Origin of the sequence: Staphylococcus sp. GDY8P72P (assembly GCF_016890655.1) — a bacterium.
Taxonomy (GTDB): domain Bacteria; phylum Bacillota; class Bacilli; order Staphylococcales; family Staphylococcaceae; genus Staphylococcus; species Staphylococcus arlettae.
On the sequence record NZ_JAFEQJ010000020.1, the window covers coordinates 57,672 to 153,264 of the forward strand.

Annotated in this window: 103 protein-coding genes and 1 riboswitch (1 of these 104 running past the window's edge); of the genes, 32 read left to right on the forward strand and 71 right to left on the reverse strand. The window is 32.5% G+C overall.

All coding sequences use genetic code 11. The features are described 5' to 3' along the window. Positions 1–2,154: the 5' portion of an ATP-dependent chaperone ClpB gene (clpB, locus tag JVU85_RS09315; protein WP_021458880.1), read on the reverse strand. Its footprint begins 456 nt before the window's first position; 2,154 of the gene's 2,610 nt are visible here — the first part of the coding sequence; the start codon lies at positions 2,152–2,154; the stop codon falls past the left edge of the window. Between the two features lie 193 nt (positions 2,155–2,347). Continuing rightward, positions 2,348–2,767, reverse strand: a complete 420-nt coding sequence (locus JVU85_RS09320) for a carboxymuconolactone decarboxylase family protein (RefSeq protein WP_021458881.1) — start codon at positions 2,765–2,767, stop codon at positions 2,348–2,350. Between the two features lie 104 nt (positions 2,768–2,871). On the opposite strand from JVU85_RS09320, the gene JVU85_RS09325 reads away from it, so the two are divergent. Beyond that, entirely contained in the window at positions 2,872–3,282 is a 411-nt protein-coding gene (locus JVU85_RS09325) for an Lrp/AsnC family transcriptional regulator (RefSeq protein ID WP_002509328.1), read from the forward strand. Between the two features lie 147 nt (positions 3,283–3,429). On the opposite strand, the gene JVU85_RS09330 is transcribed toward JVU85_RS09325, so the two are convergent. Next, positions 3,430–3,738 (reverse strand): metal-sulfur cluster assembly factor, encoded by a 309-nt coding sequence (locus tag JVU85_RS09330; RefSeq protein ID WP_002509329.1) that lies wholly within the window; start codon positions 3,736–3,738, stop codon positions 3,430–3,432. Between the two features lie 119 nt (positions 3,739–3,857). On the opposite strand from JVU85_RS09330, the gene JVU85_RS09335 reads away from it, so the two are divergent. Continuing rightward, a complete protein-coding gene (locus JVU85_RS09335; RefSeq protein ID WP_002509330.1) occupies positions 3,858–4,700 on the forward strand; it encodes a Cof-type HAD-IIB family hydrolase in 843 nt (280 codons plus the stop codon). A 47-nt stretch (positions 4,701–4,747) separates the two neighbouring features. Beyond that, complete coding sequence (locus tag JVU85_RS09340) at positions 4,748–6,070, forward strand: CoA-disulfide reductase (protein WP_002509331.1); 1,323 nt, start codon at positions 4,748–4,750, stop codon at positions 6,068–6,070. Positions 6,071–6,570: 500 nt separating this feature from the next. Here the strand turns inward: JVU85_RS09340 and JVU85_RS09345 are convergent, their stop codons facing one another. The 9 genes from JVU85_RS09345 to JVU85_RS09385 all read right to left on the reverse strand — a co-directional run bounded on the left by JVU85_RS09345 (position 6,571) and on the right by JVU85_RS09385 (position 20,010). Next, positions 6,571–6,963 carry a YisL family protein gene (locus JVU85_RS09345; RefSeq protein ID WP_002509332.1) on the reverse strand — a complete coding sequence of 131 codons (393 nt, stop codon included), beginning with the start codon at positions 6,961–6,963 and terminating at the stop codon, positions 6,571–6,573. Positions 6,964–7,113: 150 nt separating this feature from the next. Next, positions 7,114–8,016: a fumarylacetoacetate hydrolase family protein gene (locus JVU85_RS09350; protein ID WP_002509333.1), complete on the reverse strand. Its 903-nt coding sequence runs from the start codon at positions 8,014–8,016 to the stop codon at positions 7,114–7,116. A 192-nt stretch (positions 8,017–8,208) separates the two neighbouring features. Continuing rightward, positions 8,209–9,348 carry a DUF418 domain-containing protein gene (locus tag JVU85_RS09355; RefSeq protein ID WP_002509334.1) on the reverse strand — a complete coding sequence of 380 codons (1,140 nt, stop codon included), beginning with the start codon at positions 9,346–9,348 and terminating at the stop codon, positions 8,209–8,211. Between the two features lie 11 nt (positions 9,349–9,359). After that, positions 9,360–13,013 carry a helicase-exonuclease AddAB subunit AddA gene (gene addA / locus JVU85_RS09360; protein ID WP_002509335.1) on the reverse strand — a complete coding sequence of 1,218 codons (3,654 nt, stop codon included), beginning with the start codon at positions 13,011–13,013 and terminating at the stop codon, positions 9,360–9,362. Next, entirely contained in the window at positions 12,994–16,479 is a 3,486-nt protein-coding gene (gene addB / locus JVU85_RS09365; RefSeq protein ID WP_021458882.1) for a helicase-exonuclease AddAB subunit AddB, read from the reverse strand. The genes addA and addB overlap by 20 nt, the downstream gene beginning before the upstream one ends. A gap of 163 nt (positions 16,480–16,642) precedes the next feature. Next, complete coding sequence (gene lepB / locus JVU85_RS09370; protein WP_002509336.1) at positions 16,643–17,215, reverse strand: signal peptidase I; 573 nt, start codon at positions 17,213–17,215, stop codon at positions 16,643–16,645. An 18-nt stretch (positions 17,216–17,233) separates the two neighbouring features. Beyond that, the gene (lepB, locus tag JVU85_RS09375) at positions 17,234–17,752 is read right to left on the reverse strand and encodes a signal peptidase I (protein WP_002509337.1); all 519 of its coding nucleotides are present in this window, start codon (positions 17,750–17,752) and stop codon (positions 17,234–17,236) included. Between the two features lie 4 nt (positions 17,753–17,756). Next, on the reverse strand, positions 17,757–18,332 hold the full coding sequence (locus tag JVU85_RS09380) for a TVP38/TMEM64 family protein (protein WP_002509338.1): 576 nt from the start codon (positions 18,330–18,332) through the stop codon (positions 17,757–17,759). 346 nt (positions 18,333–18,678) lie between these two features. Next, positions 18,679–20,010 carry a glucose-6-phosphate isomerase gene (locus JVU85_RS09385; protein WP_002509339.1) on the reverse strand — a complete coding sequence of 444 codons (1,332 nt, stop codon included), beginning with the start codon at positions 20,008–20,010 and terminating at the stop codon, positions 18,679–18,681. Between the two features lie 336 nt (positions 20,011–20,346). Here JVU85_RS09385 and JVU85_RS09390 point away from each other — a divergent pair, with 336 nt between their 5' ends. From JVU85_RS09390 to JVU85_RS09400, 3 genes are all read left to right on the forward strand, one after another. Next, on the forward strand, positions 20,347–21,549 hold the full coding sequence (locus JVU85_RS09390) for an argininosuccinate synthase (protein ID WP_002509340.1): 1,203 nt from the start codon (positions 20,347–20,349) through the stop codon (positions 21,547–21,549). Continuing rightward, positions 21,542–22,918: an argininosuccinate lyase gene (gene argH, locus JVU85_RS09395; protein ID WP_002509341.1), complete on the forward strand. Its 1,377-nt coding sequence runs from the start codon at positions 21,542–21,544 to the stop codon at positions 22,916–22,918. The genes JVU85_RS09390 and argH overlap by 8 nt, the downstream gene beginning before the upstream one ends. A 513-nt stretch (positions 22,919–23,431) precedes the next feature. After that, a complete protein-coding gene (locus tag JVU85_RS09400) occupies positions 23,432–24,397 on the forward strand; it encodes a glycerophosphodiester phosphodiesterase (protein WP_002509342.1) in 966 nt (321 codons plus the stop codon). Between the two features lie 168 nt (positions 24,398–24,565). Here JVU85_RS09400 and JVU85_RS09405 read toward each other — a convergent pair whose 3' ends face one another. The 5 genes from JVU85_RS09405 to JVU85_RS09425 form a co-directional block, all read right to left on the reverse strand. Continuing rightward, entirely contained in the window at positions 24,566–25,810 is a 1,245-nt protein-coding gene (locus tag JVU85_RS09405; protein ID WP_002509343.1) for a Glu/Leu/Phe/Val family dehydrogenase, read from the reverse strand. A gap of 111 nt (positions 25,811–25,921) precedes the next feature. Further along, positions 25,922–27,112 carry an ornithine--oxo-acid transaminase gene (locus JVU85_RS09410; RefSeq protein WP_204172363.1) on the reverse strand — a complete coding sequence of 397 codons (1,191 nt, stop codon included), beginning with the start codon at positions 27,110–27,112 and terminating at the stop codon, positions 25,922–25,924. A gap of 404 nt (positions 27,113–27,516) precedes the next feature. Beyond that, a complete protein-coding gene (locus JVU85_RS09415) occupies positions 27,517–28,650 on the reverse strand; it encodes an NADH-dependent flavin oxidoreductase (RefSeq protein ID WP_002509345.1) in 1,134 nt (377 codons plus the stop codon). 190 nt (positions 28,651–28,840) lie between these two features. Next, positions 28,841–29,221, reverse strand: coding sequence for a S1 domain-containing post-transcriptional regulator Ygs (gene ygs, locus JVU85_RS09420; RefSeq protein ID WP_002509346.1), 381 nt, complete (start codon positions 29,219–29,221; stop codon positions 28,841–28,843). 279 nt (positions 29,222–29,500) lie between these two features. After that, positions 29,501–30,097: a peptidylprolyl isomerase gene (locus JVU85_RS09425; protein ID WP_002509347.1), complete on the reverse strand. Its 597-nt coding sequence runs from the start codon at positions 30,095–30,097 to the stop codon at positions 29,501–29,503. Between the two features lie 63 nt (positions 30,098–30,160). Here JVU85_RS09425 and kapB point away from each other — a divergent pair, with 63 nt between their 5' ends. From kapB to JVU85_RS09470, 9 genes are all read left to right on the forward strand, one after another. Next, positions 30,161–30,544 carry a sporulation phosphorelay system protein KapB gene (kapB, locus tag JVU85_RS09430; RefSeq protein ID WP_343283684.1) on the forward strand — a complete coding sequence of 128 codons (384 nt, stop codon included), beginning with the start codon at positions 30,161–30,163 and terminating at the stop codon, positions 30,542–30,544. Between the two features lie 129 nt (positions 30,545–30,673). After that, on the forward strand, positions 30,674–33,079 hold the full coding sequence (locus tag JVU85_RS09435; RefSeq protein ID WP_204172365.1) for a Na+/H+ antiporter subunit A: 2,406 nt from the start codon (positions 30,674–30,676) through the stop codon (positions 33,077–33,079). Further along, positions 33,072–33,500 carry a Na(+)/H(+) antiporter subunit B gene (locus tag JVU85_RS09440; RefSeq protein ID WP_103388112.1) on the forward strand — a complete coding sequence of 143 codons (429 nt, stop codon included), beginning with the start codon at positions 33,072–33,074 and terminating at the stop codon, positions 33,498–33,500. Before JVU85_RS09435 ends, JVU85_RS09440 begins: the two co-directional genes overlap by 8 nt. Next, positions 33,500–33,847, forward strand: a complete 348-nt coding sequence (gene mnhC1 / locus JVU85_RS09445; protein WP_103388111.1) for a Na+/H+ antiporter Mnh1 subunit C — start codon at positions 33,500–33,502, stop codon at positions 33,845–33,847. The genes JVU85_RS09440 and mnhC1 overlap by 1 nt, the downstream gene beginning before the upstream one ends. Then, positions 33,834–35,330 carry a Na+/H+ antiporter subunit D gene (locus JVU85_RS09450; RefSeq protein ID WP_107373869.1) on the forward strand — a complete coding sequence of 499 codons (1,497 nt, stop codon included), beginning with the start codon at positions 33,834–33,836 and terminating at the stop codon, positions 35,328–35,330. Before mnhC1 ends, JVU85_RS09450 begins: the two co-directional genes overlap by 14 nt. A 1-nt stretch (position 35,331) precedes the next feature. Continuing rightward, complete coding sequence (locus tag JVU85_RS09455) at positions 35,332–35,814, forward strand: Na+/H+ antiporter subunit E (RefSeq protein WP_002509353.1); 483 nt, start codon at positions 35,332–35,334, stop codon at positions 35,812–35,814. Beyond that, positions 35,811–36,104, forward strand: a complete 294-nt coding sequence (locus tag JVU85_RS09460; RefSeq protein WP_002509354.1) for a Na(+)/H(+) antiporter subunit F1 — start codon at positions 35,811–35,813, stop codon at positions 36,102–36,104. The genes JVU85_RS09455 and JVU85_RS09460 overlap by 4 nt, the downstream gene beginning before the upstream one ends. Further along, entirely contained in the window at positions 36,082–36,438 is a 357-nt protein-coding gene (locus JVU85_RS09465; RefSeq protein ID WP_002509355.1) for a Na+/H+ antiporter subunit G1, read from the forward strand. The genes JVU85_RS09460 and JVU85_RS09465 overlap by 23 nt, the downstream gene beginning before the upstream one ends. A 158-nt stretch (positions 36,439–36,596) precedes the next feature. After that, positions 36,597–37,754 (forward strand): FAD-dependent oxidoreductase, encoded by a 1,158-nt coding sequence (locus JVU85_RS09470; protein WP_107373870.1) that lies wholly within the window; start codon positions 36,597–36,599, stop codon positions 37,752–37,754. A 136-nt stretch (positions 37,755–37,890) separates the two neighbouring features. On the opposite strand, the gene JVU85_RS09475 is transcribed toward JVU85_RS09470, so the two are convergent. The 6 genes from JVU85_RS09475 to JVU85_RS09500 all read right to left on the reverse strand — a co-directional run bounded on the left by JVU85_RS09475 (position 37,891) and on the right by JVU85_RS09500 (position 43,525). Then, positions 37,891–38,271, reverse strand: a complete 381-nt coding sequence (locus JVU85_RS09475) for a PaaI family thioesterase (RefSeq protein ID WP_002509357.1) — start codon at positions 38,269–38,271, stop codon at positions 37,891–37,893. Positions 38,272–38,299: 28 nt separating this feature from the next. Further along, the gene (locus tag JVU85_RS09480) at positions 38,300–39,616 is read right to left on the reverse strand and encodes a Na+/H+ antiporter family protein (protein ID WP_002509358.1); all 1,317 of its coding nucleotides are present in this window, start codon (positions 39,614–39,616) and stop codon (positions 38,300–38,302) included. A 288-nt stretch (positions 39,617–39,904) separates the two neighbouring features. Next, positions 39,905–41,380 carry a leucyl aminopeptidase family protein gene (locus JVU85_RS09485; protein ID WP_002509359.1) on the reverse strand — a complete coding sequence of 492 codons (1,476 nt, stop codon included), beginning with the start codon at positions 41,378–41,380 and terminating at the stop codon, positions 39,905–39,907. Positions 41,381–41,484: 104 nt separating this feature from the next. After that, the gene (locus JVU85_RS09490; RefSeq protein WP_002509360.1) at positions 41,485–42,693 is read right to left on the reverse strand and encodes an NAD(P)/FAD-dependent oxidoreductase; all 1,209 of its coding nucleotides are present in this window, start codon (positions 42,691–42,693) and stop codon (positions 41,485–41,487) included. Positions 42,694–42,916: 223 nt separating this feature from the next. Next, positions 42,917–43,276, reverse strand: coding sequence for a HesB/IscA family protein (locus tag JVU85_RS09495; RefSeq protein ID WP_002509361.1), 360 nt, complete (start codon positions 43,274–43,276; stop codon positions 42,917–42,919). 12 nt (positions 43,277–43,288) lie between these two features. Beyond that, positions 43,289–43,525: a YuzB family protein gene (locus JVU85_RS09500; protein ID WP_002509362.1), complete on the reverse strand. Its 237-nt coding sequence runs from the start codon at positions 43,523–43,525 to the stop codon at positions 43,289–43,291. A gap of 432 nt (positions 43,526–43,957) precedes the next feature. Here JVU85_RS09500 and JVU85_RS09505 point away from each other — a divergent pair, with 432 nt between their 5' ends. After that, complete coding sequence (locus JVU85_RS09505) at positions 43,958–45,022, forward strand: NAD(P)/FAD-dependent oxidoreductase (RefSeq protein ID WP_002509363.1); 1,065 nt, start codon at positions 43,958–43,960, stop codon at positions 45,020–45,022. A 75-nt stretch (positions 45,023–45,097) separates the two neighbouring features. Here the strand turns inward: JVU85_RS09505 and JVU85_RS09510 are convergent, their stop codons facing one another. After that, positions 45,098–45,415, reverse strand: a complete 318-nt coding sequence (locus tag JVU85_RS09510; RefSeq protein WP_002509364.1) for a YuzD family protein — start codon at positions 45,413–45,415, stop codon at positions 45,098–45,100. A gap of 105 nt (positions 45,416–45,520) precedes the next feature. On the opposite strand from JVU85_RS09510, the gene JVU85_RS09515 reads away from it, so the two are divergent. Next, positions 45,521–45,763 (forward strand): NifU family protein, encoded by a 243-nt coding sequence (locus tag JVU85_RS09515; protein ID WP_002464399.1) that lies wholly within the window; start codon positions 45,521–45,523, stop codon positions 45,761–45,763. Between the two features lie 450 nt (positions 45,764–46,213). Here JVU85_RS09515 and dltD read toward each other — a convergent pair whose 3' ends face one another. From dltD to JVU85_RS09555, 8 genes are all read right to left on the reverse strand, one after another. Continuing rightward, positions 46,214–47,344, reverse strand: coding sequence for a D-alanyl-lipoteichoic acid biosynthesis protein DltD (gene dltD / locus JVU85_RS09520; protein WP_002509365.1), 1,131 nt, complete (start codon positions 47,342–47,344; stop codon positions 46,214–46,216). A 1-nt stretch (position 47,345) separates the two neighbouring features. After that, entirely contained in the window at positions 47,346–47,582 is a 237-nt protein-coding gene (gene dltC / locus JVU85_RS09525) for a D-alanine--poly(phosphoribitol) ligase subunit 2 (RefSeq protein WP_002509366.1), read from the reverse strand. A gap of 12 nt (positions 47,583–47,594) precedes the next feature. Next, a complete protein-coding gene (gene dltB / locus JVU85_RS09530) occupies positions 47,595–48,809 on the reverse strand; it encodes a D-alanyl-lipoteichoic acid biosynthesis protein DltB (protein WP_002509367.1) in 1,215 nt (404 codons plus the stop codon). Next, a complete protein-coding gene (gene dltA, locus JVU85_RS09535; RefSeq protein WP_002509368.1) occupies positions 48,806–50,269 on the reverse strand; it encodes a D-alanine--poly(phosphoribitol) ligase subunit DltA in 1,464 nt (487 codons plus the stop codon). The genes dltB and dltA overlap by 4 nt, the downstream gene beginning before the upstream one ends. Before the next feature lie 13 nt (positions 50,270–50,282). Then, entirely contained in the window at positions 50,283–50,420 is a 138-nt protein-coding gene (locus JVU85_RS09540) for a teichoic acid D-Ala incorporation-associated protein DltX (protein WP_002509369.1), read from the reverse strand. 314 nt (positions 50,421–50,734) lie between these two features. Continuing rightward, positions 50,735–51,697 (reverse strand): 2-hydroxyacid dehydrogenase, encoded by a 963-nt coding sequence (locus JVU85_RS09545; RefSeq protein ID WP_204172366.1) that lies wholly within the window; start codon positions 51,695–51,697, stop codon positions 50,735–50,737. Next, the gene (locus JVU85_RS09550; RefSeq protein WP_103388102.1) at positions 51,698–52,486 is read right to left on the reverse strand and encodes a TIGR01457 family HAD-type hydrolase; all 789 of its coding nucleotides are present in this window, start codon (positions 52,484–52,486) and stop codon (positions 51,698–51,700) included. A 6-nt stretch (positions 52,487–52,492) separates the two neighbouring features. Beyond that, positions 52,493–52,924, reverse strand: coding sequence for a DUF86 domain-containing protein (locus JVU85_RS09555; RefSeq protein WP_002509371.1), 432 nt, complete (start codon positions 52,922–52,924; stop codon positions 52,493–52,495). Between the two features lie 157 nt (positions 52,925–53,081). Between JVU85_RS09555 and JVU85_RS09560 the strand changes: the two genes are divergently transcribed. Continuing rightward, positions 53,082–53,348 carry a DUF3055 domain-containing protein gene (locus tag JVU85_RS09560; protein ID WP_103388101.1) on the forward strand — a complete coding sequence of 89 codons (267 nt, stop codon included), beginning with the start codon at positions 53,082–53,084 and terminating at the stop codon, positions 53,346–53,348. A gap of 159 nt (positions 53,349–53,507) precedes the next feature. Here the strand turns inward: JVU85_RS09560 and JVU85_RS09565 are convergent, their stop codons facing one another. The 11 genes from JVU85_RS09565 to sufC all read right to left on the reverse strand — a co-directional run bounded on the left by JVU85_RS09565 (position 53,508) and on the right by sufC (position 65,328). Beyond that, the gene (locus JVU85_RS09565; protein ID WP_002509373.1) at positions 53,508–53,882 is read right to left on the reverse strand and encodes a YutD family protein; all 375 of its coding nucleotides are present in this window, start codon (positions 53,880–53,882) and stop codon (positions 53,508–53,510) included. Between the two features lie 141 nt (positions 53,883–54,023). Beyond that, entirely contained in the window at positions 54,024–54,947 is a 924-nt protein-coding gene (lipA, locus tag JVU85_RS09570; RefSeq protein WP_002509374.1) for a lipoyl synthase, read from the reverse strand. A gap of 82 nt (positions 54,948–55,029) precedes the next feature. Then, positions 55,030–56,349 carry a bifunctional metallophosphatase/5'-nucleotidase gene (locus tag JVU85_RS09575; RefSeq protein ID WP_204172367.1) on the reverse strand — a complete coding sequence of 440 codons (1,320 nt, stop codon included), beginning with the start codon at positions 56,347–56,349 and terminating at the stop codon, positions 55,030–55,032. A gap of 42 nt (positions 56,350–56,391) precedes the next feature. Further along, the gene (locus JVU85_RS09580) at positions 56,392–57,240 is read right to left on the reverse strand and encodes a DUF72 domain-containing protein (protein WP_002509376.1); all 849 of its coding nucleotides are present in this window, start codon (positions 57,238–57,240) and stop codon (positions 56,392–56,394) included. 168 nt (positions 57,241–57,408) lie between these two features. Further along, entirely contained in the window at positions 57,409–58,479 is a 1,071-nt protein-coding gene (locus JVU85_RS09585) for an NAD(P)H-dependent flavin oxidoreductase (RefSeq protein WP_002509377.1), read from the reverse strand. 12 nt (positions 58,480–58,491) lie between these two features. Beyond that, positions 58,492–59,520, reverse strand: coding sequence for a hemolysin family protein (locus tag JVU85_RS09590; protein ID WP_031266507.1), 1,029 nt, complete (start codon positions 59,518–59,520; stop codon positions 58,492–58,494). 222 nt (positions 59,521–59,742) lie between these two features. Further along, the gene (gene sufB, locus JVU85_RS09595) at positions 59,743–61,140 is read right to left on the reverse strand and encodes a Fe-S cluster assembly protein SufB (RefSeq protein WP_002509379.1); all 1,398 of its coding nucleotides are present in this window, start codon (positions 61,138–61,140) and stop codon (positions 59,743–59,745) included. Between the two features lie 195 nt (positions 61,141–61,335). Further along, positions 61,336–61,785 (reverse strand): Fe-S cluster assembly sulfur transfer protein SufU, encoded by a 450-nt coding sequence (sufU, locus tag JVU85_RS09600; protein ID WP_002509380.1) that lies wholly within the window; start codon positions 61,783–61,785, stop codon positions 61,336–61,338. Beyond that, positions 61,775–63,022 (reverse strand): cysteine desulfurase, encoded by a 1,248-nt coding sequence (locus JVU85_RS09605; RefSeq protein WP_083848124.1) that lies wholly within the window; start codon positions 63,020–63,022, stop codon positions 61,775–61,777. Before JVU85_RS09605 ends, sufU begins: the two co-directional genes overlap by 11 nt. A 139-nt stretch (positions 63,023–63,161) precedes the next feature. Continuing rightward, complete coding sequence (gene sufD / locus JVU85_RS09610) at positions 63,162–64,469, reverse strand: Fe-S cluster assembly protein SufD (RefSeq protein WP_204172368.1); 1,308 nt, start codon at positions 64,467–64,469, stop codon at positions 63,162–63,164. A 97-nt stretch (positions 64,470–64,566) separates the two neighbouring features. Further along, positions 64,567–65,328: a Fe-S cluster assembly ATPase SufC gene (gene sufC / locus JVU85_RS09615; RefSeq protein ID WP_002509383.1), complete on the reverse strand. Its 762-nt coding sequence runs from the start codon at positions 65,326–65,328 to the stop codon at positions 64,567–64,569. 340 nt (positions 65,329–65,668) lie between these two features. Between sufC and popT the strand changes: the two genes are divergently transcribed. Together popT and JVU85_RS09625 are read left to right on the forward strand one after the other, a co-directional pair. Further along, positions 65,669–66,505 carry a polyprenyl-phosphate transporter PopT gene (gene popT, locus JVU85_RS09620; RefSeq protein ID WP_031266508.1) on the forward strand — a complete coding sequence of 279 codons (837 nt, stop codon included), beginning with the start codon at positions 65,669–65,671 and terminating at the stop codon, positions 66,503–66,505. Positions 66,506–66,686: 181 nt separating this feature from the next. Beyond that, positions 66,687–67,712 (forward strand): hemolysin family protein, encoded by a 1,026-nt coding sequence (locus JVU85_RS09625; protein WP_002509385.1) that lies wholly within the window; start codon positions 66,687–66,689, stop codon positions 67,710–67,712. 307 nt (positions 67,713–68,019) lie between these two features. Here the strand turns inward: JVU85_RS09625 and JVU85_RS09630 are convergent, their stop codons facing one another. From JVU85_RS09630 to JVU85_RS09660, 7 genes are all read right to left on the reverse strand, one after another. Beyond that, positions 68,020–68,832, reverse strand: a complete 813-nt coding sequence (locus JVU85_RS09630; protein WP_002509386.1) for a MetQ/NlpA family ABC transporter substrate-binding protein — start codon at positions 68,830–68,832, stop codon at positions 68,020–68,022. A gap of 20 nt (positions 68,833–68,852) precedes the next feature. Then, positions 68,853–69,548: a methionine ABC transporter permease gene (locus JVU85_RS09635; RefSeq protein WP_002509387.1), complete on the reverse strand. Its 696-nt coding sequence runs from the start codon at positions 69,546–69,548 to the stop codon at positions 68,853–68,855. After that, on the reverse strand, positions 69,541–70,566 hold the full coding sequence (locus JVU85_RS09640) for a methionine ABC transporter ATP-binding protein (protein WP_002509388.1): 1,026 nt from the start codon (positions 70,564–70,566) through the stop codon (positions 69,541–69,543). The genes JVU85_RS09635 and JVU85_RS09640 overlap by 8 nt, the downstream gene beginning before the upstream one ends. 78 nt (positions 70,567–70,644) lie before the next feature. Then, positions 70,645–70,752, reverse strand: a riboswitch (SAM riboswitch). Between the two features lie 55 nt (positions 70,753–70,807). Then, entirely contained in the window at positions 70,808–71,110 is a 303-nt protein-coding gene (locus JVU85_RS09645) for a thioredoxin family protein (protein ID WP_002509389.1), read from the reverse strand. After that, positions 71,107–71,499, reverse strand: coding sequence for a toprim domain-containing protein (locus tag JVU85_RS09650; protein WP_002509390.1), 393 nt, complete (start codon positions 71,497–71,499; stop codon positions 71,107–71,109). Before JVU85_RS09650 ends, JVU85_RS09645 begins: the two co-directional genes overlap by 4 nt. A gap of 249 nt (positions 71,500–71,748) precedes the next feature. Then, the gene (gene gcvH / locus JVU85_RS09655; protein WP_002509391.1) at positions 71,749–72,129 is read right to left on the reverse strand and encodes a glycine cleavage system protein GcvH; all 381 of its coding nucleotides are present in this window, start codon (positions 72,127–72,129) and stop codon (positions 71,749–71,751) included. 181 nt (positions 72,130–72,310) lie between these two features. Next, complete coding sequence (locus tag JVU85_RS09660; RefSeq protein WP_002509392.1) at positions 72,311–72,664, reverse strand: arsenate reductase family protein; 354 nt, start codon at positions 72,662–72,664, stop codon at positions 72,311–72,313. A gap of 138 nt (positions 72,665–72,802) precedes the next feature. On the opposite strand from JVU85_RS09660, the gene JVU85_RS09665 reads away from it, so the two are divergent. Next, a complete protein-coding gene (locus tag JVU85_RS09665) occupies positions 72,803–73,123 on the forward strand; it encodes a thioredoxin family protein (protein ID WP_002509393.1) in 321 nt (106 codons plus the stop codon). Between the two features lie 553 nt (positions 73,124–73,676). Here the strand turns inward: JVU85_RS09665 and JVU85_RS09670 are convergent. Then, positions 73,677–74,216: a nitroreductase family protein gene (locus tag JVU85_RS09670; RefSeq protein ID WP_002510426.1), complete on the reverse strand. Its 540-nt coding sequence runs from the start codon at positions 74,214–74,216 to the stop codon at positions 73,677–73,679. Positions 74,217–74,281: 65 nt separating this feature from the next. Then, complete coding sequence (aroD, locus tag JVU85_RS09675) at positions 74,282–75,001, reverse strand: type I 3-dehydroquinate dehydratase (protein ID WP_002510425.1); 720 nt, start codon at positions 74,999–75,001, stop codon at positions 74,282–74,284. 168 nt (positions 75,002–75,169) lie between these two features. On the opposite strand from aroD, the gene JVU85_RS09680 reads away from it, so the two are divergent. The 5 genes from JVU85_RS09680 (at position 75,170) to JVU85_RS09700 (ending at position 78,797) form a co-directional block, all read left to right on the forward strand. Next, positions 75,170–75,595 carry an organic hydroperoxide resistance protein gene (locus tag JVU85_RS09680; RefSeq protein ID WP_002510424.1) on the forward strand — a complete coding sequence of 142 codons (426 nt, stop codon included), beginning with the start codon at positions 75,170–75,172 and terminating at the stop codon, positions 75,593–75,595. 338 nt (positions 75,596–75,933) lie between these two features. Next, positions 75,934–76,458 carry a GNAT family N-acetyltransferase gene (locus tag JVU85_RS09685; protein ID WP_204172370.1) on the forward strand — a complete coding sequence of 175 codons (525 nt, stop codon included), beginning with the start codon at positions 75,934–75,936 and terminating at the stop codon, positions 76,456–76,458. 169 nt (positions 76,459–76,627) lie between these two features. Next, entirely contained in the window at positions 76,628–76,891 is a 264-nt protein-coding gene (locus tag JVU85_RS09690; protein ID WP_002510422.1) for a hypothetical protein, read from the forward strand. A 166-nt stretch (positions 76,892–77,057) separates the two neighbouring features. After that, a complete protein-coding gene (locus JVU85_RS09695; protein ID WP_002510421.1) occupies positions 77,058–78,353 on the forward strand; it encodes a CitMHS family transporter in 1,296 nt (431 codons plus the stop codon). 207 nt (positions 78,354–78,560) lie between these two features. Continuing rightward, a complete protein-coding gene (locus tag JVU85_RS09700) occupies positions 78,561–78,797 on the forward strand; it encodes a hypothetical protein (RefSeq protein WP_021459109.1) in 237 nt (78 codons plus the stop codon). A gap of 5 nt (positions 78,798–78,802) precedes the next feature. On the opposite strand, the gene JVU85_RS09705 is transcribed toward JVU85_RS09700, so the two are convergent. The 3 genes from JVU85_RS09705 to JVU85_RS09715 all read right to left on the reverse strand — a co-directional run bounded on the left by JVU85_RS09705 (position 78,803) and on the right by JVU85_RS09715 (position 80,005). Next, positions 78,803–79,012, reverse strand: coding sequence for a YozE family protein (locus tag JVU85_RS09705; RefSeq protein WP_002510419.1), 210 nt, complete (start codon positions 79,010–79,012; stop codon positions 78,803–78,805). 263 nt (positions 79,013–79,275) lie between these two features. Beyond that, on the reverse strand, positions 79,276–79,482 hold the full coding sequence (locus tag JVU85_RS09710) for a TM2 domain-containing protein (RefSeq protein ID WP_002510418.1): 207 nt from the start codon (positions 79,480–79,482) through the stop codon (positions 79,276–79,278). Between the two features lie 25 nt (positions 79,483–79,507). Continuing rightward, a complete protein-coding gene (locus JVU85_RS09715) occupies positions 79,508–80,005 on the reverse strand; it encodes a hypothetical protein (RefSeq protein WP_103388094.1) in 498 nt (165 codons plus the stop codon). Positions 80,006–80,188: 183 nt separating this feature from the next. Between JVU85_RS09715 and tsaT the strand changes: the two genes are divergently transcribed. Next, positions 80,189–80,380 (forward strand): type II toxin-antitoxin system toxin TsaT, encoded by a 192-nt coding sequence (gene tsaT / locus JVU85_RS09720; protein WP_369946162.1) that lies wholly within the window; start codon positions 80,189–80,191, stop codon positions 80,378–80,380. 119 nt (positions 80,381–80,499) lie between these two features. Here tsaT and JVU85_RS09725 read toward each other — a convergent pair whose 3' ends face one another. Further along, the gene (locus tag JVU85_RS09725) at positions 80,500–80,709 is read right to left on the reverse strand and encodes a hypothetical protein (RefSeq protein ID WP_002510415.1); all 210 of its coding nucleotides are present in this window, start codon (positions 80,707–80,709) and stop codon (positions 80,500–80,502) included. Between the two features lie 180 nt (positions 80,710–80,889). On the opposite strand from JVU85_RS09725, the gene JVU85_RS09730 reads away from it, so the two are divergent. After that, entirely contained in the window at positions 80,890–81,138 is a 249-nt protein-coding gene (locus JVU85_RS09730) for a hypothetical protein (protein ID WP_002510414.1), read from the forward strand. 635 nt (positions 81,139–81,773) lie between these two features. After that, positions 81,774–82,736, forward strand: coding sequence for an arsenic resistance protein (locus JVU85_RS09735; RefSeq protein WP_002510413.1), 963 nt, complete (start codon positions 81,774–81,776; stop codon positions 82,734–82,736). A gap of 174 nt (positions 82,737–82,910) precedes the next feature. Here the strand turns inward: JVU85_RS09735 and JVU85_RS09740 are convergent, their stop codons facing one another. The 4 genes from JVU85_RS09740 to JVU85_RS09755 form a co-directional block, all read right to left on the reverse strand. Beyond that, a complete protein-coding gene (locus JVU85_RS09740) occupies positions 82,911–83,345 on the reverse strand; it encodes a GNAT family N-acetyltransferase (protein WP_103388093.1) in 435 nt (144 codons plus the stop codon). 424 nt (positions 83,346–83,769) lie between these two features. Beyond that, positions 83,770–84,201, reverse strand: a complete 432-nt coding sequence (locus tag JVU85_RS09745; protein WP_002510411.1) for a VOC family protein — start codon at positions 84,199–84,201, stop codon at positions 83,770–83,772. A 173-nt stretch (positions 84,202–84,374) separates the two neighbouring features. Next, entirely contained in the window at positions 84,375–84,575 is a 201-nt protein-coding gene (locus JVU85_RS09750; protein WP_002510410.1) for a cold-shock protein, read from the reverse strand. 171 nt (positions 84,576–84,746) lie between these two features. Beyond that, complete coding sequence (locus JVU85_RS09755) at positions 84,747–85,559, reverse strand: oxidoreductase (RefSeq protein WP_002510409.1); 813 nt, start codon at positions 85,557–85,559, stop codon at positions 84,747–84,749. A 590-nt stretch (positions 85,560–86,149) separates the two neighbouring features. On the opposite strand from JVU85_RS09755, the gene JVU85_RS09760 reads away from it, so the two are divergent. Further along, positions 86,150–86,299 (forward strand): hypothetical protein, encoded by a 150-nt coding sequence (locus tag JVU85_RS09760; protein ID WP_021459112.1) that lies wholly within the window; start codon positions 86,150–86,152, stop codon positions 86,297–86,299. Positions 86,300–86,590: 291 nt separating this feature from the next. Here the strand turns inward: JVU85_RS09760 and JVU85_RS09765 are convergent, their stop codons facing one another. The 8 genes from JVU85_RS09765 to JVU85_RS09800 form a co-directional block, all read right to left on the reverse strand. After that, a complete protein-coding gene (locus JVU85_RS09765; protein WP_002510408.1) occupies positions 86,591–87,061 on the reverse strand; it encodes a GNAT family N-acetyltransferase in 471 nt (156 codons plus the stop codon). 120 nt (positions 87,062–87,181) lie between these two features. Continuing rightward, positions 87,182–88,456: a cation:dicarboxylate symporter family transporter gene (locus tag JVU85_RS09770; protein WP_002510407.1), complete on the reverse strand. Its 1,275-nt coding sequence runs from the start codon at positions 88,454–88,456 to the stop codon at positions 87,182–87,184. 843 nt (positions 88,457–89,299) lie between these two features. Beyond that, complete coding sequence (locus JVU85_RS09775; protein WP_002510406.1) at positions 89,300–89,665, reverse strand: DoxX family protein; 366 nt, start codon at positions 89,663–89,665, stop codon at positions 89,300–89,302. 119 nt (positions 89,666–89,784) lie between these two features. Then, a complete protein-coding gene (locus JVU85_RS09780; protein WP_002510405.1) occupies positions 89,785–90,234 on the reverse strand; it encodes a GNAT family N-acetyltransferase in 450 nt (149 codons plus the stop codon). A gap of 112 nt (positions 90,235–90,346) precedes the next feature. Beyond that, the gene (locus tag JVU85_RS09785) at positions 90,347–90,688 is read right to left on the reverse strand and encodes a hypothetical protein (protein ID WP_103388086.1); all 342 of its coding nucleotides are present in this window, start codon (positions 90,686–90,688) and stop codon (positions 90,347–90,349) included. Positions 90,689–90,942: 254 nt separating this feature from the next. Next, positions 90,943–91,428, reverse strand: a complete 486-nt coding sequence (isaB, locus tag JVU85_RS09790; RefSeq protein ID WP_103388085.1) for an immunodominant staphylococcal antigen IsaB family protein — start codon at positions 91,426–91,428, stop codon at positions 90,943–90,945. Between the two features lie 208 nt (positions 91,429–91,636). After that, entirely contained in the window at positions 91,637–91,924 is a 288-nt protein-coding gene (locus JVU85_RS09795) for a DUF3885 domain-containing protein (RefSeq protein ID WP_002510402.1), read from the reverse strand. Between the two features lie 36 nt (positions 91,925–91,960). Then, positions 91,961–92,260, reverse strand: coding sequence for a hypothetical protein (locus JVU85_RS09800; protein WP_002510401.1), 300 nt, complete (start codon positions 92,258–92,260; stop codon positions 91,961–91,963). Positions 92,261–92,597: 337 nt separating this feature from the next. On the opposite strand from JVU85_RS09800, the gene JVU85_RS09805 reads away from it, so the two are divergent. Beyond that, the gene (locus JVU85_RS09805) at positions 92,598–93,023 is read left to right on the forward strand and encodes a hypothetical protein (RefSeq protein WP_002510400.1); all 426 of its coding nucleotides are present in this window, start codon (positions 92,598–92,600) and stop codon (positions 93,021–93,023) included. Between the two features lie 409 nt (positions 93,024–93,432). On the opposite strand, the gene JVU85_RS09810 is transcribed toward JVU85_RS09805, so the two are convergent. The 3 genes from JVU85_RS09810 to JVU85_RS09820 form a co-directional block, all read right to left on the reverse strand. After that, the gene (locus tag JVU85_RS09810) at positions 93,433–93,606 is read right to left on the reverse strand and encodes a VraH family peptide resistance protein (protein ID WP_002510399.1); all 174 of its coding nucleotides are present in this window, start codon (positions 93,604–93,606) and stop codon (positions 93,433–93,435) included. Between the two features lie 106 nt (positions 93,607–93,712). Then, positions 93,713–94,135, reverse strand: a complete 423-nt coding sequence (gene fosB, locus JVU85_RS09815) for a FosB/FosD family fosfomycin resistance bacillithiol transferase (RefSeq protein WP_204172372.1) — start codon at positions 94,133–94,135, stop codon at positions 93,713–93,715. Positions 94,136–94,161: 26 nt separating this feature from the next. Then, complete coding sequence (locus JVU85_RS09820) at positions 94,162–94,632, reverse strand: GNAT family N-acetyltransferase (RefSeq protein WP_204172374.1); 471 nt, start codon at positions 94,630–94,632, stop codon at positions 94,162–94,164. A 96-nt stretch (positions 94,633–94,728) separates the two neighbouring features. On the opposite strand from JVU85_RS09820, the gene JVU85_RS09825 reads away from it, so the two are divergent. Then, positions 94,729–95,409, forward strand: coding sequence for an HAD family hydrolase (locus JVU85_RS09825; RefSeq protein WP_204172376.1), 681 nt, complete (start codon positions 94,729–94,731; stop codon positions 95,407–95,409). The last annotated feature ends 184 nt before the right edge of the window (positions 95,410–95,593 follow it).

Sequence of the window (95,593 nt, forward strand, 5' to 3'; positions counted from 1 at the left end):
GATAATCGTATTTTTGAAATCAACACTTCGCCCTTTGGAATCAGTTAAGCGTCCTTCATCTAATATTTGCAATAATACGTTAAAGACGTCTGAATGTGCCTTTTCAATTTCATCAAGCAAAATTACTGAGTATGGATTGCGGCGAACCGCTTCTGTCAATTGTCCACCTTCGTCATGACCCACATAACCTGGAGGCGCTCCAATAAGACGAGACACAGAGTGTTTCTCCATATATTCACTCATATCTATACGTATCATATGTTTTTCTGAATCAAATAATGTCGATGCTAAAGACTTAGCTAATTCTGTTTTCCCTACACCTGTAGGACCTAAGAATAAAAAGCTCCCTATCGGTCTTTGAGGATCTTTAATACCTGCTCTAGCTCTTACTACAGCATCAGATACTAAATCTACTGCTTTGTCTTGACCTACTACGCGTTGATGCAATATTTCTGATAAATTCAATAATTTTTCGCGTTCTGTTTCTACTAATTTGGATACTGGAATACCAGTCCATGAACTTACAATATCGCCTATTTCTTCATCTGATACGATTTCACGAATGATACGCTCATTGTCTTCATTTTGTTCATCTTGAAAAGCTTCCTCTAAATCTCTTAATTCTTTTTCTAATTCAGGAATTTTACCATGTTTCAATTCAGCAGCACGTTCAAGATTATAATTATTTTCTGCGTCTTCTAACGCCTTTCTATTTTCATCTAATTCAGTACGTTTTTCTTGTAGTTTCGCAATTTTTTCTTTTTCTTGTTCAACACGTGACTGAATGGCACTTTGCTTTTCTTTTTCATTCGCTAATTCTTCTTGCAATTCATGTAATCTTTGTTTACTTGCATTATCAGATTCATTTTTCAATGCACTTTCTTCAATTTCTAATTGCATTACACGACGATTAACTTGATCTAATTCTGTAGGGTTCGAACCCATCTCAGTACGAATCGTTGCACAGGCTTGGTCAACAAGATCAATTGCTTTATCCGGTAAAAAACGATCAGTAATATAACGATCAGACAGTTCTGCTGCTGCGACGAGTGCACGGTCTTGAATACGTACACCATGATATACTTCATAACGTTCTTTAAGTCCACGTAAAATTGAAATAGTATCTTCTACATCTGGTTCTGATACATTTACTTTTTGGAAACGACGCTCTAAAGCAGAATCTTTTTCAATATATTCACGATATTCATTTAAAGTTGTTGCCCCAATACAATGAAGTTCGCCACGAGCTAACATAGGTTTTAACATGTTACCGGCATCCATCGCGCCTTCTGTTTTACCTGCACCAACTAACATATGAATTTCATCAATAAATAATATGATTCGGCCATCTGAGTCTTTAACTTCTTTTAACACTGCTTTTAAGCGCTCTTCGAATTCACCACGGTATTTTGCGCCTGCAACTAATGCACTTAAATCCAATTCAAAAATAGTCTTATCCAACAAAGAATCAGGTACATCTTTACGTACAATTCTTTGGGCTAAGCCTTCAACAATTGCAGTTTTACCAACACCTGGTTCACCAATTAATACTGGATTATTTTTAGTTTTTCTACTTAAAATACGTATAGCATTTCGTATTTCTTCATCTCTACCAATGACTGGATCCATATTCCCTTGTCTTACTTCTTCAACAAGATCACGGCCATATTTTTCTAAAGCTTCATAATTTACTTCTGGATTTTGTGTTGTCACATGGTTTCCTCCTCTAACTTTTTTAATAATTTCTGTAATAACTTCTTGTTTGTTACCTATTGCTTCACGTGTAATACTGTCTACTTCCATTGCTGCTAACAACAAATGTTCCATTGAAATATATTCATCTTCATATGTGTTCATATATTGTTCTGCTGTATTCAATAATTTATTAGCGTTTTGACTTATATATTGTCCATATTGCACATGTTCACCTTGTACAGTTGGATAATTACTTAATTTACTATCATACTGTAGTGCTAAACTTTCAGTATCAATATTTGCTCTATCTAAAATATTTTTAAATAAACTATCCGATTCTGTTAAGGCTGCTTTTAATATAGCTTCAATTTCAATATTTTGGTTTTCATAGTTTTTAGCGATTTCAATAGCTTGTTGTAAAACACTTTGTACTTTATAGGTCATTTGATTAATATCCAAATAAACTCACCCCTGTATCATTAAGTGTAGGTCAAGGTTAACTATCTTTGACTTTGACTTTCTTTGACCTTAATTAAATTATATACCTTTCTGTTGCTAATATCAACTAAAAAACATCATTCGTATGCCGCTAATTTTCTCTTTTTTGTTATACACAAATTAGTACAAATTTAATCGAAATCGTGCCATCAAATTAATCAGTAGCCTCCAATTGTAACAATGCTCCAAATTTTTGCTGACACTCCGTGAACTGAATATACGCTATCAACATGATGATTTCTTCGTCAGTCATTACTTTATAAAGCTCCTGAAATAGATAATCAGGTATGTTCGTCCCCATTGTCATATATACTTCTGTAAAACCAATTGCTGTCAGTTCTTTTGGATTAAATTGTGCTTTACTACCTTCTGGTTTTCCTTTGCTCTTACAATATGAACAACCACTTTGGTGTGCCAACATTCTTCTAATTTCCTCCACCACTTTAGGTTGTAAATGTAAGTTTTGTTCAATCGTTTGGGCTAATGTTGTCCAACTCTGTAATAATTGTTCGTTATGACCTAGTAATTGTTGATACGGTGTTTCACCTAATTCACTTAATTTTATTAAAGTCATATGTCCACCTCCTATTATGAAGTTTATATAACTAAACGTCTTTCATCCTTATGTTTTATTAGGTATAATTAATAAAAACTTTATTATTTGAGGTATTATTATTCATGGACGTAATCGACAATAAAATCATTTCTGTGCTACAAACGAATAGTAAAATATCGTTGTCTGAATTGAGTGACCTTGTACATTTATCATCACCTTCAGTACGTGAACGAATCAATAAACTCTTAGAGACCGGTATTATTAAAAAATATACAATTGACATTGATTACACTTTGTTAGGTTATACTATTGAAGTTATTATGCACATTACTATTAAAAATAATTTATATAAAGACTTCAAACTTTTTATTAATAACCAATCTGATGTTGATTTTTGTTATAGAGTTTCTGGTTCATCTTGCTTTTTAGTTAAAATGCATTTTCAATCAATGTCAGCAGTTGAACAATGTATCGATGATATGCAACGTTATGGTCACACGCACACACAATTTATTTTGTCACAAGTTAAATAAAACCAATCTCGAATGGCTATTCACCTTTCGGATTGGTTTTATCATAACTCAATTGATATTTAATTTTCTCCAACAAAAAAAGACTTAACATGTCCAATGATGTCTAAACATCTATGAACATAATTAAGTCTTTACTAAAAATTGAGCTTAGCCAATGCCTAATGCAATTTTAGCATAACGAGACATTTTATCTTTATCCCAAGGCGGGCTCCATACAACATTAACTTCAGTATCTGCAATTTCAGGTATTTCAGCTAATACCATTTTAATTTGATTTATAATTTGAGGTCCCATTGGACATCCCATAGAAGTCAATGTCATTTCAACGGTACATAATCCTTCATCATCTACATCTACATTATATACTAAGCCTAAATTAACTATATCAATACCAAGCTCTGGGTCGATAACCATCTCTAAGGCATTTAAAATACTATCTTTAAGTCCTTCATCCATTTGTAATCACCTCTTCGTAATTAATCTTAATTAACAATATATCAAATATCTTACAAAACGCCAATAAAATGCTATGATATTGTTACATTAAATTTTAATATCAACTTAAGGAGACATATATGAAACCTTATTTAATTTGTTTAGATTTAGATGGTACTTTATTAAACGATGATAAACAGATTTCACCTTATACAAAAACAATACTTAATACATTACAAGCACAAGGACACAAACTAATGATTGCTACTGGACGTCCTTATCGTGCTAGTCAAACTTATTACCATGAATTGAATATGAACACACCTGTAGTCAATTTTAACGGGGCATATGTACATCATCCAAAAGATGACAATTTTACACCAGTTCATGAAGAATTAGATTTAGAGCTTGCTACAAGCATTATTCAATCATTGAAAGACTATGGTGTCAGTAATATTATTGCTGAAATCAAAGATCATGTTTTTATCGATAACTTTGACCAAAAATTATTTGATGGTTTTTCTATGGGCAGCCCTACTGTTGAAACTGGAGATTTATTACAAACACTAACTGCTTCACCAACGTCGATTTTAGTTGAAGCAGAAGAAGTTATGATTCCACGAATTAAACAAATGCTATCACGTTTTTATGCTGAAAGCATTGAACATCGTCGTTGGGGATCACCATTTCCTGTTATTGAAATAGTGGGTAAAAATATTAGTAAAGCTAAAGGTATAGATGCGGTTAAATCTTACCTTGATATTGAACGCTCCAATATTATTGCGTTTGGCGATGAGGATAACGACTTAGAAATGATTAAATATGCACAACATGGTGTTGCAATGGAAAATGGTTTAGACGAACTAAAACATGTTTCAAATCATGTTACTTATTCTAACAATGATGATGGTATCGGCCGTTATCTTAATGAATTTTTCAATTTAAACATCGCTTATGAACAAGTTATAAATTCACGTATCTAACTATCGAGGTTATACAAATATTACTCAATAAGGAGGCTGAAAATATTATGAATCACATTGTTGTAGTTGGTGCGGTTGCAGGTGGTGCAACTGTCGCGAGTCAAATTAGACGTTTGGATCATAATAGTGAAATCACAGTCTTTGAAAAAGATCGTGATATGAGTTTTGCTAATTGTGGCTTGCCTTATTATTTAGGAAACATTGTCGAATCACGTGATGCAATACTCGAAGCAACTCCCGAAGATTTTTATAATGCTAAACAAATAACAGTTAAGCCCTATCATGAAGTTATAGCTATTAATGATGATAACCAAACTGTTACTGTGCATGACTATCAAAAAGATGAAGTCTTTCATGTTAACTATGATACATTAATTTTAAGCCCTGGATGCAGTGCACGCTCGCTTCCTCTTGATAGTGACATAGTCTTTACTCTACGCAATATGGAAGATACTGATGCCATTGAGTCCTTTATACAAGACAATCATGTCCAACGTGTGTTAATAGTTGGTGCCGGTTATATCAGTTTAGAAGTGTTAGATAATTTGTATGAACGTGGAATTACACCTACATTAATACATCGTTCTGAGCATATTAATAAATTAATGGATAATGATATGAACGAACCTATCATCGAATCATTGAAAGAGCGTAATATAACTTATCATTTCAATGAAGAAATAGATACCATTAAAGGCAAAACTGTGTATTTTAAATCAGGCCACCACGAAGACTTTGACCTCGTCATTACTGGTGTGGGTGTTGAGCCAAACTCAAACTTTATTAAAGCGTCAAATGTTACTTTAGATAGCCACGGCTATATTCCTGTTAATGATAAATTTGAAACGAATATCGAAAATATCTATGCACTCGGTGATATTATTACTTCACGTTATCGTCATGTCGATTTACAAGCACACGTACCACTTGCGTGGGGTGCTCATCGTGCAGCGAGTATTATCGCAGAACAAATTGCCGGTAATCCACAAATTCAATTCAAAGGATTTTTAGGCAGTAATATTGTTAAGTTTTTTGATTATACATTTGCGAGCGTAGGTGTGACACCTAATGAATTAAAATATTTTGACTATAGTATGGTTGAGCTTAAACAAGGTAAACATGCTGGTTATTACCCAGGAAACACAAAAATTCACTTACGTGTTTATTTTGATAAAAATACACGCCAACTATTACGAGCAGCAGCAGTAGGTAAAGCTGGTGTAGATAAACGTATTGATACTTTATCCGTAGCAATGGCTAATCAGATGACAGTAGATGATTTAACAGATATTGAAGTAGCTTATGCGCCACCATATAGCCATCCTAAAGACTTAATCAATATGATTGGTTATAAAGCACGCAATAAATAATAAATACATCGCAAACATTATTGATACTTGAGGTATTTCAGAACGTAGATAGACCCTTCGCATTAATTTGCGAAGGGTTTATTTATGTTCTAGTTAGATATTATTTTTATGGAATATTAGCAGTAGTTTATGCCGACTCCTGCGGGAAGAGCACTCGTCGCAGACTACAGGCTTAGTCAGTGCCACGGAAAGCGTGCATAAAAAAACTGCCAACAAAGCCAGAAATTTTGTCTTTAGACTCTTGCTTTATTGTAAGTAAACAGACCTTAAATATTAGTTTTCCCAAGAGTTTTTTCTATAGATAGGCAGTAGTTTATGCCGACTCCTGCGGGAAGAGCACTAGCCGAAGACTACGGGCTGAGGCAGTGCCCGCGGAAAGCGTGCATAAAAAAACTGCCAACAAAGCCAGAGACTCTGTAGACAGTCTGAAACTAATTTTATTTAATTGAGTTGTGTTTAAAAATATAAAACTCAGCTTCTTTGGTCATTGCTATCCATTACTACATACCAAATAGTTGAGAAATTGGTCCCCAAGGTAAGATGATGCCTAATAACATAGTAATGATAATTACAATAATTGTAGCCCATAAAATGCCATGACTGGCTTGCCCTTTTTTACGCTTAATTAATGCAGTTTCCATTAATGCTACTGAAGCAATACCACCTACCATTTTTAACGTTAGTAACATGTGTCCGCCACCTTGTGAACCCGAAGAAAACTCTTGAATAAGTAACCATAAACCACTAAATAAAACTAAGACCATAAAAACTCTTAATAACATATGAATAGGTTTAAAATATGGTGTTGCACCTTGCTTTTCTGAAAAGTTGAAGTACGCTGCAAAAAATAAAATAATTGCAACTACCCAACTTAATATATGCATGTGTATCATGCTATCCCTCCACACAATTTTATAATTTCATATTTATTTTATCATACATTAATTAATACACAATCGTTGAACTATCATCATATCAAATAAAAAAAGACAAAGTTTTTAGGTGAAATTTATTACCTAAAAACTTTGTCTCTTTTTTAATTCTTATTTTTCAATAAAGTTAGTTAATGTACCTATGTTATCGATTGTCACTTTGACTTCGTCACCAGGCTGTAAAAATTGAGGAGGGTTCATGCCCGCGCCAACACCTGCTGGCGTACCAGTAGCAATAATATCTCCTGGGTGCAATGCTACATATTTAGAAATTTCTTCAATTAATTCATCAATTTTTAAAATCATTTCAGATGTATTACCATCTTGACGAATTTCATTGTTTACTTTAGTCACGATATTAACATCTTCTGGTGTCGGTAATTCATCTTTGGTAACAATATAAGGACCAATTGGACAACCACCAGTCAAACTTTTAGATAGAAAGGCTTGTGCATGCTTATTTTGAGCCGTACGATCAGTAATATCATTAATGATGGTATAACCATATACATAATCTAAAGCAAGACCTTTAGGGATTTTTTCTCCAGCTTTTCCAATGACAATACCTAATTCACCTTCGTAATCTAATTCTGAAGTAATATCTTGATGGTTAGGTATCGTACTATTATCACCAGCTAAAGATGATGCGGCTTTAGTAAATACATATAAACGTTGTACTTCATTATTCAACTCATCTGCATGTTTTTTATAATTACGTCCAAAAGCAATCACATTATTTGTCGGTGTTACAGGCGGTAAAAATTCAAGTTCAGAAAATGGCACTTTATATTGCTCAGCTTGTCCACTGTCTTCAGCAGCAACAACTGCTTTTCTCACTTGTTCTTGAAAATCTACTGTTTGGTTTTGTTGTAAACCTTGTAATAATGTTTTGGGATTAAACTCACCTTCCGCGAAGTCTGCAAAGACGTGTTTCAAATTCCATGCGGCTTCTTCACGTTTTACCTTAACACCGAAAGATGTATGTCCTTCATGTCTGAATGATAGAAATTTCATTCAATATCAGCTCCTCATCTGTATCTTACTTCATATTATAACTAAATTTACGCTTAAATAACAAATAAATGAATAAGGAATAATCTAAATATTCATTTTCTTTAAAAAATTTGATGGCATGCCAACTTGTCTTTCTTTAAAATCATTAAGCTCTTAAAAAATGTTCCTAAGAGCGCTATACCAATCATCACCTTATTTCAAGTAGGTAAATTTACGCCAAATCCATTCAAACGATCCTTGTTTATAACGTTTTAAATATAAATAACTTACTACCAGTTGAACCATATACACTAAAATTGCGAGTGTATAAGATTGAGCTAAGGTTAATTTATTGTATAAACCGAAACCAGCACCTGTATAAATATATAAAAAGATAATACTTTGTGTTAAATATACACTCATACTCAGTTTTCCTGGAAAAGCGAACACAGACAGCCAGTTTTTTCCTTTGACTGTTTGACATAAATAACAAAATACTAAAATGTAACCAGTAGCCACAATTGGACCTGCTAATAATGATGATACTAATTTATACGTCTCATCAGCATAATAAATTACACTTGGTAGTTTATAAATATAGCCAACTACAATTGCCAAAATTCCCCATTTTAAATATTTTTGTGGTACTGCTCTAATATGTGAAATTAAGTCAAATTTTTGTGCTGCTATTCCAATTAAAATGTACGGTAAAAATTCAAATATAGCAGATATTGTTAAAGTATCTAAAATGGAATAATTATTTTCTTCCATATTAATAGGTAAGAAATCTAAATAACTACTACTTTGACGACTGTTAATAAGGTCTTGTACGCTATGGCTTAACATATTGAAAGAGTTATCAGGACCATACATAGCATGTAAAATAACGACTGGCATTAGTATCACTATGATTTTCACCATAAATAAAATTAATGCAATACTTGTTAGAGTATTTTTTGATAACTTTATTAATAGCACTGCAACCATTCCTGTTACTGCATACGTAAATAAGATATCTCCACTGAATATAAAATAGCCATGCAGTAATCCAACTACTAATAAAAAAAATAAGCGTCGGTAAATAATTGGATAAAAGCGTAGTTGTTTACGCTGTGTATTTTGATACATAATTGCCAGTCCATAACCGAATAAAAATGTAAAAATTGGATAAAATGAACTGATGATAATTAATTTGACACTTCTAATAATGGTTACATCAAAACCAGATAAATGTTTTGTTAAATCAATATTGTCGTACGGAAAACTGAAAATCAAAATATTCATAAGCACAATACCTAGCAAACTCATACCACGTAGTGCGTCTAACTCAAATAATCGCTGTGGACGATTCATGACAATCCTCCTTAATCCTCTATCGAAAGTTGACCATATTTAAAGAAATACAAATAGCCTTTTACTTGTTTGTCTAATATGGTTTCTAGTGTTTTTTGGTAATAGGTCATTTGTATTTTATAACGTTGCCGTAATTGCTCACCTATTTCTTGGTCAGTCATGCCTCGTCTCCTATTAAATGCATCTGTCTTATAATCTACAAAATAATATTGATTATCTTTGACAAAAATAAGATCAATCATACCTTGAATAATTGAAATATCTTCATCTTCATCAAAGTTTTGATCTACTTTACTTTGATTGACAATAAATGGTAGTTCCCTAAAAATATAATCACTATGTGTTATTGTGTTATATAATTCACTGTGTGTAAATTGGATAATTTCACCAATATTGACATCATTTTTATCTGCTTCAGCTATAATATTTTTAGCAACTAATTGATCTAAATATTGGTCTAACTCGCTTTCAGTTAAACCACCTTCTTGAAATGGTAAATGTTGCATCACTGTATGCATTAGTGTTCCGATTTCGTTTGCTCGTCGTTTTACATTTTGTGCTAAAAATGCTGGACGCTCATACGCAGCAGAACCAATGCTATACTGTCTAACACGATCATAATTTGTGCCTGCTTCTTCTGTTTCTAATTGTCTCTTTAATTCAGATACTGATTGTTTAGACGCTTTAACAATATCTTTTGGATAAGGATATTCATAAGCTAACTGATGATATATTTGTTGCTGTTGTTCTTGGTTAGCTTCACTGTTTACAATATCAGTAACCGAACGTGCGCTATTAGTACTATGCTCCGTTTCATTAGCAATATCTTCGTAATGGTCAACATTCAATGTCACACGTGGTTGCAATTCTACAGGTAAGTCAGTTATCTGATTTTCAAATCTCAATTCCCTAGGTAACTCAGAAGATTGATATTTCGCTAATATAGGATAAATTAATTCAATTGGCCTTTGGGCAGTTAACCTATAACTAACAGGTAAATGATTGTCAGAAACTACAGTTTGGACGAGTTTATCTAAATCAGCTTCATCTTTAACTCTACCTATTAAAAATAATTGCTCTTTGGCACGTGTCAATGCTACATAAATCAATCGCATTTCTTCAGAGATCAATTCTTTTTCCGCTATAGCTTTTATAGTCACAGACGCGAGTGATGGAAATGTAATATTAGTAGCTACATCAAAATATTGCATTCCAATACCATATTGTTGATTTAAAATAATTTGTTTAGTTAAATCATTTTTTCGAAATTGTTTCGATAGTCCTGAATAGATAACAAATGGAAATTCTAATCCTTTACTACTATGGACAGTCATCATTCGAACGACATCATCATTCGGACCAATAACATTTTCCTCACCGAAATCTTTTCCACGTTCAATTAATTCATCAATGAAACGGATAAATTGGTATAATCCACGAAAACTTGTATTTTCAAATTCGACTGCTTTATTAAATAAACCATATAAATTAGCGCGTCGCCCTTTACCACCAATTAACCCACTAAAATACTGAATAACAAAATGATCATTATAAAATTTATCAATCAATTGATACACAGGATGATGTTGACTATATATTTGATATGCCGCAATATCATCCATAAAACGTTGCAATTTTTTAACGAGCGTTTTGTTAGCCAATTCGTGCTTCATATACTGTTCGATTGATTGGTAAAAGTAATCATCATTCGGGCTAAAGACACGAATATTAGAGAGCTCCACCTCTGTAAATTGGTAAATGACAGAACGCATTAGTCCTACTAGATAAATATCTTGTAATGGATTATCAACTGTTCGTAAAAATGACAATATAAGGCGCACTTCTGTTTGCTCAAAATAACCTTCCTTACTATTCACATGAAAAGGTATATCATGATCTTTAAATGCTTGTTGTAATCGTCTTGCTTGACCATATGTTCGCTCTAAAATGACAATATCTTTATATGAAGGTTTACGATAACTTTGTGTTTTCATATCATACACTTCGCGTTCATTCATAATAGTTTGAACTTGTTGCACGATATATTCAGCTTCTTGTTCCGTTCCTGTTAATCCTGATTGTGCATCCTCTACTAATGTATTTAACTGAAGCGGCATCGGCTGATCATCATACGGTGCACCATTATATAAACGAGCAGCTTGATCATAGACAATTTCACCCACCGCTTCATCCATCATATGATCAAACAGATAGTTTGTAGTGTGCAAAACGCCTGGACGAGATCTAAAATTTTGCGATAAATCTATACGTAAACCACTGCTACTACCGTCTAACGAAAAATCATTATATTTTTCAATAAAAAGACTAGGATCTGCTTGTCTGAATTTATAGATAGACTGTTTAACGTCTCCTACCATAAAGAGGTTTCCATTATGCGCATCACCTTTTTTGATACACGATAGAATTTTTTCTTGCACTCTATTAGTATCTTGATATTCATCCACAAGAATTTCGTCTATTTGATCACTTAAGTTCTGTGCAATTTCAGATATAGTTCCATCTTCATTCATTAGAATTTGCAATGCAAAATGTTCATAATCTGAAAAGTCTACCAAGTTTCTACTTCGCTTTTTATGATTGAATTGCTCTATTACATCAGTCGTAATTGTTGCCAAATATTCTACACGTGGTGCTAATTTTTTCATTTCAGCCGTTAAATCACTTGCGGAACGCGCAAAATAATCTTCTTTAACCTTAGTAACAAATGCTTTGTATTGATCATAATACTTTTTGGCGTCATCATAAACGTCAATCATCATCTCGTTTGCTTCTTTAATTGCCTTATTTTTGGCAGGAAAGCGTGCTTCAAATTGATGATTAACTAATTGTTCTGTATTCAGTTGCCCACCTTCTATAACTTCCGCCATAAAACGTCTTTCTTGATCTATAACTGCGACTTGTTTATCTACAGCTTCGAGCATCATAAATAGATCATAACTTTTATTTAATGCTTCTTGCGCTGAAGTGATAAAAATCATTGCTAAGTCATTAAGTAACGTTAAATATTGTTGTTGTGCGTCATCATTTTCATAAGGATATGATAATGATTGCAACCATGTACGTGGGCTAGGATTAGCAATACTAAAGTAGTACATTTGTTTAATCATGTTTCTAAATGCTTCATCATTACGATCTGACGACAGTTGTTCTGTTAAATCTACAAAATGTGGATCCAATTGATCATAATGTGTTTCTAACACTTCATCTATAGTTTGTTCTAGCAGTAGTATGTTTTCCGCTTCGCTACTCGTTCTAAAATTAGGATCTATATCTAACACATCATAATGTTGCTGAATTAACTTCAAACAAAAACTATGTAGCGTCGATATTTGTGCTTGATGAATTTTAATACGTTGATTTTTTAAATGTGTATTATTTGGATCATCATATGACGCCTCTTTGATACGCTGTTCCACACGTGCTTTCATTTCACGAGCACTGGCATTAGTAAAGGTTACTACTAATAATCTGTCTACATCGATACCATCCGTAATAATACGTTGAATAATACGCTCTACTAATACAGCAGTTTTACCAGAGCCAGCTGCTGCTGCCACTAGTATATCTTGCCCTTTAGCATAGATACTTTTCCACTGATTATCGGTCCATTGTGCATCAGTAGGTTTATTCGGAATCTGATTCATTAGTGATATCTCCTTCATCTTCTATATCATCAGCATGTATTGCATCAAGTGGATTTATCGATTCATCAACGTGACGATAACGTTTTTGATCAATCATGCCATCTACATGACACACTGATTTATAGTTACAATATTGACATGGTAAGGTTTGATCATATTTTAAAGGTGCAATTTCTGTATGACCGTCCATAATATTCGAAGCCGTTTCGATAAAATTACGTTTATTCCGTGCAATAAATTTATAAATAGTGTCTTCATCAGCAACTTTACTATTACTTCTAATACCACCATCTTTCTTTAAAGCCACTGGTACGATGTCAGAGACAAAACTTGGTTCTAGTCGTGTATCAAAGGCATGTAAAGCAGTACTGTCACTATTTAATAACCCATTTAATTTAAATGAGTTTATAAATTCACTATTTCTTTTATCCTCAGTTAACTCTTTCCAAGCTAACTTAATACGTGGTTCATGCACATGGAAGTAAAGCAATCCACCAGGTTTTGTTGCATTAGTTAAACCTAAACGATTTTTATTTTGTAAAACAATATCCATATATGTCATCATTTGCATTTGCATACCATAATATACTTTTGTTAAATCTAATGTTCCACTATACTTCGAAGACTTATAATCAATAATATTAACAAAACTTTCCGCACCTTCTGTGTAAGTATCGATACGGTCAATTTGTCCTCTAATATTAATTGGAATACCTTGCTTAGTAATTAATGGTTCTGCATACAATTCATCATTACTACGTGGATTTTTACGGAATCCCGCTTCAAATCGTTGTGGAAGAAACTTTGTATGGCTCCCTTGATATTGTAAAGCCGTTAATGTTGTTTCAACGATTGCTCCAATACGTTGTGATAAATAACGGTAATATGCTGTTGAATTTAATACATTGAATTGTACCTCTGGCAGTATCACTTGTAACGCTTGCGTAGTTAATCGTTGAATTTGTTGCTGCGTTAACTGTTTAAACTCGCCTTGTACTTTGTCAGAAATATATTTTAGCACTTGGTGGAAAATATCCCCCAAGTCAAAATTTTGCAATTTATATTTTGTACGCTCATTTAACCTCAAACCATGTGAAGCAAAATGTTTAAATGGACAAGCTAGATAGCCTTCAAATCTAGATACACTAGCATTTATAGATTTGCCATACAATGACTGTGCCAATTCATTATCTAATTGAGCTGTTTCATTATCGTAAGTAAGTGCAGTTAATAAATAATCCAAACCTTCATTTAAACGTTCATCTCGATACATAACTTGATACGTATCAAGCCATGTTTCTGCTACTATTTCTTCATTGAGCCATGATTTTAATGTTTCGAATAAGGCAATTTTAGTTTGGTGTGGATGTTGCATTAACGTCAATGGTTGCGCTTGATGTAAATGTGAAATATTTTCAATTTCTAAGTTTGAAAATAGTGACTGTATTTGTTGAATAAAAGGACTTGCTTCTTTTTCGTCCCCTTTAACACCCATTAAACTATATGAAAAAGTAACTGCTTCGGTACTACGAGTCATTGCTATATAACATACAAATGCTTCATCCATTTGTAATATGTCAGCTGTGGGACTCAATTCTATATCGGCGTTTGCTTGGAAGTATTTTTTCTCTTCATCCGTTATTAAACTAGATGCCGATACTGCCTGTGGCAACACACCATCGTTCACACCAACTAAGTAAACATGTTGTTTGTTATCTACTTTGGCCAAATCCATTGTACCGATACTGACTTGATCTAATGTTTGTGGAATCATATTAAACTCTAACTGATCCAGTCCAATGTCTAACAATTCTAAAAATCGCTGTTGTGACATTTCTTGATTATCGAACACTGTGACTAAATCATCTAAAGTTTGAATGAACCCTTGCCATACTTGATCTAATGTTTCAGCATCTTCATGTTGCTCTGCTAAATCTAGGGCGTCTCTTTCAGCCATTAACTGACTTGGCAACTGAAAATCTTCCATTGCTTCATAAAAAGCAGTCGCAAATGCTCTCGCAGTTGTAGCATTATTCATATGTTGTTCAAATTGTAATATTTTATTTATTACGCTATCTTTTAATTTAATCACACGCTCATAGACTTCACGTGTTTCGTCAGTTAACGGTTGGCGTTTTAAGCCCATTTTATTAAATTGTTCAATTTGAAAATAGTGTGGATCGATCCAACGTTTACCGTAAATGCCTCGTTCTAATACAAAATTTTCTAAAATATGAATTAAATAATTACTATCTTTGAATTGTTGTGTTAGTACCCCTGACTTAAATACTCGCATCAAAGGCTCAAAATTCCATTGAGTTTGTAATACTTCAATTAATGAGCGAATCATTTCCATAACTGGGTGATGTGTCATGGGCGCTTTCGTATCTATATTAAATGGAATATCAAATTGTGGTAAAATAGATTCCATTAAATATGCATATGTTTCATCACGATAAAGAATTGCAATATCTTGATAACGACGACCTTTATCGCGGTTTTCTTTAATAATTTGTCTTGCTACTTCATTAATTTCTTCTCGCATACTGGATGCTTCAAGTATCTGAACTCCTGCTTGATGCGTAGTTGGTTCATATTGTAATGCATTAAAATTGTGTTCCAACGTTTTTAAATCAGCATTTTGGTACCGGTACTGTGTTTGGAAATTTGATTTATGTAACGGTATATTCAATTCTTGTGCAATAGTTTCAATATGAGTCAGTGCTTCCGAAGGCTTGCGGAATAAACTAAATGGATCTTTATCTCCATCTGTAGTTAATAGAATAGTGACACTTTTACTATGTTGAACAAGTGCTTTGATAATTGCATATTCTAACGTTGAAAAGTTGTGAAACCCATCAATGTAGATTTGTGCTCTTTTTAGCCATTGTGACTGTCCCATCACTTCTATAAAACGATTCAAACTATCTTCAGTAGAGACGTAATCTCCAGCAATGCGTTGCTCTAATTGCTTATATACTAATGCAATATCTTCTAATTTATGTTTTGTCCGTGTTTGTAATTCATTATCTGCTATGTATGTTTCTAACTGTTGCGGCGAAACGTTATACTTTTTAAAATCTTTAATTTGTTCGTGTAATTTTTCGCTAAAACCATAATATTTAACTTGTGATTTATATAAGCTTAATTCGTCCTTAAATTGTTGTAATATATCATAAATCATCATTTCAGTAGCTGCTTTTGATAATTGTTGTTCCATTAATCCGCCTACTTCTTGAAACACGCGGTGGCTCAAACGTTCAAAATGTAAAACTTCAGTTCTTAAGCTACCGTTTAATGCTGGGTCTTTTACAAAGGTTTGCTCTAATTGAAATGTACTTTGCGTAGGAGCAATTAAAATTATAGGATCACCTAATGGATCTTGTTTCATGGCTGTTTTTATCTGTTCTATCATTGCATATGATTTCCCAGTACCAGCCCTACCTACATAAGCATTTAATTCCATCGCTCGTCTCCACTCCTTTTGACTTATATCTTAACACATAACTAGGAGATTTTTATTCTGTTACTCTTGATATTTTATGAGATAAAGAAAGAAGAATTGCTAAAACTTCGTCTGTGTTAGTTAGCAATTCTTCTTATGTTTTTAACCTATTTATCATCAATTATTATTCATACTTTGTATCAGGATCAAAACCAAATTTAAACTCATCTAGTGGCCAGAAACTAAATGCTACTTTCCCTACAACTTGGTCATTATCAATAAGTCCAAATGAACGGCTATCTTTACTCACTTCACGATTGTCTCCTAAAACAAGTAATTTACCTTTAGGAATCGTTGTTTTATTACCATCTCTGACAAAGTCTTCAGGTTTATACGTACCTGTAATATATTCATACATTTTATGTTTCTCATTGTAATCTAAATATGGTTCATCTACTTTTTTGTCATTTACATATAATTGATCTTTTTTATATTCAATTTTATCACCAGGTGTACCAATTACACGCTTAACATAATCATCTGTTTTGTTGGCATGGAAGACAATTACATTGCCTTTTTTAATATCACCAAATTTATAACCAAATAGGTTGACGATAACACGTTCTCCATCTTTTAACGTGGGATCCATTGAGTCACCTTTTACAGTGTAAGGTTTGGCTACAAAGTTAATAATTAATAGCACTAATGCTACTGCAACAACAATTGATATAATCCATTCTGTTATTTCTTTTCTCACTCTTCACACCTCATATATTTATTTAAAGTTTACTGTAAACTCATCTAAAGGATAATACTTCAAGGCGACTTTGCCCACTATGTCTTTTTGTTGAATAAAACCATAATTTCGAGAATCAGCATCATGCTGGCGCTGATCATTCAACACAAAATATGAATTTGGGGGTACAATATCACTTTCAGAACCTTTGATTTTACGTAAGGTTAATGCGTCTATTCTATTATTAGCATAAGGTTCCTTTATTTGTCTATCATCTTTATAAAGCGTTCCCTTCTTATAAGCGATAGAATCTCCTGGTACTCCAATAATTCTGCTTACGTTTACCTTATCATTTTGACGATACATCACAATATCACCATTATCTAATTGCTTTATTAATGGTGCTACTTTATTTACAATAAGACGGTCTCCCGTCGACAATGTAGGCGACATACCTTGTTTATGAACGACTATACCAGTAATAACGAATGCTTGAATCAATAAAACTATAATAATCGCTATTATAATAGAAATCAAATTTTTCACTAACTTTTTCACGTGGTCACTCCTTAGAATTATGCATAAAATGTTGTTCTAACTTTCGACCAAGTAACCAAACAATAATAATTACACAAATAACGATAATCATCTTAGTTGGATTTGTAAACAATGTAGTTATATCATTGCCAAGCCAACCTATCATACCAATCATAATAAATTTAGATGTTAATAACACCCAAAAGTAATGTAGTGGCTTAATGTGTGAAACGCTTGCTACTATATTAACAACTGCACTAGGCGTGAAAGGGAAACAGAGTAAAATAAAAATAGGTATAACACCTCGCCGATCAACAAAAGAAATTAAACGTTGCGTCGTTTTGCGTGCTTTCACCCGTTGTATATATTTTAAATGCGCAAGTTGGCGAAGTGACCAAAACACTATAAAACTTCCACAAACTGTTCCTAGCCATGCAAGTATGGTACCAATGATTAATCCATAAGCATTAACATTTACTATTACAAAGACAATTATAGGTAAAATAGGTAAAAAGGCCTCGATAAATGGTAATAAAAAACCTACGATATAACCTAAATCACCAAATAGCGCAAACCATTGTTGTACCTGTTCAACTGTCATTGCATCAATCCCCATTCTTACTAATATGCTTAATTATAAATCTTCTTAACAACAATTAAAACAATAATGAAATCTTCTCTTCATAATTCATGCTTAAGTAGTAGAACGTTATCCTAATATAGTCTTATAATGAAAAGGGAGTGGGACAGAAATCTGATTTTGAAAAAATGATTTCGTCGTCCCACCCCGGCAAGGATGACTAGTATTGAAAAAAGCTTGCTTTGAAGCGCATTTTCAATACAGTCAGCTACTGCCAAAATGAAAAGAGGCTGAGACGAATTCATTTTGTCCCAACCTCTGCATCAAAAATAACATCACATTATTTAATCGTGAATTGTTATTTCACTTATAGTCTGTTTTCTAATTCTTGTTTTTTGTCTTCGAAACCAGGTTTGCCTAATAGCGCAAACATATTTTGTTTATAAGCTTCAACACCTGGTTGGTTAAATGGATTAACACCTAATTGATAACCACTCATCGCACAAGCTAACTCGAAGAAGTATACAACGTAACCAAATGTTTCCTCATCTAGCTTAGGAATATTTACAACGACATTAGGAACGCCACCATCTGTATGTGCTAATAACGTACCTTCAAATGCTTTCGTATTTACCTCATCAATTGTTTTACCAGCTAAATAGTTCAAACCATCTAAGTCATCACTATCTTCTTCAATAGTAATATTGTGTTTTGGATTGTTAACTTTCACAACTGTTTCAAATAAGAAACGACGACCTTCTTGTACGTACTGACCTAATGAATGCAAGTCTGTTGTATAGTTTGCACTTGATGGATAAATGCCTTTATAATCTTTACCTTCTGATTCACCGAAAAGTTGTTTCCACCATTCATTGAAATACTGCATAGAAGGCTCAAAGTTAATTAACATTTCTGTTGTGTAACCTTTTGAGTATAAAATATTACGGATTGTTGCATATTGATACGCAATATTTTCATCTAAATTATCAGAAGACAATTCTTCACGTGCTTTTGCTGCACCTTGCATCATCGCTTCGATATCAATACCAGCAACTGCGATTGGTAATAAACCTACTGCAGTTAATACTGAGTATCTGCCACCAACATCATCTGGTACTACAAATGTTTCATAGCCTTCATTAGTAGCTAATTGTTTAAGCGCACCCTTTTCTTTATCAGTTGTAGCAAAAATACGTTGTTTTGCTTCTTCTTTACCATATTTATCTTCTACTAACTGTTTAAATAATCTAAATGCAACTGCTGGTTCAGTAGTTGTTCCAGATTTTGATATCACATTGACTGAGAAATCTTTACCATCTAAATATTGGATTAACTCTTGAGTGTATGTTGAAGATAAATGATTACCTACAAATACAATTTCAGGATATTCATCACTATTTCTAAATGCTGGTGTTAGCATTTCAATAGCTGCACGTGCACCTAAATATGAACCACCAATACCAATAACTACAAATACGTCTGAATGTGCTTTAACACGTTTAGCTGCTTCTAAAATACGAGAAAACTCTTCTTTGTCATAATCAACAGGAAGATCGATCCAACCTAAGAAATCACTACCAGCACCAGTACCCTCATGGATTGTTTTATGAATTGATTTTACGATATCTTTTTGTTGCTCAAGTTCATGCTTGCCAAAAAATTCTAAAGTTTTACCATAATCTAACTGAATATGAGTCATGTAAATTGCCTCCTGTAATTTTTAATTCACTATTATTTTACTAAGTTTAGTATGACTATTCAAACAACTAGCCTATCATTGTTACTTATACTAATAATGAACAAAATTATTTTATATCATTAATTGTTGCGCTATATGCAGTTTATTATACATAAATTTTAACGTATATATACATAATACTAACAAAAATGGTAATAATCACAACAAAATTGCAAATAGAGCGACTTTCACAACTTTTTGCATATTTATGTAAAAAAATGGTTTTATTTTCACTAGTTATCTGTTATTCTTAGTTATATTAAATTACAGATTAAAAATTACAAATGAGGTGGCAATATGAAACAAAAAATAGTTTTAGCATATTCCGGAGGATTAGATACAAGTGTGGCAGTAAAATGGTTAATAGATAAAGGTTACGATGTTGTAGCTTGTTGTTTAGATGTTGGTGAAGGAAAAGATTTAGACATCGTCTATCAAAAAGCTTTAGATATGGGTGCAGTTGAATGTCATATCATAGATGCTACTGAAGAATTTAGTGATGAGTATGTAGCATATGCAATCAAAGGTAACTTAATGTATGAAGGTACATATCCTTTAGTATCTGCATTATCAAGACCTTTAATTTCTAAAAAATTAGTAGAAATTGCAGATAAAACGAATTCAGTTGGTATCGCTCACGGCTGTACAGGTAAAGGTAATGACCAAGTACGTTTTGAAGTAGCAATCAAAGCTCTAAATCCTGAATTAAAAGTCTTTGCTCCGGTAAGAGAATGGGCTTGGAGCCGTGAAGAAGAAATCGATTATGCTCTTAAACATAATATTCCAGTACCTATCCAACAAGACTCTCCCTATTCAATTGACCAAAATTTATGGGGTAGAAGTAACGAATGTGGTATTTTAGAAGATCCATATGCGGCACCACCAACAGATGCATTTGATTTAACAAATGAATTAGAAGATACACCAAATCAATCAGAAGAAATTATTTTATCTTTTGAACAAGGATTACCGACTGCTTTAAATGGTGAAAACTTGTCATTAAGTAAATTAATTTTAAAATTAAACAAAATTGCTGGTAAACATGGTATTGGCAGAATCGACCATGTTGAAAATAGATTAGTAGGTATTAAATCTAGAGAAGTATATGAAACACCAGGAGCAGAAGTAATTATCAAAGCCCATAAAGCGTTAGAAACAATCACTTTAACGAAAGATGTAGCACATTTTAAACCAGTTATTGAGAAACAATTTTCTGAGCAAGTGTATAATGCTTTATGGTTCTCTCCATTAACAGACAGCTTAAAAGTATTTGTCGATAGTACACAACAACATGTTACAGGTGAAGTAAGAATCAAACTTTATAAAGGTAATGCTATAGTCAATGGCAGAAAATCACCTTACACATTATACAACGAAAAATTAGCAACTTATACAAAAGAAGATGCTTTCAATCAAGATTCAGCAGTAGGTTTCATTGAAATCTTTGGTTTACCGACACAAGTCAACTCTATGCTACACGGAGGTTACCACAATGAGTGAGAAAGCTTGGGGTGGTAGATTCAGCGAACAACCAGAAGATTGGGTCGATGAATTCAATGCTTCCATTCATTTTGACAAAACACTTATTAAGCAAGATATACAAGGTAGCATTGCACATGCGACAATGTTGGCAAACCAAGAAATTATTACTGCTGATGAAAGCAAACAAATTATTGAAGGCTTAAATGACATTCTTCAAGATTATTTAAATAACCAAATTACTTTCGATGTATCATTAGAAGATATACATTTAAACATTGAACACGAATTAATTAAGCGTATTGGTGACACTGGAGGTAAACTTCATACAGGACGTAGTCGTAATGATCAAGTAGCAACAGATATGCATTTATATACAAAAGCTGAAGTAGAACAGCTAATTGAACTGATTACTTCCTTTCAAACAAGTATTTTAACAGTGGCAGAAAATCATATTGATACTATCATGCCTGGTTACACTCATTTACAAAGAGCGCAGCCTATATCATTTGCACATCATATATTAACTTACTATTGGATGTTAAGCCGTGATAAATCTCGATTTGAAGATAGTTTAAAACGTATAGACATATCTCCTTTAGGTGCTGCTGCTTTAAGTGGTACGACCTATCCAATAGATAGACATGAAACTCAATCATTATTAGGGTTTAGTTCGCTATATGAAAATAGTATGGATGCTGTAAGTGATCGTGATTATATTGTCGAAACGTTGCATAATATATCATTAACGATGGTTCACTTGTCTCGTTTTGCGGAAGAAATTATTTTTTGGTCTTCTGCGGAAGCAAACTTCGTGACGTTATCCGATGCTTTTTCAACTGGTTCATCAATTATGCCTCAAAAGAAAAACCCTGATATGGCAGAGCTTATAAGAGGTAAAGTTGGTAGAACAACTGGTCATTTAATGAGTATGTTGATGACATTGAAAGGATTACCACTCGCTTATAACAAAGATATGCAAGAAGATAAAGAAGGTTTGTTTGATGCCCTTCATACATTAAAAGGTTCACTGCGTATTTTTGAAGGAATGGTCGATTCAATGACTGTTAACGTTGAACATTTACAACAAACTGTGAATAATGACTTTTCTAACGCCACTGAACTCGCAGATTATTTAGTAACTAAAGATGTACCGTTTAGAACTGCACACGAAATCGTAGGGAAATTAGTATTATGGTGTATTCAAAATAATAAATATTTACTTGATGTCCCTTTGTCAAAATATCAAGAGGCACATCCATTAATAGAAGATGATATTTTTACATTCTTAACACCTGCAAACTGCGTGAGTCGCAGAATTAGTTACGGTTCTACAGGTCAAGAAGCAGTTAAACAGCAAATTAAACAAATTAAAGCACAACTGAAATAATTATATAAAAGCATAAAAATCATTTATTGAAATGGTTTTTATGCTTTTATTATTTTAGTTTAATATTTATAACTTAACAGCTAATGTAGGAGTGCTATTATGAATACAGCACAACGTCTTATCGCATGTAGTTTAGCAATTTTAAGTATTAGCTATTTCTCTAGTAAATAACGCTCGCACCTCTCAACACCCCTATCCTTAAAAGTCCTCACAAATTAAAAATGCTAAGTTAGGTGTTAATGACATATGTACAACTTATCTAGTTATTTATAATGCAGTTATCGGTAATGACCGATAATTATCATCTTTGTAATAACATTCTTTAAGCTGACATTACATTATTAACAATACTTCGTATCTATTTACTTATTGTAAACATTTTTATACTTTTTTAACCTTCTTTAATTTATTAATTGTTTTTATTTAACTTAAATTAAAAAGGTGTAAAATATATTTATTTTTTAATCTGTTTTTTGTATGGTTAATATACAGTTTATTATGAGGAGTGAAGGTATGAAATATACAAAACGATTATTTGTCAGTGGTTTTTCAATTTTAGCTCTATCAAGTTTTACAACCCCAGATATCCAAGCAAATAGTAACAATGCGAATCAGCAAGCTACACAACAAGTTAACCAATCATCACAAGCAACTCAAAACAAAGCATATCGTGCTATACATAATCCAACAGGTGAAAAATACACAACAATTGCACATCGTGGTGCGAGTGGCTATGCCCCTGAACATACTTTTGCAGCTTATGACAAAAGTCATAATGAAATGGGTGCATCATATATAGAATTAGATTTACAAATGACAAAAGACGGTCATTTAGTAGTTATGCATGATGAAACATTGGATCGTACTACTAACGGAACTGGTAGGGTCGATGAACATACTTTAAAAGAAATTAAAGAACTTGATGCTGGAAGTAAATTTAATGCCAATAATCCACAATATGCCGACCCTTCATATGAAGGCCAAAAAGTTCCAACACTAGACGAAGTGTTAGAACGATATGGCAGTAATGCTAATTATTATATTGAAACTAAATCACCAGATGTCTATCCGGGTATGGAAGAAAAATTATTAGCTTCATTAGATAAGCATCATTTACTGACACAAAATTCTTTATCAAACGGCCATGTATTAATTCAATCATTTTCACAAGCAAGTTTACAAAAAGTCCAAGCGCAAAATGCTAATATCCCTTTAATCCGCTTACTTGATAAAGGTGAATTACCTAACTTAACTCAAGCAGATTTAAATGCAATTAGAAGTTACGCCATAGGTGTAGGACCTGAATATACAGATTTAACTAAAGACAATGTGAAAAACTTAAAAAAAGCAGGACTACTCGTCCATCCATTTACAGTCAATACTAAAGCAGATATGGAAAGATTAAATAAATACGGTGTTAATGGCGTATTCACAAATTATCCTGATGTCTACGAACAAGTTATTGCTAATGATAAATAACGATACTTGCACTATAATAATATAAATTTATAACAATACTTGTGCCTTCATAAATGGCGAAGTCATCATTTTTTGAACAAGCGAAATAGTATACTATCAACTTACGATAGCAAAAAGAGGGTAGAACATATTTTGTTCTACCCTCTTAATTATTTATAAGTATAAGGCTTAAGCCCATCCACGATAACGTGCCGCTTCTGCTGTACGCTTAAGTCCGACAATGTACGCTGCTAAGCGCATATCAATTTTACGATTTTGTGATAACTCATAAATCGTATCAAATGCTGTAATTAATTTTTCACGTAATTTTTCATTAACTTCGTCTTCTGGCCAATAATAACCTTGGTTATTTTGTACCCATTCAAAGTATGAAACTGTTACGCCACCCGCACTCGCTAGTACGTCAGGTACAAGTAAAATACCGCGTTCAGTTAAAATCTTAGTACCTTCTGGTGTTGTAGGTCCGTTAGCTGCTTCAACAACTACATCAGCTTTAATATCATTTGCATTATCGCCTGTAATTTGATTAGCAATTGCTGCAGGAACTAAGATATCACAATCAATTTCAAATAACTCTTTATTAGAAATTGTATCTTCGAATAAATTTGTCACAGTACCAAAACTGTCTCTTCTATCTAATAAATAATCAATATCTAAACCTTCTGGATCATGTAACGCACCATAAGCATCGGAAATACCTACAATTTTAGCACCTAAGTCATATAAGAATTTAGCTAAGAAACTACCAGCATTACCAAATCCTTGTATAACAACTCGTGCACCTTTAACATCCATGCCTCTTCTTTTGGCTGCTTGTTCAATTGCAATAACAACACCTAAAGCTGTAGAACGATCGCGTCCTTGTGAACCACCAAGTACAATTGGTTTACCTGTAATAAAACCTGGTGAATTAAATTTATCAAGTGAGCTATACTCGTCCATCATCCAAGCCATAATTTGTGAGTTTGTAAACACATCTGGCGCTGGTATATCTTTTGTTGGACCAACGAATTGTGAAATTGCGCGTACATAACCACGTGATAATCTCTCTACTTCATGGATACTCATTTGACGTGGGTCACATATGATTCCACCTTTACCTCCACCATAAGGTAAATCAACAATGCCACATTTTAGTGTCATCCACATAGATAACGCTTTAACTTCTTCTTCATCCACATCAGGGTGGAATCTTACGCCACCTTTTGTTGGACCAACTGCGTCATTATGTTGTGCACGATAACCAGTAAATGTTTTAACAGTCCCATCATCCATTCGTACTGGAATTCGTACTTGTAGGAATCTAAGTGGTTCTTTGACTAAATCATACATACCATCATCAAATCCCAATTTGTTTAAAGCCTCTTTAATAATACCTTGCGTAGAAGTCACCAAATTATTATTCTCAGTCATGATTCATTTCGCCTCTTTTTCGTAACTAATGATTTCGCTTTCATTGCTAATTGTAACATAACTTTTGCCTTTTTAAAGGGATTAAAAAAAGTTATATATCAAATTTTTTTATTATTCAAAAACGTTTTTCACTTTGTCTAATGCTAGGTCTAATTCTTCTTTTGTGATGACTAATGGTGGTGCAAATCTAATTACAGTATCATGTGTTTCTTTACATAAAATGCCTTGCTCTTTTAATGCTTCACAATAAGGTCTGGCATTTTCATGTAATTCAATGCCAATAAATAAACCACGACCTCTAACTTCTTTAATCGCTGGGTGTTCAATCTTTTGTAATTCCGCTTTAAAGTATTCCCCTAGCTCTAATGAGCGACCTGGTAAATCTTCATCGACAATTACATCTAATGCTGCTAATGAAGCTGCACAAGCTAATGGGTTACCACCAAATGTTGAACCGTGTGAACCTGGTGTAAATACGCCTAAAACTTCTTCATCTGCTAGCACAACTGAAATTGGGAAAACGCCTCCGCCTAAAGCTTTTCCTAAAATATAAACGTCTGGCTTAACATTATCCCAGTCTGTTGCAAACATTTTACCTGAGCGTCCTAAACCTGCTTGAATTTCATCAGCTATAAATAATACATTATGTTCGTCACATAACTCTCTAATTTCTTTTAAGTATCCTTCTGGCGGTACATTTATTCCCGCTTCACCTTGGACAGGTTCAATTAAGATTGCTGCAGTATTATCATTGATTGCTGCTTTTACAGCTTCGATATCTCCAAAATCAACTTTACGGAAACCATCTAATAATGGGCCATATCCACGTTGATATTCTGCTTCTGATGATAAAGATACAGGTGCCATTGTACGGCCATGGAAATTACCATTAAAAGCAATGATTTCTGCTTGATCAGGCTCTATTTTTTTCACATCATATGCCCAACGTCTTGCAGCTTTTAATGCCGTTTCTACTGCTTCAGCTCCTGTATTCATTGGTAATGCTTTATCTTTACCTGCTAATTTACAAATTTTTTCATACCATGCTCCTAAGTTATCACTATGAAAAGCACGTGATACAAGCGTAACTTTATCTGCTTGATCTTTTAATGCTTGGATGACTTTAGGATGACGGTGACCTTGGTTAACTGCTGAATATGCAGCTAACATATCCATATATTTGCTACCTTCTGGGTCTGTTACCCATACCCCTTCAGCCTCAGAGATTACAATTGGTAGAGGAACATAATTGTGCGCTCCGTAATGATTTGTAAGCTCAATGATTTCTTCTGATTTTGTCATGATATCTCCCCTTTAAAAAATTTATGGCAATATTGCCTCGATAATTCATAACATTAGCATAACGTATTTACCGTGTTACTGAAACTATTTTCCTAAAAAATCCCTAAAATACTCTTTTTAGGATAAAACAGTGCACTACAAAATATGTATTGATCCGGTTATGACGCTAGTTAATCGTCTTTAAAAGGCAAAACAATCTAACTAAGTTTTATCTATCTTTGCTTTTCAAGATATATTTTTATGTTTTATATATGATTATTTACTATTTTAAAATGGGATATTGTCGACAAATAAAAAAGAACATTAACAATGCATGAATTTTATCGAATGACCTTCATATTGAAAGTCGCTTCCGATAATATAATCATACATCATTAATGTTCTATATAGTTATTGTAGTAATGCTATTTACCATCTTTTCTTGGTAATGGGTAAAAGCCTTGGTTGAATTGTTCCCATAATTTTGGTGGTAAATGGTGTTTATCTTCTCTATTTGGATCAAAGTATGAAATGATTTCATCTTCTTTACCTTCTTCAATTTTACTAACAAATTGATAATCCAATAATATTCCTCTACCTAATGCCAATAGTTCGATTTGTTTAGTGTTAATTGCTTCTAATGCTTGTTCAGCAGTAAATATAGAACCTATACCAATTAATGGCATACGGCCATCAATCCATCGATGTAATAATTCTATACGTGTTTCTTCCGCATATTTGCCTTCTCTAGTTTTAGAGTGCACATCCATTAAAGATACATGTAAATAGTCTAATGGTTTTTCAACTAAAGTTTTAACTAATGATTCAGTGATTTCCATACTAATTCCTGGAGATTCTGCTTCTTCTGGAGAAAATCTATAACCAATAATAAATGAGTCATCGGCATATTGTTTTTTAACATTAACCACTTCATCAACGACTTCGCGAGCAAATTTGAATTTATCCGTGCCCCATTCATCTGTACGACGGTTATAATATGGAGAGACAAATTGATGAATTAAATAATGGTTCGCACCGTGAATTTCAACACCATCGAAGCCTGCTTCTATTACTCTACGTGTAGCTTCGCCGAATGCTTTTATCGTTTCTAAAATTTCGTCATGTGTAATTTCACGTGCATGGTGTTCTTCTGTCTCACCAAAACTTTTCATACTAATTGGACTTGGTGCAGCCACGTCTCCATTTGGTGTCCAGTTTGGTAATGATTGCGCTCCACCATGATGAATTTGTACTACGGCTTTAGCGCCATTCTTTTTCATCACGTTAGCTAATTTTTTTAAACCTTCTATATCAGTATCGTGTGCTACTGACGGTTGACCTGGAAATGCTTTACCTAAATCTGTAACATTACTCGCTGCAGATATTGACAAACCAACATCTTGTGAACGTTGTTCCATATAGTTTATTTCGTCTTCGGATACCGTCCCATCATCATGCGATGTTACGTGTGTTAATGGAGCTAACACAAATTTATTTTTTAATTGTACTTTATTAGGTAACTCTACTGTTTCAAATAAAGTTGCAAATTTTTCATTCATTACTTACTTCCTCCTAATTAATGATTTCAACACTATAACATTGTTATTATGCTTGCACTATTTTAATGCTTGTTCATTTTACCGTAAAAAATTCACTTCACATAATAATATGCTTGCGCATACATGTTTATATATAAAATAAAATCAAAAAACTAACATTTCATGCAGAAATGTTAGTAGTACAAGAGTATTACTCTTGCTTCATAGTGTCTTTGGACTGTTTAATCCAACCTGGCATACGTTCTTTAATTGTTTGAAACCCGTATTTTTCGGTTTCTTTAATTTCATCCAATACTGATTGCTTTTCTTTCTTACGTTCATAATTTTTAAAATAATCATTATCTTTTAATGACAAATTAAGCTTACCTTCTTTATCGATGGAAATAACTTTTGCCCGGACAACTTGTCCTTCGGATAAAAACTTTTTTAAATTATGGACGTAATCATCCATAATTTCAGAAATATGAATCAGACCTTCAGTATTATCTGGGGTTTCAACAAATGCGCCATAAGGCTGAATACCAGTCACACGTACTTTAAGATGTTGACCTACTTTGTAGTGATTATTCAACGTGAGAACCCCTTATTTCGTTTTACTTAACAATAATATAATAGCATAAATTACTAAACTAGACTAATATTACGATAGAAAAATTACTATAAATTGTTGATATAATAGTCATCAAAACAATTAAACCCTTATAATAAAAAGAGCCATGTTCAGATTTTGTTCTGAACATGGTTCTTTCACATTGTATTTTCTATTAATGCACAATACTATCATGTAATAAACTTCCGCATCTCACATAATAGAATGTAACAAGCTCATCCATTTATTTCGATCTTACTTTTATTTATCCTCTACATCAATTGAATCAATAGTGATGTCATGTAAAGGCTTATCTTGTGGACCTACTTTCGTACTTGCAATATCTTCTAGCACGCTTTGACCTTCAATAAGTTGGCCGAATACTGTATGTTTTTGGTCTAACCATGGTGTACCACCTTGTGTACGGTAAGCTTCAACTATTGGTTGTGGCCATCCACCATCTGCAAGTTGGTTAATCATTGATTCCGGTACTTCTTTCATTTGTACAATGAAAAATTGTGAGCCGTTTGTATTAGGTCCTGAATTGGCCATTGATAATGCACCATAAATATTAAATGCTTCTAATGAAAATTCGTCTGCAAATGGTGCGCCGTAAATACTTTCGCCACCCATACCTGTTGCAGTTGGGTCGCCACCTTGTACCATAAAATCATTAATTACACGGTGGAAAGAAATACCATTGTAATAACCATTTTTAGCATGTGTTACAAAATTTTCTACTGTTTTAGGTGCAACATCTGGTAATAACTTAAATGTCATATCTCCTTTATTTGTATGCATTACAAGTTTTATTTCATTATCTTTTACTTCTGTATCTAATTGAGGATAGTTCGTCATTTTCATTCTCCATTTCATGTTAAGATGATAATAGTATTTTAACATAAAAGAAAGGATGTATTAATCATGTTATATAGATTTGCTCATAAAACTGGTGTCTATGGTGTTTCTATCGTAGAAGAAGAGACGCAACGGATTTTAGTCAAAGTCGAACAAGTCATCAAACATCCAAAACAAGGTGATTTACATAACCCCACTGACGTAGAAGATGTATTTTTCCATGAGCGTAAAGCTTTGAGTCAATATGAAAAACACTATACAACAAAGTCACAACTAAGACCATTCGATGTTGCAGAACTACCATATACAGAATCTTTACAACAAGCACTTAGCACTTTAGAAACTAAGTTACTCAAAGAAGATACGGTTCATGCACAAAAGTCACTGACAAATTTACAACGCTTAAAAGAAGATTATTCTCTGCAATATAAAAAAAATTTCATCTGAAAAATGACGCGTTTCTTCTTATTTAACAAGACAGTTAAAAACCACTAGCTATACACTTGCAGTGGTTTTTCAGAACTGGATGAATCATGTATAATGAAACCATATTTCAATTTAAAGGGGGACAACATAATGAGTTGGTTACACATAGTGGTATTGTTACCGCTTATATTTGCACTCATTATTCCTTGTATATATCGACTACATAAACGGATTCATTTAGGGTGGTTTGTCTTACCACTGCCTATTGTCTTATTTATTTATTTCTTAACTTATATTAAGACAACTATGTCAGGTGATACCGTTATGCAAGAAGTAAACTGGATGCCAAAATTCGGTATGAATTTTGACTTATACATAGATGGATTAAGTTTATTATTTAGTTTACTCATAACTGGAATTGGCAGTTTAATTGTCTTATATTCAATCAGTTACTTAAGTCGAAAAGAACAACTAGGGAATTTTTATTGTTATTTATTATTATTCATGGGCGCAATGTTAGGCGTGGTGTTATCTGATAACATCATTGTTCTTTATTTATTTTGGGAACTAACATCATTTTCAAGTTTTTTATTAATTTCATTTTGGCGTACGAATCAAAGATCCATTTACGGTGCGCAAAAATCTATGCTCATTACCGTATTTGGTGGCCTATCATTATTAGGCGGACTGATTTTACTTTCAATTTCAGCTAATACTACAAGCATTCGTACAATGATTGACCATGTTGGAGATATTCAAACTAGCCCATTCTTTATTCTTTCAATGGTCTTTGTATTAATTGGCGCGATGACTAAATCAGCACAATTTCCGTTTTATATCTGGTTGCCAGATGCAATGGAAGCACCTACACCAGTTAGTGCTTATTTACACTCAGCAACAATGGTTAAAGCTGGCTTATATTTAGTTGCCCGTATGACGCCAATCTATGCAGTTTCTCAAGGTTGGGTTTGGACTGTTACCATTGTGGGGCTCATCACGTTAATTTGGGCTTCGTTAAATGCAACAAAACAGCAAGACCTTAAAGGAATACTCGCATTTTCTACTGTGTCTCAGTTAGGTATGATTATGTCTATGTTAGGCATTGGTGCCGTAAGTTATCACTTTGAAGGCGCAGAAAGTCAACTTTATATTGCAGCATTTACTGCCGCTATTTTTCATTTGATTAATCATGCAACCTTTAAAGGTGCTTTATTTATGATAACGGGTGCGGTAGATCATGCCACTGGTACTCGTGATGTAAAAAAATTAGGCGGCTTAATGACGGTTATGCCTATTTCATTTACATTAACGATTATAACTTCATTAAGTATGGCAGGTATTCCACCATTTAATGGTTTCCTATCAAAAGAGTCATTTTTAGAAAGTATGATTGAAGTAACCCATGCAGACATCTTGAGTTTAGATACATTCGGTATTTTAATTCCAATTGTTGCTATTATAGGTAGTATTTTTACTTTCGTTTATGCCGTGCGTTTTATCGGCCAAATTTTCTTAGGTTCATACCGACCACAATCATTACCAAAATCAGCACATGAAGCTCCAAAACTAATGCTAATTGCACCAACTATTTTAGCACTATTAGTAATTGTCTTTGGCTTGTTCCCTGCCATATTAACGAGTACGTTAATTGATCCAGCAACATCAGCCATTAGTCAAGCTAACAGTAAGCCATCATCATTCCATTTATTCCATGGCTTTACACCGGCATTCTTTGCAACATTGTTGATTTATATTGTAGGTATTATTTTAATTTTAACGTTTAAGTATTGGGTACGCTTATTGCGTATGCAACCAAACAAGTTACAATTAAATTATTGGTATGACACAACAGGTAAATATTCATCTCACGTTTCAAGTAATTTTACTGACTCATATGTAACAGGTTTTACACGCAATAATTTAGTTATACTATTCACATCATTTATAGTTCTGGCAATTATTGCCTTATCATTAACACCATTTAAATTAGACTTTAATAACGTCAGTAATATACGACCTTTTGAGTTAATCATTATAGTACTCATCATGTTAGCGTCTGTAATGATTGTCTGTGCTCGATCTCGTCTATTCAGTATTATAATGACGAGTGCTGTTGGTTACGCTGTTGCTGTATTCTTTATTTTCTTTGGTGCGCCAGATTTAGCTTTAACACAATTTGTTGTCGAAACTATTTCAACGGCATTATTTTTACTTTGTTTCTATCATTTGCCGAATTTAAATCGACATAACGAAACTCGTAACTTTAAGTGGAGTAATATGTTAATTGCTATCGCAGCTGGATTAGTAGTTACAATTATCGGATTAATTGCTTATGGCAACCGACACTTTGAGTCTATTGCGACATATTATAAAGAGCATGTTTATGATTTAGCACATGGTACTAACATGGTTAATGTTATTTTAGTTGACTTCCGTGGTACCGATACCTTATTCGAATCTTCAGTGCTCGGAATTGCAGGACTAGGTGTATATACTATGATTAAATTACGTTCAACGCGTAAAGCTAATAAAGAAGGAGGATCTGACTATGAATAGACAAAACAATAATCTAATTTTTCAGTACTCAGCTATTCTTATCTTCTTCTTAATTGTAATGTTTGGTTTATCACTTTTCCTTGCGGGTCACTATACACCAGGTGGCGGTTTCGTAGGAGGATTATTGATGTCAAGCGCACTTGTGATTATTACTGTAGCATTTGACATCAAAACAATGCGCAAAATATTTCCTTGGGACTTTAAAATATTAATTGGTATTGGGTTATTTTTCTGTGGTGCCACTCCTATAGCAAGTTGGTTCTACAATAAAAACTTCTTTACCCATACACCTTTTGAAATTCCTTTAGGTATATTAGAACCAATGGAAATGCACACAGCGACATTTTTTGATTTAGGTGTCATGTTTGCAGTAGTCGGTACAGTAATGACTATTATTTTAACGATTGGAGAGAGCGACTAATGGAAATACTTATGATAATTGTTTGTGGTTTTCTCACTACAATGAGCGTTTATTTAATCCTCTCTAAAAGTTTAATACGTATCATTATTGGGACTACCTTGCAAACACATACAGCCAATTTATTTTTACTTACTATGGGTGGTTTAAAAGGTGGCGAAGTGCCTATTTATGAAAAAGGTATTTCCGACTACGTTGATCCAATCCCACAAGCATTAATCTTAACTGCTATTGTTATTTCATTTTCAGTAACATCATTCTTTTTAGTTCTTGCTTTTAGAAGTTATAAAGAACTTGGTACTGATAATGTAGAAAGTATGAGAGGAGTGCTTGATGATGATAGAAAGTAATTTATTAGTATCAACGTTAATCATTCCATTATTAACCGTTATTATTTTAATTTTTCTAGGTAAACGCCCTATTATTAAGCGTTATGTAGCATTAACAGGTACTATAATCACATTTATTTTTAGTATAATTAATTTGATTAATGTAGCGAAACATGGACCTATTGTTTTAGAATTAGGTTCTTGGAAAGCACCTTATAGTATAGTCTTTGTTTTAGACTTATTTAGTGGTTTATTAATTACCACAAGTATACTCATTACTATATTTATTATTTTGTATTCCTATAATACAGTTGGTATTGAACGTGAAACTTATTATTACTATTTCGCAGTAATGTTTATGCTGACTGGTGTCAATGGTGCATTTATGACAGGAGATATATTCAACCTATTTGTATTCTTCGAAGTATTTTTAATGGCTTCTTATATATTACTTGTCATCGGTGGCACTAAAGTACAGTTGAGTGAAACAATTAAATATGTACTAGTGAATGTAACTTCATCTGCATTTTTTGTAATTGCAGTTGGTATGTTGTATTCCGTTGTCGGCACATTAAACTTAGCTGATATTAGCCAAAAGCTAAACCAACTTTCACCACAAGATAGTGGCGTAGTAACTATAGTATTTATTGTCTTTATTTTTGTTTTTGCAACTAAAGCTGGGATTTTCCCAATGTACGTATGGTTACCAGGTGCTTATTACGCTCCACCAGTAGCGATTATCGCCTTTTTCGGTGCCTTATTAACAAAAGTTGGCGTTTATTCATTAGCCAGAACTACTAGTTTATTCTTTCCTGACACAACTGACTTAACTTATTATCTGTTAATCTTTTTATCACTACTTACCATTATTTTTGGTTGTGTAGGGGCAGTTAGTTATTTCGATATTAAAAAAATCATTATCTACAATATTATGATCGCAGTTGGTGTTATTTTGATTGGTGTATCCATGATGAATCAAGCAGGAATGATGGGGGCAATTTACTACACTTTACACGATATGTTAATCAAGGCCGCTTTATTCTTTTTAGTTGGCGTAATTTATCAAATTACTAAATCATATGATTTGCGCAATTTTAGTGGCTTAATTAAACACTATCCAGTACTAGGATGGACATTCTTTATAGCGGCCTTGAGTTTAGCGGGTATCCCCCCTTTCAGTGGTTTCTATGGTAAGTTTTACATTGTCCAAGCTACATTCGAAAAAGGGTTCTATCTCACTGGTATGGTCGTATTACTGTCTAGTTTAGTCGTACTATATTCGGTTATTCGAATATTTTTACAAGGCTTCTTTGGAAATTCATCTGGGTATACTCCGAAGCCTAAACTACAACACCGTGGACCGTTAATAGTAGCGATAGTTGCAGTTGTAATTACAGTAATTTTCGGTTTATCAGCTGACTTTTTACAACCTATCATTAAAGATGCTGCCTCTACTTTCTATAACCCTAGTGAATACGTAGACAGTGTACTAGGAGGTAAATAAGATGGCGATTCAAATTTTAATTAACTTATTATTAAGTATCTTATGGCTTTTTATCACAGGTAGTTATTCCTTAAATAATTTTATTTTAGGTTACATTTTCGGTCTATTGTTGGTACTTACATTACGCGGGTTATTCCCTGGTAGATTTTATATGGTTACAGTGTACAAAGTACTTAAATTAATAGCGGTATTTTTAATCGAGCTCATAAAAGCTAATATCGATGTAATACGTATTGTATTACAACCTACAATTAAAAATGAGCCAGCATTTTTTACTTATGACACCGAATTAACAACAGATTGGCAACTCGTATTGTTATCGATATTAATCACTTTAACCCCAGGGACTGTAGTGTTAGGTATTAGTGATGATCGTACGAAAATATATATACATTGTATTGACTTCAGTACTAAAGAAGAAGAAATTGCGAGCATTAAATCGTCACTTGAAAAAGTTGTAAGAGAGGTTGGTGATACACAATGAACTACTCAATAATTATAATTATCGCATTAGTAATAGTATCATTATCTATGTTAGCAATGTTAGTTCGTGTCATCCTTGGTCCATCTCTTGCTGACCGAGTCGTAGCTTTAGATGCTATGGGAATTCAATTAATGGCAATTGTAGCATTATTTAGTATCTTCCTAGGTACTACATATATGATTGTAGCTATTTTATTAGTAGGTATACTTGCCTTTCTAGGCACTGCAGTTTTTGCTAAATATATGGACAAAGGTAAGGTGATTGAACATGATAACAACGATCATCATTAGTATTTCTCTTATATTGGTCATCTTGGGTGCGTTAATCAGTGCTTTTGCAGCTATTGGGTTATTACGATTAGACGATGTTTATTCTCGTGCCCATGCAGCTGGTAAAGCAGCAACGCTTGGTGCTATGTTATTATTATTTGGCGTTTTCCTTTTCTTTATCGGTAAAGAAGGTATGATTAACATGCAACTCATTATAGGGATTATCTTTGTATTTATTACAGGTCCGTTGGCTAGTCATCTAATTATGAAAGCAGCGTATAATTTAAATACCCCTGCTACTGATAGAACTCAACAAGACGACTTTAACGAAACGTTACACGATAAAAAATTATAACAATAGTTAAGCGATAAGTTATTACTTATTAACAAGAGCACAAATTTCTAGTTCTTCGTTATTTTAGTAATTGTACTTATCGCTTTTTGTATTGCAATGGCAAATGCATTATGTTATTTTTAAATCGTAATCATTACTATTTGAAAGAAGGTAACTTTATGCATACTTGGACAATTATCGGTGGCGGTATTCAAGCATTAACAATTGCTTTAAAATTAATTCACGCTGGTCTTCCAACGTCCAAACTGACTCTCATTGATCCACACAGTAATTTATGCGCACAATTCGACGAACGCACTAAACGTATTAATATGCCCTTTCTTCGCTCACCTTGCGTGCATCATGTACATCCTGATCCTTTTCATTTAAAACAATTCGCTAAAACATATCAATATATGCAAGCAACATTAGGAAAATATCAACGGCCTCAAAGAGATATGTTTATCGATCATGTACATACACTTATACATCGTTATCAATTACATAATCAGCATGTCATTGGAAGTGTAACCCATATTAAACAGCACACACATCCTCAGCAACAATGGGTGCTCACTTTAAATAATAAACGTTCCATTACTACTGATAACTTAGTTATCGCAATGGGTAGTCATCATGATTTAAACGTTCCTGAGATTTTTCATCAACAGCAAAATGTTCAACATATTTTCGACAATACAGCTCTACAATTTCATAATTGCAATCATGTTGTCGGGAGTGGTGTCTCTGCAGCACATTTAGTACATAAATTACTTCATTATTATCAAAAACATGTGCACTTATGGCTTAATAAAACAATAGCCGTACATGATTTTGATGCAGATCCAGCATGGCTCGGTCCTAAAAATATGACTAAGTTAACAGCTTTTGCAGATTCTGCCGAAATACTTTCTTTTATTGAAGATGAGAGACACAAAGGCTCTATGCCTCAAGAGTTATATCTACATCTCAAAAAATATCAACAGCAAGGTCGTTTGACAATTCACCAAACACCTATTACCACAATAAAAAACAAGCAAATACATACGAAGGATGAACGATATAATTATAATCATATTTTACTTGCTACAGGCTTCAAAAATTCGATATTACAACAACCAATTATAAAATCTTTAATATTAGAACATGCCGCACCTATGACCTCTTGTGGCTATCCACAATTGTCTGATACATTGGAATGGTTACCACAGCTATTTGTATCTGGCGGACTAGCTGATTTAAAATTAGGACCTTTCGCACGCAATATTGCAGGAGGTAGAGAAGCAGCAAAACGAATTGCTCAAGCTTACTTCGCTCAAAATTTTATATCACATTAAAAAAAGGGAATGCATAAAAGTAACTTTTGCATTCCCTAAATGATTTATTAATTTTTAGTTATTTATAAATGACTACGCTTTGTCATTAGCTATCAGCTAAAATGACGTACTTTAATATGTTTAAAATACTAGTCTATCAAGATCTATGTCGTGATTTGATTGCGATGGTACCTCGCATAATACTTATTAATTTGCCGCTATCATCAGTTATCTCAATATTCCATACTTGTGTCGTTTTGCCTTGATGAATAACTGTTGCGGAAGCATAGACAGTACCCTCTGTCGTTGAACTAATGTGATTTGCATTCATTTCTAATCCTAGTGGAATATATTGCTCAGTATCAATTAGGCTCGCTGCTCCCATTGAGCATGCGGTTTCTCCTAAAGCTAAACTAGCACCACCGTGTAGAAATCCAAAGGGTTGTTTCACCTTATCTGTTACAGGCATAGACATAACCAAAATGCCTTCTCCCTCTTTTTCAACTTTCATATCTAGCGCATCTAACATATTTGTCATAATTGCCACCCCTTTATTTATATCACTCTTATAATATCATAGCAGCGATAGTACCAAAAATAATCAACGGGATATTATAGAAAATAAAGTTCGGAATACACGTATCTCTTATATGATCATGTTGCCCATCAACATTTAATCCTGCCGTCGGACCAAGTGTTGAATCACTCGCTGGAGAACCTGAATCACCTAAGGCACTTGCCGTGCCAATTAAGGCAATTAAAGCCATTGTACTTAAACCAAACGATTCACCTAACGGCACAAATAATGTAGCTATAATAGGGATTGTGGCAAATGAAGAACCAATACCTAATGTGACTATTAATCCAATGATATACATGAGTAGTATGCTAATTAACTTGTTGTCACCAGTAATTCCACTAATACTATGTACTAATTGCTCAATATCACCGGTTTTATTCATGACACCAGCGAAGCCATTAGCGGTAAGAATTACAACACCAATATAGGCCATTATTTGAATACCTTCAACAAATTGCTTGTCCATATCTTTCCAATTTTGCATACCAGAAATAAAAAATACTAATACCCCTGCTAATGCACCAAAGATCATAGAGTCAGTCAGCATTTGAACTGTAAATGTCGCAATAATCGCAATGATTGTCACAACTAACACATATGGTTTTAACTCTACATTTGCTAGATCTTTATCTTGTTTATGATCAATATATTTTCTTGCTTTTCTATAATAAAATAAACCAGCAATTAACCCTACAATATAACCTAATGATGGGATAACCATAGCTTTCCAAATCATATTTATTTCTATCGGATGTCCAGCTTTGTTAAAGCCGTTCATTATAATTTGATGAAATATTTGACCAAAACCAAATGGAATTAAAATATATGGCCAACATAAACCAAAACCAATGATTAAAGCTATTTGTCTACGATCAAAGTTTAATTCATTAAATATACTAATTAAAGGAGGAATGACAATTGGGATAAATGCAATATGTACAGGAATAATATTTTGACTCATTACACTTAATACCAATAAAGCTACCACAATTATAACTTTAACTTTCAGACGGGACATTTTAGAGTTTTCAGCTCTAATGCCTTTGATAATTTTATTAACTAAATAATCAGTAATGCCACTATATGATATTAAAGCAGCAAAACCACCTAATAACGCATAGCTTAGTGCTACTTCTGCGCCATCTACTATATTTTTACCAAATACCGTGATAACATCTGTTACGCTCATTCCAGCGATTATGCCGCCTACTAATGCACTTACGAATAAACTGATAACTACATTTAATCGACATAAACACAAAATGATCATAAGTAAAACCGCTATTACAACTGCATTTATCACATCAAAAACTCCTTTATTACATTATCGAACTAAAGCGTTACGAGATTCATAATAGCAATCCCTAGCAATATTGTCAATCACTTTTTGCATTATAACTTATCAGATATGATATAGGGAGTGGGACAGAAATCTGATTTTGAAAAAATAATTTCGTCGTCCCACCACGGCAAGTATGACTAGCGTTGAAAAAAGCTTGGTTTAAAGCGCATTTTCAATGCAGTCAGCTACTGCCCATATGAAAAAGAGGCTGGGACGAATCAATATTGTCCCAACCTCTTGCATGCTAATTTATTGTTGTCGCAACCATTCAACGATTGTCGGTATCATGTAACCTGTTGGGCCTTTAGGTCCTAAATAAGAAGCCTTTGTCGTTGTAGCTGGACCTGCTATATCGAAATGCAAATGTGGTGTGTCGCCAGCAAAATGACTAATAAACGTAGCTGCAAATAACGCTTTACCATGACCATTTGTATGATTAACTAAATCAGCTACATCAGTTTGACGAATGAGTTGTTGTTCAGTACTAGTTATTGGTAATTCGAAGACAAATTCATCCATTTTACGTGCTGTAGTTAAAATTTCATTTATTGGTGCGTTAGTATTATTTTTAAAGACAGCTGCTTTATCTTCCCCTAATGCTGCTACTGCGGCTCCTGTTAGCGTAGCAAAATCTAAGATGACACTAGGTTGGAATTGGTTAGCATAAAATACTGCATCGCCTAATACTAATCGTCCTTCAGCATCAGTATTAAGTACTTCTACTGATTCTCCACTTAATGCTGTAAAAATATCATCGGGCTTCATTGCTGCTTCGTTGACCATATTTTCTGCTGCCGCAATGACACCAACAATATTTACTGGCAATTGCAATCTAGCAGCTGCTTCAATCATGCCAATAACATTTGCGGAGCCACACATATCAAACTTCATAGTCTGCATTCCGACTTTTGGTTTAATTGAATAGCCTCCAGAATCATACGTAATACCTTTGCCTACTAAAGCGATTGGTGCTACGTTTTGTGGCCCACCGTTATACGTTATTGTAATTACTCGTGGTGAGTGTGCTGAACCTTTACCTACTGCGTGAATGAGTCCAAATCCTTCATCTTGTAACTGCTCACCATCTTTTATATCAACTTCAACCTGACTATCTTTAAAATGATCATCAATCAATTCCGCATAATAACCCGGAGTCAATATATTTGGTGGCATATTACTATATGTACGTGCTGTATTAATCGATTCACCTAATACTTTACCTTGTGTAATAGCATCTGCAATATTTTCTGCGTCACTATGTACAAAGATAGTAGGTGAATAAAGTGCACTTTTATTTGATTTATAGTTATCAAATTGATAAATTGCACGAACACTTTGTTGACCAAGTACTTCAGCAACATCTTTTCTACTTACTTTTTTAGATATAAAACTTTCAAATAACAATGATGCAGACAAAATATGCTCACTTTTTAGAAATTGAAAGAGTTTGCCAAAGACTTGTAATAACTGCGTATAGTCTAATTGTTTTAAATTGCCTAACCCGACTGATATTAATCGATAGTGTTCATCTTGTAATTGAAAATGAGTTTGGTATACCTTACCTAAACTGCTACCTATGAGATGATTCTGTTTCAAGAATCCGATATTTTCTCTAATATCGACGCCATTGACACTGAGTGTTTCAAATTGATTCAAATGTTCCGGCACTCCAACTATTAAAGTCTGCTGAACAGATTGATTTGTTGAATTTACACTAATATTCATATTATCACCTTTTTCTTATAAAAAAGACCCATCTTATATTAAGACAGGTCTTGGATTAATGCAGTGTTACATAATATTATGTAGCTGCGTGTTACACGAATTTATTAAAATTTACCTTTTTTGAATGCTAAGCCAATTCCGCCTAATTTAAATACAGCACGTGTATCAATAACTTTCTTCATGAAAGCAGCTTTTTTGCCTTGGATGTCTTTACCGTATACAACACCAACACCATCGTTAGCACCTAATGAACAAACAGTACCTCTATCTACATATTCAAATTCAGAAGTTGGTTGACCTTCTAAAATATTTTGGATACTTTTAGCTGTATGTTCACCTTGTTGCATAGCGATTTGAGCAGTTGTTGGTAATGGACGTTCTTCACCAGCAGGAATGAACGCAGAACAGTCACCAATGACAAAAATATTGTCATAACCAGAAATAGTTAAATCTTGATTAGTAACAATACGGCCACGTTTAACGCCTTCAAATGATTCTTCCATTAATTTGCTACCACGTACACCAGCAGCCCATACAGAAGTGTTTGCTTCTAATTGTTGCTCTTCATCGTTAACTTTAACTACGAAGCCTTTTTCATTTGCTGCAACGATTGGCGTACCAATTTTAAATTCTACACCTTTAGCTTCTAAATAGCTTACAGCGTGGTTTACTAATTCATCTGAGAACATAGGTAACATTTTTGGAGCAGCTTCAACACAAGTTAATTTAACTTTGCTTTGATCTACACCATATTTGTTACATAATTCTGGAATACGGTCAGCTAATTCACCTAAGAATTCTACACCAGTGAAACCAGCGCCACCAACTAAAATAGCTAAATCTTTATCATCTTTTTGTTTAGATGCTGCATAATTAGCAAATTTATCTTCAATATGACGAGATAATTTACGTGCAGTTAATACATTTTCGATTTGGAACGCATAGTCTTTCATACCTTCGATACCAAATGTTTCACTTTCGAAACCTAGTGCAACAACTAACACATCAAAGTCAAAAATTCCTGCATCAGTTTCTACTTTTCTAGCATTACGATCGATTTTAGTAACTTCAGCTTTTACGAAGTTTACTTTATCTTGATTAACTACACTTTCAACAGGATATAATAAATCTTCATAGCTGATTGTACCTGCAGATGCTTCATGTAACCATGTCGCTTCATAGTGATAGTCATTTTTGTTAATTAAAGTGATTTCAGCTTGATCTGCCGAAATTTGTTTTTGCAATTTCGTAATAGTTTGTAAACCAGCATAGCCAGCACCTAAAACTAATACCTTTTTACGATCTTGTGCCATTTTATTCACCTAAGCTTTCATAATAATTTTATTGCATACGTCTTTCTTAATACCCTGGAAGAGTTACGAAAATTCATAAAAAAGACATTTTTCATCCAATGATAATTTTATAGTTTTTAAGTTATATTTTCAAGCACTTACCAATATATTGTTTATTATTTCACATTAAATATAACAAATTGGCATTTAGCACTACTAAACACCAATTTATTCATGTATTAATTTAGCAATTTTCTGGTGAGCCAGCTACTTTAGCTGTTCTAAATGAGCTACCACAACCACATGATGCAATCGCATTTGGATTGTCAATTTGGAAGCCACCACCCATTAGTGACTGTTTAAAATCAACAGTTGTACCATCTAATAATGGTAAATCATCTTTGTCTACAAGTACTTTCAAGCCATAAAACTCGAATGTTTGATCATTGTCAGCTGGTTGTGATTCCGCAGACATACCATAAGTTAAACCTGTGCACCCGCCACCATTAACTTTTAATTTTAAATAGCCATCTGACATGTCATTTTGGTTCAACATGTCTTTAACTTCATATGCCGCTGCTTCAGTTACATTAATTGTTGTCATACTAATTACCTCCTAAAAAATCCATGTTTCTTCTATATGTGCATAAATATTTTGTAATAAATCGTCAGGTGACTCACCTTCCACGATATCACCATTCACAAGTGCATACAAGCCACTAGAACACAGCCCACAATTTTGCAAGCAACCATATTCGAGCACGTCAACTTCTGGATCATTTTCTAGTTGATTATATACATAGTCTCCACCTTTCGCCATGTTTGAAATGCAGAACTCTACTATTGGATTCATAATACACCCTCTTCAAATTTATCGATTATGATATTATAACAACTTTTAAAAATAATGACTAACTACGTGCTTCATTGCTGAACTCGTATATGCTATTCGTATAGTTAATTATAACTTATTTTAGAACTATTATACATCATCCAAACTGACTAATTTATTTAGCCTTACATTTACATAATATTTATAGCATAAATTAAAGTAACCGCCACAATGAAATTCACATAACCATCACAGTTATTTGTAGAAAAAACTAAAAAAGCATATAATGGGTATAAGAAAGCTAATTTTTAGGAAATTGATATGTCACTGTTAGTTGTATTACTTTCAATGTTTATTTTCCTTATTTTATTCAGATTAGAAAAGCCTATGTTTTACGGGAACACGTGCTTTAATTTAATCTAAAAATATAATTATTACTAGAGGGGTATCAAAATGAAGAATTTAGTCCTATTAGGTGGCGGCTATGGTAATATGCGTATCATGTCGCATATTTTACCAAGTGCTTTACCTGAAAATTATTCACTGACACTTGTAGATAGAATGCCATATCACAGTTTAAAACCAGAATTTTATGAGTTGGCAGCTGGAACTAAATCAGACAAAGACGTTCGTATGAATTTTCCAGACTCTGAACGCATTAACGTGGTATATGGAGAAATTAATGATATTAATTTAGATGATCAAATTGTATCTGTGGGCAATACTAAAGTTGATTATGATGAATTAGTTATTGGTTTAGGTTGTGAAGATAAATATCACAATGTTCCAGGTGCTGAAGAATACACGCACAGTATACAAACACTTTCAAAATCACGCGAAACGTTCCATCATATAAGTGAATTACCCAATGGTGCTAGAGTTGGAATTGTCGGCGCTGGATTAAGCGGTATCGAATTAGCAAGTGAATTACGTGAAAGCCGAGAAGATTTAGATATTTACCTTTATGATCGTGGTGAACGTATTTTAAGTCGTTTCCCTGAAAAATTAAGTAATTATATCGAAAATTGGTTTGAAAAGAACTCAGTTCATGTTATTCCTAACTCAGACATTAATCGTGTAGAACCTGGTCGTATATACAACAATGATGTTCCAGAAGATTTAGATTTAATTGTATGGACAGCTGGTATCCAACCAGTGGAAATAGTACGTAACTTACCTATCGATATTAGTAAAAGTGGACGTGTTATTTTAAACCAGTATCACCAAGTACCTACATATAAAAATGTATATGTAGTTGGAGATTGTGCTGACTTACCATTTGCACCAAGTGCACAATTAGCAGAATATCAAGGTGACCAAATAGCTGATGTCATGAAATTAATTTGGCAAAATAAAGCATTACCTGAAAAAATGCCTGAAATAAAAATCCAAGGTTTCTTAGGTTCATTAGGAGACAAAAAAGGATTTGCTTACATTATGGATAGAACGGTTACAGGTCGTCTTGCTTCTATTCTTAAATCAGGTGTACTTTGGATGTACAAATATCATAACGGATAAAAATATATTAGCATTACAATACACAGTTAATGAGCCTAGAATATAAATATTCTAGGCTCATTTTTATATAACATGTTATTGTAATTGTCTGTCCATAAAACGTGTTATATCTTTTAGTTGAATGTAACCATCTGCCACATATTCGTCATTCATAGTAATTAAAGGATAAAATAATTCATCTTCTTGTATTTGCTCAATAAAATGTTGGTCATGATCCGATAGATTTTCAGTATCTTTTTGAAAATCTATATAGGTAAATTCAAATTTTACATCTGGATATTTTCTTTGTAATAATGGTTTTAGCCATTCAAATGTATTTTGTGACGTCGGTGCATTTACACAGCTTGCACATATTACGTCTGCACCATATACTACAACACTTATTTTTGTCATAAATCAAGTCCCCCTTGTTTCGAATCATAGATTTTTCTCTACATATCTATTATAATAAATAAATACGGATATGTAGAATTTATTTACTTGAAAGGAGGCATATTTATGCCAACTGAAAACGCAACGATGTTTGATCAAGTAGCTGAAGTTATCGAGCGACTACGCCCGTTCTTACTACGTGATGGTGGTGATTGTTCACTAATCGATGTAGAAGATGGAATAGTTAAATTGCAATTACACGGTGCTTGCGGAACATGCCCAAGTTCTACTATTACATTAAAAGCAGGTATTGAACGTGCATTGCATGAAGAAGTGCCAGGTGTTATCGAAGTAGAACAAGTATTCTAACGAATTACTTCAAATAAAATTTTAGAGACCTTCTATGTAAGAAAGTCTCAGACTGTCGACAAAGTTCTCCGACTTTGTTGGCAGTTTTTTTTGTGCACGCTTTCCGCGGGCACTGCCTCAGCCTGTAGTCTTCGGCTAGTGCTTTTCCCGCAGGAGTCAGCCCAAATCACTGCCAATATTATTTATTCAAAGCCTATTTGCTATCACAGAAATAGAAGTTAATGTGGGTTACCGTGTAGACATGAGTTATATTTTTTAGAAAAAGCACCTCATTTTGGAACTTTTCAGTTACAAAAGATACACGTTGTGGTCACAGTACAGATTTCTGTCACACTCCGTAGTCTGTCGACGAAGTCCCCGATTTTGTTGGCAGTTTTTTTGTGCACGCTTTCCTCGAGCACTGCCTAAGCATATAGTCTTCGTCTAGTACACTTCTCGCAGGAACCTCTTTTATTGATTCTGATGCAACACAATTTGTTCGTTTACGTAAACCCAGCCCTTCCATCCAATATGTACAGCATCACTAATAACGTATGGTTCATAGTCTTTAGATGTCATATCATAAAGCTTACCATCTTTAGCAGTAATGGTATCTTTAATTTTTTGATAAATCATTTGACGTTGCTTAGATTTTATTCCAATATGATCATACCATTTGCCATTTGTCGGTATTACTATATATTGAACATCTGCTCCTGCAGCTTTCAACGTATCAACGAGTAATGCTAAATCTTCAAATTCCGGTGAATGTACTTTAAATTCATGATTGCGTTTAAATTTACGTTGTTTCGCTTGAATTAACTGCCAATATTTATCCTGTATATTATATTGATTCGACATACTATGTTGTTGTCCGTAAAGTTCGGCTTCTGCTTTTAAAGATGTCCACGATCGATGTGACGTGTCCTCTCCAACATGCTTAAACGCTTGCTTATTAAGTGGAAATGCAGCTTTAATTGCTTCAATTTTTAATAATTGATTTTCTTTGAACGATGAGACATAAGCATGTGAAGACTGTTGTTTATTTCGACTCATATCATGTAAGAAAGGCTTGTTTTTAACGTCTTTAAATTGTAATAAGCGCTGAGCATAACGTTCTTTTAAGTGCTTGCTCATTTGCTGTTGTTTAAATAACTGAGCAATTTGAGTTTCTGATATACGTGCATTAAAATTTTCTCGTGTTAAACCGCGTTGCGTGAACCATTGCGGTGAGATGATAAATGTTAATTTTTTGCCGTTAAGTTGATCAAAGTTTGCTGCAAGTGTCACAGCATTAATCAAGTCGGTAGAACCTCCTGTTCCTACTAAAAAAGGTGGTTTCTTAACTCTATGTGTTAACATAACAGCTGGGTGAAAAGGATCTTGTTTGTCTAATTCACTAGAACCATAAATAGGATAGTAGTTATTAGTTTCATATAATTTATTTTGTAGTAAAGTACCTTTTAACACTTGTTCGCTAAGCAAGTTGCGTTGTTCAGATAATGTTTGATTAGAAATTAATCCTTTAAACCAATTTGCGGGCAAAGCTACAAAAATTCCAAATAAAACTAAACTAATGATAAATGGATAGAATTGTTTCATTTTATTGTTTCGCAGATAATAACGCAATAATTTTATTTGGAGTCGCCCACGCTTCACGATCAAAATCTGTTATCGATACGTCGATACCTAACTGATTTTCAATGGCTAATAATAATTCTATCGTTTTAAAAGAATCGATAATACCTTCCTCAAATATTGCGATGTCTAAATTATCTTTTACAATAGAATCACCTGCAATGTCTGCTAAAATATTTAAAATTTGGTTTTTAATGTCCATACTAATTTCCTCCTAAATTAACTGTCCTGAAAATATGAGAAAGCCAAAAGTCACACAATGAAAAGTAATAACTGTACTAATACAAGCAGTAAATTTATTTTGCCACTGCCAGCCGAAGTATTTACTTAAGCGTTCAACATAACTAAAGCCAATAAACAAAGCTGCGTGATACAAACCGTATACTATGTAATGTAGCTCTAAACCATGCCATAAACCCATTAAGAAGAAATTAATTATAAATGCAATGTTCGACATAGCAAATTGACTTTTTAATAATTTTTTCTTCGACATAAAAAATAAACATCTCATATATATACAGTCTCTGAACCAAAAAGATAAAGTCATATGCCAACGTTGCCAAAACGCTTTAATATTTTGCGCTTTGAATGGTTGGTTAAAATTCGGTGGCGTTTGGATGCCATATAAATAACTAAAAGCTAAAGCAAATAAACTATATCCTGCAAAATCAAAAAACAAATAAAAGCTATAAGCATACATATATAACCACGTATCGACAACATTATGTGGTGTTTCAAGCAATGGTTGTATGACATAATTTTGAATCAAATAAGCAATAATGTATTTATATAAAAATCCAAGCATCACAAAATGGAGCGCTTTCGCAAATAATGTACTGTATACAGTACCGTCGGGCACTACTTTGTCATCTTTGATAAAACGCTTATAGCGATCTATTGGACCTGATGAAATAGTTGGAAAAAATGAAATGAATTGAATTACTTTCCAAACATCAACTTCTTTAATTGAACCATCTCTAATTTCCATTAGTAATTGCACACTTTTAAAGGTCACATAGGAAATACCTAAAAATGCAATTAAGTTCACCACTTTGTATTCATGGAAGACAATTTGATAGTCACCTAACCATGAGCTTTGTAATAATTTCACACATAGCAAGGGCAAGATTGCTAAAAATATTACACTGCTAAATAAACTCGTATAATTATGTCGACGTCTAATATTGAGATAAAACATAATGATACTCACTTGCCAAACAATATAACCGAAAAAGCTAAATAGTTGAAAACTCAAATACGGATTGTTGTAAATATTATATTTTTGCGATGCAAAAATAAGTACTACCATTAGTAAGCTACTTAAAAAATTATATGTATAACTACGCTTACCCATAAAACCTAAACAAACAACTGGTAGCAATACGACTATCGCTATCGCAAAAAAAGTGAACGTTCCATAAGGTATCATCGTAATATAACCTCATTTATAGCTTTTCTATCTACTTTGCCATTGCCATTTATCGGTAACTTTTCTAATATTTCATATTTAGTGGGTAGCATATAAGTAGGTAAATTTTCAGCTAATAGTGGTGTAATTTCGCTTTTCAATACTTTTACTTCTTCTGGGGATACTGCTTTAGTCAATGTGATTGCAGCGATAAGTTGAACTACCTTTCCTTGTTTAACTTTAGGTACTACTATCGCTTCTTGAATAAAGTGAATTTGTCGTAACCGAAACTCTATATCTTCTAGTTCTATACGATAGCCATTGTATTTGATTTGATTATCCATACGCCCTTTTATAAACCACATATCATCTAAATAGTACGCTGAGTCTCCCGTATAATATGCTTGTTTACCTTGATACTCTTTAAATACTTGTGCTGTCTTAATAGCATCATTTAAATATCCTTGACTCAAACATCTCCCCATAATAATTAATTCTGCATGGTCATTAACAGCTAACGTTACACCTGCTCTAGGTTTGCCTACTGGAAGCGGATTGTAGTGTTGTATAATGGACTGAGTTATTTGTATTCCAGTAACTGCAACCGTTGCTTCTGTCGGGCCATATGTGTTATAAACCACTGCTTTATTGAAGTGATGTAACAATTTTTCAGCAAGTTTATGGGATAGTACTTCCCCACAAAAAATAAATTGCCCTAAACTTTCATATTTTTCTTGAGTAAATACAGGTAATAATAAAGCTAACTCCATAAATGATGGTGTAGAAACCCAAATATTAATGTTATTGCTTCTTAATAAATCATCGAGCAACTGAGGCTTAGCCACCATATGTTTATCAACTAGATGTAGCGTACCAGCAGTTGTTAAACAAGGATAAATAGCCATTACAGATAAATCGAATGAGAACGGCGCTTGGTTTAACCAATGCTGATATAATCCCAATTGATTAATATCACTTATCCATTTAACAAATTCATTCAAGCTGCCATATGAAATTTGAACACCCTTAGGTTCTCCGGTAGTACCCGAAGTAAAAATAGTATAAGCTATATCAACTTCTTGTATATTATTAAATTCCCTTGTCGTTACTGACATCTGCTGTAAATCATCAATCGTTATTATTTCTCCATTAGTCAACTCTATTTCATCACTCGTTGTATTTAGTACAAAATTAGGTTCCACCTTATTGATTATGTGTTGCAAACGTGCAGTTGGCATAGAAATATCTAATGGTATATAACCACAACCTGCTTTTAAGCTGGCTAACATCCCTACAATCATGTAGGGAGACATATGACCATATAGTATTAACGGAGTACGCGATGACATTATATAACAGGCTAATGCATTAGCGTATGTATCCAATTGTTTATAAGTTAATGAATGATCGTTGTAACGAATAGCAATCTTATTAGGGTAAATGACGCTATACCGGTTTATTGTCTGTAAAATATCTTTCATGATGTTCTCCTCATTAAAATTCATTATAAATAAAATCGTTATGTGTATCTCCAGCACCATATAGTAAATACAAAGCAATGAAAATAATTAAATACAACAATACCAATCCAATACTTTTAACCACTATAAATCTATGATTATTCTTATTCATTATTCACCTCTTGAAAATACAACGATTCAGATTTTTTGTATTTATACACTTTTAAATTTACTACAATTTATTATACATAACATCAAACAACTTTACAATATATTAACATTTTTATGTATGAACTACATTTTACTATAACTATTTTCTTATATGTTTTTTCATTATGATTTTGATAGCAATCAATTCAATAAAAAAAAGTAGTAACTGACGGTGGTTGTCAGTTACTACTTTTTTATTATTTGCGTGATACTCAATCACGATTACTGTGTAAATTACCCAAGTTAATTATTACTCATAAGTTTGATGCACTAATGCTAAGCTTTAACAGCTGTTTTTGCAGTATTACCATTTAGTACTAATTTAATATTATCTACACATAATTGAATCATTTTGTTACGAGTGACTACCGACGCACTACCGATATGTGGTACAACAACAGCATTTTTCATTCCTAATAAAGGATGATCCATTTGTATTGGTTCTTCTCTTAATACATCTAAGCCACATGCTAAAATTTGATTGTTTTCCAGAGCTGAAACAAGTGCAGACTCATCTACTACAGCACCTCTACCGATATTAATGAAAATGGCATCATTTTTCATTTTGGCAAAAGCTTCACTGTCAAATTTGTTTTCTGTTTCGTCAGTTAATGGAGCAGTACAAATTATAAAATCACTATGTTTTAGCAATGTGTCAAAGGAAACGTACAATGCTCCTAGTGCTTCTTCTGCCTCTTCGTTACGACTTCTATTATGATACATAATGTTCGCTTCAAAACCTTTTAAACGTTTAGCAAATGCTTTACCAATATCACCCATACCAAAAATACCTACTTTAGAACGGTATAAATCTTTGCCTGCCAACAAATAAGGACTCCAACTTTGCCATTGACCATCTTGTACATAACGTTCTGCTTCGACTATACGACGCGCGACACTCAACATCAATGATAAGCCTAATTCTGCAGTCGTTTCTGTTAATACATCTGGCGTATTTGTTACGACAATTTTATGATCATTTGCAAGTTGTACATCGATGTTATCATAGCCAACTGCCATATTAGCAATTACTTTTAAGTGTGGTGCTGCATTAATGGCTTCTTCATCAATCGTTTCCGTTAGTGTGATAAAACATGCAGTCGCATCTTTAATAGCGTTCAAAAATTGTTCTCGTGGCATTGGGGTAAAAGCTTCATTCCACACTTCTACTTGAGCTATTGTTTCTAATTGTTTAATGAATTCATCAGGTACTTGTCTAGTCACTACTACTTTATCCATTTAATCAACCTCACCTTTTAATGATTTAATTACAGCGTTTAAATCTTCGTAAGAGTATGTTGGTGGAATGTCTTTAGCTTCGACATCTGCAAGTGTTGACACCCCAGTTTGCACATGAATTGTATCAATGGAAACATTAATTCCTGAAAGTATGTCAGTATCATACAAATCGCCTATCATCGCTACTTCAGATTTAGGTAAGTTAAGAATATCTAATGCTTTATTCATAATTACTGGTTCTGGCTTTCCAATAAAAGTAGGCTGTACGCCTGTTGATACACTAACTACACTTGTAATAGCCCCATTCCCAGGCATAAATCCTCGTTCTTTAGGTATCGAAACATCTTTATTTGTAGAAATAAACTTCGCTCCATTTCGTACGCCTAACGTAGCGACCGCAAGCTTTTCATATGTAACCGCTTCGTCTAAACCTACAACAACATAATCAACGAATTCATCATTTTTTATTGTTAGGCCTTTATCTACGAGCGCTGTTTGTAACCCTGTACCTCCAAGCATGTACACAGATGCACCTGGATGTTCTTCTGCAATATAATCTGCTGTAGCTAAAGCAGATGTTACGACTTCATTGCCTGTTGCTGATATGCCCATAGTTTGTAATTTTTCAGCTACTGTTTCTGGTTGCTTTGAAGAATTATTTGTTACAAATAAATAAGGGATATCTTGTGCTTTTAAATATTCAATAAATTGAGATGCCCCATCAATAGGTTCGTCACCCTTATACATTGTTCCATCCAAATCGAGTAAGTACGCTTTATATTGCTTCATTTTATGTTAGTCTCCTTTTTTACCAAACGCAGTAATCGGTACATTTTCACTTTCTACAAATTGTATTACCTCTTGAATAAACTGGCGATAAAAAGGTAGCGCGTTATCAAACAAGGTCATCAAATTTGCTGTGTCTAATTCGTCATAATAATGTACAAATTGCTTTCTAACATCTACCGTTTGGTTAATATTTTGTTGTGTTTCCTTTGAGATAACTTGCTCTAATGCTAAAATATCTATTACGTCTTTATAATTTCCCGGATCTCGTAATATAAATCCGTCAATAATCATATTTCCAATATCAACCGATGATTCAATAAGCATCTGTGCTATACGTTCAAAGGCAAAATGGTTATGTTTGTTTTCTTCATATTGTTCTGTTAATTGTTGAATATATTTTAATTTGGCATTTAATTGGTCTTTGTTTACAAAGTACATTTCCGTCACCCCTTAATATATTCATCATATCACAATTTTGCAGTTAAATTCATTTGTAGTTATACTGAAAACTAAGGATTTTTAACAAAATAGTTCTAACAACATTAGTATTAAAATAAATTGCTATTCTAACTATCAAAAGAAAGAAGGTTACATAATGATAGACATGTTTTTATACGACGATGATGAAGCTGCTCAAGTACAATTCGTTGGTTTTGTCGGCGAAGAGAGCCGCTATGATTTGATGCTAGTTCAAACGAATCGTCATTTCGGTAAAACGATTGTGCTTAACATGCAGACAAATAAGTTCGGTATTATCGGTACAGATGATTTAGCTGAAGAAGGTTATACCGCTTATATTTTAGGTGTCAATGAAGCAGAAGGTGAAGAACTTAATGCGTTTTTAGCTGAAAAAATCCAATAAAAATATAGGGGTGGAAGGAATTTCAAATTAGTAACATTCGAATTCCAAATCCACCCCTATATAGTTGCTTCATTTATGAAGTTTATTGTACACATAGAAATCTATTCAATTTGTTGGAACTAATAGTATCACAATGCATATAATGAGTTGTAAGCTAGCTTAGCTTTCACTATGTTGAATCGATGGTTGAATTTTAACATCTTTCAATTTATCTTCTTCTAAGACGACCTGTTTTTCTTGCTTCAATTTGTTTTGATTTTCAGTAGTAACATTTTTCAAAATGAAGTAAGGACAGCCAAAGTTACAGTATTCTAATAAATAATCTTGAATTGTTGAAAATCGTTTACTCAATTCTGCTTTTTTATTTGAATCGCTATAAAAACCTTTTAAGCGTAATTGTTCGTATCCTATATCACCAACAATGTAATCATACTTATCTAAAATATCTGAATAACGATTAGCAAATACTTCCTCATCGAAATGTTCCCTGTAATCTTCTATTATTTCAAAAAACTGCCCATTCACTTTTATCATGTCATTCACCCGAACTATTACTATATTTATAAAGCTATCTTGTTGGCTAATATAACGTGAATAAAGACTTAGCCCTCATACAACTCATTTGAAAACGTCTGCATTGGAGAACTAAGTCTATAAAGTTACTACATTATATTATTATTGTTCTGCTTTTAATTGCTCTTCACCAAGACGATGTTTTTCTTTAGCTGCTTCGTTAACTTGTTCATCTGCATGATATGAACTACGCACAAGTGGTCCTGCTTGGCAATGTTTAAATCCTTTGTCCATAGCAACTTTTCTTAATTTACCAAACTCTAATGGAGTATAGTATTTTTCAACTTTTAAATGCTTACGTGAAGGTTGTAAATATTGTCCAATTGTTAAGATATCAACATCATTGGCACGTAAATCATCCATAGTTTCGTAAATTTCGTCATATGTTTCGCCTAAACCAACCATAAAGCTTGATTTAGTTGGAATTTCCGGCTGCAATTCTTTAGATCGACGTAAAAATTCTAATGTACGATCATAAGTAGCACGCGCTCTTACTCTTGGTGTTAAACGGCGTACTGTTTCAATATTGTGGTTTAAAATATCCGGTTTTGATGCCATTAAAGTTTCTAATGCTTCAAAATCTCCGCCCATATCTGAAGGTAAGATTTCAATTGTTGTAAATGGGTTACGTTCACGTACTTTACGTACTGTTTCTGCATAAACATTTGAACCAGCATCTCTTAAGTCATCTCTAGCTACTGCTGTAATTACTACATGTTTTAAGTTCATTAATTCTACAGATTCTGCTACACGTTCTGGTTCATCTAAGTCTAACTCGTTAGGCAATCCAGTTTTAACAGCACAGAATCTACAAGCACGTGTACATACAGCACCTAGTATCATAAATGTAGCAGTACGACGTTCACCCCAACATTCATGAATATTCGGACATTTTGCCTCTTCACAGACCGTATGTAAATTCTTCTCACGCATCATCTTCTTGAGCCCTGTGTAATTTTCATTAGTATTAAGCTTTATTTTCAACCAATCTGGTTTTCGTAGTATTTCTTCATTTTTAGTAGCCATAACCACGCACGACCTCCTATATTAATATCTTCCATCATTATAACTAACTTCACACTAAATTAAAACGTAATTGGGTTAGAAATTAATATTCTAACAATTTTTCTTTAAAAATATCTCTTAAAAATTCAGGCAATAAGTACTCAGTTGCTTGGTCTTTCAGTGTTGGAAAATACCGGCCAAATGTGTACATATCCACTGTACCTAATGTATAAATTTTGTCATCATCTATTTCTTCACCATTGATAAAATAACGAGATTCAGATTCTATAAATCCAAGGTTATATAATATATATCCCCCAAATATATCCCCCCTAAAGCCTAAACCTTGTGCATATTCATTAATATATTCTTGCTTTTGACTTTTTATTATAACATATTTTAGTTCTTGTCCTGTGATTTTGATTCTAACCGTATTTATAGGATGGGGTAACATTTGATGCACATCGTATTCTGTGACTTCTTTACCTTCTATCGCACGTACTATTAGACCTGCATTAATAATAGTGCAATCTGCATGTGTAAATTCATATATACTTTCAGCTAATAAATAAGATGTTTTTGAAATCACATTTGTTTTCCTTGGTAAGTTCATTTCATGATTAATAACCGGTGTACTTAATAATCGCTTACCTTCAAGTTCAAAGTCTGTTGCAACTTGGGGTAAGTCAGCATTAGCATAAAGCTCAGCCTTTTTAGATACTACACTATGATTTTGAATTTCCATCGTTACTTCACCTAAGTAGTAACCATATTTACCAGCCGCCGCCATTAATACGCCATTGTTCACTTCACCATGTTTGAAAAAATGATGTGTATGACTACCTAAAATAATATCAATTTCAGGTAATTCTTGGCACAATTTCTCATCAAAAAATACACCAACATGACTCATTATAATTAAGACATCATATTGACCTTCATGTGCTTTGACTTCATCTTTAATTGCTTCAAGCGGATCAGTAACACCCCAATCTAATGCACGATAAAAAGGTGTAAATGGTGCTGTTGCTGCTACAAATAATATTCTAGTACCTTCGATAACTTTAATAACTGAAGATGTTAGATGGTTAGGCAAATTACCAGCTTCATCAAATACATTGGCACACGTAATATCAAAATGTGCTTTATCATATAGTTGGTTTAATGCTGCATGTGAAATAGTCATACCTTCATTATTACCAATCGTTGCTATATCACAATGTGCACTGTTTAGTAGCTCTACATTATGTTTTCCCATTGTGGCTTGTGTAATTGGTGTTGATAAATCTACATGATCACCAATATCAAGATAAAGAGAGGGATGATTTAATTTGGGTCTTTCCTCTGCTAAATATGCTGAAATATTTGCATATTCTTGCAGATGACTATGTATATCATTAGTATGATAAATGGTTAGTTTCATCACAATCTCTCCTCTAAAATTAATGAATTGACGCTTATAACTTTAAAATAACTTCAATTGTTGTGGCGCTAAGCCATCATAATCAATTCCAAGTAGACGTTGGTACATTTTCGCATTTGCTGCTGCGTGACCGCCTGAATTATTATTAAACACAACATAAATCGTTTTGGCTTTATGTTCCAACACTTTAACTTTGTTAACTAAGTCCATCAATTCTTCTTCTGTATAATCATATAAATAGCGTACTTCTCTCCATTTGTCATCGGTCATATCTTTTTTAGTCCAACCATGCACATTACGCCCGTGGTACCTTACAAAAGCAACGTCATGCGTGATTCGATTTACTAATGGAATGGAACCTTGACCAGCTTGAGGTTCATCACACACAGCATGAATGATTTGCTGGGCTGTCAAAAACTCTAGTGTCTGTTCTTTATAAGTGCTGTTAAACCAAGATTGATGTCTAAACTCAACACATATAGGTACATCAGATAACTTCGTTTTTAAGTAACGAATATATGTAATATGTTGTGTAGTACAATCAAACCAAGGTGGAAATTGAATTAATACCATCGCTAATTTATCAGCCGCTATTAATGGTTCTAACATCTTATTAAATTCATCGATTAACGCTTGTCTTGATGATGCAAAATCTAATACGTCTGCGTGTAACGTTAGCGCTTGATGGATTTTAACAATGAATTTAAAGCGTTTAGGTGTTTCTTTAATCCATTTTAGTATATTTCTTTCAGGTTGAATGGCATAGTAAGATGCATCAAGTTCAACAATTGGAAAATGACTAGCATAGACTTGTAATTTGTCAGTTTTCCTCTGTAAATCTTCGTACAATGAATCATGATCGCCCCAACCCGTTAGCCCTATATTTATCATTATTATCACCGACTTCATAATACCATATATTATTTAAGGGATTCACATGTTTAGATTATAATAGTATGTTTGAATTTTCATAGATAAAGTGAAAGCACTAGTTAAGTGCAACACGCTCATTACTATTTACTATATTTAGAGGTGAGTTAACTAGTGCTAATATATAATTTATTCATTTTGTAATATATTTTGTGTATCAGTAATAATTTGCGACATCAGTTGTGAAGCTGCAATAGATTGTGCTAACCGTGGAGTTTGTCCACTCCATAGATGTGTCATTTCTGCATCACCTAATTGAGCCGCCTTTTTTCGTATAGCATTGGTTAATTCATTTTGAATTGGATATGCTGGTATTTCATCATCATAACGTTGCATATTATGAATAAATTCATTATCAATACCTCGTGCCGGTTTTCCACTAAATGCTTTAGTAATGACAGTGTCAGTTTCAGCACTGTTAAATATAGCATTTTTCAACAAATCATTGGCATTACTTTCAATACAAGTTAAAAATGCTGTTCCCATCTGTACCGCTTCTGCACCTAATATCAAACTTGCTACAACTCCTCGCGCATCCATGATACCACCTGCAGCGATAACCGGAATAGTCACATTGTCTACAATTTGAGGCACAAGTGACATGGTACCTACTAAAGCACCATATTGGCCAGACGTTTGCAAGAACGAACCTCTATGCCCTCCTGCCTCACTGCCTTGAGCTACTACCATATCAAGACCCGCACGTTCATTTTCGATTGCTTCTTCTACAGACGTCGCAGTACCTACCACAGTTATATTATGACGATGTAGTTTATCGATAAGATCTTTTTCTGGCACGCCAAACGTAAACGTCACAATAGGTACCGATTGCGCAATTACAATTTCGATTGCTGATTCAAATTGTGTTTGTTCTTGAATGTTCAGTACTGGTTCTTCTAAATTAAATGCTCTACGATACGGCTTTAGCCACGCATTCATATGCATAACTTGTTCAGTGACGACTTCTTGATTTCCGGGTACAAAAAGATTTACAGCAAAAGGTCTTGAAGTTAGCATTTTAACTTCTTGGATGTGTTGTTCTAATTGTTCAGCGTTAAAATAACCTGCACCAATGATTCCTAAACCACCTGAGTTACTAACTGCAGCTACAAGCTCAGGTGATGTGCTGCCAGCCATACCTGCTTGGAAAATTGGATATTTTATCTTTAATTGATTCGTTACACTTGAAGTTAAATTCATTTTCAACACCTCTTATGTATTAGAATTATGAGAGGATTGCTTTCTATTTAATGACACCTTTTCCTCTTCTTCTTCATCCATTTCATCTTCAATATCCATTCCTAACATTTCTTCAATTAAATCTTCATGTGAGACGATACCATCAGTCCCACCGTATTCGTCTAAAACAACAGCTAAGTGTTTACGTGTCACTGTCATTTTTCTTAATGCCCATTCTGCTTTGTTATGTTCATTGACAAACAGTGGAACAGAAATATAATCTGTAATTTGTTTCTGTTGTTCTTGGCTCCAAGCTAATAAATATTTTGAATGGAAAATACCTATAATGTTATCAATATCTTCATCATACACCGGATACCGAGTAAATGGATTAGAGATAACTGTTTCGTATGCTTCTTGATATGTAGTTTCTTTAGAAAATGCTGTGACGTTAATACGCGGTGTGGTGTTAACATCATTAATTTTTAATTGTTCAAAATCCATTACGCCTTGCAATCGTTTACTTTCCATTTCGTTAAATGCGCCTTCACTACCTGCAATTGTTACCATTTGTCTAATTTCTTCTTTTGAATAACGTTGAGAACTTTCTTCATTTTTAGTTAATGCATGATGAATACTATCTGTTATCCCGTTTAAAATCATTGTTAATGGTTTAAAAATAAAAATACATATTTGTAATGGTATATAACTTAATTTAGCAATTTGATATGGAATTGACGCTGCAATCGACTTAGGAATAACTTCACCTATAAACAACACGATTACGATAGCAATGATAATTGCCCACACAATATGTATATCGTGCTTTTCTGCATAGATTGTCGCTAATATCGGAATTAATATATTCGCTATAGTATTGCCTATTAAAGTTGTGGTAATAAAATTACTTGGCTTTTGTAGTAAGTCTAATAATTTTTGAGCTTGCTTATCCCCTTGCTTTGCTTCTTCAGTTAATCTAATTCTATTAATTGCGGAGAGCGCTGTTTCACTACTCGAAAAAAAGAAAGATATAATTAATAGAATGGCTATGGTTATTGCTATAATCACACTGCATATCCCCTTATTGTTAATGTCATATTAAAATTAATATTCCCATGTTTATAAAACATGAAACGCAACATAGTTAATAATATATCGTTGTATATTAATTAAAAAAGCACGAGTTCATACACATATTCGATATCATTTAACAGTAAATGGTATCAACATGGTATCACTCGTGCTTGTAGTCAAATCAAAATCATATTGGCATGGTGATAGTTATTATCCGATACTACCTTCCATTTCGAATTTGATTAGACGATTCATTTCTACCGCATATTCCATTGGTAGCTCTTTTGTAAATGGCTCAATGAAGCCCATAACAATCATTTCAGTCGCTTCTTCTTCAGAAATACCACGACTCATTAAGTAGAACAATTGCTCTTCAGAAACTTTTGAAACTTTTGCTTCATGTTCTAATGAAATGTTGTCATTAAATACTTCGTTATATGGAATTGTATCTGATGTTGATTCGTTATCTAAAATTAAAGTGTCACATTCAATGTTTGAACGTGCGCCTTTTGCCTTTCTACCGAAGTGTACAATACCACGGTATACAACTTTACCACCATCTTTTGAAATTGATTTAGATACAATCGTTGATGATGTATTTGGCGCTTTATGAATCATTTTCGCACCAGCATCTTGGACTTGTCCTTTACCTGCGAATGCAATAGATAAAGTACTACCTTTAGCACCTTCACCCATTAAGACACAGTTTGGATATTTCATAGTTAACTTAGATCCTAAGTTACCGTCAACCCATTCCATGTTACCATTTTCGTGCACTAAAGTACGTTTTGTAACTAAGTTATATACGTTATTCGCCCAGTTTTGAATTGTTGTATAACGTACGTGTGCGTCTTTGTGTACAATAATTTCAACTACAGCTGAGTGTAATGAACTTGTTGAGTACACTGGCGCAGTACAACCTTCAACATAGTTTACTGATGCACCTTCATCTGCAATGATCAATGTACGTTCGAATTGTCCCATGTTTTCAGAGTTAATACGGAAATAAGCTTGTAATGGCGTATCTAATTTAATGTTTTTAGGAACATAAATAAATGAGCCACCTGACCATACAGCTGAGTTTAACGCTGCGAACTTATTATCTGCTGCTGGAACTACAGATGCAAAGTACTCTTTAAATAACTCTTCATTTTCTCTTAATGCGCTGTCTGTATCTTTAAAGATAATGCCTTTATCTTCTAATTCTTTTTCCATATTGTGGTATACTACTTCAGATTCATATTGAGCAGAAACACCAGCTAAATATTTTTGTTCTGCTTCTGGGATACCTAGTTTATCAAATGTACGTTTGATTTCTTCAGGTACTTCGTCCCAAGAACGTTCAGTATTTTCTGATGGTTTTACGTAATACGTAATATCATCAAAGTCTAATTCTGATAAATCTCCACCCCATTGTGGCATTGGCATTTTATAGAATAGTTTCAATGCTTTTAATCTGAAATTAAGCATCCATTCTGGTTCTTCTTTCATGTTTGAAATTTCTTTAACAATATTTTCTGTTAAACCACGTTCTGATCTAAAAATGGACACGTCTTCATCATGGAAACCATATTTATAATCTCCTAAATCAGGTGCTTTTTTAGCCATTTCAATCACTCCTTATATATATTTAAAACTGCTATACGCGCAATATTTTATTTTGTATTCCATCGGATGATTGTCTGAGTTGAACTAGCTAAGACTATGATCAACTAATTATAGAAAATAATAATTTCTATATTACAACTGCTGTTAGTTACAGTCTGAATGGAATATTACACTTTGTCAACGCATTAGATTACTTTAATCTTCAGTTTTGCCTTCTTTTTCTACTGTGCCTTTTTCTAACGCTTTCCACGCTAATGTTGCACATTTAATGCGCGCTGGGAATTGCGAAACACCTTGTAACGCTTCAATATCTCCCATATCTTCAGTGATTTTATAATCTTCACCTAACATCATTTTAGTAAATTCTTGGCTCATTTGCATCGCATCTGCTAGCGTATGACCTTTTATAGATTCGGTCATCATAGATGCGCTAGACATAGATATAGAACAGCCTTCTCCATCAAATTTGGCATCTTTTATAACACTATCTTCAATATCAAACGTTAAATGGATACGATCCCCACATGTAGGATTATTCATATCTACAGTCATAGTGCCATTATCTAATTTCCCTTTATTTCTAGGGTTTTTATAATGATCCATAATTACAGAACGATATAATTGATTTAAATTGTTAAAATTCATATGAGAAAAACTCCTTCGTTTGTTTCAACGCGTTAACCAATTGATCTATATCTTCTTTTGTATTATAGATATAAAGACTTGCACGAGCAGTTGATGATTGGTCCACCCATTTCATTAATGGTTGAGCACAATGATGCCCTGCTCTTACCGCAACGCCTTCAGTGTCAACTGCTGTAGCGACATCATGTGGGTGAATGTCCGTTAAATTAAATGTAATAACACCAGCTCTACGTTCTTTTGGAGGGCCAAAAATTTCAAGACCTTCTATATTAGATAATTGATCAAAGGCATACGCTGTTAACTCTTTTTCATAGTTATGAATGGCTTCAAAACCTATATTTTCAAGATATTTAATAGCTTCACCTAAACCGATAGCTTGTGCAATTAGTGGTGTGCCTGCTTCGAATTTTGTTGGTAAGTCAGCCCATGTAGCATCATACTTACTGACAAAATCTATCATATCGCCACCATATTCAATAGGTTCCATATTTTGCAGCAATTCACGTTTACCATATAATACGCCTATACCAGTTGGTCCTAACATCTTATGACCACTAAAACTAAAGAAATCCACGTCTAAATCTTGCATATCTAATGCAAGATGTGGTGCAGATTGTGCACCATCAACGCTAATAATAGCACCGTGTTGATGCGCAACTTCAGCTATAGCTTTAACATCATTGATCGTACCTAAGACGTTAGAAACATGTGCAATTGCTACAATTTTAGTTTTATCATTGATCGTCGCTTTTACATCTTCAATATCTAATTCACCGTCTGGAGTCATCGGGATAAATTTCAATTCTGCTTTAGTTCTTTTCGCCAATTGTTGCCACGGTACGATGTTCGCATGATGTTCCATTTCAGTGACTACTATTTCATCGCCTTCTGTCAGGTTAGCATCTCCATAACTACGTGCCACTAAATTTATAGAAGCAGAAGTACCACGCGTGAAAATAATTTCTTCAAAGTATTGGGCATTGATAAATCTTCGTACTGACTCACGTGCACTTTCATAGGCATCTGTAGCTAAAGAACCTAATGTGTGCACACCTCGGTGAACATTAGAATTATATCTTTTATAATAGTCTTCTAGTACATTGATGACTTGTATTGGTGTCTGACTTGTTGCAGTCGTATCTAAATATGCAAGACGTTTTCCATTAACTTTTTGATTTAAAATAGGAAAGTCTTTAATAATTTCTTGTACATTTAATGATTCGGTCACTTTATTCACAGACCTTTCTTAGTTAAGAATTTCTGATTCGACCTTAGTTGAGTCTTACATAACAATAACTAAATTGAATACTCTATTAAGACGAAACTGCCTCATTGAACTCATGTAAAGAGACAGTTACGTTGATTAGCATCTAAGGTTATTTATTTACTTTAAGTTCAATTACTTCACGTAATTGACGCTTAACATCTTCAATAGGTAATTCTCTTACTACTGGATCAAGGAAGCCATGTATTACTAAACGTTCTGCTTCTGTTTGTGAAATACCACGACTCATTAAGTAATATAGCTGTTCTGGGTCAACTCGACCAACAGATGCAGCGTGTCCAGCTTCTACGTCATCTTCATCAATTAATAAGATTGGGTTGGCATCTCCACGTGCATTTTCAGATAACATTAATACACGAGATTCTTGGTTAGCCATTGATTTCGTACCACCATGTTTAATATAACCAATACCATTAAAGACAGATGAAGCATTTTCACGCATAACGCCGTGTTTTAAAATATAACCATCTGTTTCTTTACCATATTGAACAATTTTTGAAGTTAAATTAATCTTTTGATCGCCAGTACCTACAACTACAGATTTTAAGGCGCTCGTTGAACGATCACCCATTAAGTTTGTAGTATTGTCGATAATTTGACTTCCTTCATTCATTAGACCTAGTGCCCAATTAATTGAAGCATCTGCTTCAGTTGTACCTCTACGGATAATGTGGCCAGTGAAACCTTTATCCATATAATCAACTGAGCCATAAGTAATATTAGCATTTGCGCTTGCGATTACTTCGGAAATAATATTAATTTGATTTCCTTCGCCACTAACACCAGATAGATAGTTTTCTACATATGTTACTTCTGCACTTTGTTCTGCAACAATAATAACATGGTTGTAGAAGCTAGCATTTTCATCATCATGTAGTACTACATATTGAATAGGATGCTCAACAACAACATTTTTTGGTACGTATACAAAGACCCCACCGTTAACTAATGCTGTGTGTAAAGCAGTTAAACGATGTTCGTCTACTGTTACCGCTTCAGTCATAAAGTATTGTTGTACTAATTCCGGATGATTAACTAATGCTTCTGATAAGCCTTCAACAATGACACCGTCATTACTAGCAGAATCCGATACACGTGAAAAAGCAAGTGTATTATTATGTTGGATGATCAAGTTTTCTGATTTTTCAACATCAATAATGTTTTTAACTTCTTCAGGTAATTGATCTAAGCTACTGTAGACTTCTCCTGTTGTCTCATGTTGCTTAAATGAATCAAAGTCCCATCTGTTAATTTTAGTTTTATCTGGTTTTGGCATTTCTAAAGTTTCTGTTAATTTTAACGCTTCTCTACGTAACTCTGTCATCCATGAAGGTTCAATATGGGCTTGTGAATATTCAACAAGTTGTGCTTCAGAAATGTTTAAAGTTTCAGTTGTCATACTATTTTCCTCCCATTTGATGATTCATTGATTTCATTTTAGGTATCAATTAAAACCTTAGCTCTCAAACTAGTATATCTTTTTACCTAATTGAGATTTATTCTGTCGCACCGTATTCTTCTTTAACCCACTCATAACCTTCTTCTTCTAAACGCTTAGCTAATTCAGGTCCACCGGATTTAACAATAACGCCACCATACATAACATGTACGTGATCAGGAGTAATATAATTTAATAATCTTTGATAGTGCGTAATAATTAATGAGCCAAATTGATCTCCACGCATTTCATTAATACCTTTTGATACAACTTTTAATGCGTCAATATCAAGACCAGAGTCAATTTCATCTAAAATTGCAAATTTTGGTTCTAACATCATTAATTGTAAAATTTCGTTACGTTTCTTTTCACCGCCTGAAAAGCCTTCGTTTAAATAACGTTGAGCCATATCTTGGTCGATGTCCAAGAATTCCATTTCTTTATCTAATTTTTTAATAAATTGCATTAAGTTGATTTCTTGGCCTTCTTCACGTTTAGCATTAATAGCAGAACGCATAAAGTCAGCGTTTGTAACGCCAGTAATTTCTGATGGATATTGCATTGCTAGGAATAAACCTGCTTTTGCACGTTCATCAACTTCTAATTCTAATACGTTCACACCGTCTAATAATACTTCACCTTGTGTTACTTCGTAGCTTGGATGTCCCATAATCGCAGATGATAATGTTGATTTCCCAGTACCATTTGGCCCCATTACAGCATGAACTTCACCAGTGTTAATTGTTAAATTCACACCTTTTAATATTTCTTTATCTTCAATAGACACATGTAGGTCTTTAATTTCTAATGTTGATGGCATACATATTCCCTCCGTCATAAATAATATGTTTTCTTTACTAGTTTATAATAATTTTAATCTGCAGTCAAAAAACTGCAAACGCATTACACCGATTTATTATAACTTAAATACTAGGTAATATAAACCTTTTCAGGTGCTTATTTATAATAATTATTATAATACAATAATTTTTATGATCGGTTATGTTTTTATAGCAACTGATAATAAATTGTGCTTGGTTCTCAATCTCTTTTATTTATTGAATTTTCTAATAATGATGCAAATTACTTTAGTTCATTTTAACTCTATACTAATTTTTGCTATGCTAATAACATATTTTGTATAAAGAAGGGAACGAAATATGTCAAATATTAAATGGTCTAATATTTTTAAGGGGTTCGCAATGGGTACTTCTGATTTAGTCCCCGGTATTAGTGGTGGTACTATTGCTTTACTCTTAGGAATATATAATGATTTTATCCGTGCAATAAGTGGTTTGTTTTCCAAACATTTTGTAGCTAGTATTCGCTTTTTAATTCCGATTGGATTAGGTATGGTTTTAGCCATTGGTAGTTTAAGTAAATTGATTAATTACCTATTAAGTGAATTTCATATACCTACAATGTTCTTTTTCACTGGCTTAATCATTGGTATTATTCCTTTCTTATTGAAATCAGCAAACTTTAAAGCTACTTTTTCAATAAAACATTACTTACTATTAATATTAGGAATAGCAATTATACTTATTATATCGTCATTAAGTGGTGAAGAATCTGTTAACAATTCACATTTCACATTAGATTTTGGTCTTATTATTAAATATTTTCTTGCCGGAATGTGTGCCTCTAGCGCCATGCTGTTACCAGGAATTTCAGGTTCTTTTATGTTATTAGTATTCGGCGTTTATGGTACTATTATGTTTGCTATTTCTGAGTTTGTTTCATTCAATTTTGCTGCTATTCCACTCTTAATTACAGTAGGTTGTGGTGTCATTTTTGGCTTTATGTTCAGTAGTAAACTTATTCAATATTTACTCTCTCAACATACGATCACAACTTACGCATTAATTATCGGTTTAGTGATTGGTTCATTGTATGCGGTATTTCCTGGCATACCTACTCATGGTTTAGAATGGCTAATTTCATTAATCGTATTATGTATCGGAGTGTTTATTAGTCAAAAACTAAGCTCAGAATAATATTAATCTATCCCCTGTTGAAGTTTGCTTTAAGGTAATCTTTAACAGGGGTTTTAATTGTTTATTTTGCAACAAATAAAATTATGCTTTTTATTAGAATTGTGTCTTATTTTTTTATATAATAGTAAATCAATCTATAAAAAGATTGATCTATTATTATATTGGAGGAATTTATTAACCTTTGGGGACCTTATTTAGTTTACTTACGTTTATTTTACTGTTAGCACTTACGGCATTCTTTGTAGCTACAGAATTTGCAATTGTTAAAGTACGCACATCAAGAATCAATCAATTGGCTGAAGCTAATCATCGTCAAGCGATAGCTGCCAAAAAAGTTGTAACTCATCTCGATGAATACTTAGCAGCCTGTCAATTAGGAATTACAATTACTGCACTAGGAATCGGTATGGTTGGTGAATCTACTTTTGAATTTATCCTACATCCATTTTTCAGTTTGTTTGGTATGTCTGATACATTGATTCATGTCTTCACTTTAATTAGTGCCTTTGTTATAGCTACTTATTTACACGTAGTTATCGGTGAAATGGCACCAAAAACTATCGCAATTCAAAAAGCTGAACAAATCACATTATATATTGCAAAACCAATTATCATGTTTTACAAATTATTTTATCCATTCATATATATTCTTAACGGTTCTGCACGTATTATTTTGCGATTATTCGGAATGCAACCTGCGAAAGAAAGTGAAATTTACCATTCTGAAGAAGAATTAAAACTATTATTAAAAGAAAGTCACGATGGCGGAGAAATAACAAAAGGTGAATTGACACATATAAATAGAGCATTTGACTTTGACAATATGATCGTACAAGACGGCTATATACCTTTGTCACAAACAGCAACGTTCTCTTCAGATACACCATTGAGCGAGGCAAAAGCAATCATTAACGACTCTCATTATTCAAGATATCCTGTCTATGTCAATCAACCTGATAATATTATTGGCTATGTGCATGCTAAAGATTTATTAAACGAATCTGTGGAGTCATTATCAGAAATCACTCATGATATTTTAACAGTAGACCTATCTACCAAATGTCATACTGTGCTAGAACAAATGAAACAACTCCATGTCCACATTGCCTTAGTTAAATCATCAAACCAAATTCATGGCATTATTACTATGGAAAATATATTAGAAAATATAGTTGGCGATATTCAAGACGAACACGACCAACATTAATAAAGCTCGGGTAGCCAGGTACTTGATAGTTTAACTTACACTATAAGTATTCTGTGTTATCCGAGTTTTATTATATATAAATATAAGAATTTACAAGATTCACCCTTAGCGTTAGGGTTTTAGTGATTAATAAGACAACACAGAATTAAAGAAACCCTATATTGTTCTCCCATTTCAGCACTGCTCAGTGCTACCATTATTATACAGAGCACCAAGTTTAAATTTCAAATATTGTGTTTCAAAAAATATAATGTTACTACATAAAAACTGCCTCTTAACTTATTACGTTAAGAGGCGGTTTTTAAAATTATTTTGCAGGTTCAACTGAACCATTATATTCTTTCTTAATATAGTCTTTAATATCTTTAGAATTTAAAGCATCCATTAACGCTTTAATTTTCTCATCATCTTTGTGACCTTCTTTGACCGCAATTAAATTCGTGTATGGATTATCCTCAGGTTTTTCTAAAACAATTGAATCTTTTTTAGGATCTAACTTTTGATCAATTGCAAAGTTAGAATTGATAATAACGGCATCTGCTTTTTCATTTTGATAAATTTTCGGTAGATACTCAGCTGATTGTTTATTATTAAATTTAATATCTTTTTTGTTTTCTACGATATCATCAAATTTAGCATCTTCAATTTTAACACCGTCTTTAATTTTAACTAATCCAGCATCTACAAAGAATTTTAAGAAACGACCTTCTTCTGCAGGGTTGTTAGATACATATACTGTTGCGCCCTTCGGTAAATCTTTCAAATTCTTATACTTTTTAGAATATACAGCCATTGGTTCTAAATGTACATCACCTGCTGACTCAATTTTATATTTCTTAGATTTTTTCTCAGTTTCTAAATATGGTGTATGTTGGAAATAGTTAGCGTCCAATTCGCCTTTATCTAATAATTTATTAGGTGTTGTGTAATCATTGATAGTTTTAATTTCTAAATCATAACCTTTATCTTCTAACAATGGTTTTGCCTGTTCCAAGATTTCAGCATGTGGTGACGGTGACGCACCAACAGTTATTTTTTTATCTTTACCTTCACTATTACCACAAGCTGCCAATACTACAGATAAAACTAATACAAAAGCTAAACTAAGTATTTTTTTCATGTTTTTCTCCCCATTTCATGTTATCGTTTGTCTAATTTATTTGTAGCCCAATCACCAATGAATTGAATAATGAACACAATAATTAAAATTAAAATTGTCGAAACTAAAATGACATCATTTTGATTTCGTGTAAAACCAGTTAAATATGCAAGGTTCCCTAATCCACCTGCACCTATAACACCTGCAATTGCCGTAGAACCTACTAAGGCGATTGCTGTAACTGTAATTCCTGATACTAACGCTGGCATAGCTTCAGGTAACAATACTTTTCTTACTACTGTCCATGTATTGGCACCCATTGACCACGCCGCTTCAATTACACCTTTATCAATTTCTTTAAATGCGATTTCAACTAATCTAGCATAAAATGGAGCAGAACCAATAATTAATGCTGGTAAGGCACCTGTTGGTCCACTTATTGTACCTAAAATTAAACTAGTGAACGGTATAAGTAATAATATTAAAATGATGAAAGGAATTGCTCTGAATAAATTAACGACAAAAGAGACAATGCTATAAAAAATTCTAGCTGCTTTAGCGTCACTTTTAGCTGATAAAAAGAGCAACACTCCTAAAATAATACCAAAAATAAAAGCAAAAATAGTTGCTATCACTGTCATATATAACGTTTCATAAGTTGCTACCCACACTTGTGACCATTGTACATTGGGCATCGTAATCATTTCTTGGAGGATTTCACTAAATGAACTAGTCATGACGTAACACCTCCACTGATACTTGTTGTTTTGCTAAATCACTGTTGAAATCTTCGAATTTTTCAGAATTTATATTCGGAAGATGTAACACTAAAAAGCCAATTGACCCACTTTTAGTATTTTTTATATTTGCTTCTAAAATATTTACGTCTATTTGATGCGCTCGCGTAATGTATGACACGATAGGTTCAGTAGTGTTATTACCAGTAAAATTCAATCTTACTATGTAATCATCTTTGCCAAAATGCTCTATGTCTGCAAATGCATCTTCAAAATCATCATTTAAGTCTTCTTTAACAAAGCGTTTCGTTACTTCATGTTTTGGATTTTCAAATACATTCGTCACAGATCCTTGTTCTATAACACTGCCATTTTCCATTACTGCGACTTCATCACAAATACGACGTATAACATGCATTTCATGAGTGATAATCACAATAGTTAAATTTCGCTGTTCTTTAATTTTAAGTAATAAATCTAAAATTTCATCTGTAGTCTGTGGATCTAGTGCACTTGTCGCTTCATCACATAACAACACAGTCGGTTCGTTTGCTAAAGCACGTGCAATACCAACACGTTGTTTTTGACCACCAGATAATTCAGATGGGTATGCGTCCTCTCGTCCTTTTAATCCTACTAACTCAACAAGTTCTGCAGCCCGTTGTTTTGCTTCTTGCTTCGGTACCCCAGCAATTTCTAATGGGAATGTTATATTATTTAATACAGTACGTGACCATAATAAGTTGAAGTGTTGAAATATCATACTCACTTTTTGACGTTTTTTTCTTAAATCTTTTTTAGACAATTGTCCTATATTGTCACCATCGATTGTTACGTCACCTGAAGTTGGTTGTTCTAAATTGTTAAACAGTCGAACTAATGTACTTTTGCCCGCACCTGAAAAACCAATAACTCCAAAAATTGAGCCTGATTGAATACTTAAATCAACATGATCTACCGCAAGCACATCTTGCTTTTTCGTCTTATAACGCTTGACGATTTGATTTAACTCAATCATTGTTTGTCCTCCTTGTATTGCTTATAAATTAAAAAAATGCTTTCTCATCTTAAAAGATAGAGAAAGCAATAACACCCTCTCTCATCTTTTAAAGTTCGGTCGACTTTATGTGAATTGGCACCATTTCTATACTTAGACGGTTGCCGGGCTTCATAGGGCACATCCCTCCACCTCTCTCGATAAGAGTTACATTATTTAATTATTTTTAATCCTACCACTGCACTAATGATTCGTCAATATATTATTGCAAATTTTCTAAAAGATATGGCACAGATTGAAAAGCGTAAATACGCTTTATTTCCTTATCTTTAGACATTAGTTGTAACACAGGAACCGATTGTATTTCATTGTCCTGTGAATACTCAGGGTGAAAATTCAAATCAATTTTAGTAATTGGTAATTTTAAGATTTCATTTGCGATATCTAACATTCTTTCAGATATTTTACATGTACCGCAAGTTGGTGTATAACCAAAAACTAAATGTTTATCTTTATCAAAATGTTCACGTACATTTGCTACGTGTTGTTTTGTCGTTGCATTCATGTTAATAAACTTACCCTTTCAGCTATATAATCTAGTTTAGCTTTATTGATATGCTCTTCGTCTTTAACTACAAAGCCGTTTTTTTTCAATACTTTAGCTAAATATCGTTTTGGACATCTCGCAATTTCACAATACTGTTTATCCACTCTAACATGTTTACTTTCGCTTAAATAGTGTTTAAACCATCTACGAATCTTTTCTCCCTCATCGTCTGAATCAACTAAAATTGTAACTTGTTTATCGTACAAAGATTCCACCATTTCATCAATTTTATCAATACCCATAGTTCCATGAGTACAAATAATTTCAATTGGTTCATCAATTACTTGTTTAACTCTCTTTTTATCAGATTTGCCTTCAACAATGATAACTTTATTAAGAATCGTCATGACATCCACCTTCTAAAAGTTGATAATAAACTTATACTATATTTGGTTTTTCACAAAGACACGAGGTTATAAACATATTATAATTTTGTATCAATATTGTAAAAATGGCGTCTTTACTTGTCAAATTCATTGTTACAGCATTAATTTTCCATGATTTTAAGGGTTTATTAAATTTTGGTAAACTTTAGCGCCATAGATAAGTTAAAAACTCCAAGACAGTAAATATCATGGAGTTTAAAATCACTTATTCTATTCACCAATCATTTCAGAATATTGTTCAGCTGAAAGTAGTTCATTCAATTGATCTAAATCACTAACTTCAACTTTCACCATCCAAGCTTTTTCATATGGTGATTCATTTACAAATTCAGGGCTATCTTCTAATTCTTCATTTGCTTCTACTACTTTACCAGTAACAGGTGCATACAATTCAGAGACAGTTTTTACAGATTCAACACTGCCAAAAGTATCCCCCTCTTGGATGTCATCATCAACTTCTGGTAATTCAACAAATACAATATCACCTAATTCACTTTGCGCATATTCAGTGATACCAATTGTAACCGTATTTCCTTCAACTTTTATCCATTCATGTTCTTTTGAGTATTTTAATTCACTTGGTACTGCCACGAGAATCCCCTCCTATATGATTTTACATATTTATGATGCCATATGAATGTATGACTGGCAACTGTTTGCCTTTAATAATCAAAAATTTATGTTACTTTTACACAGCATCGTTAAGCGTTTTCATAAATTGATTTTGACTGCATTTTTGAAAACTTTAGCGATCGTTATAAAGTGAAGATCTTTATAACCATGTCGCTTTATACTCTTCTTCTTTGAAACCAACAGTTGCTTTATCGCCTAGCACAGCTAGTGGTCGTTTTACTAACATACCATCAGAAGCAAGTAAATCTAGCTTTTCATCATCAGAAAGCGTCCCTATTTTATCTTTTAAACCTAATTCGCGATATTTGGCACCATGTGTATTAAACATTTTGTTAATTTCAATGCCAGTACGTTCTAAAATATCTTTAAACTCATTTTTAGTTGGTGTATGTTGAACGATGTCGATAGGTTCATAACTCACACCGTACGATTGTAAAAATTTAGCAGCTTTTTTACATGTCGTACAATTAGGATATTGGTAAAATTTAATCATGTACTGTACCTCCTATACGTTGTTATCACTAATATAGCAGAATTACGATCAAAACGCTTCAATTTTTAAGCTAAAATTTTTATTTCCCTAGTTTTTTTAGTTATAATGTAATCAATTAATAATCAAAGGAGCGTTAATATGGAAACAATTAACTCAACAAGTAATTTTGATTCAACTATAAATAGTGATCAACCTGTCATTGTAAAATTCGAAGCAGGATGGTGTCCAGATTGTAAAGCAATGGATATGTGGATTGATCCTATTGTAGAAAAATACAATAATTATAATTGGTATACAGTCAATAGAGACGAACTAGAAGATGTTGCAGCAAATAATGACGTTATGGGTATTCCAAGTCTTTTAGTCTTCAAAAATGGTGAAAAACTTGCTCACCTACATTCAGCAAATGCTAAATCACCAGAACAAGTTGAGTCATTCTTAGCTGAAACATTTCAGTAATACAAAAACTAGCACATTAATTTGATATGCTAGCTTCAAAACGTAAACAAGCCCTTCACAGTAATTTGCGAAGGGCTTGTTTACGTTTTATTTATATAGTTTTTCAAAATAGTAATGATTTATGCCGACTCCTGCGGGAATAGCACTTGCCAAGACTATAGGCTAAGACAGTGCCCGCGGAAAGCGTGCATAAAAAAACTGCCAACAAACTCAGTAGCTTTGTCGGCAGTCTGGTGAGGCTAGGACAATATTGATTTGTTCTAGTCTCTTTTCATATTGGCAGTAGCTGTCTGCATTGAAAATGCGCTTCAAACCAAGCTTTTTTCAACGCTAGTCAGCCTTGCCGGGGTGGGACGACGAAATCATTTTTACAAAATCAGATTTCTGTCCCACTCCATGTGTTATTCGAAATCTCTTTTCATATTGGCAGTAGCTGTCTGCATTGAAAATGCGCTTCAAACCAAGCTTTTTTCAACGCTAGTCAGCCTTGCCGGGGTGGGACGACGAAATCATTTTTTCAAAATCAGATTTCTGTCCCACTCCCCTTTATAAATTAAAATTGTGTCATTATATTTTGAGTTTGACGTGGTGGATGATGCATTTCATCTTCCATATCTGTTAAATACATAAAACCGACTAAACTTTCATTATCTTTCACGCCGAAAACGTTTCTTATTTGTGGTAAAAAGATATATTGAGGTGTCTTCCAACACGTACCTATTTGCGCTTCATGTAGTAAAAGCATTAAATTTTGAGCAAAGGCACCAAAAGCCAAATAATTTTCCAAATTTTCTTTTTGGCGTGGATCTTCTTGTACAATTAATGCCAACATACCACCTAAATTTGTCACAGCATTATAGTGATCTTGCTGTTTATCGGGTTGGTGATGAAAAGCAATACGCGATACTTGCTTACTCATTTCACCTAATCTATTTTTAGCGATATGCACAACACGCCATGGCTGTCTCATACCATGATTAGGCGCATACGTAGATTGTTCAATCGCTTGGTATAATGCTTGATCATCAATCACCATATCTCTTTTAAACATTTTAATACTTCTTCTATTCGCGATTGCATCTTGTAATTCCATGAAACAACGCCCTTTCGTATTGATAATTATTTTCAATTATAAAATACTATCAGGGAATTTTCAAACTAGTTATAAAAATCTAACTGTTGACGCAACGTTGCTACGTGAATTTGTCCAGGTGCTTTTGGAGTGTCTATACAGCCATATGAAATTGTTCCACCAAACACGCCTTGCGCAGTACGTGAAACAATCCCTATTTTACCCATAGCAATGCCTACAACACGTTCATTTACTGAATCTGCTGTTACAGACATAGCATTTAATAAATTAGTGACATCTTCTTTCCCTTTAGGCATTACTGCTACCTTCAAGTAATCTGGAGCCAACAAATGCATTTTATAATACAAATGCTTTAACTCATCTAATTGTGGGGTTTGATCAAAGTCATGATAGGACAATACTACTTCTTTATTATTATTTTGCGCTAGATTGATTACTGTTGTTAATTCCTCAGGATTTTGCTTTTTATCAAATTCAAGATCAATAACGTCAAATGTTTCTTGTGTTATTAATGTGGTTAAATATTCAAGATATTCTTTTGACGCTAACGTTCCTAAACCACCTTGGTTGGCCGTACGATATGTCACTAATATTTGTTTATTTAACGCTAAGTCTTTTAGCTGTTGTAATACTGCACGTACTGTTGTTGTTTCTATTTGTTGCCATTGATCTATACGTAATTCAATTATATCGAAGTCCGATTGATATCGTTTTAAGTCTTCAATTGTAGCTGGTAATAATTCATTTTCCGGAGCAATGGTTACCGCTATTTTCACTTGTGCCATTATTCACACCTCTATTTTAGTTATTCTATTTAGCATTTATTGTATCTTAATCAATTCCATGAAAACAATAACTTTAATGAATTACTATTTTATCATTTTGAAATTGATGATTAGTTTTTATATTAAAGGGTATGCAAATTATATGATTTAATTTAGGAGGTAATAAATATGGCAGTTAATTATGAAACAAAAGCAACGAATACAGGTGGACGTAATGGACATGTCCACACAGATGATAAAGCAATTGATGTAGCAGTCATTCCACCAGCTCAAGCTGATGCTGAAAAAGGTACAAATCCTGAACAGCTATTTGCTGCAGGTTATGCATCTTGTTTTAATGGTGCTTTTGATTTAATTTTAAAACAAAACAAAGTTAGAGATGCCGAACCAGAAGTTACCTTAACTGTACGTTTAGAAGATGATCCAGAGGCAGAAAGTCCTAAGCTAAGCGTTGACATTGATGCAAAAGTTAAAAATGTTTTATCTCAAGCTGATGCTGAAAAATATTTACAAGACGCACATGAGTTTTGTCCATATTCTAAAGCAACAAAAGGCAACATTGATGTTAACTTAAATGTTGAAGTTGCTGACTAATTCAATTGGTTTTACTAATAGTCGAGAGCATGAAGGCGAAGTATTTACTTTGCTTCTGCTCTCGACTTTTTTTGCTTGATAATAGCTAAAATATCCTTCCTCCAAAAGCAATATAATGATTACAACATTAAAATACAAAGTCTATTTATTTATACAATTTTTTCAATATAAATAAGTAGATAATTTTTTTATATTGAAAAATTATAATAAACACACTTCTTTATTTTTTATATTTATTTATAAATAATATTGCCAACGCTTACACAATCATTTACTATTAATGTAATATCTTCAAAAAATTACGATTGTTCACAAAGTTTTATTAAAGGAGGAATTCAATGTTGCATACACGCATTTTATCTATTAACGATATTGATTTATATCAACAATTTTCATTGCAAGCTTTGCACAATAAGAGCAATGCATTTATTTGGGGCATTTATGATAATGAAATTGTTACAGCCCCCTATTTAAAAACAACGTTATCACCTCAAAATAAAAACTATATCGTATTTGGATTGTTTTCAAATCAATCTTTAATAGCAGTCAGTACAATGGCACACTTCCCAATACATGGTCTCGCACATAAAGCTTATTTGGAAAACATGTGCGTTACAGGTATTAATGCAGAAGAACGTAAAGAAAATGCCGCACTCCTCATAAACTATATTTTTAATACTTGTGAAGAAAAAAATATAGAGATAGTTATTGCTTCAGTTGCTTCTAATAATATTACAGCTAAGGTATTCTTTAGTGATTTAGACTTTGATGTGTTAGCAGTTGAACAACATGCACGTAAATATCATGACAAATATATCGATCAACATTGGCTCATATACTACTTAGATGGCACAATGTTATAAAAATATTTTTATGGTAAGTATGGACAGCACATGCCTTGTGGTTCATACTTTTTATTTTAATAATAAAAATGACTTGCAATACATAAAATAACAACATATTATTTTTATTACGTACTAAGTGGTAAATTAATATACTATAAATACCTAACATTCTGGGAGGTGGCATAATTTGAAATTCACAACAACTCTATTCTCTTTATTGTTGTCACTTATCACATTAACTATACCAATTATCATTTTAAGCACTATTTATGACAGCACAGCAATTGTAATTGCTGCCGGACTATTTTTAGTCGGGGTTTTACTATTTAATATTTACGCCCTATTACAAGGAGATCGTATTGCCAATATCTTTGCACTTATAGTGACTTGTATTGCTATAATTTTATCTGGGATTCCCGTAATTAAAACGTTCGTACTTAATTTTATTTAATCCTTACATAAACAATAGTTTTATTGACGACTTTAACATCAATAAAACTATTGTTTTTTCTTATATTGATTCATAATAAAATTTTATTATGAAATTTATGTATTTATTGTCTTTAATGAATTGAAAGCGCTATAATTATTTGAATAAGGGGGGGGAATTTAATACTATGAATTTAGCATTATTAGGATTCATTATGATTATTGTCTTTATGGTATTAATAATGACAAGAAAAATGTCAGCATTAATAGCATTAATTATCGTGCCAACTGTTTTCGCTTTAATCGGTGGATTTTACGCCGGTTTAGGGAAATATATGTTAGAGGGGATAGAAACAGTTGCACCGACAGGAATTATGTTAACATTTGCAATTTTATACTTTGGTGTCATGATTGACGCTGGATTATTCGAACCGGTCATCAATCAAATTATAAAAATAGTTAAAGGAGACCCAGTCAAAATAGCAATTGGTACAGTTATACTAGCCTCACTAGTAGCATTAGATGGTGACGGTACAACTACATTCATCATTACAGTTACAGCGATGATGCCACTTTATAAAAAAATTGGCATGAGTTTATATGTTTTATCCACGCTAGCGTTACTGTCAATTGGTGTAATGAACATGTTACCTTGGGGTGGTCCAACTGCACGTGCAATTTCCGCATTACATTTAAGTACTGAAGACGTCTTTATTCCTATTATGCCAGCTATGGCAGCGGGTATTCTTTTTGCTTTTGTAGTAGCTTATATTTTAGGTAAACGATCAAAAAGACATATTACTACTGCAACTGATATAGATATAGAAGATGTTAAAAAAGAAGAAACTAAAGAAGAAAGTTTACTTAAACGACCTAAAATGCTTATACCTAATGCCTTTTTAACAGTGTCATTAATCGTTTGTTTAGTAATGGAATTACTACCTATACCAGCACTTTTCATGGTCTGGTTTGGTGTTGCAATTTTAATTAACTATCCTAACTTAAGCATTCAAAATTCTGTAGTGAAAAAACACGCGGGTGACGTATTAGCTGTTATTAGTTTAGTATTTGCTTCTGGTATTTTTACAGGTATCATGGATGGAACTAAAATGGTAGATGAAATGGCAACTGCCTTAGTACATATTATTCCAGATGCAATGGGTAATCATTTCGCATTGATAACTGCAATTTTAAGTGGTCCATTTACTTACTTTATGGCTAATGATCCATTCTATTATGGTATTTTGCCAATTCTTGCAGAATCAGCAGAACAATTCGGTATTTCAAAAGTAGCAATGGCCAGAGCATCTGTTTTAGGTCAGCCATTACACGTTTTAAGTCCATTATATGCAGCTGGTTATTTACTAGTTGGTATGTTAGACATAGAATATGGAACTAACCAACGTATTGTTATTAAGTGGGCAATTGGCTCTAGCCTCTTCATGATTTTAATAGCTTGTCTATTCGGAATTATACCTTGGTAACAACGTTTGATTTTTAAAAACAAAAATATGACGTAGTATCGACATGATATTACGTCATATTTTTATGCATATAAACAATAATTTGTGGCTACTATCACACATATTTATCTTGTATAATTTCAACAAATTGAGCAAAATTTCGTTTTATACTCTTACATTGTGGGTAAAACTTAACGTCGGATTTACAATATTAAGGAGTGTTTGGAAATGAATCAACTTAATGGATGTAATTATGTTAATCCTTCACAACTTTCACTTGATTGGGAATGTTTTATTGTAAGTGAAAGCGAAATGCAATTGGATGGATTACCACATGAACTAATACAAACGTGGTTGGCTCAAGATATTATTGAACCTTTTTCAATTAGAAATAATGAAATTAATTTCAAAACTAAAGATATTTTGGATGCATTAAAAACACAGAATTGGTATTACACAAGTTAGAATAATCACTTATAATTTAAGCGATATAAACTTAATGCTCTGTTTGCAGACTCTAACATCTCATGATCAATGTAGTGATTATGGAAGTAAGTACGTAAAGTCGCATGGCACGTTTCATTTTTAGGAAAGTCTTTGTCACGTCGTACATTATTGGCTAGACTACCTAATGGTGTATCATCTTCAATAAAACTAATAACAAAATCATAAAATGTCATAAGCATCAACCTCGACTTTATATATTTTAATAGCGCTTTCATTATGTGTGTAATGCCTTTTTTTTAATCATATCAAATTTCAAAGTTTTGTCTACACGTCACTTTGATTTATACAACGTCTATATAGCTTGGAATTCAAGCTATGTCAATGTTTAACAACAAATGTTAAATTTTTATATTTTTTTTAACTTTTTGTAAATAAAAAAGATGACAAACTTTTAAAATTCCTAAGTTTGCCATCTTTTTTATTTATAATATTTAATTTATACTAAAATATTGCCATGCTGGTCAGCAGGTTTGAAAATTGCTAAAATGCCGCCAATAATTGCTATAATTTGAGGAATCCCTGTCCAACAAAACACAAGATATAATAGCCCCATACCCGTTTTACGAGCATAAAATTTATGAACACCAAAACCGCCTAAAAATAAGGCTAAAACAATATAAATCACTTTGTTAACTTCATTCATTATTTCGTTTCCTCCTTTTTAAAGATTATTTTAATCCAGCAAACTTTTGCTCAAAAAAGCGTAATTCTAATTTTAAAAGTGCCGTATATTGATCTGTCATAATCTTGTCACTCAACTCTATTGCTTTAGATACAATATAGTGACATAGTTCATAATCATCTTCGGGTTTATTAAAATAATCTTTTACATATTCAATCAATTTAGTTTCTTCAATCAATACTAACGCACGACCATAAGTCGTATCAATTTTTCCTCGTTGAAAAATTGGTTCCAAATAATCTTTTAATTGCTTTACTGAATCAAATCTATCAAATGCACTACTAATATTGCTGTTTACTTTACCTGCAATTTCATTCAAACGCTCCGCTTCACGTGATTTGCTAGGTGACAGTGATTCTCTAATTTTTGTTTTTTGGTCTACAATACGTCGTTCTATGTCTTGTAACGCCTCATCAGATATATTAGAATTTGGTGATTCAAGCTGCTCAATATCATGTTCGATGGCAGATATTGTATTATGCATAGACATTCCCCCATTCACCGCTTCTTATATTATTCACCTTTATTAGTAAATTAAAACGTAGACAAGAGTTAATCGTAAAAATATCTATTGCTCTTACTAAATAAATGCTAAAATCAATATAATACAATTATCATCATTCTTATAATTAACAATTATTTAAAGTTTAAGGAAAATTAAGGGGGGGTGACACTCTTGAATTTACATTTCGCAATAGTATTTTGGTTATCTTGTATATTTTTATTATCCGGCATTCTTTCTTTATTTCTTTATAAAAAAAAGAAAGCATATCAAGAATCATTATTAGGTTTAACTGTCATGCTAATCTTTTTAGGGATTGCAGGCATCTTAGTCAGTGTTGTTTTAACTATATTTTAAAGCATTAGTAAGTAACTATAACAATGTAAAGACACTAACAACAACTTAGTCAGTAAGTGTCTTTACACAATCAATATAACGTTTTAGCGATATTGTAAGTACTAGTGTAAATAGAACTATTAATCAGTAAGAAAGTGATAAATTACTAACATTATAAATGCTAATATAAAATGATAACAAAAACGTTTAACCGCACTTCGCTTTTCTGTTTTTCTATCAGCTGAAGATTGATTTTTATGTTCATATAACTGTGTATTAACAAATAAAAATGGTAACGTAGCCAAAATGGCAAACACCAAACTTAAAACAAATATGATTACCAAATTCATGATTTCATCCTTTCAATGCAATCTATAGTTTAATAGTGTTATTCCCTTTTTGAATATTTTAATACCTACCATGTTCTAAATATCTACTTTTCAGTCACTAGCACTTTTACACTACACACTTCTATATTATTATGTTTTATACTGATGATAATTCACTAAAAAATGAAAGGTTGTACCTAAATGTATTTACAAAATTATCCTTTATGGCAAGTGATCAATAATAGTAACAAGCACTTTATGATTCAAGAAGATAAAACTTCTTTATCTATTGTTAGCCCTATAAATGAGTATGCATTTGGTATATTAAATCAATTGCATTTCACAACAGAAAATAACGAGATTCAACAAATAACACTCGAAAATAATAGTACAGAATTACATATCTCATATGATTTGGCACAACGTACGATCACCATTAATGATGCATAATGCCAATAATAAGTTGTGCATCATTCAATTACGCTTCCTAACTGTTGTCTAATTTTAAATTTCGTACAATTAAGCATTGTTTTTTATAATATAGGGACTGCAACACAAAAATGTATAACTTCCACATATACTATAAGTACATTGTTACACAAAGGAGGTTGTACAAATGAATTGGGCAGAAATTGTTAATGGTGTTATCCAAGTTGTGAAAGCTATTGTAGATGCATTTGCATAATTAATCTAAGTATTAACATTGGTGAAGTAAGCTTAAATTGCTTACTTCACCTTTTTTATTTCTTTGACATTTAACTTGAGTGAAACGGGTACAGTTAACTAACGAATAAAATCCAGTTATAACTATATTAGGGACGTGAAAACAATGAAATATTTAAAACATATTCTACTAATTGTCACTGGTCTCATCGTAGTACGCGCACTGTTGTTAAATGTAAACGAACAAAATGAAGGGAAAATCGAAAATAAAGTCAATATTGAAGCCAAAAAATAGAACTATTTTAGCCTCCTAATCAATCTATATTTACTTTGGAACGGTTTAAGCGCATAGCACATTAATTGTGCTATGCACTTCTTTGTATGATACGATTAATTTAAGTAAATTGAGGAGCAGAAAAGTTATGCACCACATTAAAGATTCACTAGAAAACAACCAAATTTATATTTATTTTATTTCTATTATTATCGCAATTATTTTAGGTTTAAGCTCTGTCGAAATTGGCCAGCTATTGGAGTCATGGATTACGTTATTGCTCGCCATTTTAATGTTTTCTATGTTTACACAAATTCCTTTTACAAAATTAAAGCAAGCGTTAAACCATACAAAATTCATTGGCGTGTTACTACTTACTAATTTTGTAGCAATTCCAATTCTAGTTTTCATCTTAATCCAGCTATTTCAAATAGAAACTAAACCACTAGAGCTAGGTATTTATTTAGTATTGCTTACACCTTGTATTGATTATGTCATTGTATTTACTCATCTTGGTAAGGGAGATGCTTCACTCATAACTATAGCAACGCCGATATTATTAATTGTTCAAATGTTATTACTGCCTATATACTTAACACTGATGTTAGATTACCCCTTGCAAGAGCTAATCGTATTTGAACCTTTTGTCACATCTTTCGTAGTCATCATAGTGGTACCGTTATGCTTAGCGATATTATTACAATATTTTAGTAAGTGGCAACCGTTAATACTTCGTACGCAACAACTAACATCATGGCTTCCAGTACCTATGATGTCATTGGTTTTAATTGCAGTTATCAGCTCTCAAATCAATAAAGTTTTAGCTTCCGCAGAAATAGTATTCACAGTAATTCCGATTTACGTCTGTTTTTTATTATGCGCACCTATTTTAGCACTATTGACTGGAAAACTTTTTGGCTTATCTATTATTGAACAACGTACTTTGACATTTAGTACGAGTACCCGAAATTCACTTGTAGTATTACCGCTTGCCTTAGCATTACCGAGTGAAATAGCGCTCATTACCTCAACGGTTATCATTACCCAGACGATAATTGAACTTATTGGCGAATTAGTTTATATTCGAGTGTTCCCTAAAGTGATTAACTAACGTCATTATAGATCATTAAAATAAGCGTGGCATATAGCTTTAATGTTATATACCACGCTTATGTCATTTAAAATTTGCATTGAAAACATGCTTTGTTAATGTTGTATACCTTTGTCACTTACTAAGATAGCACAGCGCAGTATTAGTTATAATTGACATAATAACCACGCCATATTATAGCTTTAATTCCATATCGTAGTGTGGTATACCATCTTCTAAATATTCTTCTGAAACGATTTGAAAACCAAACGAAGTATAAAATGCTTTCAAATAAGTTTGCCCCGCTATTTTAATTATTTCTTGTGGATACCTTATATTAATTTCATTGATTGTTTGGCTGACGATTTGTCGACCAATATCTTGTCCTCGATATTGTTGGTTTACCAAAACACGGCCAAAATGTACAGCGTCATCTTGTTTATATATTCGTGTATATGCAACAATTGTTTCCCCATTTTTATAAAAAACATGTAGTGCTTGTTTATCAATACTATCTACTTCTTGATAACTGCATTGTTGTTCGACTACAAAAACATTAATTCGTTCACATATAATATTAAATAGTTCATCTTTTGATAACATCTCATATGATTTTACATGCAATTCCATCATTATTCCCCTATCTCGTTAATTTAACATGCGGTAACTTAATATAAGTTTAGCAGTTTTCCATGTTTGATTTCATTGTTTTAGCAAAATCTTGTTCATTATTATCACTAGTCTATCCCAACTGTACAATGACATTATCTTTGTCTTGCTGTAATTACGTTGGCTAAGATTATATGCAGCAAATAAGTGCGTAATTTGAATGGTAAATTTTGACCATATTGCATCATTTGAGCGTGTGCCCTCATATTTATCTAATAATCGGATTAAATCTTCAATCAATGCTGTTTCACTTAGAAAATGACTAATAACAGAGTAGAACAATCCTCGCAATTTTATTTTGCGAGGATTGTTCTATTCTGTTATTAACTTAAATTTAAAATGTACTATTTATTATATTTTTCATATTCAACATACAAATGTAGCATTAGTGTTGACCATGTAACATCCATTTCACATTGTATTTGTCAGTAAAAACAGCCATTTTACCACCCCAAAATTGTTCTGCTAATGGCATGGCTACCTCAATAGATTCATGTTGACTTACACGTTCATATAAGGCTTCTACTTCTCTCGTATCCGCTTCATTATTAAGATCATAATCAATTAATAAAGCAATACTATCATTAATCTTTGAATTCCCTCCAAACGCATCTGAAGCTAAGACAGTAGTACCAGCAATTTTAAATTCAGCATGCATAGTTGCATTTTCTGCTTCTGTTTCTGCAAGACCAAAATTGCTCGCTTGATTAGCATCTACAGGTAGACGTTGGATATCTGTAGCACCAAAAACTGCTTCGTAATATGCTAAGGCTTCTTTAGTGTTATCAAATGTTAAATACGGTATTAATGAACTCATATTAATGTCCTCCAGAGCTATAGAATTAAATTTTTATCAACTTAAATACATAATATGTTGCTATTAAGGATGATGTAATTTTCTTGTTTTATGGTCATCCTGTTAAATAACTTACCCAGCTCATAACACAAAAAAACACTTATCCGGAGATAAGTGTTTTAAAAGCTATTAAATTATAATTTAATAACGTTAGCAGCTTGGTCGCCTCTGTCGCCATTAACGATTTCGAATTCTACTGCTTGTCCTTCTTCTAATGATTTGTAACCTTCTTCAGAAATAGCTGAGAAATGTACGAATACATCGTTACCATCTTCTCTTTCGATGAAGCCAAATCCTTTTTCTGCGTTAAACCATTTTACTGTACCTTTATTCATAAAAAATACCTCCTTGTGCTTTTGCACAAAATATTTGTAATCGTTCAATAACACATAGGAGTAAAATTCTTACGAATAAAACTACATACATATATAACGAACTCGAATTACTTATCTTTAGTATACAGTATTTGTAGGACATGTCAAACAACTGTTTACCTTTTCGAAAAATTAACTAAATTTTTTCAATAACACATCAAATATTTTAGTTGGTAAAACAGCATGTAAAAAAACTAATGGTTTTGCTGCAAATCCAACTAGATAATGCGCTTTGCTTTTTTTACTTTCAATTGACTTCACTATATACTTTGCAATAACTGCCGGATCAGACATCATATCTTTCTCATATCGTTTTCGTAAACCTTGAGCAATTTTTGTCGCAGTCACTTCATAAGCGCCACCACGTGCTGAACGCTCTAAATTATCTGCAGAGATGAGTGCCCAATCTGTTTTAACAGAACCTGGTTCTATAAGTACAACGTCTATTCCAAAATCAGAAACTTCTAACCGTAAACTACCACTAAATCCTTCTAAAGCATACTTTGTAGCACTATACCAACCACCTAAATAAGCTGGAATCTTTCCGGACATTGAAGAAATATTGATAATCTTTCCGTAACGTTGTTGGCGCATATATGGTAGTACTAATTTAATCAGCTTAGCAACAGCAAATAGATTCACTTCAAATTGTCTTTTTGCTTCCTCTTCCTCTACATCTTCAATTGCTCCAAACGAACCATACCCTGCGTTATTAATTAACACATCTATACGATGTTCTTTTTCAATTAATGTATCAATCGTATTGTGTATCGAGTCATTATTTGTAACATCTAATTTAATTGGTGTGACGCCGAATTTTTCTAATACTTTCATCGCTTCGACACGACGCGCAGCACCATAAACTTTATACCCCTTTTGCGCAAGTAATTTGGCAGTTTCAAATCCTATACCACTACTTGCACCAGTTATTAATACTACTTTCATTTTATAATCATCCTTTATAGTTGTTACATCCCATTTTAATAACTTAATAATAAATCTTTCATGGATGCATTATAGCATTTGCATATAATTCAGTCGCATTATAACCCTACTGTAAAATAATTTTAATATTATGTTATAACTCACCCAAGTTATATTCTTTGTGCCACTAATTTTTAAGCTTCCTTTATTACAGTATTGTAAAGATCATTACAGCAATACAAAATTACAAAATCCACTAGCAACATCAATAAATATACGGTACAATACAATTACTATTTTAATTATTAATAAAAATAGCTGTTTTTTATAGAGAATTATTCTGAATTATGTTTATGTTACTTTCACAGTGGAATAATAGTACTTACGATACATATTTATATCGCTTACATAAATCATTAAAATAATTGTTCGATATCTAGCTCAAATGTATAATACAAATTATAAAATAATAAATTATCCAAAAGTTATATTGTAAATAACACTCTATAACAAGTCATTACTAAATTGTCTTATATATTAATAAAACCTCACATTGATATAGAGCTAAAAGCTTTTGTATAAGTTATTGTTAAAAACAAAGGTGGAAAATTATGAAAAAGTACGTATTAATTGGTATTGTCTCAATATTAAGTTTTTTAGGATTTCGCTTTTTAGTTGCTAATCCATCAACAGAATTTGACGAATTTGAAGGAGTAGATCACGAAGAGGCAGATGAAGATCGCTCAGATGATCAATTTTAGTCTAATAAATCACGTATCATTTTAACTGGTGTAACTCGTTGTACGAAAGTGTTACACCAGTTTTTGTTCGTACCATAATAGGTCTAACAACATAAAAAAGCCACAGTTAAGTGGCGCTGCAAATTGAATCATAAATTATTATTATTACTCTATAGGTGTTGTTAATCACATACCACCTATTGTTCTATATCAAACCATTACATGAATAACATTAAATATAAAAAAGAGAAAAAGCATGTATTCGTAACTGCACTGTTGATTTACGGATACATGCTTTGTTATTTATTACGTTTAATTTGCTTGTTGATCATCTTCAGCTAATTCTAGCGTCATAGACGTAGGATTGTTGAAAAAGCCAATTTTTGAATATAAATGCGCACCATCACTTGATGCTTTTAAGTTCACTACGTTAACATCTAACATCTTACATTGCTTTATTAATTGGTCGATAACTTGCTTTCCTAGTCCTAAACCTCTATATGCTTGTTTCGTATATACATTTGTTATATAACCTTCTTGACCAGTGTAATTATCATATGCTGGTGGAATTTGTTGAATAACCACAGCGCCTGTAGATACAATTTCTCCATTATCTATTAAAAATATTTGATATATATGTTCCTTCTCAAACACTTCTTCGAAATATTGTTTCATATTATCATCAATATTGACCGTTGGTAACATACCTTGATCTAATAATTGAGCTTTTCTTAATTCAATAATTGTTTCTATATCATTTTTATTTGCGATTCTCATCTCCATTTTTAAATTGCTCCTTTTTTAAAGAAATATCAGCACATAAATTTACTATAAAAAGTAGCAATTATCAACTGTTTAACACAAAAAAAGACGACATTTTCGTCGTCTTTTTCACAGCTTAAATTAAATCGTTTTCAAATATTCTTGACCTTCTTTTTTATCGTAAACGCCTTCAGTCTTAGCAATATAGATAGACGCTACAGAGTTACCTAATACATTTACACAAGTACGTAACATTTCTAAAATACGGTCTACGCCAATAATTAGTGCAAGGCCTTGAGGATTTAATCCTACTGAACCCAATGTTGTTAATAATACAACGATTGAAGCTCCAGGCACACCTGCCATACCTTTTGAAGTTAACATTAACGTAACCATTAAAATAATTTGTTCTGGTATGCTTAAATCTACACCATATAATTGCGCTACGAATAGAGCTGCAATTGATTGATACATAGCAGCACCATCTAGGTTAAAGGAATAACCTGTAGGCAATACAAATGATGCGATATCTCTTGGCACACCGAAACGTTCCATTTTTCTCATAACTGTAGGTAGTACAGCTTCAGAACTTGCAGTTGAAAATGCTAACATTAAATCATTTTTCAATAATTTAATAATTTGTGTGATTTTAACACCACAAATTCTAGACACAATGCCTAATACTACAAATATAAAGAAGAACATAGCTACTACTACAGTTAGGCATAATTTGAATAAAGGAATTAGCGCTGATAAGCCAAATGTAATGATTGTTGTTGTAATAAATGCAAATACAGCTAATGGCGCTAATAATAATACTTTACCAATCATCCAGAATACTGCCTCTAATACACCGCCTAAAAAGTCTTTTACAGGAGCTGCTTTTTCGCCAATTGCAGCTAAAGCAAGACCAAAGAATACTGAGAAGAAAATTATAGGTAATAACTCTCCTGTTGCAAGCGCATCAAAAATATTCGTAGGTATAATGTTTACAATTGTATCGATTAGATGGTTTCCATATGTAGTTTCTTCTGCACCTTTCGCAGTTTCTTCATATTTAGAAATATCACCTTTAGGTAACAAATCTGGATTTAGTCCTGTACCAGGTTTAAATAAATTACCAAACACAAGTCCCATAAATATAGCAAAACTTGTCATAATAACAAAATATAGTAAAGTCTTTCCACCATAACGTCCAATCGTTTTTGTATCACCAACATTAGAAATAGATAATGCTAATGAACAAAATACAATCGGCACAACGATCATTTTAATTAAATTTATAAATACATCTCCGATAGGTTGTATGTAATTAATTACGTCCTTATTTCCATGTAATATACTGCCAAGAATAACCCCAAGTACCAAAGCAATAACTATTTGCATTGGTAAACTTATTTTCTTAAATAGTCGCACTATTTAACCCCCTTTTTCTTGCTTACAAATAACAAACAAAATGAAAAAACCAAAAGATGCAATAAATATACATCCCTCAGTTTTTAACATCAATTAAATTTATCATAATAAATACATTTTTGGCAATTCTGAATTGATTACAACTATGTTAAATTTTGACATTTTAGTGTCTGTTAAAAATATCTATTGATTTTTTTACATATTTATACTAATAAAAACATTACTTATTTTATATTGAAAGCTAAGCATTTTTACCCGCTAATAAATACGTACAAAATTATGTATTGAAGTTCTTAGCCATACATGAAAATCATCATAAAAACGCCACTCTAAATATAAGAATGGCGTCTGCACAAAATCAAAAAATTATTGTCTATTTAGTTGCTATGTATCAACTAAATATAACTGTATAATATCATAAAATTCAGAATAGTAAAATAAAAACACTAATTTACATTATTTTTAATTAATTCAAACTATAATTTTCTATTTAAAATGAATTATATGTAAGTCAACATTAAATTGTTCCTGAAACAAGGGCAAGCACCTGTAATACTTACCCCGAAAATAGATAGAATTAATGTCTGAACTACTAATATATAATAAATATTATTGTTACACAAACAAAATGATAATAACACGTTAAATTTTCACTTTTTTATATAATATTTTATAGTTTCAATTTTGTTTAAAACGCTATCAGTAAAACTGACATCAGTTACATTTTTAGTAAGGTAATTTACCTCTAACATCAATAAACAGCTCTCAACTATATAAGTCGAGAGCTGCAGTTTATTTTATCAAGCATCTATTTTTAATTAACCATCGCATTTTTGCAGAAATTTACTTTCTACCTAATTTAAGTGCACCTACTATTAATGGGATTTGTAATGGTAATCTTAACCATAAAATTATTTTATTAGGACTTGCACCTGGTTGAAATGGAATTTCTTTAATAGCCATATTGACGTTTGCAGGAAATACCGCAATCATAAATGTAGCTAACAATTTACTTGTGACTGCCTGACCTTTTTTAATCCACAAGAATACACTAAATAAAACTTCGAGAACTCCAGTAAATTGTACGATAAAAGATTTAGCTGGCAAAATATCTGGAACCGTTCTTACAAAGCCGTCTTTTTTAGTAAAGTGCCCTATGCCTGCAATTATAAGTAGCAAAGAATATAACAACCGAAATACCATTTTCATTCTAAAAACACCCTTCACGTTACTTTTAGTTCATTGTAACACGATGACTCACACCAGTTAATCAAACCAATTTGGTTTACTAACCCGAACAGTATTATATTTAACAACTTAAAATCCGTTCACAATTGTTTCAAAAACATAATCATATCTCTACATAAAATTCCATTCTCATAAATTTTTTCCTTGTAATGTCTTTCAAAAAAACCTTTATTTATCTCAAGCATTCTAAACCCTGCTTTTTGATAAAAAGCGATTTGTCCAATACTAGAATTGCCTGTACCAACCACAATTTCACTATAACCACTTTCTTTAGCATAGTCGAAAGCATGTAATATTAATTGTTTACCCATTCCACATCCTTGGTTTTTCTCACTAACAGCGATATTAACAAGTTCAACTCTATTCCTTGTAACTCTATTCAATACATAACAACCTATAACTTCTGATTCCACTTTATAAAGAAAACATTCTCCTTTATTGAGCTTTTCTAAAACCATATCCATAGATGGATCGGCTAATAATAAAAGATTAAATGGCGCATCATCTATAGATTTCAATTTTTCAAACACACAAATCTACCCCTTTTTAATATGTCAAAGTTTAAGGGTGTTTCATTAAATTTATCTCATACAATAATAGAGTTAACACTTAATCCTCTACCTTATCAATCTCATAACACCTTTAATCTTCATAGTTATCTAGATTTAACGAACCTGCTGATTCAAAATCTTTAAGATCATTATCTCCATATTGAATAGCACCATTTTCTTTATTAATTTTTATAATTTTTAATCCACCAACACCATTAGTTTGGTAAACTGGAATCTCATAAAAATCACCTTTATCTGTTATTTTCTCAGTATGATTTATGCCACCTTCTTTATAACTGGTATTTTCAATAACTGTCTTAACTGCAGCGTCTGTTAATTTTTCTTTATTAAGTGACCCATCAGCCACATTATTACTAAATAATAATGCTCCTGCTATAATACTTGTTCCTACCACTAATTTTACTTTTTTCATAGTTATCCCCTTTCTGTATCACTGAACTTAAAACCTCATTAATAACTATAATGCGTACAACGTTGTTACCAATAGCCTATCATTAAAATTGTATTTTGAACAATATAAAATTATTTGGTTTTTTATCAATATATAACAATTATTTTCAACCATAACTACCATTGAATCTTAATATTATCCCCAACAAAAAACTAAGGTAAGCACTGTCGTGCCTACCCTAGTTAAATTTTAATGAGCTATTTAGAATTCCTGAATTATTCATATGCCTGGATTTTTACTTTAGTTATATATCCATCATTTTCGTAAAATTGAATCAATGTTCCATTATAATCACGTTCATACATATTCCCATCTGGTGTTTCATAAACATCAGATGGACCATATACTTCTAATAAATCATTTTGTGACACTGTTTTACCATCTAACTCAAAAAGAACAAAATCCGCGTTATTTTCTCCTCTTTCACGGAATTGTTGATCGTAAATATCTACCAATTGTACTGTATCTGTAGTTCCTTTAGTGATGCTGTAACCATTCATAGTTAAATTGTCATGTTTAATTGCGTTAATAAAATCTTCATCCAAAATAAATTCACTGTTAGCAGACGTATAACCAGTAAAGTTATAATGAGGCGTTTCTGCTGCTTGGGCATGTGGTTGATGTGAATAAATGGCTGCTGCACCTATAGCTGTACTAAATACGAGGCCGCACGATAACAAAACCTTTGACACATTATTCATATTAAACACTCCCTGTATGAATTTTGAATCATACTCGACTCAATTGTAATGTTACATCTATATTGCAATAAGTCAACTAAATTCAAGGTGTATTAAAAAAGACAAACACTGATGTGCTTGTCTTAACTATATCTTTTCTTACCTATTCAACTGTCTAATGACTATTAAACTAAAAACTATCAATTGCCAAAAGTAACTTAGTTTTCTATCATACTTCATATTTTAAATAACCGAATTTATTTTTAAAATTTTCATAATCATGTTTATTTTTAAATTGAACACCTATACCTGTATCATCGTGCATGAAAAATGTAATATTCTGGTCTTCACTTATAATAAAAAAATCTAGCCATTTCCACCTTTTATTGATATTTGGTGTTCTCCCCGGAAAATCAAGATTAGCGATACTTTGAATTAAATATTGGTGACGTAAATCTTTTTTATCTATCTCTACAACATAATATTCACAATTTACAAAATCCTCATCAATACTCATATCATTTTTAAATGCTTGTCTATGTAAACGATACTTTCATTTATGATGATTTCTAATGTATTTCGACATAAAATTAGTTCGCTCTTTTGGTATGTTGTCAAAAGACATAATGGCTGTAACGAAGATTAATTTTTTATAATTTGAAAACAAATAATTAAATATATCAATAGCATTTCTATTTACTGTTTCAAAATACAAAGGATTATATTCTGAAAAATAATCGACGCTAATATGTTCAGGTCTCTCTACAAATTGATAAAGCCCTTCAGTAAGATCTACATCAAATGTTAACTTATCTCGAAAAAACTCCTTTTTATAAATAGGTAATTGAATCATTTTTTCCTCCGTTTTATCTAAAGCTACTTTAATTTCTCCATAAGCATTTTTTAATTTCCATCAATTCACCCATGACTTGCAATAGCTCTTTGAAATATCCATTTAGATATTGAACCCTTGAATGTTGCAAGTTTCTCACATTTACTTATTCTACTTGTTAATATTATTTAATAATTCATTAACAAAAGCAATCGCTGTATTATACTAATTTATAGTTTTTCTTTACTTTTTAATTACATAGATAAAAGAGTCACTTTCCTTTTGAAAATTACGTTCTATACTTAATTGTACAAGTCATTTTTTTCTCAAATATATATCGAAAGGTTGAGTGAGCCTTATGAAAAGCATTAATATATTAATAAATTTATTACCAAGTGAACTTCAAAATATATTAGAAAATAATGATATTGATGAAGTTTTGATATATTTTATGTCAAATGATATTTCTGATGAAAAAATAGCACTTTATTTATCAACGCTTGCTAACCAAGTAAATACTATTGAATACCATGAAATGGTTGCCAGTATTTATCATTTCCACTTTAATTATATAGATCATGCTTATGATTTAGCATATTATCATTATTGGCAATCATTAGAACTTTCTAATTTTGAAGATTACAACCTTTTAGTTGAGTTTTTAAAAATTATAGACGAACCAGACTTCGATATTATTAATAAGCAGGATCTCAAATCAATTGCCCAAAAAGTTATTGAAAAGGATCCAAATAATAAACTAACTATTAAATTTCTAGACCATTAATAAATAAAAAGAGCAATGAATCTTAAAATTCATTGCTCTTTTATTTTAGTTTGCATAAAGTATTTTATATTTAAGTATTAACATTTAAAACATTAATTACACCTTCAATGTTTGCTTTACTATGTGCAATTTTAAATTCATTTGTATTAGTTGTTGTTTCCTCTTTTATGGAAATAATAATTTAAGAAAAGAATTATGAGACCAATGATTATAAATATACTATCAATTGTAATTTGAACCGTAAGTGACCTATCCAAATCAAAGATATTAATCACTATTGGGCGTAAAATTATTAATATAGCAAACAAGTATTTAGCTATTTTTTAGTAGTAAAATACTTAGCCATATAAAAACACTACCTTTCTCAATAGGGTATTGCTTATTTATTTCTCTACACCATATTAACCGATTATTTTTTCAAGACATTTTCATTTAGTATTAAGAATGCAATCATACCAATTGGTATACCTAACAAAGGTGTTACAAAACAACTTGCAATTAGCACATATAAAATTAACAACCAAATATCATTAGATTCCCACTTTTTATTTAATAAATAATGCCACATTTCTTTTATACTCATAACAATCGCCCTCTTATATTTTGGTCAACTTTATTTTATATATATACATTATCATAAAATCTGACATCATAAAAACCCCATTAACAAGGCATTATATAAAGTGATTTTATTTTTTGTAAAATTTCATATGTGGCTTTTCTTCTTTATAGTAGTCTGTCCTATCTTCTAATGTACCAGTGTGTAGTTCTAACTTGTGGCCATCTGGATCAGTGAAATATATTGATTTCTTTTCTTTTACATCTCTCGTACGACCTTCTAGTATATTCACATTGTTCTCTTTTAACCATTGATACCATTCATCAAATTCACTCTCGTCAATTGTAAAGGCCATATGTGTATATGAATATTGAATTTCATTTCTAGGTATATCCTTTTCTTCATTTAATGCTAGCCATAGACCACCTAACGTAAAATACGCAGTTTTGTCACTCTCAACTAAAATATTAGCTTTTAAAATATCTTTATAGAAAGCAATAGATTGCTTAATGTCTGTTACTGAATAAGTAACGTGGTTTATAGATTGAATCATTGTAAAATTCACTTCCTAATACATTATCACTTTAATTTTTTCTCCATACGATAATTTGTAGTTTCGAATCCCATCTTATTATATAAAGCTACAGCTCGTTTATTATGTCCAAACACATGCAATCCAATAGTTTCTACATCTGTATCTTTGCAATATTCTTCTATGGAGCGCATCGTTTTTGTACCTAAACCTTGTCCTCGGTATGCATCTTTAATGTTAATATCATAAATAAAACATTTCTTTTGGTCTTTACCATCATAGATATGTAACCATACATAACCTATTTCAACATTATTATAAATAGCAGACAGTAAATATTGATTACTTGTATCTAATCCCTCAGGCAATAAAGTTTCAAACTCTGACCTTGCTCTTTCTGTAGAACCCTCTGCCTCCCAATCACCACTCTTCACATGTTCATTCGCATAGTCAACAATACTTTCTTCATAAAACGATTCGAAAACTTTTTTATTCATCTGTTTTAAATAAACACACATATTTTATATCCCCCTCACCTCAAAAATGCTTATTATATGATATCATTATTTCTAATTGATTGAATATTCAAATAATAATTATTTAAGAGGTATATTATGATAAAAGCAATTTTATTTGATTTAGATGGAACAATTTTAGACAGACAATCTTCGTTAATTAAATTTATTGATTATCAATATGACAAATTCAAAAATTACTTAAATCATATTGAAAAAGAAACTTTCAAAAGTAAATTTATAGAATTAGATCAAAATGGTTATGTATGGAAAGATAGAGTTTATAAACAATTAATTGATGTATTTAATATTATTCATATAAGTGCTGATGATTTACTAAATGATTATATAAATAATTTTTGTAATCATTGTTTGCCCTATTCAAATCTAAAGGCTACATTAGACTGGCTGGTATCAAATGGTTACAAATTAGGCATAATCACGAATGGTAAATATCCTTTTCAACTCAATAATATTAAAGCATTATACATTGAACAATACATGGATGTGATTTTAGTTTCTGACAAAGAAAACATAAAAAAGCCTAATCCTCTTATTTTTGAAAGAGCGGCTAAGAAATTGGATGTAGACTTAAGTGAATGTCTATTTGTTGGTGATAGTTTTAAAAATGATTACGAGGCATCTAGATTAGCTGGAATGCATAGTATTTATCGATTGAATAATGAAAATGAACTACATAACGAAACAAATCAAATTAAAAATTTGTATGAACTAACTGATATTATACTAGATCAAAATTCTAAGAAGAATATGTTTTAGCAGAATTCCTTGTAGTTTTAAAATTCATGCAATTTTCACATAAAACCCAACTATTCATGGCGCTGAACCCTAAGAAAGAGAACTTAATAAAAACACTATGTTCTAGGCTGCTAATTCCCTATATTTTCTAGGGGCTCAGTAGACTAGATATTGTTGAATTCGATTAAAATTATAGAATATAATG

What these genes read in the sequence shown, in the direction of transcription:
- JVU85_RS09320 (WP_021458881.1), bottom strand. Translation starts at nt 2,767, where the DNA reads ATGACTTTAATAAAATTAAGTGAATTAGGTGAAACACCGTATCAACAA.
- JVU85_RS09325 (WP_002509328.1), top strand. Translation starts at nt 2,872, where the DNA reads ATGGACGTAATCGACAATAAAATCATTTCTGTGCTACAAACGAATAGT.
- JVU85_RS09330 (WP_002509329.1), bottom strand. Translation starts at nt 3,738, where the DNA reads ATGGATGAAGGACTTAAAGATAGTATTTTAAATGCCTTAGAGATGGTT.
- JVU85_RS09335 (WP_002509330.1), top strand. Translation starts at nt 3,858, where the DNA reads ATGAAACCTTATTTAATTTGTTTAGATTTAGATGGTACTTTATTAAAC.
- JVU85_RS09340 (WP_002509331.1), top strand. Translation starts at nt 4,748, where the DNA reads ATGAATCACATTGTTGTAGTTGGTGCGGTTGCAGGTGGTGCAACTGTC.
- JVU85_RS09345 (WP_002509332.1), bottom strand. Translation starts at nt 6,963, where the DNA reads ATGATACACATGCATATATTAAGTTGGGTAGTTGCAATTATTTTATTT.
- JVU85_RS09350 (WP_002509333.1), bottom strand. Translation starts at nt 8,016, where the DNA reads ATGAAATTTCTATCATTCAGACATGAAGGACATACATCTTTCGGTGTT.
- JVU85_RS09355 (WP_002509334.1), bottom strand. Translation starts at nt 9,348, where the DNA reads ATGAATCGTCCACAGCGATTATTTGAGTTAGACGCACTACGTGGTATG.
- addA (WP_002509335.1), bottom strand. Translation starts at nt 13,013, where the DNA reads ATGAATCAGATTCCGAATAAACCTACTGATGCACAATGGACCGATAAT.
- addB (WP_021458882.1), bottom strand. Translation starts at nt 16,479, where the DNA reads ATGGAATTAAATGCTTATGTAGGTAGGGCTGGTACTGGGAAATCATAT.
- JVU85_RS09380 (WP_002509338.1), bottom strand. Translation starts at nt 18,332, where the DNA reads ATGACAGTTGAACAGGTACAACAATGGTTTGCGCTATTTGGTGATTTA.
- JVU85_RS09385 (WP_002509339.1), bottom strand. Translation starts at nt 20,010, where the DNA reads ATGACTCATATTCAGTTAGATTATGGTAAAACTTTAGAATTTTTTGGC.
- JVU85_RS09390 (WP_002509340.1), top strand. Translation starts at nt 20,347, where the DNA reads ATGAAACAAAAAATAGTTTTAGCATATTCCGGAGGATTAGATACAAGT.
- argH (WP_002509341.1), top strand. Translation starts at nt 21,542, where the DNA reads ATGAGTGAGAAAGCTTGGGGTGGTAGATTCAGCGAACAACCAGAAGAT.
- JVU85_RS09400 (WP_002509342.1), top strand. Translation starts at nt 23,432, where the DNA reads ATGAAATATACAAAACGATTATTTGTCAGTGGTTTTTCAATTTTAGCT.
- JVU85_RS09405 (WP_002509343.1), bottom strand. Translation starts at nt 25,810, where the DNA reads ATGACTGAGAATAATAATTTGGTGACTTCTACGCAAGGTATTATTAAA.
- JVU85_RS09410 (WP_204172363.1), bottom strand. Translation starts at nt 27,112, where the DNA reads ATGACAAAATCAGAAGAAATCATTGAGCTTACAAATCATTACGGAGCG.
- JVU85_RS09415 (WP_002509345.1), bottom strand. Translation starts at nt 28,650, where the DNA reads ATGAATGAAAAATTTGCAACTTTATTTGAAACAGTAGAGTTACCTAAT.
- JVU85_RS09425 (WP_002509347.1), bottom strand. Translation starts at nt 30,097, where the DNA reads ATGACGAACTATCCTCAATTAGATACAGAAGTAAAAGATAATGAAATA.
- JVU85_RS09435 (WP_204172365.1), top strand. Translation starts at nt 30,674, where the DNA reads ATGAGTTGGTTACACATAGTGGTATTGTTACCGCTTATATTTGCACTC.
- JVU85_RS09440 (WP_103388112.1), top strand. Translation starts at nt 33,072, where the DNA reads ATGAATAGACAAAACAATAATCTAATTTTTCAGTACTCAGCTATTCTT.
- mnhC1 (WP_103388111.1), top strand. Translation starts at nt 33,500, where the DNA reads ATGGAAATACTTATGATAATTGTTTGTGGTTTTCTCACTACAATGAGC.
- JVU85_RS09450 (WP_107373869.1), top strand. Translation starts at nt 33,834, where the DNA reads ATGATAGAAAGTAATTTATTAGTATCAACGTTAATCATTCCATTATTA.
- JVU85_RS09455 (WP_002509353.1), top strand. Translation starts at nt 35,332, where the DNA reads ATGGCGATTCAAATTTTAATTAACTTATTATTAAGTATCTTATGGCTT.
- JVU85_RS09460 (WP_002509354.1), top strand. Translation starts at nt 35,811, where the DNA reads ATGAACTACTCAATAATTATAATTATCGCATTAGTAATAGTATCATTA.
- JVU85_RS09465 (WP_002509355.1), top strand. Translation starts at nt 36,082, where the DNA reads ATGATAACAACGATCATCATTAGTATTTCTCTTATATTGGTCATCTTG.
- JVU85_RS09470 (WP_107373870.1), top strand. Translation starts at nt 36,597, where the DNA reads ATGCATACTTGGACAATTATCGGTGGCGGTATTCAAGCATTAACAATT.
- JVU85_RS09475 (WP_002509357.1), bottom strand. Translation starts at nt 38,271, where the DNA reads ATGACAAATATGTTAGATGCGCTAGATATGAAAGTTGAAAAAGAGGGA.
- JVU85_RS09485 (WP_002509359.1), bottom strand. Translation starts at nt 41,380, where the DNA reads ATGAATATTAGTGTAAATTCAACAAATCAATCTGTTCAGCAGACTTTA.
- JVU85_RS09490 (WP_002509360.1), bottom strand. Translation starts at nt 42,693, where the DNA reads ATGGCACAAGATCGTAAAAAGGTATTAGTTTTAGGTGCTGGCTATGCT.
- JVU85_RS09495 (WP_002509361.1), bottom strand. Translation starts at nt 43,276, where the DNA reads ATGACAACAATTAATGTAACTGAAGCAGCGGCATATGAAGTTAAAGAC.
- JVU85_RS09500 (WP_002509362.1), bottom strand. Translation starts at nt 43,525, where the DNA reads ATGAATCCAATAGTAGAGTTCTGCATTTCAAACATGGCGAAAGGTGGA.
- JVU85_RS09505 (WP_002509363.1), top strand. Translation starts at nt 43,958, where the DNA reads ATGAAGAATTTAGTCCTATTAGGTGGCGGCTATGGTAATATGCGTATC.
- JVU85_RS09510 (WP_002509364.1), bottom strand. Translation starts at nt 45,415, where the DNA reads ATGACAAAAATAAGTGTTGTAGTATATGGTGCAGACGTAATATGTGCA.
- JVU85_RS09515 (WP_002464399.1), top strand. Translation starts at nt 45,521, where the DNA reads ATGCCAACTGAAAACGCAACGATGTTTGATCAAGTAGCTGAAGTTATC.
- dltD (WP_002509365.1), bottom strand. Translation starts at nt 47,344, where the DNA reads ATGAAACAATTCTATCCATTTATCATTAGTTTAGTTTTATTTGGAATT.
- dltC (WP_002509366.1), bottom strand. Translation starts at nt 47,582, where the DNA reads ATGGACATTAAAAACCAAATTTTAAATATTTTAGCAGACATTGCAGGT.
- dltB (WP_002509367.1), bottom strand. Translation starts at nt 48,809, where the DNA reads ATGATACCTTATGGAACGTTCACTTTTTTTGCGATAGCGATAGTCGTA.
- dltA (WP_002509368.1), bottom strand. Translation starts at nt 50,269, where the DNA reads ATGAAAGATATTTTACAGACAATAAACCGGTATAGCGTCATTTACCCT.
- JVU85_RS09540 (WP_002509369.1), bottom strand. Translation starts at nt 50,420, where the DNA reads ATGAATAAGAATAATCATAGATTTATAGTGGTTAAAAGTATTGGATTG.
- JVU85_RS09545 (WP_204172366.1), bottom strand. Translation starts at nt 51,697, where the DNA reads ATGGATAAAGTAGTAGTGACTAGACAAGTACCTGATGAATTCATTAAA.
- JVU85_RS09550 (WP_103388102.1), bottom strand. Translation starts at nt 52,486, where the DNA reads ATGAAGCAATATAAAGCGTACTTACTCGATTTGGATGGAACAATGTAT.
- JVU85_RS09555 (WP_002509371.1), bottom strand. Translation starts at nt 52,924, where the DNA reads ATGTACTTTGTAAACAAAGACCAATTAAATGCCAAATTAAAATATATT.
- JVU85_RS09560 (WP_103388101.1), top strand. Translation starts at nt 53,082, where the DNA reads ATGATAGACATGTTTTTATACGACGATGATGAAGCTGCTCAAGTACAA.
- JVU85_RS09565 (WP_002509373.1), bottom strand. Translation starts at nt 53,882, where the DNA reads ATGATAAAAGTGAATGGGCAGTTTTTTGAAATAATAGAAGATTACAGG.
- lipA (WP_002509374.1), bottom strand. Translation starts at nt 54,947, where the DNA reads ATGGCTACTAAAAATGAAGAAATACTACGAAAACCAGATTGGTTGAAA.
- JVU85_RS09575 (WP_204172367.1), bottom strand. Translation starts at nt 56,349, where the DNA reads ATGAAACTAACCATTTATCATACTAATGATATACATAGTCATCTGCAA.
- JVU85_RS09580 (WP_002509376.1), bottom strand. Translation starts at nt 57,240, where the DNA reads ATGATAAATATAGGGCTAACGGGTTGGGGCGATCATGATTCATTGTAC.
- JVU85_RS09585 (WP_002509377.1), bottom strand. Translation starts at nt 58,479, where the DNA reads ATGAATTTAACTTCAAGTGTAACGAATCAATTAAAGATAAAATATCCA.
- sufB (WP_002509379.1), bottom strand. Translation starts at nt 61,140, where the DNA reads ATGGCTAAAAAAGCACCTGATTTAGGAGATTATAAATATGGTTTCCAT.
- sufU (WP_002509380.1), bottom strand. Translation starts at nt 61,785, where the DNA reads ATGAATTTTAACAATTTAAATCAATTATATCGTTCTGTAATTATGGAT.
- sufD (WP_204172368.1), bottom strand. Translation starts at nt 64,469, where the DNA reads ATGACAACTGAAACTTTAAACATTTCTGAAGCACAACTTGTTGAATAT.
- sufC (WP_002509383.1), bottom strand. Translation starts at nt 65,328, where the DNA reads ATGCCATCAACATTAGAAATTAAAGACCTACATGTGTCTATTGAAGAT.
- popT (WP_031266508.1), top strand. Translation starts at nt 65,669, where the DNA reads ATGTCAAATATTAAATGGTCTAATATTTTTAAGGGGTTCGCAATGGGT.
- JVU85_RS09630 (WP_002509386.1), bottom strand. Translation starts at nt 68,832, where the DNA reads ATGAAAAAAATACTTAGTTTAGCTTTTGTATTAGTTTTATCTGTAGTA.
- JVU85_RS09635 (WP_002509387.1), bottom strand. Translation starts at nt 69,548, where the DNA reads ATGACTAGTTCATTTAGTGAAATCCTCCAAGAAATGATTACGATGCCC.
- JVU85_RS09640 (WP_002509388.1), bottom strand. Translation starts at nt 70,566, where the DNA reads ATGATTGAGTTAAATCAAATCGTCAAGCGTTATAAGACGAAAAAGCAA.
- JVU85_RS09645 (WP_002509389.1), bottom strand. Translation starts at nt 71,110, where the DNA reads ATGAATGCAACGACAAAACAACACGTAGCAAATGTACGTGAACATTTT.
- JVU85_RS09650 (WP_002509390.1), bottom strand. Translation starts at nt 71,499, where the DNA reads ATGACGATTCTTAATAAAGTTATCATTGTTGAAGGCAAATCTGATAAA.
- JVU85_RS09660 (WP_002509392.1), bottom strand. Translation starts at nt 72,664, where the DNA reads ATGATTAAATTTTACCAATATCCTAATTGTACGACATGTAAAAAAGCT.
- JVU85_RS09665 (WP_002509393.1), top strand. Translation starts at nt 72,803, where the DNA reads ATGGAAACAATTAACTCAACAAGTAATTTTGATTCAACTATAAATAGT.
- JVU85_RS09670 (WP_002510426.1), bottom strand. Translation starts at nt 74,216, where the DNA reads ATGGAATTACAAGATGCAATCGCGAATAGAAGAAGTATTAAAATGTTT.
- aroD (WP_002510425.1), bottom strand. Translation starts at nt 75,001, where the DNA reads ATGGCACAAGTGAAAATAGCGGTAACCATTGCTCCGGAAAATGAATTA.
- JVU85_RS09680 (WP_002510424.1), top strand. Translation starts at nt 75,170, where the DNA reads ATGGCAGTTAATTATGAAACAAAAGCAACGAATACAGGTGGACGTAAT.
- JVU85_RS09685 (WP_204172370.1), top strand. Translation starts at nt 75,934, where the DNA reads ATGTTGCATACACGCATTTTATCTATTAACGATATTGATTTATATCAA.
- JVU85_RS09695 (WP_002510421.1), top strand. Translation starts at nt 77,058, where the DNA reads ATGAATTTAGCATTATTAGGATTCATTATGATTATTGTCTTTATGGTA.
- JVU85_RS09700 (WP_021459109.1), top strand. Translation starts at nt 78,561, where the DNA reads ATGAATCAACTTAATGGATGTAATTATGTTAATCCTTCACAACTTTCA.
- JVU85_RS09705 (WP_002510419.1), bottom strand. Translation starts at nt 79,012, where the DNA reads ATGACATTTTATGATTTTGTTATTAGTTTTATTGAAGATGATACACCA.
- JVU85_RS09710 (WP_002510418.1), bottom strand. Translation starts at nt 79,482, where the DNA reads ATGAATGAAGTTAACAAAGTGATTTATATTGTTTTAGCCTTATTTTTA.
- JVU85_RS09715 (WP_103388094.1), bottom strand. Translation starts at nt 80,005, where the DNA reads ATGCATAATACAATATCTGCCATCGAACATGATATTGAGCAGCTTGAA.
- JVU85_RS09725 (WP_002510415.1), bottom strand. Translation starts at nt 80,709, where the DNA reads ATGAATTTGGTAATCATATTTGTTTTAAGTTTGGTGTTTGCCATTTTG.
- JVU85_RS09730 (WP_002510414.1), top strand. Translation starts at nt 80,890, where the DNA reads ATGTATTTACAAAATTATCCTTTATGGCAAGTGATCAATAATAGTAAC.
- JVU85_RS09735 (WP_002510413.1), top strand. Translation starts at nt 81,774, where the DNA reads ATGCACCACATTAAAGATTCACTAGAAAACAACCAAATTTATATTTAT.
- JVU85_RS09740 (WP_103388093.1), bottom strand. Translation starts at nt 83,345, where the DNA reads ATGGAATTGCATGTAAAATCATATGAGATGTTATCAAAAGATGAACTA.
- JVU85_RS09745 (WP_002510411.1), bottom strand. Translation starts at nt 84,201, where the DNA reads ATGAGTTCATTAATACCGTATTTAACATTTGATAACACTAAAGAAGCC.
- JVU85_RS09750 (WP_002510410.1), bottom strand. Translation starts at nt 84,575, where the DNA reads ATGAATAAAGGTACAGTAAAATGGTTTAACGCAGAAAAAGGATTTGGC.
- JVU85_RS09755 (WP_002510409.1), bottom strand. Translation starts at nt 85,559, where the DNA reads ATGAAAGTAGTATTAATAACTGGTGCAAGTAGTGGTATAGGATTTGAA.
- JVU85_RS09760 (WP_021459112.1), top strand. Translation starts at nt 86,150, where the DNA reads ATGAAAAAGTACGTATTAATTGGTATTGTCTCAATATTAAGTTTTTTA.
- JVU85_RS09765 (WP_002510408.1), bottom strand. Translation starts at nt 87,061, where the DNA reads ATGGAGATGAGAATCGCAAATAAAAATGATATAGAAACAATTATTGAA.
- JVU85_RS09775 (WP_002510406.1), bottom strand. Translation starts at nt 89,665, where the DNA reads ATGAAAATGGTATTTCGGTTGTTATATTCTTTGCTACTTATAATTGCA.
- JVU85_RS09785 (WP_103388086.1), bottom strand. Translation starts at nt 90,688, where the DNA reads ATGAAAAAAGTAAAATTAGTGGTAGGAACAAGTATTATAGCAGGAGCA.
- isaB (WP_103388085.1), bottom strand. Translation starts at nt 91,428, where the DNA reads ATGAATAATGTGTCAAAGGTTTTGTTATCGTGCGGCCTCGTATTTAGT.
- JVU85_RS09795 (WP_002510402.1), bottom strand. Translation starts at nt 91,924, where the DNA reads ATGAGTATTGATGAGGATTTTGTAAATTGTGAATATTATGTTGTAGAG.
- JVU85_RS09800 (WP_002510401.1), bottom strand. Translation starts at nt 92,260, where the DNA reads ATGATTCAATTACCTATTTATAAAAAGGAGTTTTTTCGAGATAAGTTA.
- JVU85_RS09805 (WP_002510400.1), top strand. Translation starts at nt 92,598, where the DNA reads ATGAAAAGCATTAATATATTAATAAATTTATTACCAAGTGAACTTCAA.
- JVU85_RS09810 (WP_002510399.1), bottom strand. Translation starts at nt 93,606, where the DNA reads ATGAGTATAAAAGAAATGTGGCATTATTTATTAAATAAAAAGTGGGAA.
- fosB (WP_204172372.1), bottom strand. Translation starts at nt 94,135, where the DNA reads ATGATTCAATCTATAAACCACGTTACTTATTCAGTAACAGACATTAAG.
- JVU85_RS09820 (WP_204172374.1), bottom strand. Translation starts at nt 94,632, where the DNA reads ATGTGTGTTTATTTAAAACAGATGAATAAAAAAGTTTTCGAATCGTTT.
- JVU85_RS09825 (WP_204172376.1), top strand. Translation starts at nt 94,729, where the DNA reads ATGATAAAAGCAATTTTATTTGATTTAGATGGAACAATTTTAGACAGA.